A 115,343-nucleotide genomic window follows, 5' to 3' on the forward strand; every position below is an offset into this window, starting at 1 on the left:
AAGAACAACACGCAGAGAACAGACGAAGTGAGTTCTTGATTGTGAAGAAGTAAGATATCAAAACTAAATAATTGTAAACCGGACTTTCTAAGGAGAGTCCGGTTTTTTTTATTGGTTAGCCTTTTTTTAATTATAATGATTAAAAAAGAATACTTATAATGCGAAAAAACAGCAATTAATTCCTTTAAGTAACTTAATCTACTTTGATATCTTTACGTTGCAATAAAAGCGATGTTGTTGAACTATGGGTATACTCAAAAACAGAAATATAATCGTGATAAATTTGAGCTTTAATTCTTAAACATATTGCAGTCAAGTTGACTATGATATGTTTTGTAAGCATAAAAAAAGAGGCTGTTAAGCCTCTTTTGATAAAATATAAATTTATATTATTCTTCTTCTTTTATTAATTTAAGAAAAACTAATTCATCAGTATCTTTGTCAGTATAACTAATTTGAATTTCAGTATAAGTCAAAGATATTATCGTAAAGTAATCGGTAACGTTTTGATTTTCTTCCTCTTCTTCCTCATCAATATAACTTAGCGATAAAATATTATTATTTAATTCATAACTGCCTAATTGCTGCGAATTTTCACAAACTGAACCGACTAGTTGAAAATCATTCTTTTCATAGGAACCATTGTTGTTGAGAATCAAGTTGTTTTTTTCACAACCTTCATCATTTACATAACTTTGATATACCAAAACATTTTGAGCGTTAATTGCTCCTATTTGATCCCAAACCCATTTACCAGATAAATAATCAGGAGTAACATAGGTAATACCATCATCTGATTCACAAGAGAGAAAGGTTGAGATGGTTAAAAGTACTATAAATATTTTTTTCATATTAATTATTGTCCTAAAAATTCTACATTATCAACTTGATAAGTTGTTGTTACTCCTGTACTTGAACCTTGGTAACGGAAAGAAATGTAAACATTGTTACTGGTAATTGAAGATAAATCAACCAACATACCATAGAAATTTGTTGCATATGAAGTATCTGTGATTGAAGCAATTGAAGTTGGTAATTCTGTCCAAGTAGCAGCATTTATTTCACCCGCAGTACCGCCTCCATTATAATCTGTAGAGTACCAAACGGTTAATCCAACACCATTATAAAAACCAGTTTTAACTCCGAATCTCATGAAAGAACTAGTAAATTGACTTAAATCTATTGCAGGTGTTATTAATCTAGCATCTACATTATTCTCGTTAGTACCGAAAGCTGACATTTGAGCATATTTGTTATTGCTGAACAGTCTTGCTTCCCATCTTTCTGTTCCATTCATGGATACATTGGACCATCCTGGTAAACTAACCCAAATATTATTACCGGTATTTGGTAAACTTTCAAAGTTTTCGGTGAAAAATGGTGGAGCTAATCTAGGCTGATCTAGTTTAATATCACTTTCATAACGAGCAACAAACTGATAATCATTATTGAACCTTGTTAGAATACCTCTGATTTTACCGCTTCCTGTTTGAACAGGTTTTCCCGCATAAGCAGCAAAACTACTTGTTCTAAAAATTACATTTTGACCTGAATTATCTACTAATAAATGGTTTGTAGCTCCACCAACAGTGTTTGAAGCTCCTTCAACATAATATGTTTTATCTAAAGCAGCCTCAACAAATTGAACAGCATTAAGTTCAACCAATTTATTGATATTACTGTCGTTTAAAAGTTCACTGATTGATAGCGTTTGAACTAACTCATCTTCATTAACAACTGTACATGATTTTATAATTGAACTTTGAACCTGAGTTCTTGATAATCTACCAACAGAGGGGATGTTAGATGTACTTACAAATAAACCACCAATTCTCATTCCTCCAAAAGACACATCAGTATATAAGTTTTGCATTTTAATAAATACTTTTCTACCTGGTTCATAGGAAGCAAATGAACTTTCTATATCTACCGGCACACTAAAAGCTTTACTTCCATCTAATGTTTGCATAGAGATAGATTTAAAAAAGTTACCGCCTCTATCACTAGAAACTACGTATGCTTCTATAACATCATTTTCAGTATATTGAGTAACAGTTGAAGTTGCAGGTATTTCAGCAACCTCTTTTGTTTTTACTAAAGATGTATCTACACATCCAAAAGTTGGGGTTTGATAATCGTCATCGTTAACACAGCTGGAAAATGTTCCTACTGTAATTGCTAGTAATAGCATTGATTTATAAAAAGTTGTCTTCATAGTATATGTTTTTTTTAAATTAGAAATTGAAATAGAAGTTTATAAAATAGGTTCTTCCAAAACCATAAAAATAACGTGGTGCAAAAGCAGGTGTTCCGCTAGAAACATCTTGATTGAGTTCTCTATAATTAGCGTTTCTTGCTTGTTCAAATCCACCGGTCTTATAAGTTACATCAAAAATGTTGTTTATAGAGGCAAAGAAACCGACTGTATTTCTGTTTTTGTTGCTCACTCTCCACGATTTCCCTCCGACTAAATTAACCAATGTAAAGCTATCAAATTTTTCTTGTTTAAGCAATTCTCTGGCTCTTTCCTCTGTTGCCTCAGGAAAGCTTGCTCCATTAACACTAGCAGGATCTCTAAAGAAGGTATTTGTTCTTAAAATTGGAGAAACATCTATATAGGTGTCTGCAAGGTAGTTTACATTTGCTCCAATCCACCAAAATTTTGGATCCCTGTATTCTAAACCAAACGAATAGGCTTGTTGAGGCATTCCTGGCTGTCTATAATCCTTCATTTTGGCAGTACCTATATTAATAAGTGTTGGTCTGTTTAATGCAGCATTATTATCATTGTTCAACGTTACTGTAGGATTGTTTGAGTAAGTATATTGTCCATAAGCGGCAGCGGCAGTTGCTTTGATAGTTGATGTGATTTGGTATTCAATACCTAATTCTGCACCAATATTCAATTTATCTAAATCAGTAACAATTTCTGCCACAAAAGCATCACCTCCATCATCATCAACATCTTCAAAAGTTCCTTCTGCAAAAAAGAAGGATGTTTCCGTTGCATTTTGAATTTTTGAATAATATGCTGTTAATCTTGCTTTTAGTCTTGGTGCTCTTATGATATAGCTTGCATCAAAAGAAGATATTGTTTCACTATCAAGATTATCTATTGTTCTATTATTTAGACGAGCATTTGGAAATGCATTTCTCAATGAAGGAGCTTTGCTCATGTATAAACCATTGAAATTTAATAAATGCCTTCCGGTTATTTTATAGGTTAAACCACCTTTAAAACCAAAGTTGTCAAATATTTGTTTATCCCCTTTTCCAAATGAATTATTTGGATAGATTCCATTTCTGTAAAGCCCTTCTCTTTGATAACTTGCTCTGGAATATGATTGTGCTACATAAAAATCTACTTTACTGTAAGTAAACTTAAATTGAGTAAAAGCGTCTATATTATTTGCAAACAAGTTGTAGTTGTATCCAAATCGGTCGCCAACACCAACAATTCTATCAGGATTGTTTAAGTCTGTTTGTTGAGCCGATCCTGTTTGAAAATTATCTATATCGTTGTAAAATGCACCACCCAATAAATCTGTTAAATATTGAAAATTTTCAGATTTTAACCTTCTGAAGGTAAAGCCTGCATTCATAACAATATTATCAGCTAGTTGTGTATTTAAAATAGAATTAGCAGTTAATAACTTATCATCTATTCTGTCCTCATATAAAACATATTTACTTTGTATTGGATTTCTAATCTCATTTCCATTTTCATCTTCACCAACTAATTCAGTATTTGAATTATACATTAAATTCCAATCAATTTGTTGGTTTGATAAGAAAGGTGCGTTTAATGCTCCAATTAATTCAGGTGTTGGAACCCCTCCTAAACCTCCGGGTTGAAATGCAGATTGAGGAACGTTGCCAATGTCTGTACTATAAAGAGACGTAAAATAACTCGGTAAATTTCTGTAGTATGTTGGGTCAGGATTTCTAGCATTTTGAAAATCAATTCTTGAATTTCCTATTTTACCAAATTGATAGGATACATTCGTATTCAAATTGGTTTTAGGACTAACTTTCCAATAATGACTTAGCATAAAAATAGGTTCTTCAACATCTCTATCTCTGGAATTTCTTTTCTTTCCATCTTGCCATCCCCAAAAAGAGTTATATTTTGTTCCAGCAATACTAGTGATTTCGTCTGTGTTAGAAGAATTTCGACCTCTGCTATTTTGAGCATAGATTGAGGTAAAATTTAAACTGTGCTTGCTGTTAATTCTTTTTTCAACACTGGCAAATACAGAATTTGCACTATAATCTGTTCCTTCAAAATAACCTTCTTCAGCCCATCTTCTTCCGGCAGATATAACAAAAGCCCAACCGTTTTTATCCATACCGGAAACATGAGTACCCATCATCCTCCAATTGTAATTGGTGTTTGTTCCGGAAAATGAAATCCTTGATCCTTTTCTATATAAAGATGCTCTTGTATTAATTTCTTGTGTTCCTAGAGCACCACCAAATGTATAATCTGATGGAGCAGAACCCATTGTAAACTCTTGATTTCTTGTTGCATCGTTCAAGCCACCCCAGTTACCCCATTGTGGTCTACCGTCAAGAATTTTGTTCATCACTATACCATTAATCATAGTAGTACCATACTCATTGTCTAAACCTCTAACTCTAAATCGAGCTTGTCCCCAATTAAAAGCAGCTGTTTGTTGAAATGGATCTCTTGAGGCTTGAAGTAAACCTGCAGTATTGTCTGAACCGGTTCCATCATCACCCAAATCGTTTTCTGTAATTGTAATCAAACTCAATTGTTGTTCAATTGTTACATCTTCTTCAACAACGATAACACCGAGGTCTAAGATTTCTCCGCTTACAACATCAATACTTAAAAGCTTTGGCGTAAATCCATCACTTTTTAATTGAAGAAATTGAGCCCCTTCTGGAATGCTTTCTAAAACAAATGCACCTTCAGAATTTGTCAATTTCATTAACGTTGTGTTTTGAATAGTTACAACAACACTCTGTAATGGCCTTTGAGTTTTAGAATCTACCACAACACCCTTGACTCCTCCTGAGTTCTGTGCAAATCCAAAAAACACTTGCATTACAAGTAAAATGCTAAAAACAAGTTTTTTCATAAATAAAAATAAAGTTAATTTAACTCGTGTTAAGTTAATTATTTCTTAACAGCCCGCAAATGTACATTATTTAATAATATTATTTACTTTTGGTGCGAAGTTTGTATCAAACTTGACAGTAATTTAATATACAATTTATGAAAATTAAACAATTTCTTGCCGCTTTTCTTGTGATTTCTTCAATGAATAGTGTCATTGCTCAGGACAAAAAATTTAAAGTGCATACCGTCGCTTTCTATAATCTTGAAAATTTATTCGATACCAAAGACGACGAAAATGTAAATGATTCAGAATATACACCGGCTCAAGGTTGGACAAACGAAAAATATCAACAAAAACTGCAAAACTTATCTAGAGTAATTTCTGAAATAGGAACCAGCGAACAACAAACCAATTCTCCTGTTGTTTTAGGAGTTTGCGAAATTGAAAACAGAGGCGTTTTAGAAGACCTTATTAAACAACCCAAATTAGCTTCCAAAGATTACGGAATAGTACACTACGATTCTCCAGACGGAAGAGGAATCGACACCGGTTTCCTTTATCAAAAGAAACATTTCACACCAACAAGTTCAGCGAATATTCCATTAATTATTAAAAATATTGACGGTAGCGGTAAACGTGTTTACACCAGAGACCAATTATTAGTGTCCGGTTATCTTGACGGCGAAGAAATGCATTTCATCGTAAACCACTGGCCATCCCGTTCCGGAGGCGAAAAAAGAAGCAGCCCTTACCGTGAAGCGGCCGGAGCTTTGAACAAAAAAATCATCGATTCACTTCAAAAAATCAACCCAGATGCCAAAGTAATCACGATGGGCGATTTAAACGACGGACCGTATAATAAAAGCGTAAAAAAATTCTTAGGAGCAAAAGCCAAAAAAGAAGAGGTAGAACCAGGTGGAACATACAACCCAATGGAAGAAATGTCTAACAAAGGAATCGGTTCACTTGCGTATCGCGATGCGTGGGATTTATTCGACCAAATAATTTTCACTGAACCTTTCATCAGAAAAGATTACTCTTCTTTCCGTTTTTGGAAAGCAGGCGTTTTCAACAAACCTTATTTAGTGCAGACTACAGGTCAATATAAAGGTTATCCGCTAAGAAATTCACCGGCAGAACCCGGTTTCAGCGATCACTTTGCCGTCTATGCTTATCTGATAAAAGAAGTAAAATAAATTCAAAAGCCGATTCATTTCGGCTTTTTTTATTTCGTAAATTTACAGTTCAAAAATAAAATTATGGCAATCCAAAAACCATTCAATCTTAACCAATGGATTGAAGAAAACCGTCACCTACTCAAACCACCCGTTGGAAACAAAAATATCTATGTCGATTCCGGTGATTACATCGTAATGGTTGTTGCAGGTCCAAACGCCCGAAAAGACTATCATTACAACGAAACCGAAGAACTTTTCTACCAACTTGAAGGTAACATTACCGTTTATGTTCAAGACAACGGAGAAAAAATCGCAATGCAACTTGGTCCCGGCGATATGTTTTTACTACCCGCCAAAACGCCACATTCACCCGTTCGTCAAGAAAATTCAATCGGTTTAGTCGTCGAAAGAAAACGTATCGGACAAGAAATTCCCGACGGATTACTCTGGTTCTGCGACAATTGTAACCATAAATTATACGAAGTCTATTTTGAACTCAAAGACATCGAAAAAGACTTTTTAGCCCATTTTCAACATTTCTATAACTCCAAAGAACTTAGAACCTGCCAAAATTGCGGCACAATTATGGAAACCGATCCCCGATTCGTCGCCAAGTAAACTTGAAACCTGACACGAGCCTAAAAGGCGACTGGCGAAGCAAACTTGAAACTAAAATTACGGCAGACAATTCCCACTGTCCGTTACAAGTTTTTCAAGAAAAATTAAGTTTTGCAAGCCACCCAAAGAGCTTCCGTTGGTCGCTTTTGTTTGGCAGCAAAACTAAAAATTTTTCTTGAAAAAGCTTTCCACTACCATCGGGGCTGCAATTCACTGCTCCACAACAAAATCAGTTTTCCAAAACAAAAAAAATCGGTATCTTCGCAAAAAAATATAACAAAAACCTTTAAAAAAGTTATAATGTCAACAATCGCACAACAATTCGGTATGACCGAAGCCCTGGAAATATTAGGTATAAAACCCATCAACGAAGGAACTTCCACCGGAAACAACCATTTTTCCAATGGCGAACTCATCGAAAGTTATTCTCCCGTAGATGGTCAATTAATCGCAAAAGTAAAAGCATCCACCGCAGCCGATTACGAAAAAGTAATGCAAGCTGCCACCGAAGCGTTCAAAACTTTTCGCCTAATGCCGGCTCCTCATCGTGGCGAAATCGTTCGTCAGTTTGGCGAAAAATTGAGAAAATACAAAGAACCACTCGGAAAATTAGTTTCCTACGAAATGGGGAAATCACTCCAAGAAGGTTACGGTGAAGTACAAGAAATGATTGACATCTGCGATTTTGCAGTTGGTTTATCACGTCAATTACACGGTTTAACGATGCATTCAGAACGTCCCGGACACAGAATGTACGAACAATATCATCCGCTTGGCGTAGTCGGAATTATTTCGGCTTTTAACTTTCCGGTTGCCGTTTGGTCTTGGAATACCGCTTTGGCTTGGATTTGCGGTGACGTTTGCGTTTGGAAACCATCCGAAAAAACTCCACTTTGTGGCGTTGCTTGTCAAAACATCATTGCCGAAGTCTTGAAAGAAAATAATTTACCGGAAGGAATCTCGTGTTTAATCAACGGTGATTACAAAGTAGGAGAATTAATGACGCACGATAAACGTGTTCCTTTAGTTTCTGCAACCGGTTCAACCCGAATGGGTAAAATTGTTGCTCAAGCTTGTGCTGCTCGTTTAGGAAATTCATTGCTTGAACTAGGCGGAAACAACGCCATCATCGTCACTCCGGATGCCGACATCAAAATGACTGTTATTGGAGCCGTTTTTGGAGCAGTTGGAACTGCCGGACAACGTTGTACTTCTACTAGACGATTAATCATTCACGAAAGTATTTATGATAAAGTAAAAGATGCCATTGTTTCAGCTTACAATCAATTACGCATCGGAAATCCGTTAGATCAAAACAACCACGTTGGCCCGCTAATTGATGTTGATGCTGTAGAACCATACAAAAAAGCCTTAGAAAAAGTAGTTTCCGAAGGCGGAAAACTAATCGTTCCGGGCGGTGTTTTATCCGGAGAAGGTTATGAAAGTGGTTGTTATGTAAAACCCGCAATCGCCGAAGCAAACAATTCATTTGAAATTGTTCAACACGAAACTTTTGCACCGGTTTTATATTTACTAAAATATTCCGGCGATGTGCACAATGCGATCGAAATTCAAAATGGTGTTGCACAAGGATTATCATCAGCAATTATGACTAATAATTTGCGTGAAGCAGAAGCTTTTCTATCCGTTGCCGGTTCCGATTGTGGAATTGCCAACGTAAACATAGGAACTTCCGGTGCCGAAATCGGTGGAGCTTTTGGTGGCGAAAAAGACACAGGCGGAGGTCGCGAATCAGGTTCTGATGCTTGGAAAATTTATATGCGAAGACAAACCAATACAATCAATTATACTACTAGTTTGCCTTTGGCACAAGGAATTAAATTTGATTTGTAGTTTACAAGAATAGAAAAAGAAGAAAGAGAAAAGAAAACCTTGCAAATTTTATTATTTGCAGGGTTTTTTTACGCAACTTTTTCATTGTTTTAGCATCTATTCAATAATCAAAAAATAAACACATGAAAAAGATTTTTTTACTATTGGCTTGTACGCCATTTTTACTTGCAATGACTTGCGAGGATGATGATGAAATTTATTGTACACAAGAAGCAAAAGCCGGTTTAAACATCACCGTAAAAGATGCTGTAACAGATGAGCTTCTATCAACCGGCGTTACTGTAATTGCTCAAGACGGTTCCTATTCGGAAACTTTAGAACAATTTCCAAACGAAGAAGTTCCTGTTTTTATCGGAGCATGGGAACGAGTGGGGACGTATGTGGTAACTGTTTCTAAAGAAGGTTATCAAACATTTACCTCTGAACCAATTGTTGTAACTGCTGATGTTTGCCATGTTATTCCAGAACTACTAACGGTGGAACTTCAACCTAATTAAGACATGTTTTGTTTTGTTTTATACACAAAAACCCTGCTAAGTTTAAAGTTTAGCAGGGTTTTAACTTCGTAATCTTGTCATTCCAACTTAATGAGATTGCTTCGCCAGTTCGCTATCGCTCGTGTCCTCCTTCGTCGGAATGATAAAAATGCGTGAAAATCGTATCAATTATTTCGTTTTCTTCACATACTGCGTCAAAATAAAAATAGTTTGATTTTCAACTCTTCCTTCAATAAGATTTGCATCATCCCAAACTAATTTAATATTGTGAACAGCGGCACCTCTTTTAGCAGTAAAATTAGCACCTTTTACATCCAAATCTTTAATCAAAACCACAGAATCTCCATCTTTCAGAATATTTCCATTAGAATCTTTGTGAATGATTTTACCTTCGTCGTCATCACCTTCTCCGGTAGCTTTTGCCCATTCTAAGGCATCTTCTTCCAAATACATCATCTCCAGTAAATCGTGGTTTTTTAATCGAGCTAACATCCGCCAAGACACAATTTGCACAGGTAAATGTTCGCTCCACATGCTTTCATTCAAGCCTCGCCAATCCTCCGGATTTGTTGTTTCCGGATTTTCGATTTGATTTTTTAAGTTTTGAGTAATTAAAAGACTGTTTTCTAAACTTTCTTCTGTTTTCGGAGGAACAGTATACACCACTAAATTTTCCTCTAAACCGCTGATTTCACATTTAGAATCACTGCGATCTCTTATTTTTTTTTCGGTTGGACTCACTTTCGATTATAAATTAAAACAAGCTCCGATATTAAATTGAAATTGGTTATTCAATTTCTGATAACCAATAGGGTCATTGTCGTACGATGCAATTGGAAAACCAATTTCTGAAAATAATCCAAATCCTTCCGAAAAGAAATAGCGAGCACCTACGTGACCACCAAAGTTTCTTAATCCTAAGTTTAAACCAGGATACACATCAAAATTTGAAGGTAAGCCAATTACACTTCCAATGTTTGCGTTGAAACGAGCTTTTAAATCAAAGCGATCTTCAAATTTAGCTCCTTCAAATCCTGAAGGCTCATCAACACCCAAAAGGTATCCGGTTTGCACACCAACTGACATGTTTTCGCCAATTCCGTAATCATAAAATAAAACAATTCCGGTTCCGTGGTCTTGAATATTGGCCCCGACCTGAAATTTTTGATCTCCTTTTCCGCTGTAAGCTTGTGCATTAGCTAAGAAACCACTCAAAATCAATCCAAATGTAAATAGTTTTTTCATCGTTATAAAATTTTTACAAATGTAAACAATTCTGTTTTAACATTAAACTACTAATTTCTTCCTTTTTCGTTTGGATACAATTGTGACAAAGGCTCGCTTTGCCAGTATTGCTTAGTATTAACATCTAAAATGGTAAGCGGACCATGAAAAGCAGCACCAGTATCAATATTCCAAACACATGCTTTGTTAATAGGAATGGTTTCATTGATTCGAGTGGTTGGTGTATGACCAATGTATATTTCATTGTATAAAGTGAATCGTTTTGGGTAGAATAAATTGTCTTTTGATAAAGTTGGATTTAAAGAAAGAGCAGTTTCCCACAATGTTCTATCCCAATAAAATAAACGAGGAAAATATTCATAAGCAATTCCGTTTACATTGGTAAAGCCGGCATGAATAAACAAGCGATTTTGTTCGTCTAAATAGTAATCTTTTAATTGGTTTTCTAAAAAATCAATATGCTCTAAACGAGTGGCATCCGAAACTTTTTCATAGGCATCAATAGTGGATTGACCGCCGTGTTTAAACCATTCTTGGTTGTAATCGTTTGTTTTTAAATAATTGAGTAACAATTCATCATGATTTCCTCTGATAAAAACACAAGGTTGTTTTTTGCTTAATTCAATTATATAACTGATTACTTGCGGTGATTCACTCCATCCATCCACATAATCACCTAAGAAAATTAATGTATCGTTTTTTGTGGCTTCACTTCTTTCGAGAACTTGATGCAAGGCACGAAGTCCTCCGTGAATGTCACCGATTACAAATGTTTTAGTCATTGTTTTTATCATATTTTACCTTTCTCAAAATCCGCATAGTTTCTTTGAAATTTACATAAACCATTTGGTTTTCTACTGTTTTTAGTAGCGGTTTGGCATCAATTAATTTTTGTTTGGCTTCTTCAAATCCGTTTAAATAACAAATCATTAATGTAGAAGGCAAATTTAGTAAATCCCGCTTTTCATTTTCGGATAAAGCGGTTCCTTTTTGTAATTTTTGCAACAAAGATAAGTTGGAATTATAAATATGAAACATCATTTTCCGATTGTATTGCGGTGGTTCAAACAGAAATTCGTTTTCAATTTTATAATAACCATTGTCAAAAAAAGTCAACGTTTGTTTTTCTAACGGATAATAACTCGTTTTGTCATTCAAACCCAAAGGAACATATTCTGTAATCGAAAAAGTTTTGTCGTCATATTCAATTGAAACTTCATCAAAAGCGGAATAAAACAGCTTGACTTGTTCGTTAATCAATTCAATATCAACTCTTGAATAAAACGTTTTGTCGCGTACCTTTTTCTTATTTCCTGCCCAACAAACCACAAATAATTCTTTAAAAACATGATATTTTGTGGCCATATCTTTGTGCCGATTATTCATAAAATCCAAAACACCTTCTAATGTATAAGAAATGCTGTTTCGCGAATTATTTTCAATCCCAATCACCGTTTCTGTATTCATTTTAGAAAACGGAATTTTGTCTTCGGTTGGAATGGAATTGCTTCCTCTTCGCACAAAAACTGTTCGGGCCGGAATGGTGTAAATTCCTTTTTTAAAGGATGAAATTTTACTATTCGGTTTTATCGTTACCAAACCCACTACTTTATCTTTTGGCAAATTTGGAAACGGTACATTTTCATATTGAATTTTAGGCGGATTTTCTAAAAATGCGTTCACTAAATTTTGAATCCTACTGTCGTCAAAAAAATCATTGCCGGTAATTTCATTATCTTGATCTTCAACCCCAACCACGATATAGGAATTATTAGTTGGGTTGGAATTCGACAAAGCACAAATGTGTTTCAAAAACTTCGCTTTTCCTTCTTTGGTATGTAAATTCAACTGTCGCTTTTTATCATAAAAACTACTCTCATCGTTGTGAGCTAGAAGATTTTTGATAAGAAGGCGTTTGTTGATCATTTTTTAAGTTGCGGGTTTTAAAGTTACGAGTTGCGGGTTACGAGTTGCGGGTTAACTCGCAACCTGTAACCCGCAACTATTTTTTGTCAAACTTACTTCCGTTATTGTCAGATTTTACTAAGTAAGCCATAAACGAACCTATTTTTTTGCTTTCAGTAATTGTTTTCTCTTTTAAAAATTCAAATTCTTCTTCGGTTATATGCTTTCTGTCAAATGCTCTGTATAATTGTGATCTTAACTCGCCACAAGAACCTTTAGAATAGCTCAAAAAATTTATAAATTCTCGTCGTCCATTCCTTTCAAAACCCTCAGCAATATTATCCATTATTGAACCGGATGATCGATTCATCTGATTTTTTAATTCAAAGTCTTTTCCTAATGAAGTGTTTTCAAAAGCATTCCAAACATCTTTACAAATTTCTCTACTTAATTGCCAAATTTCTAATTCTTCAAACGTGTTAATTGTTGCCATTTTTAAACTTTTTTTTATGGATTATATGATGAACAATCTTAATCATAAAAAATATAAAATCCAATCTTCCAACTCGTAACCCGTAACCCGCAATTTTCCAACCCGCAACCTACGGAACCTCATTCCCCATACTTTCCGTCCAAATTTCAAACCAATCTTCTTTGTCTAAAATTAAATCGGATGCTTTTTGCAATTGTTGAATTCGGGCAACATTTACTGTCCCGGCAACGGGAATAATTTTTGATGGATGCTGCATAATCCAAGCCAATAAAATAATATCGGACCCAAAGTGATATTTTTCGACCAATCGAGCTAATAATTTTTTTAATCTTCTAGTTTGTTCAGTATCTTCTCTAAAAATCGTTCCGAGCGGATTCCAAGCCATCGGACGAATGTTGTGAATTTGCATATGGCCTAAACTTCCATCTACCATAGGTTCAAAATGCGTTGCGGAAAACTGAATTTGGTTATATGAAACTTTTGTTTTTTGCTGAATCAAATCGGTTTGAGAAGCAGTGAAATTCGACAATCCAAAATCCAAAATTTTACCGTCTTTTTTCAATTTTTCAATCGCTTCGGCAATTTCATCAGCTTGCATTAACGGACTTGGTCGATGCAAAAGATACACATCCAAATAATCGGTTTTTAAATTTTTCAGCGAATTTTCTGCCGACCAAATTATGTATTCTTTAGAATAATCATAATGTTTGATTCTGTTTTGACGATTATCGGTAACTAATTGAATGCCACATTTAGAAATTAATTGAATTTTTGAACGATCAATTTTACTTTGTTTAAAACCTTCTCCAAAAGTGGCTTCGGTTGTATAACCGCCATAAATATCGGCGTGATCAAACGTCGTTATTTTATTTTCTAAACAAACAAGAATGAGATTGGCCATTTCGGCGACACTTAGATTTTTGTCCCAAACACCCCAATTCATAGTTCCTGCCATAACAGGAGATAATGTAGTTTTCATTTTTTTAAAATTTATGGTAATAGGTAAAGGGTAATAGTTAATAGGTGGTTTTAACTTGAAACCTTAAACCTTAAACTTTCAAACCCGCACTTTTTTCTTATCGGTCTTAAAATTATAAAAACTAAATCACAAATCACTCTTAAAACCTATGATTTTATTGAAGTTTTAACGCTATGTTAACATCTTAAAACGAATAAAATTTTCAATTTGCACTGTTAATTTAAACACACTAAATTCGAGCTCTTAAAATAGGAATTATGGAAGAAAATACAACTACGCTAGACATCCGAGCGATTAATGAAAAAATTGAAAGAGAAAGTGCTTTTATCGACCTTCTTACCTATGAAATGAACAAAGTTATCGTTGGTCAAAAACACATGATCGAGCGATTGTTGATTGGTCTTTTAGGTCAAGGTCACATTTTACTGGAAGGTGTTCCCGGTTTGGCAAAAACGTTGGCGATTAATACGTTGTCACAAGCTGTTCAGGGTTCATTTAGCCGAATTCAGTTTACACCGGATTTATTACCAGCCGACGTGGTTGGAACGATGATTTACAACATTAAACAAAATGAATTTTCGATAAAAAAAGGTCCTATTTTCGCCAATTTCGTTTTAGCAGATGAGATCAACCGTGCTCCTGCCAAAGTGCAATCGGCTTTGTTAGAAGCGATGCAGGAAAAACAAGTAACGATTGGTGACACGACTTTTAAATTAGACAAACCTTTCTTAGTTTTAGCTACTCAAAACCCGATTGAACAAGAAGGAACGTATCCGTTACCGGAAGCTCAAGTCGATCGTTTTATGCTAAAAACCGTGATTGATTATCCAAAAATGGAAGACGAACGATTGGTGATTCGTCAAAATTTAAAAGGAAGTTACGAAAAAGTGAATGCTGTGATTTCCATCGATCAAATTTTACGTGCTCAACAAGCTGTTCGTGAAGTGTATATGGACGAAAAAATTGAAAAATACATTTTAGATATCATTTTCGCTACACGTTTCCCTGAAAAATATAAATTAGAAAGTTTAAAACCGTTAATCAGTTTTGGATCTTCTCCTCGTGGAAGCATCAATTTAGCCACAGCCGCAAAATGTTACGCATTTATCAAACGTCGTGGTTATGTGATTCCCGAAGATGTGCGTGCCGTTGTTCACGATGTGTTGCGTCACCGTATTGGAATTACCTATGAAGCAGAAGCAGAAAACATCACTTCGGTTGAAATCATTAATAAAATTGTGAACGAGATTGAGGTACCTTAATAAGTTGCGAGTTGAAAAGTTGCGAGTTGAAAGTTTTAACCCGTAACCCGTAACCCGTAACCCGTAACTAAATTATGGAAACAAAAGACTTACTCAAAAAAGTACGAAAAATAGAAATCAAAACCCGAAGATTGAGCGATCATATATTTTCGGGAGAATATCATACGTCGTTCAAAGGTCGTGGGATGACTTTTTCAGAAGTTCGTCAATACCAATTTGGCGATGATGTTCGTGCGATCGATTGGAATGTGACTGCACGTTACAACGAACCTTACATCAAAGTTTTCGAAGAAGAAAGAGAGTTAACGATGATGTTGATGGTGGACATTTCAGGTTCTGAAAGTTTTGGCACAAAAAATCAATTGAAAAGTGAAATTGTGACTGAAATCGCTGCAACAATGGCATTTTCAGCAACTCAAAACAACGATAAAATTGGTTTGATTTTGTTTTCCGATGAAATTGAGCTTTACATTCCACCCAAAAAAGGAAAATCACATGTGTTGAGAATCATCCGTGAGTTGATAGAATTTAAACCAAAAAGCAATAAAACCAATATTACAAATGCGTTGAAATTTTTATCGAGTGTGATGAAAAAGAAAGCCATCGTATTTTTCATATCTGATTTTATTACGGATGATAATTACGAACACACCTTAAAAATCGCCGGAAAAAAACACGACATCACCGGAATTCGTGTGTTTGACATTCGAGAAGAAAAAATGCCAAACATCGGAATGGTCAATATGTTAGATGCGGAAACTGGCGAAACAATGTTGGTGAACACTAATTCAAAATCTATCAGAATGGAATATGAAAAATACTACCGCGAAAAAGTAACTTTTTTCAAAGAAACTTTTTCAAAATGTGGTTCAGGAACAGTAAATACAAGAGTTGACGAAAGTTATGTGACCAAATTACTAACTTATTTTAAATCAAGATAATCATAAGCAAATTTCAAAAAATTTTGTAAATCGCTGTGAAACAGACAATGAAAATTAAAATATATATCTTTTTTCTACTTATTTCAACCTTCGTTTTTGCTCAACAAAAAAGAGTAACAACTTCGGTTGACAGTACCAAGGTTAAGATTGGTGCACAAATCAATTTAACCTTCAAAACAACTGTGGATACACTTTCAAAAGTGGCTTTTCCGGAAGGAAAATTATTTGGAAGTTTAGAGGTTTTAGAAAGTTATCCCACCGATACCATCAAAGAAAACGACAAGTATCAGCTTATCAAAAAATATGGTTTAACGCAATTTGACAGTGGAAAATACACGATACCATCGTTGCAAGTCATCATCAATTCAAAACCATTTGCGACCGATAGTGTTTTAGTAGAAATTCTTCCGGTTGTGGTCGATACATTGAAGCAACACATGTATGATATCAAGGATATTTCAACCGTTCCAAATGATTATTCCAATTGGTGGATTTTCGTTTTGATTTTGATTGGAATTGTTGGAATTGCTAATTTGATTATTTATTGGAGAAAAAGAAATAAAAAACTAGTTGAAGAAGAAATTGTTTATGCTACCCCGATTGAAAAAGCAACAGCTCATTTAAAAACATTAGAGAAAAAGAGCTTGGTTGAACGTGGTGAAGTGAAAGAATATTATTCTGAATTGACTGATATTGCCCGAACATATATTGAAGAAGCCATTGAAATTCCTGCAATGGAAAGTACGACTGACGAATTAATTTCTGCTTTCAAAATTGCGATTGTTAAAAAGAAACTTTCGCTAACGGAAGAAACTATTAAAAACTTGGAAAAGGTTTTAAAACAAGCCGATTTAGTAAAGTTTGCCAAATCAAAACCATTAGAATTTGAAATTGCCGACGATAAAATTAAAATCGAAAAAACTATTTTCAAAATTCATCAATCCATTCCGGAAGAAATCGAAGAAGAAGAATTAGAGGACAACGAAGCCAATCAAGCGAAAATTTTAAAACGAAAAAAAGCGAAGAAAAGAACATTAATAATTGTTTCAGTTGTTGTTGTTTTGTTTGTTTCTTTAGGTATTTTGGTTGCCGTGAAAGGTTTCGACTTTTTAAAAGACAATATTCTTGGTCATCCAACTAAAGAATTATTAGAAGGCGAGTGGGTTTCGAGTCAATACGGAAATCCGGCCATTAAAATAGAAACACCTAAAGTACTTCAACGAATGGATGTTTCTAAAATGTTGGGCGGACAGCAGTCGGAAATGACAGATATGCAGCTATTTGGCTACGGAGCAATGATGGATCATTTTTATATAGCCATCATGACCACCAAATTAAAACAAGATATAAAAATTGAATTAGCCCAAGCATTGGAGGGTTCATTAAAAATGATGGAAGCCAACGGTGCTCAGAATATCTTAGTGAAACAAGAAAGTTTCAGTACTAAAGAAGGTATTGAAGGATTACGAGGCTACGGAACCATGAATATTTTAGATCCAATTACCAAAAAAAGCAGAAAAGCGTATTACGAAGTAATGTTTTTTGGTCAAGAAGGCGGATTGCAACAAGTTATTGTGCTACACGAAGAAGGCGATGAAATTGCCAATGAAATAACAGAGCGAATTATGAATTCGGTTGAAATTGCCATAATAAAATAACTATGGAAAACATCACTTTTTTACATCCACAGTTTTTCTGGTTGTTCACCCTTCTGCCGGTGGCAATCGCTTGGTATATTTGGAAAAGAAATAAACAAACGCCTACTTTAAAAGTAAGTTCGTTAAAAGGGTTTAAAGTAAAAAGTTCTATTTTGCCCAAACTGAAACCATTGCTGTTTGCGATGCGAATTTTGGCATTGAGCTTTATTATTGTAGCATTAGCTCGACCTAGAACGGTGGATATCAGTAATAAAACCAAAACCACACGAGGAATCGATATTGTGATTGCCACCGACGTTTCCGGAAGTATGCTCGCCAAAGATTTAAAACCAAATCGTTTAGAATCATTAAAAAAAGTGGCGGCAAACTTTGTAAAGGACAGACCGAATGACCGTTTCGGAATTGTGGTATATGCCGCAGAAAGTTATACTAAAACTCCTGTAACCAGTGATAAAGCCATCGTAGTTGAAGCCATCAAAAGCATTAATTACGACAATGTTCTCAAAGACGGAACCGGAATCGGAATGGGATTGGCCACAGCCGTTAACCGTTTAAAAGATAGTAAAGCCAAAAGCAGAATCGTTATTTTGTTAACCGATGGTGTAAATAATGCAGGATTTATTGAACCTGAAACTGCTGCCGATATCGCAAGAGAATACGGAATTAAAGTCTACACGATTGGTCTTGGTACAAATGGAATGGCAGAATTCCCTTATGCGTATGCACCAAATGGCGGATTTTTATTTCGAATGATGCCGGTTGAAATTGATGAAGCATTGATGAAAAGCATCGCCAAAAAAACCGATGGAAAATATTTTAGAGCCACAAGCAACAGTAAATTAGAAGAAATTTACAACGAAATCAATAAGTTAGAAACGACTGAAATTGAAGAACAACGTTTTTATAATTACGATGAAAAATTCCGACCATTAATTTGGATTGCAGGCTTATTATTGTTGATTGAAATTTTATTAAAACAAACCATTTTTAGAGGTTTTATATAATATGTATTCACAAATAGACGAAAAAATATATTTATACTTTTTAGCTGTTATCCCAATAATAGTAGTACTTTTTTTGATCAATTTATATTGGAAAAGAAAAAAGCAACGCGAATTTGGCGATGTTGAATTAGTTAAAAAACTCAGCCCTGAAAAGTCGGTTTTTAAGCCGGTTTTAAAAATTACGGTTCTACTTTTAGCTTTGGCGAGTTTAATCATCGGTTTAGCCAATCCAAAAATTGGCAGTAAAATGGAAACCGTGAAACGGGAGGGAATTGATGTGGTTTTTGCTATCGACGTTTCCAAAAGTATGCTAGCAGAAGACATGGCTCCCAACCGATTAGACAAAACAAAACAAATCGTTTCACAAATCATTAATCAATTGGGTAGCGACCGAATCGGAATGGTGGCTTATGCCGGAAGTGCGTTTCCTGTACTGCCCATTACAACTGATTACGGTGTGGCAAAAATGTATCTGCAAGGTATGAATACCGACATGGTTTCTTCGCAAGGAACTTCGTTGGAAGAGGCAATTAAGTTATCGGCTAATTATTTTGATAAAGGAAATGCTACGAATAAATTAATTATTCTGATTTCGGATGGTGAAGATCATTCCGACGGAGTAGAGGGTGCCATTGAAGAAGCTCTTAAAATAAAAGCAAAAGTAATCACCATTGGTGTGGGAACCGAAAAAGGCGGACCAATTCCAATCAAAAGAAATGGCGTTGTCGAAAATTTCAAACGCGACCAAAACGATGAGGTTGTGGTAACCAAAATGAATCAAGAAATCCTGAAACAAATAGGAAAAGGAACAAAAGGCGGTTATGTTTACGGCGGAAATACCAAAGAAGTACTGGATTATGTAAAGAATGCTTTAGATAACATCGAAAAAACCGAATTTGAAACCACTCAAGTAGCCGATTTCCAATCGCAGTTTCAATGGTTTTTAGGCATAGCTTTTGCACTGTTGTTTATCGATATTTTTCTGTTAGAAAGAAAAACAGGCTGGATAAGTAAGTTGAATTTATTTAATGAAAAGGAATCATGAAGCAAATAGTTTTTTTAATTAGTTTATTACTTTCTTTTTTTACGTTTGCTCAAGAGGAAGTGAAAAAAGAGAAAGATAAAATTTTGCCCAAAGCAAATGAAGCTTTCGCTGAAAAGAAATATACCGAAGCAGAAGCTCAATACCGTATTTCCAATTCCAAAGGATTATCTGGAGCAGCTCCTTCGTATAATTTAGGAAATTCAATTTACAGACAAAAGCAATTCAGTGAATCAAAATTTGCGTATTCACAAGCTTTTGAAAAAGCTACAACCAAAGAAGAAAAGCACAAAGCATTGCACAATTTGGGGAATGTTTACATGAAAGAAAAACAATATGGTAAAGCTGTTGAAACATATAAAAATGCGTTGCGAAATAATCCTTCCGATGAGCAAACCCGCTACAATTATGCCTTAGCCAAAGAATATCTAAAAAATAATCCCGAAGATCAAAACCAAGATAAAAAAGACGATAAAAAAGAGGATAAGAAGGACGATAAAAAAGACGACCAAAAACAAGACAAAGGCGACGGCGACAAAGACAAAAAAGACGATAAAAAAGAAGGCGACAAAGACAAAGGAAAAGGCGATAACAATGAAGACAAAAACGAAGGCGATCAAAAGAAAGACCAAAATCAAGGTGGTCAGCCAAAACCACAGCCTTCCGGAATTTCTAAAGAAAGCGTCCAAAATCTCTTAGATGCCGTTAATAATGAAGAAAAGAAAGTGCAGGAAAAAGTAAATCTTCAAAAAGTAAAATCAAAACCTGTTCAAACGGAAAAAGACTGGTAATTAAAAATGAAAAAATTAGTATTCATACTATTAGTAACTTGTCAGACAATTTTTGCTCAAGTTCAGTTTGAGGCCAAAGCGAGTAAAACTTCTTTGGGGCTCAACGAACGCTTGCGTATCGATTTTACTATGAATGTAGATGGCGATAATTTTGTTCCTCCAGCTTTTGAAGGTTTCAGAGTCATTGCCGGTCCAAGTCAGCAAGTAAGTCAATCGTGGGTAAACGGAAAAAGTTCGTTTAACAAAACGTATTCCTACTTTTTATTGCCTACTCAAAAAGGAACTATTTCCATCAAACAAGCTTCGATTGAATACAACGGACAAGTTTATAAAACTACGCCAATAAGTATTAAAGTTACCGATGCGGTGCAGCAACCACGTGATCCAAACGACAATTCCGTTTCGATTAATGATGCGTTGCATTTGGTGGCAGAAGTCAGCAAAACAAGTCCTTATTTGAACGAACCTATCACGGTAGTTTATAAATTATATTTTAGTCATAACATCGGTATTTCTAATTGGCGTGAATTAGACAAGCCAAAATACAATGATTTTTGGAGTCAAAATATCGACATTAAACAATTGGTTGCAGAAGAAGGAACGTATAACGGCGAACGTTTTCGTTTTGTAGTACTACGCAAAACCGTTTTATATCCACAAAAATCAGGGAAGTTAGAAATTGAACCACTTTCGTTAGATATTGATGTAGAATTGCCGACCAATCGTAGAAATATTTTTGGTCAAGTAATGCTCACCAAAGACCACAAACGGGTGTCTGCCGGAAGCAAAATCATCACTGTGAAACCACTTCCCGAAAACGGAAAACCAATTGATTTTTCAGGAGCAGTTGGCAAATTTGATTTCAAAGTAACACCTTCCAAAACCACTTTAAAAAATGGTGAAAGTATGGATTTGGAAGTAAGTGTTTCCGGTTCAGGAAATTTAAAATTATTTAGTTTGCCAAAACCTGTTGTTCCCACAGCTTTGGAAATGTATGATCCGGTTCACTCCGAAAACGTGAATACGCCTTTGAGTGGAATGAACGGTAAAATTTCAGATAAATACACCATTATTCCGCAATTTAAAGGAAATTATACCATCAAACCGATGCTGTTTTCGTATTTTGATTTAGGAACGAACAGTTATAAAACCATCACTTCCGATGAAATTACGATTAATGTGGCAGACGGACCATCTTCACCTAACGCAGGAATTGCTAATCAGGACAATGCTTCTGCGGAGAAAAAGACAGTTTCAGCACAAGATCAATTCAAATTTATTCATTTAAAAACTAAGTTATCCCAAATCAATAAAAAGGATTTTTTTGGTTCAACGACGTATTATGTTTTGTTGGGAATACCTTTTCTATTAATTCCTTTTATCATTTTATTTAAAAAGAAAAAAGAAGCAATTGATGGTGATGAGGTTGGAAATAAATTGAAAATGAACAACAGATTGTCTAAGAAATATTTATCTGAAGCCAAAAAGCAATTAGGAAATAAAGAGCCGTTTTATGTGGCATTAGAAAAATCGTTACACAACTTTTTGAAAGCTAAATTAAAAATTGAAACTTCAGAAATGAGCAAAGATTTAATCAAAGAATTATTAGCCGATAAAAAAGCTCAACCGGAAACGATTGAAAAATTTATTCAAATCACCGAAAATTGCGAGTTAGCTCGTTATGCACAATTTTCAAATGTAGCTATGCAACAGGATTTTGACAAGGCGGCGGAAGTAATTTCAGAATTGGAAAAACAAATTAGTTAACCACAAGGAACACGAAGAAGGCACAAAGAACGCGAAATGTATCAAATGAGTGAAGATGAAATAGCAAAAGTGGTTTTTGAATCCGGATTAAAAGTTCACAAAGCTTTGGGTCCGGGATTGTTGGAAAGTGCTTATGAAGAGTGTTTGTTTTATGAACTAAAAAAATTTCCATTTAAAGTTGAAAAACAGAAGGCTCTACCATTAATTTATGAAGAAGTAAAAATGGAAGTCGGTTATAGAATCGACATTATTATTGAAGACAAATTTATTGTTGAAGTGAAATCGGTTGAAGCATTAAACGAAGTACATTTAGCACAGATTTTGACTTATTTGAAGTTGACAGAATGTAAATTAGGAATGCTAATTAATTTTAATGTTAAACAATTAAAAAATGGAGTTCGAAGAGTAATCAATGGCGTTCTATAGTGACCTTTGTGCCTTCTTTGTGAACTTCGTGGTAAAGAAAATGAAAAATATCATCTATATTTTACTCTTGCTAACCCAAACATTTTGGGCTCAGAGTGTTTTTGATAAAGGAAACGAAAACTATCGCAAAGGCAATTATCAAGAAGCGATAACAGCCTACGAAAGCATTTTAAAAGATAAAAAAGAATCATGCGATTTATATTTTAATTTGGCCAACAGTTATTATAAGCTCAATAAAATTGCACCGGCTATTTATTATTATGAGAAAGCATTGTTGATTAGTCCGAATGATAAAGACATTCAAAACAACTTAAAATTCGCCAAGAACAGCACGATTGATGATATTAAAACTATCGAAAAAGTTGGTTTTGAACGCATCATGCGAAATTTCACAGGATTGGTTCATTATAACACGTGGGGTTATATTTCTGTTGGTTTAGCAATTCTGTTTTTGTTGTTTTTTATTGGCTATTACTTTTCGCAAACAACAGTAGCAAAACGAATTTTCTTTGTAGGAATGTTCATTATCCCGTTTTTTATTTTAGCAGCCTTTGGAGCAGCCGTTTTTGAAAAAAACCTTTATCAAACCGAACGTCCGGCTATTGTTTTTGAACAAATAATTTCTGTGAAAAACGAACCAAGAGAAAATGCAACTGAAGCATTTATTCTTCATGAAGGAACAAAAGTTTTTGTCTTAGAAACGGTTGATAATTGGAAAAAAATTCAACTTACAGACGAAAACGAAGGTTGGATTTTGAGCGAAGCAATCAAGGAGTTGAAGTAGTTTCTTCATATACTTTTTTCACATCGTCAATCCATTTTGTAACCATTGGCATCATAAAAGCGGTGGTATCTAAAATTGGTCGGTAAAAAATAGACTTGTCTTGTTTTTCTTTAGAAATCAATTGATTATCTACATTTATTTTTTGAACTAAATTCAGCACAATTCCAATCAATAAAGCGGTTTTTAAAACACTAAATAATCCGCCTGCTAATTTGTTTGCCCAACCTAAAAAAGCAAAATCAGCAATTTTTGTAAAGATTCTTGCTAAAAAATGAACGCCAATCACCACCAAAATTAAAGTCAAAACAAAAGCTGTAATTTGAATCGTTTGCGGATTCCAACTCACAAATCCTTCTAAAAAACCTTTCACCAAATACGAAAATTTAATCGCAATAAAAACGCCTAAAATAAACGAAATGATAGAAGCAATTTCAACAAACAAACCGTTTTTGATGCCTTGATATAATCCAATAATTAATAAAATTCCAATAACAATGTCCATTTTTTCTTTTTAAACAAAAATAACTTTTTTTCTGAACCATTAAGGTATTAAGTTTCATTAAGCCTTAATGCTCCTTAATACCTTAATGGTTTTAAACTAAAAACTTATCTTTGCCAAAAATAGTGGATGATTGATGAAATAACTCTTCCATCTTCCCGCTTCCATCTTCCATCATGTCAAGAGATATTCAATTAAAAGAACGTTGGGAAAACGTTGTCAACATACTATCCAATCAATTTGCCGAGGGCGATGTACTCGACCTAGATGCCATTATCTATTTAATCGGCGTTCAGGAATTAGGTAAAGTGAAAAGAACCTTCAAAAAAGACGAAAAAATCGAACTCATGCACATTGCCATTTGCCGTTTACTGGAACCTTATGGCTATTATGAATTTGAGTTTTTTGATAACGACGGTTGGCCGCATTACAAAGTAAAAGAAGAACTTCCGCCACTCAAAGCAGGTGAGCAAGCCGTTTTAATGAAAGAAGCGATTGTGAATTATTTTTTGGAGAGAGAGTTGATTGAGTAGTTTTCAGTTTTTGATAAAAACTCCTATCTTCCAACTCCCAACTCCTAACTTTTTCCTAAATTTGCACCTTTACAGCACGAACGATGATAGATAAGATAAAAGAATACATTGGCGAAGCAGAAGCTTTTCAAACCGATAACAAAGAAACACTTGAACAGTTTCGAATTAAATTTTTAGGAAGCAAAGGTCTGTTGAAAGACTTGTTTGCCGAATTTAAAAATGTTCCCAACGAACAAAAAAAAGAATTTGGTCAGGTAATCAATACATTAAAAAACACCGCCGAAGAAAAAGTAAAATCCATTCAGGAAATGCTGGAAAGCAAAGAAGAATCGGTTGGACTTTTTGGCGATTTAACGCGTCCTGGCGAACCTTTCCCAATTGGTTCTCGTCACCCGATTTCGTTGGTAAAAAATCAAATTATCGATATTTTTTCCAATATCGGATTCAATGTTTCCGAAGGTCCGGAAATTGAAGATGATTGGCACAATTTCACCGCATTAAACCTTCCGGAATACCATCCGGCAAGAGATATGCAGGATACGTTTTTTATTCAAACCAATCCCGATGTGCTATTGCGAACGCATACGTCATCCGTGCAGGTGCGATACATGGAAAACAACAAACCGCCCATCAGAACGATTTCTCCGGGACGTGTTTTCCGTAATGAAGCCGTTTCTTCGCGTTCACACTGTATTTTCCATCAAGTGGAAGGACTATATATTGACAAAGATGTTTCGTTTGCCGATTTAAAACAAACACTTTTATATTTTACCAAAGAAATGTTCGGAAAGTCAAAAATTCGCCTCCGACCATCTTATTTCCCTTTCACCGAACCAAGTGCTGAGGTGGACATTTACTGGGGTTTAAAAACTGAAACCGATTACCGCATCACCAAAGGAACCGGCTGGTTGGAAATTATGGGTTGCGGAATGGTAGATCCAAATGTGTTGAAAAACTGCGGCATCAATCCGGATGAATACAATGGTTTTGCTTTTGGTATGGGAATCGAACGTATTGCGATGTTGCTTTATCAAATTGGTGATATTCGTATGTTTTATGAGAATGATGTTCGCTTTTTAGAGCAATTTAAAACAAGTATTTAAAATTAACCACCAAGACACCATGAGTTCACAAAGAACACAAAGATTAAATAGTGAACTTTGTGCCTTCTTAGTGTCTTCGTGGTAAAAAAATAAAAAATGAAATCCGACATTATCATCCCCAAAGTAGAAAACGTCTTTCTAGCCGCCATCCAAGAATGGAACGACGACTTTATGGATAATGTTTGGAATGTGTATTTGATTAACGACAGCGACTTCAAATTAGACAGCGTAATGGTCGTTTCCAAAGCTTTTGGCACTGTTGATGGTGAAATGAAAAAAACGTCTTTATTACGTCACGCTTTCATTGAAATTGAGTCGGTTTCTGCCGTTAAAATTGAAATGATTGAATCAAAAGTGCTGGCGTTGAACAACGAATTTATGGTTACTTTTTTTATTGGAAACACTTTATACGATAAAAAATTTACCTTTAGAACTAACACCATCAATGAACGAGCAACTGAAGAAGTGCCTGTTTTGTTTAAGAATGGGGTGGTAGTGAAGTAACTGCTTATTCTTTTTTCTGAAGTTTCACTTTTTCTTTCCAACTGAAATATCCTATAAAAAAAGTTCCAATTAGAATATATCCCAAATACCTTAAGTAATAAATATAACTTGAAATTTGATCATAAAATGAATTTTCTCTCAAATCAAATAACGTCATAATCACACACATGACAGAACCCCATATAATTCCGGTTTTTATTTGATATTTCCAACGTGAATTCATCTAATCCAACTTATCCGTTAATTTTTTAAATACGCTTTTCGGGTTTTTTCCTTCATACAAAATTTCATAAACCGCATCAATGATTGGCGTTTTGGCTTTGTAATCTTGGTTGAGTTTGTAGGCACTTTTTACGGCATAATAGCCTTCGGCAACCATGCTCATTTCCATCATGGCACTTTTCACGGTGTAGCCTTTTCCAATCATATTTCCGAACATTCTGTTTCGAGAAAAAACGGAGTAGCCTGTTACCAGTAAATCGCCCAGATAGGCAGAATCATTGATATTTCGTTTCATTTTGTGCACTTTTCTGATGAATTTCTTCATTTCGCGAATGGCATTACTCATCAACAACGCTTGAAAATTATCACCATAACCTAAACCGTGAGCCATTCCGGCAGCAATTGCATAAATGTTTTTCAACATCGCAGCATATTCGGTACCAATAATGTCATCGGATATTTTGGTTTTAATGTAATTGCTGTTTAAATTTTTGGCCACAATTTTTGCTTTTGAAGCATCAGCACAGGCAATTGTTAAGTAGGAAAGACGTTCTAACGCTACTTCTTCTGCGTGACACGGACCTGTGATTACGCCAATGTTTTCATACGGAATGTCGTATTTTTTGTGAAAATGTTCACCTACAATCAAAAATGTTTCAGGAACAATTCCTTTGATGGCAGAAAAAATCACTTTATCGTTTAAGGATTCTGTTAATTTTTCCAATTCGGTATTTAAAAATGCAGATGGAATGGCAAAAATTAAAATATCGGCATAACTAACCGCTTCATTAATATCGGTTGTTAGTTTGAGTTTTTTGGTATCAAATTCAACTGAACTAAGGTAGTTTGGGTTGTGTTTTTCGGTTTTAATATGGTCTATTGCGTTTTGATTTCGCATATACCAACAAATTTCAGCTTGGTTAACGCACAACATTTTTGCTATTGCAGTTGCCCAGCTTCCGCCACCGATCACTGCAAATTTTGGAGGATTGTTCATTTTATGAGTTTAGTTTGCAAAGGTAAATTTAACCTAATTTTTTAAATTCATAGTTCAAAACGGTAATCAATTTGTTGGATGAAACCGTTTTTCCGACAGAAGCTTGATTTTCATTAAATTGAGGAGGGAGTAAATTTAGTTCCAATGCTTTTTCTGTATAATATCTTTTTCGGGTGGGATGAAACGGAGCGACTGCATTAAAAACAGTATTCCAAACCTCTTTTTCAATGATTTTTTGAATGATTTTGATGCAATCAAGTTGATGAATTAAGTTGATGGGAGCTTCCGGATTTTCGATATTATTTCTTCCGGATAAAAATTTTATAGGATGCCGATCTTCGCCAATTAATCCGCCAAAACGTAGAATTGTAGTTTGAAAGTTTGAATTATTTAAAAATAAATTTTCAGTAATGAGCAATTGTTTTCCGCTTTCCGTTTCCGGATTTGGCATTCTTTCTTCGGTAACAATTTGATTTTTATCTGCATAAACCGAAGTAGAACTCACAAAAATCACTTTTTTAACTGATGATTTTTCGATAAACGGAATGAAATTTTCCATCTTAGCCACAAAATTTTCTTCAGAATTTCCTCTTAATCCGGGTGGAATATTGATTATCAAAATTTCTGAATTTTCTAAAAAATCGGCATTTTCACGCGGAATATCATTCGCTTTAAGCGAAATTAAAAATGGTTTAATTCCTTCACTTTGAAGTAATTCTAATTTTGTTTCAGTTGTAGTTGAACCTTTTATCGAATATCCTTTTTGAATTAATTGTTTCGCCAAAGGAAACCCCAGCCAGCCGCAACCTAAAATGCTAATTTGTTTCAAGACTGTCTTTTTGAGTGGTTAATGAATCGATGGCAGTTTCAACTTTTTCTATAATTTCAACCTTTTTTGGAGCTGATTTTCGAAGTTTTTTCTTCACAATAATTGCATCCGTTAACACAAATGGCATCGGAATAAACGAATCCGGTCGTTTTGGAATACTGAATTGTGGATTTTCCAATAAATCAAACGAAGAAATCATCACATCCATATCCAATTTATCGTCTTTGTGAATTTGAAAATTCAACGTTAACGGTTTGTTGTTAATCGGATAATAATTCAGCAAATTGGATTTTTTTCGCTTATAAAAACTTCCTTCTTGGTTGATGTTTTTAATTCCGTTTGCTTTTAAATGATGGATTTTTAATTTTTCAGAAGCAAAAACATCAATTCTATTTGCGTTTTTATTGGCTTCAATTTTAACTGTAATTGCTCGTTGATTGCCCACAATTGTATCTCTCAAAAAGGTAAAAGTAGGTTTTGAAATGTTTTTAATAGGAGCTTCTGCTGAATAACTGTAGCCGGAATTGTATTTGCTACTTAATCCGTGTTTATTCAAATTTTTGTCTAAACTTGGATTTTCACCTAAATAATTCTTAGTCCAATTGTCTAACACTTTGTCATAGGTTGCCCAATTTGCTTTGTCATTATCAGCATCATAAACATAGACCAGGCTATTGGGTTTGCCTTTTCCTTTTTCAAAATCGCTTTCAAAATGAGCTTTGATAAAAAATCCGATGGAAATGATAAACAAGAACGTTCCCCAATTGGCTTTTTTAGAATAATCGCCAAAAACAGGTAACAAAAGTGCAAATGTAAGTGCGACCAAAACGGAACTTCCGGCTAACATTTTTAATCCCAAACCAATTGGAAATAATTGAATAAACGGAACTAAAATCATCAAAGCCGGAATGCTCAAAGCCAAACTTACAAACGGATTTGATTTTTCTTTAAACACCAAAAAAGCGAGAATGAAAACTGCAAAATAAGCTGGAATTATAAAAAACGCAGCACCTTTTAAGTAAATACAAATTAAAAAATTGATGATAAACCACAAAAATAATGGAGCTACAAAATGACTTGGCATTAATTTACTTTTGGTGAACTTGGCGTAAATCCAAAAACAAATAGCCATAGACAAAAACACAAAGGCAGCAATGTAACTATGACCGTTATAGGTGAATTTATGAAGCATGTCCTGGTATTGAGGATAGAGAGACTGAATCATTTCCCAGCCAAAAAAAGTAACCAATCCGCCAAGTATAATTGACAAAAATAATGGTGCAAATCCGCGTATAACTTCTTTAAAATCTAATAAATGTTTGCCCAATCCAATAGTTACAACACCAAGAAAAAGCACAAAAGCAATAATTAAAAGCGGAAAATTCCATGAAAATGGATAATGAAAAAATCCAATTGCAGAACTAAAATAGACATGATCTTCGTCTGTTTTTAAATTGCTTAAATCGGCATTTGAATAATGAGTAAGCAACGGCATCAAATAAGTAGCTTGATGTTCCAAACACTCAGGTGTGAAATTTTCATAATTATCTTGAACCGTATGGTAATCAAAATGATCATCAATAAAAGCGAAATTGTATCCAGGAATATCAGCTTTTTCACGAAAAGCGGTTAAATCGGTGTCGTTGGGAAGCATTTTATAAATACTGTACATCAACGAATTGGAAACCGGAAATTTCGGATTCACTGCTGCAAAACCGCTGATTAAATTAGCATTTCCGTAGTTTGTTTCGGCTAACATCATCGAAGGACCGGCAGTTCCTCGGGCTTCAAAATTGATAACTAAACCGACTTCTTTTGCCCATGGATGTTCGGATGCAAAGGCATATGCTCCGTTTAAACCTAATTCTTCCGCATCAGAAAAAACAATAATGATGTCGTTTTTGTGGATTGATTTGTTGTGAAGAAAAGTTCGAATTCCTTCTAAAATTACGGCTAAACCATTCGCATCATCACTGGCTCCGAGTGATTTGGTGTGTGGAGCACTATCAAAATGCGTAAGAAGCAACAACGCTTTTGATGAATTTGAACCTTTAATTCGGGCAATAATGTTTTTTGTTTCAACTAAATTATTCCATTTACTTAAAATCGTGCTTTGCTGAATTTGAGTTTCTAAACCTAATTTTTGTAGTTCTTTTTCCAAATAATTCATCACTTTGGGATGATTCGGTGAGCCAACATAATGCGGTTCTTTGGAAATTTCTTTAATGTGTTTTAACGCTCGTTCGGTTGAAAATTCACCTGCCGGAACGTCTCTTTTTGAGTAATCGGAAGGCATCATCCGATGGAAAATAAACCAAATAATTCCCATCAACAAAACGGAAATGAGTAACGAAGCGTAATTTTTTTTCATGATGGGTAATTTGTTGTGGTTAATTGTCTCTTTTGACTAACATGAAATAGTCGTTTTCCAAAGCCAAATAACCTTGATCATATAAAAAATGATAGGTGTTTCCGGTTTTGGTATGCAAAATGGAAGTGAAAAAATCAAAATCAAAACCCTTGCTAAGAAGTTTTGATTTAGTGGTTTTGCTTTTTCCTTCGGTATTTAATTCGCTTAAAATTCGATAGTTTTTTCGCAACTTATTATTGATGTTTCGCATCAAATTGTTGCTGTCTTTGTTCATTTTGTTGTTGTAGGCATTTCTACAACCGTCGCTGCAAAACTTTTTGTCTTCGCGACCGATGATTTTTTCGTTACATTCTAAACAGTTTTTCATAACTATTTACTTTAATTTCTTAATGTTGTATAAATCATGTCTTCTATCCTTCAAAATTCGAACAGTTCCAAATTCATGCAATTGTTTTAGTAAATCTAAATCAACATCAACAATTAATGTCATTTCGGTGTTTGGCGTGGCTTCGGCTTTGATTCCATTACTTGGAAAAGCAAAATCAGAAGGTGTAAAAACCGCCGATTGAGCATACTGAATATCCATATTATTCACTTTTGGTAAGTTTCCAACACAACCTGCAATGGCAACATAACATTCATTTTCAATGGCTCTGGACTGAGCACAATGTTTCACGCGTGTGTAACCATTTTGAGTATCGGTTAAAAACGGAACGAAAAGAATATTCATTCCTTCATCGGCCATTAAACGGGATAATTCCGGAAATTCAACATCATAACAAATCATGATTCCAATTTTTCCGCAATCGGTGTCGAAGGTTTTAATTTGCGATCCGCCTTTCATTCCCCAATGCAACGATTCGTTGGGTGTGATGTGAATTTTGGTGTACATTTCACTAGTTCCATCTCGTTTACACAAAAAACCTACATTGTATAGAACACCGTTTTCCAGGTACGGCATACTTCCGGTAATAATGTTAATGTTATAAGAAATGGCATATTCTTGAAATCTTTTTCGAATGGGTTCGGAATGTTTTGCTAGTTCACGAATAGCATCGGCTTCGGAAAGATGGTTATAATCGGCCATTAACGGAGCAGTGAAAAGTTCGGGAAATAACGCAAAATCACTTCCGTAACCGGAAACAACATCGATAAAAAATTCGGCTTGCTCAAAAAGTTGTTCTAAGTTGTTCAGCGGACGCATTTGCCATTGAATCAATCCTAAACGAATGACACTTTTTTTTGTGTTGATTAAATTCGGATTTTCATCATAATAAATATTGTTCCATTCCATCAAAACCGCATATTCGTTTGAACTTTTATCGCCAACCAAATAATTTTTCATAATTTTCTTTACGTGAAAATCATTGCTGATTTGAAAAGATAAAACCGGATCATACAATTCTTTTAATTTTACTTTTTCGATATATTGTTTAGGAGAAAGTTCTTCCATATAATCAATATAATTCGGAATTCTTCCTGCGAAAATGATGGATTTTAAGTTCAGTTGTTCGCATAATTCCTTTCGAGCATCATACAAACGCCTTCCTAAACGCAAACCTCTGTATTTTGGATGTATAAAAACATCAATTCCATATAAAACTTCACCAAGCGGATTATGTGTGTCAAAACTATAATTTCCTGTAATTTGAGCATAAGTGTGATTAGCAATCACTTTTCGATAATCGATAATCAATGAAAGTGCAGAACCAACGACTTTTCCGTCCACCAAAACAACCAACTGTCCTTCAGGGAAAATGGAGAGTAATTTTTCGATATGATGTTCTTTCCAATACGAGTTTTCGAGTTCGCTGTAGGCTTCCATCATCGAATTTTTCAATTCTTTGTAATCTTCAATTTGTAAATTTCGTAACTCAATTTTCTTAATTGCTTCGTGCATATAATTTTGTTTTTCTGCAAGATACAAAAAATATTTTCCGTTTACAAACGCTTACAAATATTTACAACCGAAAGTAATTGTTTTTATACCGAATAAAATTTGCAGACTGTCACAACTTTGCAATGTCGAAACGAAAGAACGACAACAATTTTTATAAACCATTTAAAATTTTAAAAGCCATGAATGCAATGAAAAACAAAGTACAATTAATCGGACATGTTGGAAACGAACCAATCATTAGAGATTTAGACGGAGGAAAAAAAGTAGCAAACTTATCGCTAGCCACAAAAGATGTTTTCGTAAACAAAAGTGGAGATCAAAAAGAACAAACGCAATGGCACAATGTTGTTGCTTGGGGAAAAACAGCCGAAATCATCGAGAAATTTGTTGATAAAGGAAAACAAATTGGTATCATCGGAAAACTGACTTCCAGAAGTTATGACGACAAAGAAGGTAACAAACGTTATGTAACCGAAGTGGTTGTGAATGAACTGCTTTTGATGAATTAAAACTTTCATATATTAATTTCAATAAAAAAAATCAAATACAAAAAAACATTTAAATTTTATACGCCATGAACACAATGAAAAACAGAGTACAGTTAATCGGTCACGTTGGAAATGACCCTGAAGTAAAAACCTTTGAAGGTGGAAAAGTAGCCAATTTTACTATCGCAACGAATGATTCTTACACCAATAAAAAAGGTGAAAAAGTTGAACAAACCGAGTGGCATCGTTTGGTTGCTTGGGATAAAAATGCCGAAATCATCGAAAAATTTGTCACAAAAGGAAAAGAAATTGCCATTGAAGGCAAACTTGCCAGTAGAAGCTATGATGATAAAGATGGAAACAAACGCTACATCACAGAAGTGATTGTGAATGATATAATGTTGTTAGGTAAATAAATCCATTAAACTAGAAATTATGAAAGTAAAACATTTCAGAGTTCGTGTAAGTGGGGAACATTTACAGAACGATCAAGACGCCATCAATCAGTTTTTAACCGATGTAAACGTTGAAAAAACGGCAACCAATTTTATAACAGGAATGATAGATTATTGGTCGGTTTTAGTTTTTTATTCGCCAAAAACTGAAAAAATAAAAGAAACTACTGAAACTGAAAAAGTGGCCGTTTTGAATTATGATGAGTTAACGCAAGAAGAAAAAAATACGTTAAATTCACTCAAACATTGGCGAAGCGAGAAATCTTCCAAATTAGGATTACCACAATATATGATTTGCCATAATTCTGAATTGATGACGATAGCAAAACTAAAACCGGATTCTGTTGATGAACTGAAAAAGATTAAAGGTTTTGGAGAAAATAAAATTTCACGATATGGTAACGATATTATTTCATTATTAAACGCCAGTTAAATTTATTTAAGATTAGTAAAAAGCGACAACCTAAAAAATTGTCGCTTTTTTTGTGAAAATAAGAATTTGAACACGGATAAATTATAAAGTTTTTAACACGAAAACGTTTTCGTAAAGGTGATGTATGGGTAAGGTGTTAAATTATTGAACAGTTTGTTTAACTTTATTGTAAATTAATATAAATCGTATGAGCCAGTTAAAAATTATTTTCGTTTTAGTATTGATGTGTTTGTTTTCAATTAGTTCGTTTGGACAAGTTGGAATTAACACAACTATGCCTTTAAGTACTTTAGATATTAATGGGAATTTGTCTTTAAAAAGCGTTGTTTTAGTAGGAAGTGCTGCACCCACTTTAATTGATGACGGAGTATATATTTCATTGCAACCATTGATAACCGATCAAGAATTTAGATTGCCTAATGCTGTAGATTTTCCGGGAAGAGTTTATGTTTTAAGAAATATTCAAAACACTATTACAGCACGTCTAACAACAGCTGGAGGATTGTTATTCCCAAAAACATCAACTACAGGAAGTACAGATGTGTATATGTACGAAGGAAATAATAGAAGTTTAATCGTTATAAGCGACGGAATTAACTGGACATATTTTAACTAAAAAAATCTTTTGCCGCTCGAAAAGTATTAGCATGAGCTTCAACAATCGTTTTAATTTCCGGTGAATAACCGCCACCCATACTCACTTGAACAGGAATTTGATGTTTTAAACATTGTTCAAAAACCATTTCATCTCTTTTTTTGCAACCTTCTATCGTACAAGATAATTTACCTAGTTTGTCAGTTGCTAAAATATCAACGCCAGCAAGATAAAAGATAAAATCCGGTTTTTCTTTTTGTATTAATTGTGGTAAAGTTTCGGATAAAATTTTTAAGTACGTTTCATTATTGGTGCCATCAGGCAAAGCAATATCTAAATCTGAAACTTCTTTTTTAAAAGGATAATTCGATTTTCCGTGCATGGAAAAAGTAAAAACGGAAGGATTGTCATGAAAAATTTCTGCCGTTCCGTTTCCTTGGTGCACATCCAAATCGACTATTAAAATTTTTTTTGCCAGGTTTTGATTCAAAAGAAATTGAGCCGCAATAGCTTGATCATTCAACAAACAAAAGGCTTCGCCTCTGTCTGAATACGCATGATGCGTTCCGCCAGCAATGTTGAACGCAATTCCGGTATCAAAAGCTTTTTGAGTTCCAATGATGGTTCCCTTTGCAATTCGAAGTTCACGTTCTACTAATTCAGCCGATAACGGGAACCCAATTTTTCGGGCAGCTCTTGGAGCTAAAGTTAATTCCAACAACTCATTCACATAAGAACGTTTGTGAACACTTAAAACGGTTTCTAAATTAGCCACATCCGGTTCAAAAAAATCATCTTGTTCTGCTGTTCCTTCGTAAAGTAATTGTTGAGGTAGCAATTCGTATTTAATCATTGGAAACCGATGACCTTCCGGCAACGGATGTTTATAAATGGGATGAAAAGCAATCGGGAGTTTCATATTACAAAAGCGTGAGAACTTCTTGTAGTGAAGAAAAAGCTTTAAAATTAGGATGATTGATTTCAAAATCAATTTTCTCATATTCCCAAGTGGTGTGATATGGAATATGAACCGCGTGACCGCCAATATTCAAAACAGGCAACACATCTGATTTTAGAGAATTGCCAATCATTAATAAATCTTCAGCTTTGCAATCCAAACGGCCTAACATTTTTTGATAATCGATTTCTTGTTTGTCACTCATAACTTCAATATGGTGAAAATAATGGCCGATTCCCGAGTCATGTAATTTTCGGTGTTGGTCTTTTAAATCGCCTTTGGTAGCCATAATTAGTTTGTACTTACCATGTAATTGCTGCAAAACACCTTCTACTTCGGGCAATAATTCGACCGGTTTTTGAAGTAAATCTCTTCCTATCTGTATGACTTTTGCAATATTTTGACCAGAAATAGAATGGTTAGTCAATTCCAAGGCAGAATCAATCATGGACAACGTAAAGGCTTTTATTCCAAAACCATACAACGGTAAATTCTTCACCTGATGGTTTAAAATTAAACCCAATATTTCTTGTTTGGAAGCAAAATCCTGAAACAATTCGCAAAAACGTTCTTGAGCCTCATCAAAATAGGGTTCGTTGTGCCATAAAGTGTCGTCGGCATCGAAGGCGATGATGGTGGGTTGTTTTTTCATCATTATGATATTAACGCCCCACTATCAACCCCATCTGCATCCGGATTTACAAAAACTAATTTTCCTTCCGCATTATTGGTCATTAAAATCATCCCTTGGCTTTCAACACCTCGCAATGCTCTTGGTGCTAAATTCACTAAAACCGTTACTCGTTTCCCAATGACTTCTTCCGGCGAAAAATGTTCTGCAATTCCTGACACTATCGTTCGCACATCAATTCCCGTATCTACTTTTAACACCAATAATTTATTGGCTTTTGGCATTTTTTCAGCTTCCAAAATAGTTCCGACACGTAAATCTAATTTTGAAAAATCTTCAAAAGTTGCCGTTTCTTTTTGTGGTTCAACAGTTCTGTTTTCCATTTTGTTTGCGGTTTTGGTGGCTTCCAATTTGTCTATTTGTTTTTGAATTTCAACATCGTCAATTTGTGCAAACAATATTTCACCCTGACCGATTTTATGACCTGGTTTTAATAATTCGGATGTTTTGGAAACGGTTTCCCATCCTTTATGAGATTGCTTTGCCAGTTCGCTATCGCTCGAGTCCTCCTTCGTCGGAATGACAAGAATGCGTGAAAGTTTCTCAGCCGTAAATGGCAAAAACGGTTCCGACAAAACCCCCAAAGCAGTCGCAATTTGCAAAGCAACATACATCTGTGTTTTCACACGTTCCGGATCGGTTTTTATCATTTTCCACGGTTCTTCATCAGCTAAATATTTGTTTCCTAATCGAGCCACATTCATCAATTCGCCTTGAGCTTCTCTAAATCGGTATCTTTCAATTGAACTTGCAATCACCGCCGGATAGGCTTTTAATTCTGCTAAAGTCTGCTCATCAACCTCCGAAAATTCATTCGGCTGAGGAACAATCCCATCATAATATTTATTCGTCAAAACCACCACACGATTAATGAAATTCCCATAAACCGCAGCCAATTCATTATTATTTCTCGCTTGAAAATCCTTCCAGGTAAAATCATTATCTTTTGTTTCCGGGGCATTCGCTGTCAAAGCATAACGCAAAACATCTTGTTTATCCGGAAAATCAACCAAATATTCGTGTAACCAAACCGCCCAATTTTTGGAAGTTGATAATTTATTTCCTTCCAAATTCAAAAATTCATTCGCCGGAACATTATCAGGCAAAATAAAACTTCCTTCGGCTTTCAACATCGCCGGAAAAATAATGCAATGAAAGACGATATTATCTTTTCCAATAAAATGAACCAATTTCGTGTCAGCATCTTTCCAATAAGGCTCCCAATCTTTTCCTTCTTTGGCAGCCCATTCTTTAGTAGAAGAAATGTAACCAATCGGAGCATCAAACCAAACATACAATTTCTTGCCTTCGGCACCTTCCACCGGAACATCAATTCCCCAATCCAAATCTCTCGTTACGGCTCTCGGTTTTAAACCATCATCTAACCACGATTTCACCTGACCCAAAACGTTGGTTTTCCAATCATTTTTATGACCAACTAAAATCCATTCCTTCAAAAAATCATCATATCTGTCCAAAGGTAAAAACCAATGTTTCGTCGATTTTAAAATAGGAGTTTCGCCCGTAATTGTCGATTTCGGATTAATCAAATCGGTAGCATTTAAGGTCGATCCACATTTTTCACATTGATCTCCATACGCTTCTTCGTTTCCACATTTCGGACAAGTTCCTACTACAAAACGATCGGCCAAAAACTGATCTGCTTTCGCATCATACAATTGCTCATTCGTCTCTTCAATAAAATCGCCATTCTCATACAATTTTCTAAAAAAAGCAGAAGCCGTTTCGTGGTGAATTTTAGATGAAGTCCGCGAATAATTATCAAACGAAATTCCAAAATCCACAAACGATTTTCGGATAATTCCATCATATTTATCAATCACTTCCTGAGGAGTAATTCCTTCTTTTTTCGCTTTCATCGAAATCGCCACACCGTGTTCATCACTTCCGCAAATAAACGCCACGTCTTTCCCCTGCAAACGCAAGTAACGAGCATAAATATCAGACGGAACATAAACTCCCGCCAAATGACCAATATGAATCGGGCCGTTCGTGTAAGGCAATGCCGCCGTAATCGTATATCTTTTCGGATTTTCTATCATAAAATTTTGTTTCTCGCCAAGTCGCCAAGCCGCAAAAAGGCAAACGTTAAAGTTTTCTGATGCAAAAATAAGTTTTTTATCGCAGAGACAACAGGCAATGACTTCAGAGATTGTAATTTATTTTTTTCAAGAAGCTATTCCGGCTATCCGTTCCAAGCTTTTTTGTCTTGTTGTTTTTTTCTAAGGCAAAAAAAGAGCTCCCAAGGTCGCTTTTTTCCGCCAAGAAAAAATACAACAATCCTTCAAAAGGCTTTCCACTTCTATCCGGGCTAGAAATTCGTTCAACAAATCATTTCAAAACAAATCAACTTGCTAAACCAAAGTATAATTTGTTTATTTGTTAAAAGAAAACCAGTGAACCATGAAAAAATCCATAACCATTTTATTCCTTTCACTCTTTTTCAACACAAATGCACAATTAAATAAAAAAATGATAACACCACCGTATTTACAGAAAGGCGACACGGTTGCCATCGTAGCCACAGCCAGAAAACACTTGAATGACGATTTAAAATTAGCCAAAGAATTTCTTGAAAATTGGGGTTTAAAAACTGTAATTGGTTCGTCCATCGGGTTAGATAACCATCAACTGGCCGGAACGGATGAAGACCGTGCAAAAGATTTTCAAACCCAAATGGATAATCCTAATATCAAAGCAATTTGGTGCGTTCGTGGCGGTTATGGAACTGTCCGGATGGTCGATTTACTCGATTTTTCTAAGTTTAAACAAAATCCAAAATGGGTCATTGGGTTTAGTGATGTTACCGTTTTGCATAGTCATTTGAATACATTGGGTTTTCAATCTATTCACGGCATGATGCCGGTTAATATTCCTAGAGCTACACCCGAAGCCAAAGAAAGCTTACGAAAAGCCTTGTTTGGCGAAAAACTTTCTTATACAATTTCGCATGATTCAATGAATAAAGTAGGCAAAGCAAAAGGCGAATTGGTTGGCGGAAATCTTTCTATTTTATACAGTTTATTTGGGTCAAATTCTGCGATAGATTGCTCAGATAAAATTCTTTTTCTGGAGGATTTAGACGAATATTTATATCACATCGACCGAATGATGATGAACCTAAAACGCAACGGTTGCCTTGAAAGTTTAAAAGGAATCGTTATCGGAAGCATGACAAAAATGAACGACAACGAAATTCCGTGGGGAAAAAATGCGTTAGAAATTATTCAAGATGTGACTAAAAAATACAACATTCCGATCGTTTATAATTTTCCAGCCGGACATATCCCAGATAATCGTGCATTGGTTTTTGGAAAACAAGTTACGCTGGAAGTTAGTGAAAAAGGAACGATTTTGAAGTTTGAATAAAGCTTTCAATTAAATATATTTAGTGCTAAATTCACTTCCAATTGTGTCATTTCGACCAACGGGAGAAATCACATAAACTTAGGCCGCTGTTATTTTATCTAATTTATGCGATTTCTACTATCGTCGAAATGACACAGAAAATAAAGCATCATCATGGCACAACACAACGAACTCGGAAAAAAAGGAGAAGAAATAGCTGCTGATTTTCTACAAAAGGCAGGTTATGAAATCTTGGAACGCAACTGGGTTTTTCAAAAAGCCGAGTTGGATATTATTGCTCAGAAAGATACTATTTTAGCCATTGTTGAAGTAAAAACCAGAACTTCAGCCGATTTTGGTTTACCGCAAGATTTTGTAAAAGGAAAAAAAATTCAAAATCTTGCAAAAGCGGTCGATCAATATATGAACGAAAATGATCTTGATTTAGAAGTGCGTTTCGATATTATTGGTATTGTTCTTAACAACCAAGAAATAACTGTTGAACACTTAGAAGATGCTTTTTATTATTTTTAGTAAACCTTTTATTTTTTCGTGTAAATAGCTTACTTTTAGCAGATTAATCTATTTTGTTGCTTAAATGAAAAAAGTATTTTTGTTATGGTTTTTGGGTGGTATGACTGTTTTGGCTCAACCTTTTCAAATTGGTAGAACTACTTTAAACCTTTTTGACAGTACTCGCAATCGAACAATTGCCACAGAAGTTTTTTATCCCGCCGATAGTAATGCTAGCAATGTTCCGGTTACTTCTTCCACGACTGATGCCTTTCCTTTGTTGTCCTTTGGTCATGGTTTTGTCATGACTTTTGAAGCTTATGAGAATTTTTGGGAGGAATTAGTACCACAAGGGTATATCATTGCTTTTCCCAAAACAGAAGGTTCTTTTTCACCATCGCATACCAATTTTGCCAAAGATTTAGCGTTCGTGATTGAAGCCATGAATGGATTAAATACCGATTTAAGTTCACTGTTTTTTTCTCGAATTTCTCCAAAAAATGCGGTGATGGGACACAGTATGGGAGGTGGCTGTGCTTTGTTGTCCGTACAATATTCTTCCCAAATCAATCACGTGGTTACTTTTGCAGCGGCAGAAACCAATCCTTCTGCTATAGGTACATCTTCTTCTATTGTTTTACCTACGTTTACAATTGCTGGCATAAATGATTGTGTTACACCACCGGCAACCAATCAATTGCTCATTTATAACGCTCTACAAAGTAGTTGTAAAAATTATTTAGGCATCACAGGAGCCAGCCATTGTCAAATGGCGGATTTCAACTTTTTCTGTTCTGTTGGAGATGGAACTTGCTCTCCTTCACCAACTATTACAAGAGATGAACAGCATCAAATCATTTTTTCTTATCTCAATTTATGGTTGGATTATTATTTGAAAGAAAGTTGTGTTTCTGGTGAACTTTTCGAAGCATTAAAAGGGAATGATGAGACGAATGTTACAAATAGCAATTGTCAATTATGTGAAAATTTGTCGCTTTTGAATACAAATACTTCCTTTTTTGAAGTATCACCCAATCCATTTAACGATTTTATAAATGTAAAGTCCAAGAACGATACTTTTTTTACCTATTCACTTTTTGATGTAAAAGCAAATAAAATCTTTGATGGCAAAGCAAAAGATGATTTACAATTAGAAACTTCATTTCTTTCTGGAGGTATTTATTTTCTGACTGTAACCCAAAATCAACAGAAGAAAACAATCAAATTGATAAAACACTAAATGTTATAATTGTAACAAATTGTTTTTATTTATATCTTTGCAATGTTTTTAAACGTATAGATATGAAAACTATTTCTTCTGTTGTAGAGCATTACATCAAAACCAAACCTTTTTTATTGAGTGCTTTGTCGCAAGGCATCATCAATCTCACTTCATTATCCCGAAATATGATGCCCGAATTGGAGCAAGAATTGGGTAAAGATGTTAAGCAAGGAGCGGTAGTCATGGCCTTAAAACGGCTATCTGAAGAATTGGATTTCAGAGTTAATCATAAAATTTTAAAAGTCTTAAAAAACATTGGCGAAATCACCGTTCGCTCTTCGTTAATCGATTATACGTTTGCCGTTTCAGAAACTATTTTAGACAAACAAGCGGCTTTGATTTCAGAAATCAACAAAGAAACCGGAATTTTTTATACTTCTTCAAGAGGTGTAAACGAAACAAACATTGTTGTGAGCCAAAGTGTTGGTCATTTGGTGGACAAGCATTTTTCAACTGAAAAGTTAATTCAAAAACAAGAAAATTTAGCTTCAATAACCGTAAAACTTCCTAAAGAAAACGTTAGTATTCCCGGAATTTACTATTTCATTTTCCAACGTTTGGCTTGGGAAGGGATTATTATTAACGAAGTTATTTCAACTTCCAATGAATTTACGATTTTAGTAAGCGAAGAAGAAGTTGATGTGGCTTTTAAAGTGATTAAGGATTTGAAGAGTCTGTAAGACAATTTAAAAAAAGTTTGTAAGATTGTTAATTTTTATTAGATTAGCCTACAAACTTTTTGACATGAATTCATCAGTAATTTTATTGCCTTCGCCTGAGGTTTTACCCAAAAACTTCAATAAATTATCATCAGCTTACCAATTTAAAGTAGTAATAGCAATACTATCTATTGTGCTCTTTTTTGCATTGTACTTTTCAATGATAATCGGATTAGGGTATTTGGTTTATTATAGTTTTATTTATCCGTTAGGTTATATTAATAAATTTACTATTCTTGGGAAATTAGGTGCGATTGCGGGGTCTGTTATGTTGTTTGCCTTTACACTGAAATTTATTTTTAACCTTAAAAACAGTAAGCCGGAGAACAGAATTCTTTTGGAGAAGAGCAAATATCCTTCACTTTATTCTTTTGTAGATCAAATCTGTAAAGAGACAAAAGCACCAAAACCTAAAAATATTTATGCAGATCCAGACGTAAATGCGTATGTAGCCTATTCAAATATTTGGTTGAGTTTAATTTTCCCTACAAAAAAAGATCTAACCATTGGTTTGGGTTTGGTTGGAAGCTTAAATGTAAGTGAATTTAAAGCAGTCACAGCTCATGAATTTGGTCATTTTGCACAAAAGAGCATGAAAATTGGTAGTTATATTCATAGTGCTAACACGATTATTCACGACATGATTTTTACAAGAGATAAATTTGATAATCTTTTAGACCAATGGAGAAGTTCAGATATAAGATTGTCTTTTGCAGCGTGGATTATTACTCCAATTATATGGTTAATTAGACAGATTCTTCAATTGTTTTATATGTTTTTAAACATTATGTATTCATCTTTGTCAAGAGAAATGGAGTTTAATGCCGATAAAGTAGCTGTGAAATCTACCGGAAGCATGGCAATTGTTTCAGCTCTTTGGAAATTGGATGACGGATTTGTTCGTTGGAACACGATTCTTAGTCATGGATATCATGCAGTTAAAAAGAATTTATTTTCTAAAAATTTATATGAACATTTAACTGTTTCAGTTAATAAGAACAGTTCTGTTTTTAATCAAAAAATGGAAGCTCTACCAATTGATCATTTAGGAGGGAAACACTTTTTTTCAGATGAAGAGCATTCAAAAGTTGGTATGTATGCCTCGCATCCGCCAAATAGTTTGAGAGAAAAAAATGCCAAGATTCCTTTTGTTGATTGTCCGATCGATGAACGTTCTGCCTGGATTGTTTTTGATAATCCGGAAACGTTGCAAGAACAAATGACCGCATTGATCTATGAAAAGTATATTGGTAAAAAACCTGAAGGTTACGTTGAACCCTCTGTGTTAGAAAAATTTATTGAAGACGAATCTGTTGATGACTCATTGGTTTTGGAATACTTTAATTCATTTGACAACCGTTTTTTAAATGTCCCCAGAATTATCGATATTCAGGAAGTTTCAAATGAATTAAGAGCGTTAAGTCATGTTGAGTTTGTTTCAAAATTAGACGATTTAAAACTGGAGCTTCAAGAATTAATGAAACCGGTTGTAGAGATAGAAGCCGTGATGGTTACTGCACAAAAAATTGCCAATGGCGTTGCTACAGAAAAGAGGGTGGTTTATAAAGACATTGAGTATTCTAAGAAGAAATTACAACAGTGTTTTGATGTACTTTTGGCAGACAGAGAGTTTTTATTTAACAATCACCTGAATGGTTGGGACAAAAAATTTTTACAGTTTCATTACCAATGGGCAAAATTGCAAAATAAAGAAGAAGAATTGTTGAATAGGTACACACAGCACAAAAGCATCACATCCATTTATCAGGATTTAGTTGCAACTAAGAATATAATTCTCCATGAAATACAAGAAATACAAAAATTAGGAGAAGTTACTTATGATGTTTTGTCTATTATAAGCACTAAGATTAAAGAGCAAGCATCTGAAATAAACAATTCAATGAAAAAGTTAAATGACAATCCATTTGTTCCTTTGAAAAATATTGAAAGTATTGAAGAAATGAAAGAAGCTATTTTAGAAAAGAAAGGAGTTACCATAACTTCAAGTTCTCTTTTTGATAATGGAAGATTGGATGAATTGTTTAACGCAGTTGAAGTGGGTTTGCTAAATTGCAGTAGAATAGAAAAAAAGAGTTTAATTGAAATTTTACTTTTTCATAAAATGCTAAAAGACATTTAAAGATTATTCTAATCTAAAAATTACCTTCCCATCAACTCCATAAATTCCAACGCCTTCCTAATCGATTTTACATTCTCAAAAGTCAACAACAAACGCAGCCCGCTTTTGGTTTCTTTCTCTTTCATTTTGCAAAGGTTTCCGTGCAATTGAACAAACTGCAACACCTTTCTGAATCGCGAAGATTGATAATAATCACTCTGTTGATCGCCTACAAAATAGCCAATCATTTTGCCTTGTTTCATGATGAGTTTTTCGATACCTAATCGTGTAGCTATCCATTTGATGCGGATACTGTTCAGCAACGCTTGAGCTTCTTTAGGTAACGGACCAAAACGGTCAATTAGTTTTTGTTCGTAGGTTAATAAACCATCTTCATCTTTTACACTTCCAAGTTCGTTGTATAAATTTAATCGCTCGTTGACACTGTTGATGTAATCATCCGGAAACAATAATTCGAAATCCGTATCAATTTGAAGATCTTTTACAAATTCTTTGGTTTCAATATCATTTTCTTCGTGATACAATTCTTTGAATTCGTTTTCTTTTAATTCTTCAATGGCTTCGTTCATGATTTTTTGATAGGTGTCAAAACCTATTTCGTTGATAAAACCACTTTGTTCGCCACCCAATAAATCACCGGCTCCACGAATTTCTAAATCTTTCATCGCAATGTTGAAACCACTTCCCAACTCGCTAAATTGCGTTAACGCATTGATTCTTTTTCGTGCATCTTCCGTCATGACAGATTGTGGAGGTGTGATGAAATAACAAAACGCTTTTTTATTGCTTCGACCCACACGACCTCGCATTTGATGCAAATCGGATAAACCAAAATTATTGGCATTGTTGATAAAAATCGTGTTGGCATTCGGCACATCCAAACCGCTTTCGATAATAGTTGTGGCAACCAATACATCAAATTCACCGTTCATAAAAGCCAACATCAATTCTTCTAACTTTTTGCCGTCTAATTGTCCGTGACCAATACCAACGCGAGCATCAGGTACAAGTCGTTGAATCATTCCGGCCACTTCTTTAATATTTTCGATACGATTATTGATAAAAAATACTTGACCGTTTCGTTGAATTTCATACGAAATCGCATCTCGAATCAATTCTTCACTAAACCCAACCACATGACTTTCGATTGGATATCGATTCGGTGGTGGAGTTGTAATTACGGATAAATCTCTCGCTGCCATTAACGAAAATTGCAACGTTCTCGGAATTGGAGTTGCGGTCAACGTCAATGTATCAACTGTTGCAGAAATCGTTTTGAGCTTATCTTTTACATTCACTCCAAATTTCTGTTCTTCGTCAATAATTAATAAGCCTAATTCTTTAAATTTCACATCTTTACTCACCAATTGATGCGTTCCTATGATGATATCCACTTTGCCTTCTGCCAAACCTTTTAATGTTTCGCTTTTTTGTTTGGCAGTTCTAAATCGGTTTAAATAATTCACCGTAACCGGCATATCTTTCAAACGTTCGGTAAATGTTCGATAATGTTGATACGCCAAAATCGTTGTTGGAACCAAAATGGCGACTTGTTTTCCGTTGTCAACAGCTTTAAATGCAGCACGAATGGCGACTTCTGTTTTTCCAAAACCAACATCGCCACAAACCAATCGATCCATCGGACGATCGCGTTCCATATCGTTTTTTACATCTTGCGTAGCCGTAATTTGGTCGGGCGTATCTTCATAAATAAACGAACTTTCCAATTCTTTTTGCAAATAACTGTCCGGTGCACAAGCAAAACCTTTTTCCAAACGTCTTTTGGCATACAATTGAATCAAATTGAACGCAATGTGTTTAACACGAGCTTTCGTTTTTTGTTTTAAAACTTTCCACGCATTCGAACCTAATTTGTAAATTTTTGGAGGCGTTCCGTCTTTTCCGTTGTATTTTGAAATTTTGTGTAGCGAGTGAATGCTCACATACACAATGTCATTATCTGCATACACTAATTTGATGGCTTCCTGCATTTTGCCTTCCACCTGAATTTTTTGCAAACCACCAAATTTTCCTATTCCGTGATCAATGTGTGTGACATAATCGCCTACAGAAAGTTGGGTTAATTCCTTAAGCGTAATGGTTTGTTTTTTAGAATAACCGTTTTTGATGTTGAATTTATGATAACGTTCAAAAATCTGATGATCGGTGTAGCAAGCTAATTGATTTTCTTCATCAATAAATCCTTGAAAAAGTGAAAAAACAACTGTTTTATATTGTTTTCGGATGTTTTCGTGATTTTCTTCATCAATACTTTCAAAAATATCGTGAAAGCGATTGGCTTGATTTTCATTGGAACAAAACAGATAATTTTTTACTCCGTTATAGTGATTTTCATTCAAATCATTCAACAATAAATCAAATTGTTTGTTGAAAGACGGTTGCGGTTTGGTAAGAAATTCAATCGTTTTTTCGGATTTAAAAATCGACTTCAATCCAATTTCAACAATCGAAAAATCAAGTGCTTTTTTTACAAAAGAAGATTGATTGATAAAAAGTTCATCCGGCGAAGCATGTTTGATATCTCCGGAAAGTTTGCCGAAAGCTTCTGTAGCTTTATTGAATAATTTATCAAATTGACTCAAAACCATTTCCGTTTCCTGAACAAAAAGAACGGTTTTTGGATTGATATAATTGAGGAAACTTTCTCTATTTTCCTGTAAAAATTTATTTTCTACGTTAGGAATGATGGATATTTTCTTCTGTTTTTCAAGGGAAAGTTGCGTTTCTACATCAAATGTTCGGATGCTATCGACTTCATTTCCAAAAAATTCAATTCGATACGGATTATCATTTGAAAACGAAAACACATCGATAATTCCGCCACGAACTGAAAATTCGCCTGGTTCTGATACAAAATCGACTCGTTTAAAATTGTATTCAAATAAGACTTCGTTGATAAAATCAATTGAAATTTGATCGGCAACCGCCACTTTCAAGGTGTTTTTATCTAATTCTTTTCGGGTAACCACTTTTTCAAAAAGAGCTTCCGGATAAGTAACAATAATCGATGGTTTTTTGCGGGAATTGATGCGGTTTAACACTTCAGCCCGAAGCAAAATATTGGCATTGTCGGTCTCTTCAATTTGATAAGGTCTTCGGTACGAACTCGGATAAAAAAGCACATCTTGATCGTTGATGAGGTTTTCTAAATCGTTCAAATAGTAAGCTGCTTCTTCTTTATCATTAAAAAGTAATAAAAAAGGTAATTCTGTTTTTTGAAATAAGGATTGAATAACAAATGACAACGATGACCCAATTAATCCTTTAATTCGAATTTTATTTTCGGGAATAGTAATGTTTTCAGCTAATTGAATAATTTTTGCTGAAGAATTATAAGCAGAAGAAATAGTTGAAACGTTCAATTAGTCTAAATTTTTTGGTGTTTCACGAACAGCTCTGGAAGTATCTAACATTCTAATCATATCAGCTTCACCTTGTTCTGTTGGGATTTGTCTTTTTCTGATTAATTCATTCATTTGCAGTTCAATAGAGGCTAATTGCAGATTGATATCTGAAATCAAATCAATTACTTTTTTTTCAGGAATAGCATCTAAATGAATGTATAATTCTAAGGAACGAAAATTATTTAGCAAAACAGTAAACCTACTTTTAAATTCGGGACTGGATAAAGACTGCGGAATTGTATTCAAAAGAGCATCTGCTTTTTGCGTTAAGTTTTTCGATTTTTTTTGAAAAGCTCCAATTGAACTTGTTGGTTTTTGTTGCAATTCGGTTACAAACAAACGCCATTCTGCCCAATCTTTCACTAAATTTTGAGAGGATAATTCCAAATTCATGGTTCTAAAACTCCACGCTTTGTCTATTTTTTTAAAAATTTCTTCCTTTTTGGCGACTTCTTTTTGTTGCTCGATTAAACGTTTCTCATTATCCTCTTCGCATGAAAAAAGAAATAAGGCAGTAATACAGATAAAAAGGAAACGGATTTTCATCAAATTTAATTTAGATTTTCAAAAATACAAAGGTAAATCGAATCTTGGTTATTCTCGTTAAAGCTTTCTAAAATAAAAGCCGATTCTTAACAGTTTTTTGCTTTCCGAAAACGTTATATTTGCATCATAAATACACAACTAATGAGCACAAAAATTCTAATCATAGGAGCGTGCGGTCAAATAGGAACCGAATTAACACAACAATTACGAAAACTTTACGGAACAGAAAATGTGATTGCTTCTGACATCAGAAAATTAAATAATGATGTGGTAAATGATGGAATTTTTGAGGTTTTAAATGCATTGGATTTTAATCAGATTGAGCATATTATTGAAAAATATCATGTAGAAGAAGTCTATTTGATGGCTGCTTTGTTATCAGCTACAGCCGAAAAAAATCCAGCTTTTGCCTGGGATTTGAATATGAATTCACTTTTTCACGTATTAAATTTAGCGAAAGCCGGAAAAATTAAAAAGATATTTTGGCCCTCTAGTATCGCTGTTTTTGGACCCACAACACCAAGAGAAAATACGCCGCAGTTTACAATTATGGAACCAACGACTGTTTACGGAATTTCGAAACAATCGGGAGAAAGGTGGTGTGAATATTACCACAACATTTTTGGCGTAGATGTTCGAAGCGTTCGTTATCCGGGATTAATTAGCTGGTCAACACCACCGGGCGGAGGAACGACTGATTATGCTGTAGATATTTATCATAAAGCATTAAGCGATGGAAAATTTGAATGCTTTTTATCGGAAGAAACGCGTTTACCGATGATGTATATGGATGATGCAATACGTGCAACGATAGAAATTATGCAAGCTCCGTCAGAAAAAATTAAAATCCGTTCATCATATAATTTGTCTGGAGTGAGTTTTACACCAAAAGAAATTGCGGATGAAATAAGAAAGCACATTACTGATTTTACAATTTCATATCAACCCGATTTCCGTCAGAAAATTGCAGACAGTTGGCCTGGTTCAATTGATGATTCTGCTGCCCGAACTGATTGGGGTTGGAAACACAATTTTGATATGGATTTGATGACTGTTGAGATGCTGGAAAATCTTAAAAAATAAAAAATCACCATTTTTTTGAGAATGGTGATTGATTGTAAAATCTAAAAAAGAAGTCTATAGATCCTGAACAATTGGAGTTCTTAATGATTCAAGAACGGCACCAATTTCACCTAACAGTTCTGCGTCATCAACGGGGTCTAACCCGTTTAACAAGGCTGCTTCTACCACATATCCCACAAACTGATCGTAATCGCCATTGTCTGCTTTTGCTCCCATTCTAGGGTTTTGAGTAGGATCGTGAGCAGCCACCATTCCTAATCCGGTGTAGGTGTTTGTTGCACCACCGCCTGTGTTTGCTGAGAAAAAGTCGGTTAAACTTTTGCTTAAAACAGCTACATTTGTCGTGTTTCCATTTGTAACTTCGCCAACAATTGGAGCAAAATACTCACCTAAATTTCCTTCGGCTCCAGCACCGATGTCGGTTACAATTAAAACAATTGTACTATCAACTACAGAACGGTACGATAGTCTTCCTTGTTCAATCATTTGACCGGGATTGTTTGGGTCGGATACCATAGTTGTTCCGCCTAGTTTTTGATAAATAGTTAATTCTGCCGGTGGCGGTGTAGCATCGTCGTCGTCACTACAGGAAACGAAAGCGATTCCTGAAGAAAGTAACAGGGCAAAAAGGGCTAATTTTGGATAATGTTTCATAACAATAATATTAAAGATTAATTAAAAATTCGTTGGATTCCTCTTGAAAACTTATAGCTAAAACTATCGGTATTCATCGCTGGGCAAACTCTTTTGGCAGCTGTTTCATCGGAAACAACAAGACGTTCTGCTTGGTAATTTCCTTTAGCTGAAAGTTGTGTGAATACTTGTTCAGAATTTACAATTCGATTGTCGTGGAAATATACAACGATGCCTTTTTCGGGTACAATTTTGATGTTTTTTACACCATCAATTGACTTTAGGTTTCTGTGAATTTCTTTTGATTTTAGTGAGTCAATCGGTTCTTTGAAGTCAATTCGACTAATTTGCATCGTTGCATTATCAACTTCAACAGGTTTTGCGGTTGCGATGTGAACCACCAAAACAACAACTAGCAAGAGTAGTATTGAGAATATACTTCCTATAACTAATTTAACTGTTCTATTTATTTTCATAACCAAGAATTTTGAGTTTGTTCTTCTTAGTTACGAGAAAAGTTTCGGTATGGTTTTACGAATGTGTTATTTTTTTGATTTTAATTTTTGAATGTAGTTGCTTTCGATAGAATCTTTAACAGCAATAACTTCATCAGAAGTTTCATTTGGAATGGTCATTGAGAGAACGTAATGTTTTATTTTCCATTTTCCGTTTACTTTTTCTAAAACGCCTGAACCTCTGCAGATTTTGAAAGAGGTGTCGAGTAATTCATCAAACCATGCAATTTTATTGTTTTTATCAACATAAATATTTCTTTCTAATGTGTGAAAAGTCCATGCTTTGCCTTTGTCAAAATGTGGTTTTGAATAGGCTTCAAAATCTTTTCTGTTCCAATTTTCGGATGCATCGGTTCCGATGAAAATAGCGTCATCTGTCATTAAACCAAAATAATTGTCAAAATTTGCTTCGGCTGCAGCCTTATGCCATTGGTTAATAACCGAATCAATTTCTTTTTTTTCTTCTGTATTTGGAATAGAAAAAAAACTAAAAACAGTAAGCAAAGTGATTAAAAATGTTTTCATTTGAGTTTATTTTGAAAGTTAAAGATACAAAAAAAGAGCACCAAAACCGGCAGTGCTCTTTTCTCTTTGTTATTACTGATGGCAATAAAAGTAATAACGGACTTAACTAAAAACTAAAGCATTATAAGCCAAACCAATAAAGCTTATATATTAAAAACGATAGCTTACACCTGAATATAAGCCAATAAAATAGGGCTTAAATCCACCGTCGTTGCTACTAAATGTATTGAGTTGATATTTAAAAGTAGGTTCAAAATTTGCTTGAAACGACTTCCAAAATCGGTATCTGAAACCAAGTCCAACATTGGTGCTAAAATGAACGGAGCTCAGATTATTAGCTTTTCCTAATTCGGCAGAGAAACCATCGGAAACTACCATTAAACTATTGTTGTTGAGTAATAAAGTACTAAATCCTCCAATTACATCTATTCCAAATTTTTTATTAATAACTTTATAGGATAACTCCAGCGGAATTTCATAATATTCCATACTTTGCTCTATGGCTCCTTGCTGCGTCCAAGCCATTGATGTTTCTCCTGCTGTAAAGTTGATGTTTTGCACAACGATTGTTGCAACGTTTGATGTGCTCGTTGAACTTAACGATGCCATTTCTCTACCTTCCAAAGAGGCATAAAATTCAACGCCGTTAGTTAAATATTCAAAATTAACTTTGTTAATACCGGTTCTTAAAGTTAGTTTTTTACTCACATCATAATTTACTCCAAGACCGTAACTCATTGTGCTTTGATATTCTTTGTTGTTACTTGCAAATTGACTGTCGATTGGAGAACCGTTGGAAGATGAACCTAAATAAACAGGGGCAACATTTGAGGTAATTTGCCATTTGTTTTCTTTAGGTTCAACTTTAGGTTTTTGATCTTTTTCTTTTTCTTTTAGCAATTCTCCCAACGTATTCAACTCTTCGTTTGTTGCAATTAGCGTTGCAACAGATGTAGAATCGATTTTATTTTTATCAATTTTAGAAGAATGATCTTCTAATACAAATTGTTTATCGTTTTTGATGATGTTATTTTCGGTTAAAATTCCGGTTTTATTTTTTTCTGATTCTATGACTTTATTTTTTTGATCGGTTGTTTTTTGATTGTTTAAACCCGAGTTTACAATCGCCGCTTCAGATTCAGAAATTGTTTTTAATTTTTGATTATTTGTATTAGAATTATCAACTAATTCGGAATTATTTGTTTTGTTTAAATTCTTTTTATTTTCCTCTTTTAAAAGACTTTTTTTGTCTTTATCGGAAGAACTTGAAACTAATTCTGTTTTTACTTTCTTGTTCAGGTTGTTTGTATTGTTATTATGTAGATTTTCTTTTTGGGATGATTTTTCAGGATTAGAATTCTCATTAGCAACCTCTTCATCTGATAAAAATGAAGGTTTTCCGTTCATCGAATCATCATTTTTCAAATCAATATCAGAAGAATTCAATTCATCTTCACTTTTTTTATTATCTGAATCAACAATACTATTTTCATTAGTCAATGAATTTGTTTTCTCTTCTATAACAATTGGATTAGTTGTATCAATTTTTGATTGATTTAAAAGTGCACGTGTTCCTAAAAACCCAAAAATCAGCAAAGCAGCAAGTCCGGATAGTTTATACCAAATCGGGATGATTCTTCTTTTTTTCTTTTTGGTTAATTCTGCTTCGATGTTTTTCCAAACAATTTCCGGTGGAATTTCTTCAAAATCCTTGAATTGTTCTTGAAATAATCGGTCTAAATTCTTTTTATCTTTCATTTGGCTTCATTCATTTCATTCGACGCCTTGTTTTCTATTTTTTCTTTTAAAATCGCTCTTGCTCTGGAGAGATTTGATTTAGATGTACCTTCGGAAATGTTCAGCATAGTTGAAATTTCTTTATGCGAATAATTGTCTAAAACATACAAATTAAAAACTAAGCGATATTTATCTGGTAACTCCTGAATTATTTTTGTCAAAAATTCCATCGATACCGTTTCTTCATCTACTTCTACATCAACTACATCGGGATAATTCTCCGATACAATTTCAAAAACACCTTGTGTTCTGTATTTTTGAAGAATGTTGTTAATCATCACTCTTTTTGACCAACCTTCAAAAGAGCCTTTAAAATCAAATTGATGTATTTTGTCAAAAATTATTAAAAAGCCATCTTGCAAATTATCTTGGGCTTCAGCATAATTCTTCGAATACTTAATGCAAACACTAAACAATTTAGGAGATAATAATCTAAATAATTGCTCTTGTGCTTTAGTATTGTTGCTTTTGCATTCATGTATGAGTAATTCTAGATTCACTCGCAATGGTTTTCTAATATGATTTAATCACTGTTTACCGGAACTTCTACTTCTTCAAAAATATTATTCCCTTCTTCATCTTTTCCTTTATAAAATTTAAATAAATAAGTATCTGTGTTTATTACTTTAAAGTCCAAACTCACTTCTCTAAGATTATCTTCATTTTCATCAAATGGCAGACAACTATTTTCATTAATAACTAGGCTTTGAATGGCAAAGGTGCGTTCATTTAAATATCGATCAAAATATATACCACCATAAGAGTGGCAAATTGTTGGAAGTTTGTAATACAATTTAATTTGATGTGTTGCACTAAAATCAAATGTATCAGGAACAATAAAACTATCGACAGGAAGTATTTCATAATGATAACTGGGAACATTATCTTCATTCAATGAACAAGAAATCAAGCTAATGATAAATAAAATTAATAAAACAAACTTTTTCATAAAATTAAAAATTATAATTTATAGATGGTATAAAACTAAAAAGGTTGCGTTATAGTCACAAAAAAACCCGAAAATTTTCGGGTTTTTATTTTTATTCAGCTTCTTTTATTTTGTCTTTAATTTTTACTTCTAATTCATCTGCTAATTCAGGATTGTCTTTGATAAGTGCTTTCACAGCATCTCGACCTTGACCTAATTTTGTTTCGCCATAACTAAACCAAGAACCTGCTTTTTTGATAATTTCAAATTCAACAGCTAAATCTAAAATTTCTCCTGTTTTTGAAACACCTTCGCCATACATAATGTCAAATTCGGCAGTTCTGAAAGGTGGAGCAACTTTGTTTTTAACGACTTTTACTTTAGTTCTGTTTCCTATTACATTTTCACCGTCTTTGATTTGCGATGATCTTCTAATATCTAATCGAATAGAAGCATAAAATTTCAAAGCGTTTCCACCGGTTGTTGTTTCAGGATTTCCGAACATTACACCAATTTTTTCACGTAATTGATTGATAAAGAATACAGTACAATGTGTTTTGCTGATGGTTGCTGTCAATTTTCTTAACGCTTGAGACATTAAACGAGCGTGTAATCCCATTTTGGAATCACCCATTTCGCCTTCAATTTCACTTTTTGGAGTTAAAGCAGCAACTGAGTCAATTACAACAATATCAATAGCTCCAGAACGAATTAAATTTTCGGCAATTTCTAATGCTTGCTCACCATTATCTGGTTGCGAAATGATTAAATTTTCAATATCAACACCTAATTTTTCTGCATAATTTCTATCAAAAGCATGTTCAGCATCAATAAATGCTGCTATTCCGCCTGCTTTTTGAGCTTCGGCAATAGCATGAAGCGTCAAAGTCGTTTTTCCTGAGGATTCCGGACCATATATTTCTATAATTCTTCCTTTAGGATATCCGTTTACTCCAAGTGCTAAATCAAGACCAAGCGATCCGGATGAAATACTTTCTACTTCTTCAACCGCTTTGTCACCCATTTTCATCACCGTGCCTTTTCCGTAGGTTTTGTCTAGTTTGTCTAACGTTAATTGAAGGGCTTTTAATTTGGCTTCTTTTTCTGAACTCATAATATTTGGCTTTATTTTATACAATTGTTTTGGTAAAAGTACTTTTTTTTTTGATTTGTAAATAATTTATTTTTCCACAAAAGCAATCGGCTAAGTTATTTTGATTTATTACTTTTGCAATGATTCCAAAACACAATGCACAAAATTATCTCATATCCGATTTCGGTTATTTATTACCTCACTTTTGGGTTATTTTTGTGTATATTCCATCCAATTCAATGGATTTGTTTTAATTGGTTTGGTTACGAAGCTCACAAAAAAAGTGTCAGCATTTTGAATTTTTTCTTAGTACGGACAACACATTTATTAGGAACTACCTATGAATTTCAAAATCGTGAAAAGCTACCACAAGGCGTTCCGTTGATTATTGTTGCCAATCATCAAAGTTTATATGATATTCCTGCAATTATTTGGTTTATGCGAGATTGGCATCCCAAATTTGTCAGTAAAAAAGAACTAGGCAAAGGAATTCCAAGTGTTTCATACAATTTAAGGCATGGAGGTTCCGTTTTAATAGATAGAAAGGATCCCAAACAAGCATTGTCTGCTATTCGTGTGATGGCCGAGTACATCGAAAAATACAATCGTTCCACTGTTATTTTTCCTGAAGGAACTCGAAGTAAAACGGGTGTTCCCAAGAAATTTTCAGAAAATGGTTTGAAAATTTTGTATAAATACTCTCCTTCGGCTTATATTGTACCTATTTCAATCAATAATTCTTGGAAAATGAATCGATTTGGACAATTTCCAATGGGATTAGGAAATAAAATTACATTTACAATACAAGAACCTTTTCCTGTAAAAGGAATGACGTTCGAAGAAATGATGCAAAGAACAGAAAATGCCGTAGTTAGCGGAATAAAAAATTAAAATTATGTCTATAAAAAACATTCGTTTAGAAGTAATGCAGTTGCTAGAAAAAAAGGTTGATACTTTTATGAACGATTACTTAATTCCGGTAGAACAAATTTGGCAACCATCCGATTTGTTGCCGGATTCTGAAAAGGAAACTTTTTTTGAAGAAGTAAAAGAATTGCGTGAAATTGCAAAAGATTTACCCTATGATTTTTGGGTGACTTTAGTTGGTGATACCATTACCGAAGAAGCTTTGCCAACCTATGAATCGTGGTTGATGGAAGTAGAAGGCGTTGATAATGAAGAAAGAAACGGTTGGTCAAGATGGGTGAGAAGCTGGACCGGCGAGGAAAATCGTCACGGTGATCTGCTTAACAAATACCTTTATCTTTCCGGTAGAGTGAACATGCGAGAAATCGAAATGACTACGCAACACCTTATTAATGACGGTTTTGATATTGGAACCGGAAAAGATCCCTACAAAAACTTTGTTTACACTAGTTTTCAGGAATTAGCTACGTATGTTTCGCACAATCGTGTGGCTCAAATGGCAAAGAAATACGGCGACAACAAATTATCTAAAATGTGCAAATTAATTGCCGGCGACGAAATGCGTCATCATCATGCGTATAGTGAATTTGTGAATCAAATTTTTCAAGTTGATCCAAGCGAAATGATGTTGGCTTTTCAATATATGATGAAACAAAAAATTGTTATGCCGGCTCATTTTTTACGTGAATCAGGACAAAAAATAAGCTCAGCTTTTGAACAATTTTCGGATTCTGCTCAACGAATTGGGGTTTATACTGCTGCCGATTATGTTGACATTATGCAAAAACTCATCGATAAATGGAAAATTGATCAAATGAACGGTTTGACCGATGAAGCCGAAAAAGCCCGTGATTATTTGATGAAACTTCCGGCTAGAATGGCCAAAATTTCTGAACGATTAGTGATTCCGGAAACCGGACATGTGTTTAAATGGGTGCAACCTGCTTTGGTGAAATAATTCATGACTATCATAGACAAAACCATTCTTTTTGTAAAAGAAAAACTCCAGCATGCCGAAGGTGGTCACGATTGGTTTCACATCGAACGCGTTTTTAAAAATGCAGTTTTGATTGCACAAGAAGAAATATGTGATGTTACTGTTGTGAAATTAGGAGCTTTATTACACGATATTGCCGATTCAAAATTTCATGACGGCGATGAAGAAATAGGTCCCAAAACAGCAAGAGAATTTTTAGAAAGTGAACATGTTTCTGAAGAAATTATTGAGCACGTCATTCAAATCATCAAAAATATTTCGTTCAAAGGCGGAAATTTTGAAAAAACGTTTTCATCCAAAGAATTAGAAATCGTGCAAGATGCGGACCGATTGGATGCGTTGGGAGCCATCGGAATAGCTAGAGCTTTTAATTATGGTGGATTTAAAAACAGAGCATTATACAATCCGACTATTTCCCCAAAATTGAACATGACTAAAGAAGAATACAAAAAAAGTGATTCTCCCACTTTGAATCATTTTTATGAAAAATTACTTCTTCTAAAAGATAAAATGAATACCGAAACCGGAAAAAAATTAGCTCAAGAACGTCACCGTTTTATGGAAACATTTTTGAGCCAGTTTTATGCGGAATGGGAAGAGGAGAAGTAATTATTCTCCTTTAAATTCCGCTTTTCTCTTCTCTAAAAAAGCCGTTGTTCCTTCTTTAAAATCAGCTGTTCCAAATGATTTTCCGAAGTTGTTAATTTCTATTTCGTAGCCGTTTATTCCATCTTTATAATTGGCATTTACGGCATCAATGGCATTGGCGATGGCAACAGGAGAATTTTTAGTAATTTTTGCAGCAATTCCTTTTGTAAATTCAATCAATTCTGCTTGTGGAACTACGTGATTTACTAAACCGTAACTTTTGGCAGTTTCGGCATCAACCATCGTCGCAGTCATTATCATTTCCATTGCTCGGCCTTTGCCAACTAATTGCGGTAAACGTTGTGTTCCACCATAACCTGGAATTACGCCAAGAGTTACTTCCGGCAAACCCATTTTGGCATTGTCTGAGGCAATTCTGAAATGAGCAGACATTGCTAATTCTAATCCTCCACCTAAAGCAAAACCGTTTACGGCTGCAATCACGGGTGTGGATAAATTTTCGACAAAATCAAATAATAATTTTTGTCCTTGTGCCGCTAATTTCCCTCCCTCTTCAACAGAAAAATGGGCAAATTCCGAAATATCGGCTCCTGCAACAAATGCTTTTTCACCACTTCCCGTGATGATAATTACTCGGGTCGATTTGTCTTTATCTTCGGCATCAAAAGCATGATGAAGTTCTTCAATTGTAGCTTTGTTTAATGCATTTAGTTTGGTTGGGCGATTAATTATGATGGTAGAAATTCCGTTTTCTTTTTCGATTAAAATATTTTCGTAGTTCATAATGTTGTAGTTATTCGTTTGTATTTATTGGCAACAAAACAGTAAATGTTGTGCCTTTATTTTGTTCTGATTCAAAGGTAATTGTTCCATTATAATTTTCGATAATTTTTTTGATGATACCTAAACCAAGACCCATTCCGCTATTTTTGGTGGTGAATTTAGGTTCAAAAACATACATTTTATTTTCATCGGAAATGCCAATTCCGTTATCTTTTACTTCAATTTTGACGATAGAATTTTCTTCAGAAACTGAAATGACAACGCTCGGATTTGGATTTTCATCCGTGATGGCCTGCGTTGCATTTTTTACCAAATTGGTGATAATTCGGATTAACTGCGTTCGATCCATCAACATAAAAATTTCTTTTTTAGTTGATTCAAAATGAATGTAATTTTCATTAAAAATTTCTAATCCTAAACCAACAACTTCCACTACATTTATCAATTCATTTTGTTGTGCCGGCATCGATGCAAAATTTGAAAACGCATTGGCTACCGAACTCATTATGTCGATTTGTTGTAATAGCGTTTTGGTATAGTCATCTAATTTTTGTTTGATGTTTGGATCGTTTTCATCAAATTTTCTTTGAAAACTTTGCACCGTCAATCGCATTGGCGTTAGTGGATTTTTCACTTCGTGTGCAACTTGTTTTGCCATTTCCCGCCAAGCTTGTTCTCGTTCGCCTTGTGCTAATTTCACAGCACTTTCCTCCAATTCATCCACCATGTTGTTGTAGGCTTCAACGAGCAATCCTATTTCTCTGCTGCTGGTTTCTAATTCAATTTTTTCATTTTTTTTGTTCAATTGCGTCTCGGTTAACTTATCAGAAATTGTTTTAATAGATTTTGTAATAAAACTAGATAAAAAATAAGCCAAAACTCCCGAAAGCAGGAGCATAAAAGCATACACTTGTCCGAATCGGATCATAAATTTCCGCAATTCACGTTCATAATAACCATCGTCTTCAATGTACGGAAGGTTCAAAATGGCTAAAGGTTTAAATTGTAAATCTTTGATTTCACTGTAAGAAGATAAATTTTTGATGCCATTAATTTTGTTCACTTCCACATATCTTTTATCCATACTTGATTGCACAAGCCGAACAATATAATTTTCAATTGATTTTGGTTCGTCATCTATCGCAAAAGAAGATTTTGATGATTTTAAAAGTTTACCATTCAAATCATAAAAATTAATTTCTAAGGCATGAATATCAGAAAGTTCATGAATTTTATCTCTTTCGGAAAAAATAAGCGGAATATTTTCGGTTGTTAACGGATAAGTGGTGTTTTTTAGAATGTAATTGATGTTTTCTTTTATCGCCGTTTCTTTTCGTTCCAATCTTTCCTGATGGTAATCTTTGGCTTCATTTCTAAATTGAATAATAGAAACCGAAGCAATCAAAATAGAGGAAATAACAGTTAGAAAAATCATCGAAATGAAAATTCTAACCCGAAGTGAAAGCTTACTTATTTTTTTAGAAAAACTCACTGCTTTCGTTCTCTAATTCGTTTATACAATTTAAATCCAATCATAATCATAATCGAAAAAACAAAAATTCCGATTACGCCATAAATCCAATTAATAGCATTTTTTAAAATCACTAAAAACACAACTGCAAACAAAATTAATGTCGCTCCCTCATTCCATAAACGGAAAAAATTAGAACTGTTTTTAACTTCATTTTGTTGTAATTGTTTAAAAATGAGATGGCATTTGATATGATAAGCATATAATAAAACCACAAATCCTAATTTAACAATCATCCAATCTTGTTCTAACCAAGCGGGAATTAAATGTAATAACCAAAAAGCAAAAATGCTGGCTAAAACCGCACTTGGCCAAGTAATGATGTACCACAATCGATATTGCATTAATTGGTATTGTTTGATTAAAATGCTTTGTTCCGGTTCAGGTTTCTGTTTGGCTTCGGCGTGATACACGAACAATCGAACAATGTAAAACAGCCCGGCAAACCAAGTAATGACAAAGATGAGGTGTAAAGCTTTGATGTAGTTATAAAATTCCATCCGGTTTTTCAATCAGTTTAGTGGTCATTTCTCTCCGCAAAAAGTAGGCCGTGATTATCGTTGATAAAATATCTGCAATCGGAAAAGCGACCCATACTCCAAAAATACCAAAATAATTCGGCAAAATAAGCACAAGCGGAATCAGAAAAAATCCTTGTTTTGTCAACGTGAGTAATAATGCCGGAATTGCTTTTCCTGCAGCTTGAAAATAGGCAGCTCCAATCAGTTGCAAAGCAATAATCGGTGAAGCGGCAAAAACCCATCGCAACGCATCAGGAGTTTCGGCAATTACATCGGCATCGTTTGTAAAAACTGATACGATTGGTTTGGCAAAAACTAAAATTAAAATGAATATAAATGTCGCCAAAATAGCGGCATATTTTATTGAAATTGAAATTGTTTCTTTCACTCGATTGTAATTTTCCGCACCATAATTGTATCCGGCAATCGGTAAAAATCCGTGTGTAATTCCCAAAATTGGAAACAAAGCAAACATCAACATTCGACTGATAATTCCGTAAACAACGACAGAATGTTCGCCACCATATGTAAACAAAGTATGATTGATGATGATGGCTAGAATACTCACGACACCTTGACGTGAAAATGTCACCAATCCAAGTGAAGAAATTTCTTTTACAATCGATAAATCAAATTTGTAATGATGAAGCGATGGTTTTAATTCACTTTTTTTGATGAAAAACCATAGAATAAAAACAAAACACATAAAATAGGAAATCGTAGTGGCCAAAGCCGCTCCGAACATTCCCATATCTAAAAATTTGATGAAAATGATGTCTAAAATGATGTTTCCAAATGCCGGAATGATCATCGCCGTCATGGCAAATTTGGCTTTTCCTTCGGCACGAATCACATTGTTTCCCATCATACAAAGTGCCAAAAACGGAACGCCGATTAAAACAGGAATAAAAAATTCTTTGGCTGGTTTCATAATATCACCATTCGCTCCAAAAAGAAGCAGAATTTCATCGGAAAACAAAAATCCAATCAACACAAAAAACAACGCTAAAACTAAGGTCATCATGATTTGATTTCCAAAAGTTCGATAGGCTTTTTCTTTGTCTTTTCCTCCTAAAGCTCTTGAAATGATGGAACTTCCGCCAATTCCAATTGCCATTCCTAACGAAGAAATTAAAAAGGTAATCGGTAAAACTACAGTAACTGCAGCAATGGCCAAGGATCCAATCCATTGACCTACAAAAATGGTGTCGACTAAAATGTTAACCGACATAAATAAAATACCAATAGAGGCCGGAACAGCTTGTTTTATCAACAATTGTTTAATGTCATCTGTGCCTAAAGCTCCTGATGATTGTGCCATTATTTTGCGGATTCTGTTTGAGCAAAAGCCCATTGGTCAATCCATCGACTCAAGGTTTTACACCAATCGTCGTCGTCGTTTAAACAGGGGATTGCTAAAAATTCTTCGCCGCCATGCTCTTTAAATTCATGATTGGCTTCCATGGCAATTTCCTCTAACGTTTCTAAACAATCAGATACGAACGCAGGTGTAACAACGGCTAACTTTTTAATTCCTTTTTCAGGCATTTTGTTGATTTCCACATCGGTATATGGAGTTAACCATTTGTCTCCGGCTAAACGCGATTGAAAAGTTTGGCTGTATTTTCCTTCCGGAATTCCTAAAAACTCGACCACTTGTTTGGTGGTTTCATAACATTGATGACGGTAGCAGAATTCGTGTGCCGGTGAAGGTGTATTACAACACGAACCATCAATTTTGCAATGACTTTTGGTTACATCGGTTTTGCGAATATGACGTTCCGGAATTCCGTGATACGAAAACAATAAATGATCGTATTCAAAATCTTCCAAATGTTTTTTGATGGAATTAGATAAATCCCGGATGTAATCTTTTTGGTTGTAAAAAGCCGGAAGAATCGTGAAATTCATATTTGGGAATTTCTTTTTACGAATTTCCTCTGCCAAAACTAAAATGGTCACGGTTGAAGCCATTGCATGTTGCGGATACAATGGAAAAAGCATCACTTCGGTAACGCCTTGATCATGTAATTCTTGTAATCCGGATTCAATGCTTGGTTTGCCGTAACGCATCGCTAAACTTACGGGAATGCTTGTGTTGGCTTGCACTTTTTTATGCATCCGCTTGGATAACACAATGAGTGGCGAACCTTCATCCCACCAAATTTTGGCATATGCTTCGGCTGATTTTTTGGGTCTGGTTTGTAAAATTATTCCGCGAACAATCAATGCTCGCAATAAAAACGGAACGTCAATCACATATTTATCCATTAAAAATTCGTCTAAATACGGCTTGACATCTTTTGGGGTTGGACTTTCGGGCGAACCTAAGTTGACTAATAATACTCCTTTTTTCATTTTTTATGTTGCAATTTATTTTTTTTAACTCGACAATGACATTAAATATTTCTTCGGAGTCGTTCCGAATTTCTTTTTGAACGCGGCAATAAAATGCGATGCTGTGCTATAACCAATTTGCACACCTACTTCATTTACATTATATGTTCCGCTGTCTAACAATTTTCGGGCGTATTCCATCTTATAATCAAACAAAAAACTGTAGACACTATCGCCATAAATTTGTTTGAAACCCATTTTTAGTTTTTTCAAATTCAAACCTACTTGATCGGCTAATTCTTGTAAACCTGGTGGTTCGGCCATATTGGCAATGACAATTTCTTTGGCTTTTTTAATTTTCAATACATTTTCTTCATCAATCAAAAACGGACAATGGTCTGCATTTGGATCTTCGTTGCGGTTAAAGTACAAACTAAGTAGTTCATAACCTTTACCTTTATAATAAAGATTTTTTATAGAAGCATTGAGGTTGTAATGAAAAATCTGATTGAGCACGATGGCCATTGACGGACTGATATTTTCCTCGGCATAGTATTTTTTCTCTCGATTATCATCACTTAAAAACGGAATATATTCTGCTTCAGTAGAAAACAAAGTGTGAAATTTCTTAATCGAAACCAACACCGAAATCATCCAAGATTGAGGTGCAATTTCTAAATGAACCGGTAATTCTTTTTGAGGATTATAGAGCAAAAGAGATTTTTCTTCCTTCATTTCTAACGCATAATTGCCTTGATTGAAGATAAATTTTGCTTTTCCTTTTAATCCAAAATGAAACTGAATTAAACCCGTAGACACTTGTCTTTCAAAGCGAACCACTTCATCAGTGTCGTTTTGAAAACGGATTAAAATAAAGTCATCTTCAATTTTTATTTCTTCTTGAGAACCCATAGCGACATTTTTTCGTATATAACTCGGAAGGCTTGAATTTTGTTTATTTAGAATTATTCTAAACAAATGCATTCAAAAGCACTGAGAACACTACAAATATAAAAGAAATTACGATGAAAAGCACAATTTGGATTCGGATATCTTCAAGCGATACAAAAAGTACTTTGAGCGATACTTTTATAGAATAGATAATGATAATTTTGTTCAACTTTTATAGGAAAAGTGTATTTATGGAAAATTTAAACTTGTCGAAACATCAAACCTTTTATGCGGTTGGATTGAGTTACAAAAAAGCAGATGCTGAGACACGAGGAAAGTTCAGTTTAGACGCGAAAGCAAAAACGAATATTTTGCAACAGGCGAAATTGGAAGGAATAGATAGCATGATCGTTACATCAACGTGTAACCGAACTGAAATATATGGTTTTGCACAACATCCGTTTCAATTAATTAAATTGATGTGTGATAACAGCATTGGTACCGTTGAAGATTTTCAAAATGTAGCTTACGTTTATAAAAATCAAGAAGCTATTTCGCATATGTTTCGTGTGGGAACAGGTTTAGACAGTCAGATTTTAGGTGATTTTGAAATCATCAGTCAAATAAAAAATAGCTTTGTTGAAAGTAAATCATTCGGATTAGCCAATTCATTTTTAGAACGTTTGGTAAATGCCGTAATTCAAGCAAGCAAACGCATCAAAAACGAAACGGAAATTAGTTCAGGAGCGACTTCGGTTGCTTTTGCTTCGGTTCAATATATTATCAATAACGTAGAAGGAATTTCTCAAAAAAACATTCTTCTTTTTGGAACCGGAAAAATCGGTAGAAACACCTGTGAGAATTTAGTAAAACATACCAAAAACGACCATATTGTTCTAATCAACAGAACAAAAGATAAAGCAGAAAAAATTGCCGGGAAATTCAATTTGATTGTAAAAGATTATACCGAATTACAACTAGAAATTCAAAAAGCCGATGTGCTAATTGTTGCCACCGGAGCACAAAATCCTACCATCGATAAAGACATTTTAAATCTGAAAAAACCACTTTTAATTTTAGATTTATCCATCCCAAAAAACGTAAACGAAAATGTGAAAACATTGGATAACGTTTCATTGGTTCATATGGATTATTTATCGCAATTGACAGACGATACATTAGAAAAAAGAAAATTACATATTCCGGCTGCAGAAGCGATTATTGATGAAGTAAAATCCGAATTTATTTCGTGGATGAAAGCCAGAAAATTTGCTCCAACAATTCACGCGTTAAAAGAAAAATTGAATTCGATTAAAGAAGGCGAATTGGATTTTCAACGTAAAAAAATAACCAATTTTGATCAAGATCAGGCTGAAATTATCAGTAACCGAATCATACAAAAAATCACGACACATTTTGCCAATCATTTGAAAGATGACAATACAATGGTAGATGAAAGCATCGAATGGATTGAGAAAATTTTTCAAATTGAAACGTCGGTAAAATGAGTAAAACCATTAAAATTGGAACTCGCGACAGCGAACTCGCACTTTGGCAAGCTCATACGGTAGAAAAAAAATTGAATGATTTGGGTTATCAAACCGAAATTATTTCTGTAAAATCGACCGGCGACATTATTCTTGACAAACCACTTTACGAACTCGGAATTACTGGAATTTTCACGAAAACTCTTGATATTGCTATGCTGAAAGGCGAGGTAGATATTGCTGTTCATTCGATGAAAGATGTTCCAACGGCTTTGCCAAAAGGAATTGTGCAGGCTGCGGTTCTAGAAAGAGCTTCAACTTTAGATATTTTGGTTCACAAAGGAGATTTATCTTTTTTAGATAATTCGGGTACAATTGCTTCCGGAAGTTTACGACGAAAAGCACAATGGTTGAATAAATATCCGTCTCACCAAGTAGAAGATTTACGCGGAAACGTAAATACCAGAATGCAAAAATTGAAAGATAATAATTGGAATGGAGCTGTTTTTGCTGCTGCCGGTTTAGAACGAATCAATTTGAAACCTGAAACATTCATCAACCTCGATTGGATGATTCCTGCACCCGCACAAGGTGCAATGGTGGTGGTTGCGATGGAAAATGATACTTTTTCGCAAGAAGCTTTAGCTCATTTAAATCATAAAGAATCTGAAATCTGCACATTTGTAGAAAGACAATTTCTTAAAACTCTTGAAGGTGGTTGCACAGCACCAATTGGAGCATTAGCAGAAATTAATGATGATTTAATTACTTTAAAAGGCGTTCTCTTTTCATTAGACGGAAAAGTTAAACTGGAAATAGAAAAATCGATAAATACAACTTTATATCAAAATTTTGGCGAACTTTGTGCTACTGAAATTTTAGAAAACGGTGGTTCAGAACTAATGCGTTCGATAAAAAAAGCATTAGAAAAGAAACACTAATTGCTCAACTATGCACAAAGATTCAATACTCAAGATAATCTACCGCTTTTTTGATCTCATTGTATTGACCTACATCGTATTTGATTTTGGTTACAGCATTCATGAAGAATACCATACGCCAAAATTCATCGGTTTAGTATTAATCACTATTGCTTTGTTAGTGTTTAATATTTTCAAATATTTTTATTATAAAACGTCCGGACGGAAAAAAGTAGCGTTAGTTAATTCCTTGATAATAGGGGCTTTATTGGTAGTCGCACTCATTTTCTCCATAATCAATATCAATCTTCATTACTTAGAAGTTTTCAAGAAAATCAGACCCATTTTAGAAGCTGGTTTGATCTTTTATTTCATTATTCGATTAATGATTTTGGTGCGATATATCTATGAAGTGTATTATAATCCGGCCATTGTTTTTGTGGGAAGTTTTTTTGCCATCATCATCATTGGATCATTTTTGTTGATGCTTCCCAACGCCACAACAAATGGAATTTCGTTTACCGATGCACTTTTTACATCCACCAGTGCCGTTTGTGTTACCGGTTTAATCGTTTTAGATACAGCAACAGATTTTACCGCCGTTGGACAAACAATTATCATTAGTTTAATTCAAATTGGTGGATTGGGAATTTTGACGTTTACTTCCTTTTTTGCCTTTTTCTTTCGAGGGAGTTCTTCGTTTAAAGAAGGTTTAAACGTGAGAGATTTTATTGCTCAAGATACTTTAAAAGATGTTTTAAAAACAGCGTTGAATGTGGTGATTTTTACCATTAGCGTAGAATTAGTAGGTGCATTATTTATTTATTCTTCTATTATTGATAATCCTGCGATTGAAGACAAGGTTTTCTTTTCGATTTTTCACGCTATTTCTGCTTTTTGTAATGCCGGATTTTCAACATTATCAGCCGGATTGAGCGAAAGTTACCTTCAATTTAATTATTATATGCAGTGGGTCGTAATTGTTATGGTTGTTTTTGGAGGATTGGGTTACAACATCATTTTTAATTTTTATCAATACATTAAAATCTTTGTTTTAGAACTTTTTGACAGAAAAAGAATTCATAAACATTTGAGTGTGATGACATTAAACTCAAAAATCGTTCTTTATACAACCGGAGCTTTATTAGTTGGTGGATTTGTTTTCTTATGGATTTCGGAATACAATAACACGATGAATTATCATCAAACGTTATTCGGGAAAATCACATCGACTGCTTTTAATGCTGTGACACCGAGAACTGCCGGTTTTAATACTTTAGATTTAACAGAATTTACCGTTCCAACCTTATTATTTATTATCTTTTTAATGTGGATTGGAGCTTCTCCGGCATCAACCGGAGGTGGGATAAAAACGAGTACCTTTGCATTAGCTACATTGAACATTTTTGCGATTGCCAGAGGAAAAACAAGAATTCAGCTTTTAGGAAGAAGAATTTCAAGCGAATCAACGTCAAGAGCTTTTGCCATTTTATGTATTTCATTAATTGTAATTGGTTTTGCGATTTTATCGTTGTTGATTTTAGAACCAAAAGGAACGGACTTACTTTCAGTTGTTTTTGAATGTTTTTCAGCTTATAGCACGGTTGGATTATCGTTGAATTTTACACCAACGTTAACCGAACCAAGCAAATATGTTCTCATCGCAACAATGTTCATCGGAAGAATCGGGATGCTCAACTTAATGATTGGATTGCTCCGTCAAATCAACCATCAGTTTTATGAATATCCTAAAGAAAATATTTTAATTAACTAAAATCTAATAGAATGAAAATCATCATTTTTGGATTAGGAAATTTCGGAATGTCCTTAGCATTAAGCCTCACAGAAACAGGAAATGAAGTGATTGGGGTGGATAAGCAAATGGACAAAGTCAACTTGATCAAAGACAAAATTTCACACGCAATTTGTATGGATTCTACGAATGAATTAGCGTATGAAGCCTTGCCATTAAAGGATGCCGATAAAGTTGTGGTTGGTATTGGAGAGAATGAGGGTGCTGCCATTATTACGACGGCCATCATCAAAAAATTGTCGAATGTAAAAATCATCAGCCGAGCATTATCGCCAATTCACGATACGGTTTTGGAAGCGATGGGAATTTACAGTATCATCCATCCCGAACAAGAAAGTGCCGATCGTTTAACGAAGCAAATCAACTTCAAAACGACGTTAGAAAACTATCAATTGGATAATAATTATACCATTTCCGAAGTTAAATCGAAACCGGAATTTCACGGAAAAACATTGTACGAATTAAATACAATCGACAAATATCATTTGAATTTAGTAACAATTATCCGTAAAAAAGAAAAAACGAATTTAATCGGAAAAAAGTCAATTGTAAAAGAAACCATCGGAATTCCCACACCGGAAACCGTGATTTATGAAGATGACATTTTGGTGGTTTTTGGTGAAAATAAAAACATTTCAGTCTATTGTGAAGGACAAGATTAACGTTGGAAAAATCAATCAGAATACTATCAACTAAAAAACTTCAACCCAACCAAAAACAGTTTTTACTTAATGCTGATTTTCGTTTGATTGAAGCTGATTTTATTCAAATTGAATTTCAACCTTTTCAATTGAATTCATCTTTTGATTATTTAATTTTCACCAGTCAAAATGCCGTTTTAAGTGTTTTGAATAATGAAAATCATCTCTTTTTAAAAGATAAAATTTGTTTTTGTGTTGGAATAAAAACAAAACAACTTTTGGAAGAAAAAGGATTTAAAGTTGAAAATTCATTTGATTATGCCGATGATTTAGTTGATTATTTAGTAGAAAATCATTCCGATAAAAAATTCACGTTTTTCTCCGGAAATTTGAGAAGAGATACCATTCCAACCGCTTTTCAAAAAAACAATGTCGTTTTTGAAGAAATAGAAGTCTATAAAACCATTTTAACGCCACACAAAGTTGATAATCAAATGGATGGAATTTTGTTTTTTAGTCCGTCTGCTGTTCAGAGTTATTTAAAAGTAAATTCTATTACTAGTGAAATTTGTTTTTGCATCGGAACAACAACAGCCGCAGAAATTGAAAAAAGCACAAAAAATATAGTGATTGCAAACCGACCAACGGTTGAAAACGTAATCATACAAAGTATAAATTATTTCAAAGAATCCTAAATCTGACAAAATTCCGTCAGTTTAAAAAATATAATTATGATAAAAAACGATCTTTTTCTAAGAGCCTTAAATAATGAAACCGTTGAACGTCCGCCCGTTTGGATGATGCGTCAAGCCGGAAGATATTTGCCTGAATTCAGGGCTTTACGAGACAAATATGATTTTTTCACTCGTTGCGAAACCCCTGAATTAGCTGCGGAAATTACCGTTCAACCTATCCGAATTGTAAAACCAGATGCTGCTATTTTGTTTTCAGATATTTTGGTCGTTCCAAGAGCGATGGGAATTCACGTGGAATTAAAAGACAATTTAGGGCCAATTATTCCGAACCCAATTCGTTCGATGGATGATGTGAATAAAACTTTTGTTCCGGATGTTCACGAAACATTAGGTTATGTTTTTGATGCCATCAAATTAACCAAAGAAATGTTGAATGATGAGGTGCCATTGATTGGTTTTGCCGGCTCACCTTGGACAATTTTTTGTTATGCCGTGGAAGGGAAAGGTTCAAAAAGTTTTGATACTGCAAAGGGATTTTGTTTTTCAAATCCAATAGCTGCTCACACATTATTACAAAAAATCACCGATACAACTATTTTATATTTAAAGGAAAAAGTAAAAGCGGGTTGTAATGCGATTCAGATTTTTGACTCTTGGGGAGGAATGCTTTCTCCAGTGGATTATCAGGAATTTTCGTGGCAATACATCAACCAAATTGTTGAAGCGTTGGCTCCACACACCAAAGTAATTGTTTTTGGAAAAGGATGCTGGTTTGCTTTGAACGATATGGCTAAATCAAAAGCTTCGGCTTTGGGCGTAGATTGGACTTGTTCAGCTAGAAACGCTCGTTATTTATCCGGTGGAAAAATCACGTTGCAAGGAAATTTTGACCCGTCACGTTTGTTATCACCCATTCCAACCATCAAAAAAATGGTGCATCAAATGATTGATGAGTTTGGAAAAGATAGTTATATTGTAAATCTCGGTCATGGAATTCTGCCAAATATTCCGGTTGATCATGCAAAGGCATTTGTGGAAGCGGTGAAGGAGTATGGACAGTAAGGAGTGAGGAGTTTTTAGTTTGGAGATTACTTATGCCAAATTTTAGAAGTCATAGGAAATTATAAAATAGAAGAAATAATATGAAACTAAAGCTGCTTTTTTTCGGACTTGTAATTTTTCTTATTAGCTGTGAAGGAGAAAATGGAGGGGATGGGATTGTATTTGATAAAAATACAGGAATTGCGTTAGATAGTGTAAAGTATAAATGTATTGAGACAGAAAAAACAAAATATACTGATTCGTTGGGTAGTTGGGAAATGTACGGTCCGTTTGGCGGATGTATGCCGGATTGTCAAGATTTTCATGTTGAATTCTCTAAAGAAGGATATGAAACACAAATAATCAAAAACCCGGATAATGATATTTATTTAGAGTTGGAGGAATGAAAAATCAATTCATTTTCATTATTCTCAAGTTCTTTTCTCCACCATCATAGAATAGTTTGACATAATACATTCCGTTAGAAAATCTTTGTAAATCAATCCGAATTTCATTTTCAAACTGATTTTGATAAGCCGTTAATTTTCTTCCGTTAAGGTCAAAAAGTACAATTTTTTTTACGTTTTCTGTGTTTTTTATGTAACAGATAGACTTATTATTTTCCGGATAATAAACAATTATTTCTTGTTGTTTATTTTGTGATAATGACAGAATTGTTGGTTCGCAAACAGTGACTTCCGCTGTTAAATTGGAATAGAAAAGTTCAGCGTTTTTAAAAAGACAATTTAGCAAACCAACTTCATTAATTTCCGGATGTCCTCCGGGAGCATTAATCATAGATAAAGAACCAACACCTTCTACCCAAATTGCATTTTGCGTGCTTATTTGATTGGTTTCGTGCGGTGAAAAATAAAAGTGTTTTCGTGTTGTTCCTGACCAAATTTCTACATTTCGGATAGAATCTAGCACAAATAAACCACCTTCTTCCGGAAAGGGTGTGATTGGATTTTTCATTTCAAAAGTAGCACCCTCTTCTAATCCAAAATCATATAAAAGGTATTCATCAATTCTAGTTGGACTAATTTTTGTGAGTGAAACTTTTTTTTCTTCTATATCCTCATGCAACAAAAAGGTTCTTGATATATAATGATATCCGTCAAGAATTTTATGCATTTTGTTTTTAACTAAAGTGTCGCCGTTGGTATAATAGATATCGGTTATGCAGCCTTCATAACAACTCGTAAAGTGCCATTCGTTTTGGGTATCCAACAATGGAATATACGTTTGTCCAAAAAACGGCAAACAGCTTAGGATGAAATAGAAAAAGATAATTTTTTTGGTCATGTCAGTTTCAAATATAAGTATTTTTGACAATTAAACGAATCAGATTTTTGTTTAACTAATCTTCAACAATCGTTAAACCTTATACAATTTGATGATTGTTTCAAATTAAAATCTAATTTTGATTCAAAATAGAATTACAATGCTTGAATTTAAAGAATACGACAAGGGTTTTTTCAAAAACGAATCAAAGTTGGAAACTAAAAAAATGCCACTAACTACATGGGATTTGTATGGTGATTTTTTAAATCAACTAAACAAAATTATATCAGATCAAAATCAGTTAGAACTTTTAGCAACTTTTAATAGTTGGAAAACAGATTTTAATTTGAATAAATTGATAGATATTGATACTGTTGTTGTAGTTACTTGTCCTAATCTGAAAATTGTTTTCTCTACCAAAAACATGGTTCGAATGAATGGATATCATCCGGAAGAAGTTTTAGGAAAGTCTCCAAAAATGTTTCAGGGGCCAGCTACTTGTGTTCAAACTTCAAAAGAAATCGGAGATGCTGTTCGAAATAGACTCCCATTTGAAAAAGTAGTAACAAATTATTGCAAAGACGGATCTCTATACCAATGCCACATCAAAGCTTTTCCGGTTTTTAATATATCAGGCGAACTAACAAATTTTATTGCGTTTGAAAAAGCAGCATAAAAAAAGGAGCTAATTCTAAGCTCCTTTTATATTTATTTTCTTCGGTTTTTACGAAATATCTGAAACCCTCAACGTATTTACCATTCCTTTTTCAGCAATTGGCATAGCGGCTAAGTTGATAACCATATCACCTTTTTCTACAAAACCTTTTTCTTTGGCTAATTTGTTCACATCTTCCACGGTGTCATCTGTGCTGGCAAACTTATCATAATAAAAAGAACGAACTCCCCAAAGCAAATTCAATTGGGTTAAAATTCTTTTGTTTGACGTAAAAACCAAAATATGAGCACTTGGTCTCCAAGCAGAAATTTGAAATGCGGTATAACCACTGTTTGTTAACGTAGAAATAGCTTTTGCTTTAATTTCATTGGCCATAATTGCCGCATGATAACAAATTGATTTGGTAATAAATCGTTTTGTGCGAACGTGAGGAGGATTATGTGGAACTTGAATTAGCGGACTATCTTCAACTGATCGAATGATTTTAGACATCGTTTCAATCACTTCCACCGGATAGTTTCCTACCGAAGTTTCTCCGGAAAGCATTACGGCATCGGCACCATCCATAACAGAGTTGGCAACGTCGTTTACTTCTGCTCTAGTTGGGGTTAAACTAGTAATCATTGTTTCCATCATTTGAGTAGCAACAATAACTGGAATTCGAGCTGTTTTGGCTCTGTGAATCAGTTTTTTCTGAATCAACGGAACTTCTTCTGCAGGAACTTCCACACCTAAATCACCACGAGCAACCATTAAACCATCACAAAAAGCAACAATTTTATCAATGTTTTCCACCGCTTCCGGTTTTTCAATTTTAGCAATAATCGGAATTTTATACGAAGAATGTTTTGCAATCAAGTCCTGCAATTCTTCTAAATCTTTTGGTGTTCTCACGAAAGAAAGTGCAATCCAATCTACTTCATTTTCAATAGCAAAAAGAGCATCTTTAATGTCTTTTTTGGTTAAAGCCGGCAAAGAAACTTTTGTATTCGGAAGATTTACACCTTTTTTCGATTTTAATGGTCCTCCTTGAATAACTCTACAAACTACTTCGGTTGTTCCATTGGTCTCAAGAGCTTCGAACATTAATTTTCCATCGTCTAAAAGAATTTTTTCACCCGGATTTACATCTCTCGGAAATTCTTTGTAATTCATATAAACACGTTCGGCCGTACCGGGAATATCTTCTGCCGTTTGGAAGGTAATGATATCACCTTTGCTCACTACCACATCCTCTTTCATTACACCTACACGTAGTTTTGGACCTTGCAAGTCAGCTAAAATGGCTGTGGTGTAACCAAATTCGTCATTTAAACCGCGGATGATGTCTATACGTTCTTTTACGTCTTCATAATCAGCATGAGAAAAATTAATACGAAATACGTTAACTCCCGCATCAATCATGTTTTTAATGACTTCTTTGGAGCTGCATGCTGGCCCTAGGGTGGCAACAATTTTGGTTTTTTTGTTGATTGGCATATTGTTTTTTAAAAAATTAAATTGTTTTTAGATTTTATACGACTTTTATCTACGGCATAAATAGTAGCAATTTGGTCGATAGTATTTAGTTTAGTTGTTATTTTACTGATGTCTATTTGACTTTCATCACATTCAATTTTCAAAAAAAAATCTACATTTTTAAATTCAGGTAAAAAGTAAATAGCGTTACTAAATTCCTGTTCTTCTTTAAAAAGAGTAAAGGTTTTGTTTTTCTGAGGAAGAGAAATTTCTCTTTTGTTTTCAATTAAAGTCCAAAAAATTTCTTTCTTAGTATCTTCAAAATGAAAGTTTGGAAATCCTGCTTTTTGCCTTTCTGTTCCGGTCAGAATGTCTTTTTTATTTCGATGAAGTAAAACAGGTAGATTTTGGTTAATAAAGTACGCAACTCGATAGTTTTCCAAGGTGGTATGAATAGCGATTAACTGATAATCTGCTTCTTCGAAGTCGTCAATGAATAATTTATGAATAGCCATATTTTACATTCAAACAAGATGTAAATATAACGTTTTTAGCCTACAAAAAAGTGTGAATTTCTCAACTTAACGATAATTTATGAACGAAAACGATGTAGTTTTAAGATTTCTATAATTTTTTGTCCATTTTTTCTTGGAAAGCGAAAAAAGCACGTTTAGAAGCAATTTCTTCTGCTTTCTTTTTGGAAGTGGCTCTTGCTTTGGCAATTATCTTGTTATCAATACTCAACTTAACACCAAAATAACGTTGACCATCGTTTCCGTTATCATCATAAACATCATAATGGAATGGTTTTTTTTCTTTTTGACACCATTCGATTACTAAGCTTTTGTAGCTGATTACTTTCCCTTCTAATTTTGCAATATCAACATACGGAACGATGACTCTTTTGTAGATGAATTTTTCGCAATACGTATAGCCTTTATCTAAAAAGATTGCACCTACTAATGCTTCAAAAATATTACCGTGGATATTTTCGCCAAAATGTTGTGAGGGAACCTTGCTGTCTACTAATTGAATAAGATTTAAATCGCGGCCCAATTCGTTTAAATGTTCACGACTCACAATTTTAGAACGCATCTTGGTTAAATAGCCTTCATCTCCAGAAGGAACTTCATTAAATAAATGCCCAGCAATAACGGCACTTAACATCGCATCACCCAAAAATTCTAGACGTTCATAATTAATCGGATTTCCTTTTAAATCTAATTTGTTGGAAGACCGATGTGTGAAAGCTTTTTGATAAAATTCAATGTTATTGGGTTTAAATCCCAGTATTTTATGAATAGCTTCAAAAAAAATCCCGCCTTCGATAGGACGGGAATTTTTGGTAAATATTTTTTTAAAAACGTTCATTGAGAATTATTCCTCTAATTTTTTAAATAAAACACAGGCATTATGACCACCAAAACCAAAGGTGTTACTCATTGCCACTTTAATATCTCTTTTTTGAGCTTTGTTTAGCGTAAGATTTAACTCCGGATTAATGTTTTCATCCACCACAGAATGATTAATTGTTGGTGGAATAATTCCATGTTTAATGGCTAAGATAGAAGCAATCGCCTCAATTCCGCCAGCAGCACCAAGTAAATGACCTGTCATAGATTTTGTAGAATTGATGTTGATGTTTTTCGCATGGTCGCCAAACACAGCACTAATTGCTTTTAATTCGGCAACATCTCCTAATGGAGTTGAAGTTCCATGAGTATTGATGTGATCAATATCTTCCGGTTTCATTTTTGCATCACGTAAACAATTATTCATCACTGCAATAACGCCAAGTCCTTCCGGATGAGGTGCTGTTAAATGATAAGCATCTGATGACATACCGCCACCACCAATTTCACAATATATTTTTGCTCCACGAGCTTTCGCGTGTTCGTATTCTTCTAAAACTAATGCACCGGCACCTTCGCCCAATACAAATCCGTCACGAGTTGCATCAAAAGGTCTTGAAGCGGTTTCCGGACTTTCGTTTCTAGTTGATAAGGCGTGCATTGAATTGAATCCGCCCATTCCTGCAATGGTAACTGCCGCTTCTGATCCACCTGAAATAATGACATCACACAATCCTAATCGAATATAGTTAAACGCATCAATCATTGCATTTGCCGAAGAAGCACAAGCAGAAACAGTAGTATAGTTTGGCCCCATAAACCCATTTTTCATAGAAATATGAGCGGGAGCAATATCAGCAATCATTTTTGGGATAAAAAACGGATTAAATTTTGGTGTTCCGTCGCCTTTTGCATAGTATAAAACTTCTTCTTGAAAAGTTTCTAATCCACCAATTCCTGCTCCCCAAATGACACCAACTCTATGTTTGTCAACGTTGTCTGCAGTAATTCCGGCATCTAAGATGGCTTCGTCACTGGCTACAATGGCATATTGAGCAAATTTATCCATTCTGCGAGCTTCTTTGCGATCAATAAAATCTTCTACATTGAAATTCTTTACTTCGCAAGCAAACTTTGTTTTGTGTTTTTCAGTATCATAATAAGTAATAGGTGCAGCACCACTAACACCGTTAATCAGTGCATTCCAATATTCTTCAATGTTATTTCCTATGGGTGTTAAGGCTCCTAAACCGGTAACCACGACTCTTTTTAACTCCATTTTAATGCTTATTTGTGAGTACGAATATAAACAAAAAAACCCTGAAATTTATTGAAAATTAAAAATCAGGGGTGTTTTTTTCTGTATGTGTGTGATTGAATGACAATCAATAAATTAGTTTTAGTAAAAATAATAACACCCGTTCCGGATTAGCAGAACGGGATGTTTTTAGTTATTATTTTTTAGCTTCTTCGATGTAAGAAATAGCTTGACCTACAGTAGCAATGTTTTCAGCTTGGTCGTCTGGAATTTGAATATCAAATTCTTTCTCGAACTCCATAATTAGCTCAACAGTGTCTAATGAATCAGCCCCTAAATCGTTTGTGAAGCTTGCTTCTGTTACAACTTCGTTTTCGTCAACACCTAATTTGTCTACGATAATCGCTTTTACTCTTGATGCAATGTCTGACATAATCTTTTAAATTTTAGTTTAATTGTTGGCAAAAATAAAAAACTTTATTTTAATACAACATTTTAGTTAATAAATCTGACTACGAATTTAAAAAATATATTTGACAATAGAAGCTTAAACCCTATAAATTCTCGTTTCTTTTTTGTTTTTTTGCGTAATAAAAATTACAGGAAACATGAAGAACATCGTGATTTTTGCCTCAGGAACGGGTTCCAATGCGGAAAACATCATTCATTATTTCAAAAATAATACCTCAAAATCGGTAGTCGCTGTGTTTTCAAACAATTCTAATGCCAAAGTTGTAGAGAAAGCAAAAAAGTTGGGTGTTCAAACAGTTACATTCAATAAAGACGAGCTTTACGACGATTTCGTACTTTCTAAATTAATCGAATTAAAACCTGATTTAATTGTTTTAGCTGGTTTTTTATTGAAGTTTCCCGAACATATCATTAAAGAGTTCTCCAACAAAATTATAAATATTCATCCAGCTTTGTTACCAAAGTATGGCGGAAAAGGAATGTATGGCAACTATGTGCATCAAGCTGTTTTAGACAACCAAGAAACCGAAACCGGAATCACGATTCATTTTGTGAATGAGCACTATGATGAAGGAGGAATAATCTTTCAAAAATCAATTTCTATAGTCGATTGTTCTACTTTTGAAGAAGTTTCTCAAAAAGTTCATCAATTGGAACAAGAGCATTTTCCAACAATTATCGACCAACTTTTAACCCGTAACCCGTAACTCGCAACTTTTAAACCCGCATTTTTATGTCCCACCAAATCCACATCTTCACCGACGGAGCAGCCAAAGGAAATCCAGGTCCTGGTGGTTATGGGGTGGTCATCGAGTTAGTGGGTTCCACCTATAAAAAAGAATTTTACGAAGGTTTTCGATATACCACCAACAATCGTATGGAATTGTTAGCTGTTATTGTGGGTTTAGAGAAATTAAAAAATCCCAATTCAACCGTGTTAGTGACTTCCGACTCAAAATATGTAGTGGATGCCGTTGAAAAAAGATGGGTTTTTCAATGGGAAAAGAAAGGATTTACAGGAAAGAAAAATCCCGATTTATGGATGCGTTTTCTTAAAATCTACCGCAAGCACAAAGTTGATTTTAAATGGGTAAAAGGACACAATAGTCATCCGCAAAACGAACGTTGTGATGAATTGGCGGTGTATGCTTCGGGTTTGCCGAATCTGTCAGTTGACACGTTCTATGAAAAGGAAGAAGGCAAATTATTTTAAATTATTACTAGCACCAAAAATATAATAGCTTGATTTTTAGGTCAAACAATTGTGAAAATCTAGTTAAAGAAATATAGCACAATTTGATTTTTTGTTAATATTACTTAAAAAAAGCTATGAAAAGTAAAATTACACTAACAGTCATTTTGGCATTGATGAGTTTCTCCTCCATCGCTCAACAACCTTTTATCACTACTTGGCAATCTGTTTTTGGTTCTACGTCAATTACATTTGGAACGGTTACAACCGGTCCTGTTGAGTATTCTTGGGAATCCTTACCTCCTGCCGCACCAGCTTCTGGTTCGGGGACTTTTCAAGGGTCAAATGTTACAATATCAGATTTGCCAGGTAATCAAAGAATTCGATTAACAATTCAACCTGAAAATTTTAAAAGAATATTTGCAGATGGATTTTCATTTACTATTACTGAGATTAATCAATGGGGATCTGTTGAATGGATTAGTATGGAAAATGCCTTTAATGTTCAAGATTTGTTTTTTCCGAACGGTATTCAATTGGTTAACGCAACCGATATTCCAAACCTATCAAGTGTAGCAAACATGTCTAATATGTTTGCAGGGAATTCGCAATTAAATGGACCATTCAACATCAATTTTTGGAATATTTCAAATGTGACCAATCTATCCGGCATGTTTAAAGGTTGCCTTAATTTTAATCAAGCGTTGAGTTTGTGGAATACTTCTAATGTAACAGATATGTCGAGTATGTTTGAAGGTGCTCATAGTTTTAATCAAAATATAGGAAATTGGAATACAAGTAATGTTCTCAATATGAGCAAAATGTTCAAAGATGCTTTTGATTTTAATAGAAACATCGGCAATTGGAACACCTCAAATGTTACGGATATGTCCGAAATGTTCAATTGTAGTATTTTCAATACTTTACCATCGGCATTTAATCAAAATATTGGAAATTGGAATACTGCTAATGTTACCAATATGTCAGGAATGTTTAGTGGTGCTATCGTATTTAATCAAAACATTGGGAATTGGAATACTTCAAACGTAACCAATATGTCTAATATGTTTAATCAAGCATTTTCATTTAACCAAAATATTGGGAATTGGAATACCTCAAGCGTTACAAACATGTCTGGAATGTTTAGAAGTGACTTAGTTGGTTTTACGCCAACTTTCGCAACAACATCATTATTTAATAATGGCGGAAGTAATTCTATTCAAAATTGGAATACTACGAATGTTACCGATATGTCTGGAATGTTTTTCAGAGCAGAAAATTTCAATAAAAATTTAGGGAATTGGAACATTAGTGCAGTTCAAAATTTAACAGAAATGTTAGACCGTTCGGGACTAGATTGTAGAAATTATTCGCAAACGTTAATTGGATGGAATGAAAATCCAAACACGCCAAACAACCTAATACTAGGAGCCACTTTTCTTGAATATGGACCAGAGGCAATTCCAGCTATAAATAACTTTGTATTCAATAAAGGTTGGGGTTTTTCGGGTCACGATTTTATAAGTACCATACCTGCTTTTGAATTTGAAACTAGCTATTGTCAAGGCTCTACCATTCCGCCATTACCTATTACTTCTATTGAAGGAATAAGTGGCTCATGGACACCAGAAATTAACAATACCACCACCACAACCTACAGTTTTATTCCCAATCAAGGTGAATGTGCCACAACTGCCGTAGTTACTATTTTTATTACGCCGAATAGCGAGCCTACATTCACCCCTGTTCCACCAATTTGTGCTGGGCAAGTATTAGCAGCATTGCCAACAACATCTTCAAATGGCTTTGTTGGTTCGTGGTCACCGGCTTTAAACAATACTCAGACCACAACATATACGTTTACCCCAAATTCAGGGCAGTGTGCATCAATGACTACGTTAACAATCACGGTTAATCCTTCTGTTACACCTACATTTTCATCCGTATCACCTATTTGTATAGGAGAATCGTTATCGCCTTTGCCAACAACATCTTCAAATGGCTTTGTTGGTTCGTGGTCACCGGCCTTAAATAATACTCAGACCACAACATATACGTTTACACCAAATTCAGGGCAATGTGCCTCTACTAGTACGTTAACAATCACGGTTAATCAAATAGATACACCAAGCGGAGATTCAAATCAAACCTTTTCATCAACAAGTACAATTAGCGACATAATTGTCAGTCCATCTACTGTGATTTGGTATGCCACTCTTGCGGATGCTCTTGCTAATGTTAATCCATTACCTACAAATTTAATTTTGGAAAATAACACTACCTATTATGCTGTGAATGATAATGGAGTTTGCCGAAGCGAACCATTTCCGGTTACTGTTTCTATAAGCTTAAATGTGCTGACTAATGATTTTCTGAATTTTGTTTTTTATCCTAATCCGGTAAGGTCAATGTTGAATATCTCATCAAATGAGGTAATTAAGAAAGTTGAGGTTTATACACTTTTAGGACAACTCATAAAATCTGAGATTTTTAATAGTGAAACAATTTCTATTGAAATGAATGATTTGGCAAATTCTATTTATTTGGTAAAGGTAAAATCAGTAAATTCATCAAAAGAATTTAAGATAAGTAAACAATAGCGAGTTGATAATAATATATTTTGTTAATTGTATAGTTGAAAAGAAATCATTGAGTTACCGAATCCTTTCGTGTGGTTTTGATAATTTTCAGCTCCATCAAGATTCAAAACAAATAGCCCATGAATGCTCCGCACTTCCTATAACAATCTGGATCTGACATTATGGATTATTTTATAAAATTATACTTAAATTTCCACTTTCAAACCTAAAAGTAAAACCCTATCTTTGCACCTCATTTCAAATCATATCCAATGAATAAATTACTCATCGTAGGAACGGTTGCTTTTGATGCCATCGAAACCCCTTTCGGGAAGACAGATAAAATTTTAGGTGGAGCCGCTACGTTTATTGGCTTGTCAGCCTCTTTTTTTAATGTAAAATCGGCGATTGTTTCTGTTGTTGGAGAAGATTTTCCGCAAGAATATTTAAATTTATTAACTGATAGAGACATCGATATTTCCGGAATTGAAATCGTAAAAGGCGGCAAAACGTTCTTCTGGAGCGGTCGTTACCACAATGATTTGAATTCTAGAGATACATTGGTTACAGAACTAAATGTGTTGGCCGATTTTCAACCGAAAGTACCTGCCGAATTTAAAGATTCAGATGTTGTAATGTTAGGCAATCTTCATCCGATGGTTCAAATCAGTGTGTTAGACCAAATGACTTCTAAACCCAAATTAGTTGTTTTAGACACGATGAATTTTTGGATGGATTGTGCGTTAGCCGAATTACATCAAGTGATGAAACGTGTGGATGTAATTACCATTAACGATGAAGAAGCCCGACAATTATCCGGTGAATATTCGTTGGTGAAAGCCGCAGCGAAGATTCATACCATGGGACCAAAATATGTAGTAATCAAAAAAGGAGAACACGGAGCCTTATTATTCCAAGGAAAAGAAATTTTCTTTGCACCGGCTTTACCATTAGAAGAAGTATTTGATCCAACCGGAGCTGGCGATACATTTGCCGGAGGATTTTCAGGATTTATTGCTCAAAGCGAAAACATCTCGTTTGGCAATATGAAAAACGCCATTATCTACGGTTCAAACTTAGCTTCGTTCTGCGTAGAGAAATTTGGAACCGAGCGAATGCTTGACCTTGAAAAAGAAGAAGTGTACGATCGCTTGAAACAATTCAGAGCCTTAACTCAATTTGACATCGAATTAGAATAAAATACTGTGCCTCGAAATTTCGGGGCATTTTTTATAGAAATAGTTTTAATTAAAAGATTAACCTACTTAAAAGAGACTGAAATAAGTTCAGTTTAAACAACACAACACAATGAGTGACAATTTAAAACATGAATGCGGAATTGCCCTTTTACGATTAAAAAAACCGCTTCAATATTACAAAGACAAATATGGAACTGCTTTCTATGGGATACAAAAAATGTATCTTTTGATGGAAAAGCAGCATAACCGCGGACAAGACGGAGCCGGATTTGCCAGTATTAAATTTGATGTAGAAGCCGGGCAGCGTTACATCAGTCGAGTTCGTTCCAATAAAGCACAGCCGATTCAGGATATTTTTGCTCAAATTAATGAGCGAATTAATGAAGATTTGGCAAACAATCCCGAATTTCAAAATGATGTGGATTGGCAAAAAGAAAACATTCCATATATAGGCGAATTATTTTTAGGTCACGTTCGCTACGGGACATTCGGGAAGAACAGTATCGAAAGTGTTCATCCATTTTTACGTCAGAACAATTGGATGCATCGAAATTTGATTGTGGCCGGAAATTTCAACATGACCAACGTAAAAGAGCTGTTTGATAATTTAGTCGAATTGGGTCAGCACCCAAAAGAATTAGCCGACACCGTTACTGTAATGGAGAAAATCGGTCATTTCTTAGATGATGAAGTAACTGATTTGTATCAGGAATGTAAAAACAATGGTTTATCAAAAAGAGAAGCTTCTCCGGTAATTGCCGAAAAATTAGATATTGCTAAGATTTTAAGAAAAGCATCCAAAAATTGGGATGGCGGTTTTGCTATGGCCGGTTTATTAGGTCATGGTGATGCGTTTGTGTTTCGTGATCCTGCCGGAATTCGTCCTGCTTATTTTTATGAAGATGATGAAATCGTGGTAGTTGCATCGGAAAGACCGGTAATTCAAACAGTTTTCAATGTGCCTTTCGAAAAAGTCCAAGAATTAGATCCCGGAAAAGCTTTGATTATCAAGAAGAACGGAAGCTTTTCGTTAGAGGAAATTTTAGAGCCGTTAGAAAAGAAAGCGTGTTCCTTTGAACGCATTTATTTCTCCAGAGGAAGCGATGCTGAAATTTACAGAGAAAGAAAAATGTTAGGAAAATTGATACTTCCTGCTGTTTTAGACGCGATTGATAATGACACAGACAATACAGTTTTCTCCTATATTCCAAACACAGCTGAGACTTCTTTTTATGGGATGGTGGAAGCCGCTCAAGATTTTCTGAATCAACGAAAAAATAAATATATTCTTACCAACCGAAAAACATTAACTAAGGAGAAATTAGAAGAAATTCTTTCGGTTAAAATCAGAACAGAAAAAGTAGCCATCAAAGATGCGAAGTTGCGAACTTTTATTACAGAAGACAGCAGTCGCGATGACTTGGTTGCTCATGTATATGATGTAACGTATGGCGTAATTAAACCGGAAGATAATTTAGTGATTATTGATGATAGTATCGTTCGCGGAACGACGTTAAAGAAAAGCATAATTCGAATGATGGATCGATTAAATCCGAAGCGAATTGTTATTGTTTCATCGGCTCCGCAAATTCGTTATCCGGATTGTTATGGAATCGATATGGCAAAATTAGAAGGATTGGTTGCGTTTAGAGCGGTTTTAGAATTATTAAAAGAAAACAATCAATACTCGATTATTGATGAGGTGTATAAAAAATGTAAACTTCAGGAGAAATTCAAAGACGGTGAAATTGTAAATTATGTCAAAGAAATCTATGCACCATTCACCGACCAGCAAGTTTCAGATAAAATAGCCGAAATGCTAAGTTCATCTGACACCAAAGCTGAGGTAAAAATCATTTTCCAAACGGTAGATAATTTACACGTTGCTTGTCCAAATCATTTAGGTGATTGGTACTTCACAGGAGACTACCCAACACCAGGCGGAAACCGGGTTGTAAACCGTGCTTTCATGAATTTCTATGAAGGAAAAGATGCTAGGGCATACTAAAACCTAGTGTTTTTTGCTTTTTAACGATTTTTGATGCATTTCATCTAATTTATTTGTTAACAAATTAGTGTTAATATACATTTGTTTCACCATAGCATTAGTAGGTTAAGTTTATGGTAGATTTGGGGCAAAAAGGGTACGCTATGCGTACCTTTTTTATTTTATAGAAGTTTGGAATACACTTAAAAACAATCAAAAAACCCATATAATTATACAATACACCCTTTAATCCCTAAATGTTAAAATTTATTTTACCATACAATAGTTTCTTACTAAAAACCGTTGTACATTTGTAATTACCATAGTACGCACGGTTAAGTTTATGGTAGATTTGGGGCAAAAGGGTGGAAGAAATTCCACCTTTTTATTTTACACAAAAAAAGCGACACTCGTTAGAATGTCGCTTTTTTTGATATAAAATGGATATGGGATTATTTTTCTATCGCAAATCTTCTTGAAACTTCTGCCCAGTTAATCACGTTAAAGAAAGCTTCAATGTAATCAGGTCTTCTGTTTTGATAATTTAAATAATAGGCATGTTCCCATACATCCATAGCAAGAATTGGTGTTCCGCCACAGCCAACACCCGGCATTAACGGATTGTCTTGATTAGGTGTTCCGCACACTTCTAATTTACCGTCTTTCACACATAAAAAAGCCCAACCTGATCCAAATTGGGTAGCTCCTGCTTTAGAAAATTTAGCTTTAAACTCTGCAAAGGTTCCAAAGTCTCTTTCGATCGCTTCAGCCAATTCTCCTGTTGGTTCTCCGCCTCCGTTTGGAGACATTACTGTCCAAAACAAATTGTGATTATAAAAACCACCACCGTTGTTGCGAACCGCTGCATTGGTTTTATCTAAATTAATTAAAATGTTTTCAATTGTTTTGCCGTCCATATCTGTTCCTTCAATAGCCGCATTTAGGTTATTAGTATAGGCAGCATGGTGCTTAGAATGATGAATTTCCATCGTTCTTGCGTCAATATGTGGCTCTAATGCATCGTATGCATAAGGTAATTTTGGTAGTTCAAATGACATAATTATATTTTTTTGTGTTTAACAATAATGAGCTTCAAATTTAATCAATTAACTTTGGAAAAGGAAATTCTATTTCGTTATTGTTGTATTAATTTAAATTATAGCCTTGAATAAACCCGCTTTTTCAATCTACGATGCGTCTGCCGGTTCCGGTAAAACGTTTACTTTGGTTAAAGAATATTTAAAAATTATTCTCTTATCCAAAAAAGAAGATGCCTATAAAAATATTTTGGCTATTACATTTACCAACAAAGCCGTTGGCGAAATGAAATCGCGAGTAGTTGAAACATTATCGCAATTTGCCACAGACGAACCAAATGCAAAAGGAATGGCGGTCATGAATGCAATTGTTTCAGAAACAGGATTATCCGTTCAGGAAATCAAACAAAAATCGAAATCAATTATTCGAAATATCATCCACAATTATGCCGCTTTTGATATTTCTACGATTGATAAGTTTACACACAAAGTAATCCGAACGTTTGCTCATGATTTGAATTTGCCTTCCACTTTTGAAGTTTCGTTGGAAACAGATAATCTCTTACAAGAAGCCATTGATGCCATTATTGCTCAAGCCGGAAATGATGAAATGTTAACGCGTTTGTTGGTCGATTTTACGTTAGAAAAAACAGACGACGACAAATCATGGGATGTTACGCGAGACATCAAAGAAATTTCGAAATTGTTGACTAATGAAAACAACCGAAACGAAATTGTTCACTTTAAAGACAAGCAAATTCAGGAATTTATTGATTTGAAGAAAAATGTGCTCGAAAAAATCAAATCAATAGAAAAAGAATGTTTGGAAGCCGGGCAAAAAGCAATGCAACTAATACATTCAAATCAGTTGGATGCCAAATCATTTAGTCGTGGAGTTGTTTTTAATTATTTTACAAAAATTGCTCAAGGCGAAATCATCAACAATGCCAAAATTGAAGAGTATTTAGCAGATGGAAATCGCTATTCCAAATCCATTCCTCAATCGCAAAAAGATGCGGTTGATTTAATTTCAGCGGAATTATTTCAATTTTTCAGATTAATACATTCTTCCGTCAAAGAATACATGTTGTATTTGGCTTTTTTGAAAAACATCACACCCTTATCACTTTTAAATCGAGTGAGTCAGGAATTGGATAAAATTCAGGAAGAGCAAAATATTTTATCGATTTCAGAATTCAATGCCATCATTCACAACGAAATTCAAAACCAACCGGCTCCTTTTATTTATGAACGAATGGGCGAACGGTATAAACATTTTTTTATTGACGAATTTCAGGATACATCTCAAATGCAATGGGAAAATTTAATTCCGTTGATTGATAATGCCTTGTCCAGCGAAGATTTGAACCAAGAAAGAGGTTCGTTGATGATTGTGGGCGACCCAAAACAATCTATTTACCGCTGGCGTGGCGGAAAAGCTGAGCAATTTATCGAATTAAGTAAGACTGAAAATCCATTTATAAATCCCGAAAAAAAACTTTTTCATTTAGACACCAACTGGCGAAGTTATAGCCAAATTATCGATTTTAATAATCAGTTTTTTGCCTTTTTGGCCAATAGTTTTGAGCATCCGGATTATAAAGATTTGTATGAAAATCACAGCCGTCAGAAGGAAAACAATAAAAAAGGCGGTTATGTGAAACTGTCTTTCATCCCATCCAAATCAGTATGGGAAGAAGAGATTGAAAAAGATGATTTGTATTTAGAAGCCGTTCTTCAAACTATCGAAGAATTAAAAGCAAAAGGATTTTCATATCGGGATATCGTTATTCTGACCCGAAAAAAAGATCCCGGAGTTAAAATTGCTGCTTTTTTAACCGAAAAAAGTATTCCGATTGTTTCGTCTGAATCGCTATTGTTGCAAAATTCTTCGGATGTAAATCTGATAATTTCTCTGTTGCGATTTTTGAAAAACGGAGCCGATAAAGAATCAAAAGCACATTTTTTATATTATGTTGCAAAAAATCTTCAGCAACAAATGCCAACTCATGATTTTGTGGCAAAAGGAATGGAATTTGACTTGGAAATTGATTTAGAAAACTGGTTAACTTCGTTAGATTTATCTTTTTCGTTTCAACAAATTAGAAAAAAATCGTTATATGAAGCGGTTGAAACTATTATTCGAACATTCATCAAACCCAAAGAATCAAACGCTTACATTCAAGATTTTCTGGATAGAGTTTTAGATAGAGATATTAAAAACCAAAGCGGAATTTCAGATTTTTTAGAATACTGGGATAATAATAGTGCCAAATTTAGCATTCCATCGCCCGAAGGAAACAATGCTATTCGAATTATGACTATTCACAAATCAAAAGGATTGGAATTTCCAGTGGTTATTTTTCCGTTTGCCGAAGAAAGTTATACCAATTCACCCAAAGATAAATTGTGGATTGAACCCGAATCCGATTTAATCGAATTGCCCAAAGTTTTAATTGATAATAATAAAAATGTGCAAGAATTTGGCGATTTGGCAGCTTCGGTTTATCAACAAAAAAAGGAAGAAGAATTGTTAGACAATATCAATATTCTTTACGTAGCACTAACGCGGGCAGAAGAGCAACTTCATATTATTTCGAGTATGAATTTGACTTCTAAAGGAGAAATTGTTTCCAATAATATGTCTACTTTCTTTCTCACTTTCTTGCAAGACAATAATTTATTTGATTCGCAAAGAAAAGTGTATGAATGGGGAAATGCTGAAAAAGTTTCAACAGAAAGTAAAAAAGTTCAAGAGTTAATTCCGATTTCTTTGGTAGAGAAAAATCTCAATCCAAATTCGATTAAAATTGCTCAACGGGAGAGCTTGATGTGGGGAACTCATCAACAAAAAGCAATTGAATATGGCAATGTGATTCACGAAATATTATCTTATATAAAAACCAAAAACGACATTGATTTGGCGGTTACAAAAGCATTGGAAAATGGAATTATTGCTTTGAGCCAAAAGGAAACTGTTACGTCTATTATTACTCAAATTTGTTTGCATCCGGAATTATCCATCTTTTTTGATGAGTCGAATAAAATATTGAATGAGCAGATTATTTTACGAAAGGAAGATAACATCGTAAAACCTGATCGGATTGTCATAAATCAGCAAAATCAAGCAATGATTCTCGATTATAAAACGGGAGATCCGCTCGCTAAACATCATAAACAAGTAGAAGTATACGAAGTTGCTTTGCAAAATATGGGTTTTAAGGTCGTTAAAAAAGCTTTGGTTTATATTGGAGAAACATTGGAAATAGTAACTTTGTAAAAAATAAAACAACATGTACGGTAAAATACAACAACATTTACAGAAAGAATTAGATACAATTCAACAAAACGGATTGTTTAAAAAAGAACGAATTATTACTTCGCCACAAGGAGCAGAAATCACCATTTCTACGGGAGAAAAAGTATTGAATTTCTGTGCGAATAATTATTTAGGACTTTCTTCGCATCCGGAAGTGGTTCAAGCAGCCAAAGATGCATTGGATTCACATGGTTTCGGAATGTCGTCTGTGCGATTTATTTGCGGAACTCAAGATATTCATAAACAATTAGAACAAAAAATAGCAGAATTCTACGGAACAGAAGATACCATTTTATATGCAGCCGCTTTTGATGCCAATGGTGGCGTTTTTGAACCTTTGTTAGGGGAAGAAGATGCAATTATTTCAGATAGTTTGAATCACGCTTCCATTATTGACGGTGTTCGATTGTGTAAAGCTGCCCGTTATCGTTATGAAAACAGTAACATGGCCGATTTAGAGCAACAGCTCATTAAAGCTAATGAAGAAGGAAGACGTTTCAAATTAATTGTAACCGATGGTGTTTTTTCGATGGATGGATTAGTTGCACCATTAGATAAAATTTGTGATTTAGCTGATAAATATGATGCGATGGTAATGGTGGATGAATGTCACGCTGCCGGATTCATTGGTGCAACAGGTAAAGGAACTTTGGAAGCAAAAGGAGTAATGGGCCGTGTAGATATTATTACCGGAACATTAGGAAAAGCTTTAGGCGGAGCTATGGGTGGATATACTACCGCCAAAAAAGAAATTATTGAAATATTGAGACAACGTTCAAGACCGTATTTGTTTTCAAATTCTTTGGCACCATCAATCGTTGGAGCTTCCTTAAAAGTTTTTGAATTGTTGGAAAAAGACACAACCCTTCGTGATAAATTAGAATGGAACACTGATTATTTCAAAAAAGGAATGAAAGAAGCAGGCTTCGATATTATTGATGGAGACTCTGCTATAGTACCGGTAATGCTATATGATGCAAAATTATCACAGCAAATGGCTGATGAATTGTTAAAAAAAGGAGTTTATGTAATTGGTTTCTTTTTTCCGGTTGTACCTAAAGATAAAGCAAGAATTCGAGTGCAACTTTCTGCAGCTCATACACAACAACATCTTGACAAAGCAATCGATGCATTCATTCAAGTGGGTCGGTTATTGAAAGTTATATAGTTTTCTTATTAATATTTTTAACATTAAGTTTTGTAGTTAGCAGAAAACAACTTATTTTTGCATCAATTAACAATGTATTGTAATCAAAACAAATCAAGTATGAAACATCTTAACAAATTAGTTGTCGCTATCTTTATGTTTGCTGGACTAAGTTCGCAGGCTCAGGATAGTAATAACCCATGGGCAATCTCCTTTGGAGCGAATGCCGTAGACGGAGGTAGAGTTAGTGCTGCCGAGAGTGTTAAAAATCAGTTTTCTGAATATTTTAATGCAAAAGATTTCTGGAACATTGTTCCTTCTGTATCTTACTTAACGGTAACAAGACACGTAGGCGACAATTTCTCTTTTGGAGTAACTGGATCTTTTAACAAAATTGACAAGTTTGTAACTGAAAAATCACCAATGAACAATAATGATTATGTAGTTACAGATATCGATGAAATGTATTATGCAGTTGATGGTAGCATCAATTACAGCGTTGGTACTTTCTTCAAATTTATTGAGCCTGTTTTACACATTGGGGGTGGTTACACTTTCTTGGGTGATAACAGTGCTGGTACTGTAAACGGAGGTTTAGGTTTTAACTTTTGGTTCTCTGAAGTAGTTGGTCTTTCTGTAAAATCTACTTACAAACATTCTTTCGAGGATGACAGAACAGTTATGCCTGCTCATTTACAGCATTTTGCAGGTCTTACTTTCAAATTTGGTGGTAAAGATACAGACGGTGATGGAATCTATGACAAAGATGATGCTTGTCCAGATGTATTCGGTTTAAAACAATTCAACGGATGTCCTGATAGAGATGGTGACGGAATCATTGATGGTGATGATGCATGTCCTGATGATTTTGGTTTAGCTGAGTTTCAAGGTTGTCCTGATACTGATGGAGATGGAGTACCTAATAAAGATGATGAGTGTCCAGAAGTAGCTGGTTTAAAATCATTAAAAGGCTGTCCTGATACAGACGGTGACGGAATCGCTGATAAAGACGATGAGTGTCCAAACGAAAAAGGACCAAAAGAAAACAAAGGATGTCCATGGCCAGATAGAGATGGTGACGGAGTTCTTGATAAAGATGACAGATGTCCGGATGTGAAAGGTACTGTTGCAAACAATGGTTGTCCTGAAGTATCAGAAGAAGTTGTTAAACAATTAAACGATTTCGCTAAATCAATCTTATTTGATACTGGTAAATCTACAATCAAACAAGTTTCTTTCGGAACTTTAGCTTCTATCAAAAATGTAATGAATGAATATCCACATTCAAGATTCAGAATTGAAGGACATACAGATAGCACTGGTACAGCTGCAACTAACGAAAGACTTTCTAAAGAAAGAGCTGCTGCTGTTAAAGATTACTTAATCGCTAACGGTGTTGATGCTTCAAGATTAGAGTCAGAAGGATATGGTCCATCTAGACCAGTTGCTGATAACAAAACAGCTGCAGGTAGGGCTCAAAACAGAAGAACAGAAGTTGTTGTTATAAAATAATTTCTTTTTAAATAATTGAAGAAACGCTCCGATTTATCGGGGCGTTTTTTTATTTTTATAACATGAAGCCAATTTCTTTTTTATCGTTACTCGCAAAGCATATCGTTGTCAATTATTCATCTACAATTGAAGAAATAGTTGTTGTACTTCCCAATAAAAGAGCAAAAGTCTTTTTATTAGAAGAATTAAAAAATGAAATTCAACAAAACAGTTTTGCTCCTAAAATAATTAGTATTGAAGATTTTATTCAAGATATTGCCGGAATCCGTTCGGTAGATTCAGTTGAATTGTTATTCGAATTCTATAATGTTTACATCAGTTTAACCGAAAAAGAGCAACAACCTTTTGAACAGTTTTCAAATTGGGGAAAAACATTGTTGCAAGATTTTAATGAAATAGATCGCTACTTACTCGAACCTAATCACGTCTTTTCATATTTAAAAGATATAGAAGCTATTAAACGATGGAATCTTGAACCACAAGACAAAACGAAATTAATTGATAATTATCTTTTGTTTTGGGAAAATATGCCGTTGTATTATGATGCATTCTATAAACACCTACTTTCCAAAGGAATTGGTTATCAAGGTTTAATTTATAGAGAAGCTGTTGAAAATTTAAACCATTTCTCAAATTCCATAAATCATAAAATCATTTTTGCGGGATTCAATGCATTGAATCAAGCCGAAGAAAAAATATTCCAACATTTATTATCTGTTGAAAAAGCTGATGTATTGTGGGATGTAGAAGAAACTTTTCTCAATGATCCCTACCACGATGCCGGTTTGTTTGCCAGAAAAATCAAAAAATCTTGGTCGCATTACAAATCAAATCCGTATGAATGGCTATTCAATGAATTCAAGCAACCCAAGCATATTCAAATCATGGGAACGCCCAAAACCATTGGTCAGGCTAAATTGGTTGGTGAAATTATTGAAACCATTTCATCCGAACAAAAACTTGAAAATATAGCAGTAGTTTTAGGAGAAGAGAACATGTTGATTCCGCTATTGCATTCCTTACCGGAATCAGTTTCGCATCTCAACATCACCATGGGTTATTCGGGGAAAAACAATCCCTCTCAATTGTTGGTTTCCAAGCTTTTTAAAATGCATCAAAATGCATTTAACCGAAGCCAAACAAGCTATGTTTTCTATTATAAGGATGTGTTGGAAGTGCTTCAAAATCCACTCGTAGAACCTTTCGCGAAAGCAAAATCAGTCGTAAAGAAAATAAATGAAAACAATTATACTTTTATAACTCATTCAAAATTACTCGAGTTTTGCGAAACAGAAAATGAATTTTTTACACTTTTATTTCAAAGATGGGAAGCCAATCCTGTTTCAGTTTTAGAAAGAATTTCATCAATTCTACTGCTAATTAGGAGCTATTTGTTAAGTGAAGCAACCAGTGATAAGTTAACCAATAGCTTTGTGTACGCGGTTTTTAAAGTGATTAATAAGCTATCAACTTACTGCGAACAACACAATCATATTAGTTCCATTGAAGGTTTATTTTCGCTTTACAAACAAATTATCGATTTAGCCGAAGTTTCTTTTGAAGGTGAACCATTACAAGGATTACAAATTATGGGTGTTTTAGAAAGCCGTGTGCTCGATTTTGAAACAGTCATCATCACTTCGATGAACGAAGGTGTTTTTCCTGCCGGAAAGTCTCAAAATTCGTTTATTCCGTTGGATGTGAAACGAGAATTGGGGTTGCCCACTTTCAAAGAAAAAGATGCGATTTATACCTATCATTTCTATCATTTGCTGCAAAGAGCTAAAAACGTTTATCTGCTTTATAACACTGAATCGGAAGGAATTGATGCCGGCGAAAAAAGCCGTTTTATCACGCAATTAGAAGTGGAAAAACAACCCAATCATGCTCTTTCACACCAAATTTATAATGCCTTTTTACCGGAAAAAGCTAGAGAACTCATTCAAGTGGAAAAATCTGATTTGGTGATGGAACGACTGAAAGAAATGGCTGAAAACGGATTTTCACCATCAACCTTAACAACGTATATCCGCAACCCCATTCAGTTTTATTTTCAACGAATTTTACGAATCTCCGAAGTGGATGAGGTGGAAGAAAATATTGCCGTCAACACACTCGGAACTATTATTCACGGTGCTTTGGAAGAATTGTATAAACCTTATTTGAATTCATATTTAAGTGTTTCTACCATTGAAAGTATGCTTCAATTGGCCAATGAAGAAGTTTTAAAACAGTTCAAATACGTTTACAAAGAAGGCGAAATTACCAAAGGTAAAAATCTACTCGCTTTTGAAGTAGCCAAGCGAAATGTCTTTAATTTTCTTCAACTTGAAAAGCGTCTGCTCGAACAAGGAGATGCAGTTAAAGTACTGTTTTTAGAGCAAAATTTCGAACAAATGTTGACTGATGAGCGTTTACCTTTTCCTATCAAAATAAAAGGAAATGTGGACAGAATTGAACTCAGAAACGGAAAAATTCGCATCATCGACTACAAAACCGGCAAAGTAGAACAAAACGGATTGGCCATTCAACAATGGCAAGGTTTAACCGAAGACATAAAATACGACAAAATCATTCAATTGTTGTGTTATGCGTTTATGGTTCAATCAGAATTTCCAAATACAGAATTGGAAGTCGGTATCATTTCCTTCAAAAATTTAAAAGCAGGTTTTATGCCTTTTCAAATTAAAGAAGGTCGAGAATTGGTGAGTGATTTGGTAGATGATTCTGTTTTGAATGATTTTAAAACCGAATTAATTGTGTTGTTAAATGAAATTTTGAATGTTGAATTTCCTTTTGAGGAGAAAATTTTGTAGCATGAAATTATATTTTTTTCAAAAAGTTAACCAAAACCGTTTTCAATTCCGCTTCATTTTCAATGTGACTCATGTGTCCATCCGGAAAGGAAACTAATTCTACTTTGGTATTTTCAATTTGTTCCAAATTGTCTTCGTAGTTCAAAACACCATCTTTTTTACCTAAAATTAATAGAATAGGATAAGGCGAAAAATGCAATAAAACCTCTCTGTCATTCCGAATTTTCATACCTTCTAAAGCGGCGACAATGCCTTGAAGTGGTGTTTTTAAAGCTTCGTTGCGAACTTCTTCTATTTTATCGGCTAAACGTTCACGATTGTCTTCGCTAAACAAATTGGCAATACTCATCCGAACAAAAGCGGTATAATTTTGTTTCACAGCCAAAATGGCTCGATCACGATTTATTTTACGTTCTTCACTATCGGCACGAGAGGTCGAATTAAGTAAAGCCAATCCTTTTACATTATCCGGATACAATTCGGCGAAAGCCAACGCGACATAACCACCCATTGAATGCCCAATAAATACTGCTTTTCTAATTTTGAGTTCGTGCAAAATGTGATGAACCATATCCGCCTGATCTTCCATCGTGTGAATGTAACCTAAACATTCAGTGCCTCCGTGACCTAATAAATCAATGGCAATCACGCGATTTTTCTTTGAAAATTCATCCACATAAGCATTCCACATCGAAAGGTTTTCTAAAAAGCCGTGTAATAACACAACAGACGTTCCTTTTCCAATGTCGGTATAGTTGATTCTGGTGTTTTTGTAGAGGATGGATTTGGTTTCAGGTTTCAAGTTTAATGTTAAAAAGTTACGCGTACAAAGTAAATTATTACCAAACTAAAATCCTATTTTTGAGAAAAGGAATTTAGTAATGAGTAAAATATTAATTACAGGAAACGGTTTTGATTTATTTCATGGATTACCCACCAAATATGGTCATTTTATGGCTATAATGGAAACTATTGAACAGTATGGTTTTAAAGAAAAAATTTCTTTTGAAGATTTGTTTGAAAGACATTTCAAAGAAAAATTCCCTAACGATTATGAATCAATAAAAGAAAAATATAAAACTGAAAACATTCATTTTGAGAAAGAAAAAATCAATGAATTAGCTAAAATTTTATCTTCAAATTCTTGGTATAAGCATTTTAAAAATGTAAATGATATTGAGACGTGGATAGATTTTGAGATTGAGATTGAAAATGTTCTTAAACAATTAAATTTATTATTTGATTTATATAAAAACAATGATAAAAGGCTAAGTAATTATAATATTTATAATCCCATTAAAACTGGTATTTATTTAGATATTAAAATTTTAGGGATATCTAAAAAGAACTCAGATACTAATTACATAAGTTTAGATGAAAAGTTTTTGAATAAAAGAACAGACAAAATAGACCAATCCAAATTAATTAAGGATTTATTGTTGTCATTTAACGAATTTAAGTTTCTATTTAATAAGTATATTTTAAGTATTGTTGATGTTTTTATGAATAATTTTAAGAATAAATTTGGTTTACAAATGAATTCAATTGATGAATTTTATTCTTTTAATTACACATCTACTTTGGAAAATGAATATAAAGTTGAAAATTCTAAGGTTATTTATTTACACGGAAAATCAGAAGATAGTAATGATTTACAAAATATTGTTTTAGGCATAAGTGAAGTGCCTGCAGGTATTGTAAACTCTGAAGTTTTTGGTTTTACAAAATATTATCAAAAGTTTAGAAAGAATAACAATAAGAAGTTTATCAAAATACCTGAAGAAAATAATAATTTTGAAGAAACTATTTTTTATGTAATTGGACATTCTTTGGATGAATCGGATAAAGAATATATTTACAAATTATTTGAATATTTGAAAACAGATAGTAATAAACATTCTAAAATTTGTGTTTTCTATTTTAATGATGATGATTATGATAAAAAATTAAATAATCTATTTAAAATAATAGAGAAAGAAATCATAATGGAGATGAATGCAAATTCAAGACTTTATTTTGTGAAATTAAATCAAGAAAATATTAACCTTGAATTTAATAGAAAATTAAAGAGGATGAGAAAGATAATAGATACGAGGTAGAGGTCTTTTATAAGCTATATTCTTATCATGGTCTTAAATAAATTTGATAATAATATTTTAAAACTTCTCCATTAGTTGAATAACAATTTTTCATAAAAAAACGACCCACATTCCTGCAAGTCGTCTATTTTCTATACTCTATTTTCTATATTCTTTTAACTATTCATCAAAGATTCAATTTCTTCAATCTCAATCGGAATATTCCGCATCAAATTAAACGGCTCACCGCTTTTTTGAATCACCACATCATCTTCCAAACGAATACCAAAACCTTCTTTTGGGATATAAATGCCGGGTTCAACTGTAAAAACCATATTGGCTTGCATTGGTTCGTGCAACAATCCGTAATCGTGCGTGTCTAATCCCAAATGGTGTGATGTTCCGTGCATAAAATATTTTTTATAAGCCGGCCATTCCGGGTTTTCATTTTGCACATCGGCTTTGTCTAAAAGACCTAAGCCTAACAATTCTGATGTCATGATTTTACCCACTTCAATATGATATTCTTTCCATAAAGTTCCGGGAACTAATAATTTCGTAGCTTCATTTTTCACATTCAAAACCGCATTATAAACTGCTTTTTGACGATCACTGAATTTCCCTGAAACCGGAATCGTTCGCGTCATATCACTTGAATAATTGGCATACTCAGCACCTACATCCAACAAAATCAAATCACCGGCTTTACATTGCTGATTGTTTTCAATATAATGTAAAACATTCGCATTATTGCCAGAGGCAATAATTGGCGTGTAGGCAAATCCTTTCGAACGATTTCGGATGAATTCGTGAGCAAATTCAGCTTCAATTTCATATTCCATTACATTCGGCTTTACGAAAGATAGTACTCTGCGGAAACCTTTTTCAGTCAAATCACACGCTTTTTGCAATAAATCAATTTCTTCACTTTCTTTCACCGAACGCAAACGCTGCAAAATCGGATTGCTTTTTTCTACTTTATGAGCCGGATAATTTTCTTTCCACCATTTTGTAAAACGAGCTTCACGGGTTTCCGTTTCAATCGAAGCACGATAATGTTCGTTGGTGTTGATGTACATCGTATCGGCATACGCCATCACCTCTTTCAAAATCTTATGAAAATCACTCAACCAATACACCGTTTTGATGCCTGAAACTTCAAAAGCACGGTCTTTAGTAAGCTTTTCGCCTTCCCAAACCGCAATATGTTCGTTGGTTTCTCGCAGAAATAAAATTTCTTTCAAATTAGAATACGGAGCATGGGGAAATAAAAGCAAAATACTTTCTTCCTGATCAACGCCCGACAAATAGAGAATGTCACGGTGTTGTGCAAACGGCAAAGTCGTATCGGCACTCACCGGATAAATATCATTAGAATTAAAAACCGCCACACTGTTTGGCTTCATTTGAGCAACAAATTTTGCTCGGTTTTTTATGTATAAATTGCGATCAATCGGATGGTATTTCATAATGGGAAAATGTAAATTGTGTAAAAATCAAAATTAGTAAGAATACAACGATTTGCTGTTAATTCAACGATAAAATTTTGTCAACAGCGGAGTTATGCCTAATTTTCCGTACTAAATTTATTCAAATGAAGAAAGAACGTGTCGGTTTGGTTTGGCTTCTCTTTTTTGTTTCCTTTTCTTGGGCACAAAATATCTCAGTTTCAAATGAAAATTCTCTCGTAAAAAACATTGCTTTTCAAAGTGTTGGACCAACCATCATGAGTGGAAGGGTGGTGGATATAGATGTAAATCCCGATAACCCAATCGAATTTTATGTGGCATACGCTTCGGGTGGACTCTGGTATTCCAACAACAACGGAATGAGTTTTACCCCAGTCATGGATTCGTCACCAACTCAAAACATTGGCGAAATTGCCGTAGATTGGAAAGCCGGAACAATTTGGGTGGGAACTGGCGAACACAATGCTTCCCGTTCTTCGTATGCCGGAATCGGAATTTTAAAATCTTCTGATAAAGGAAAAACTTGGCAAAATATGGGTTTAACCGACAGTCATCACATTGGAAAAATCGAAATTAATCCGAATAATTCCAATGAAATAGTAGTTGGGGCGACCGGACATTTGTATTCAAAAAACACTGAAAGAGGAATTTACAAATCAACTGATGGCGGAAATTCATGGAAACAAACATTGTATATTGATGATGAAACCGGAATTATTGATATTTCAGTTTCGCCAAAAAATTTCAATATTCAATATGCTGCAGCTTGGAAAAAAGACCGAAAAGCATGGAATTTTTTAGGAAACGGCTTTACTTCCGGAATTTATAAAAGTGAAGATGGTGGAAATTCTTGGAAACTGATTTCAACGTTAGAAAGTGGTTTCCCTACCGGAGATGGTGTGGGCAGAATTGGTTTGGCTACGTTTGATGATGCAACGATTTATGCTTTGTTAGACAATCAAAATCATAGACCGAAGGAAGCTTCAAAAAACACTACTTTGCCAACCATGTTTAGCGTTCCGGGCGATGTTTTTATGCAAATTCCTGATAAAGAAGTTAATTCGTATTTAAAAAAACGTGGTCATACCGAAAAATACCGAGCTCAAAATTTAAAAAATTTAGTTAAGGATGGTTCGATGAAACCTGAAGAAGTCAAATCACTCATTTTAGATGCCAATGCCACTCTTTTTGAAACCGAAGTGATTGGAGCAGAAGTCTATAAATCAACCGATGGCGGAAAAAATTGGAAAAAAACACATACCGATTTTATTGATGATTTTTATTATTCGTATGGCTATTATTTTGGTAGAATTGCAGTAGATCCAAATAATTCTGATAAAATTTACCTTTCCGGAGTTCCGGTTTTAAAATCAGATGATGGCGGAAAATCCTTTGTTTCCATCAATCGTGAAAATGTGCACGTGGATCATCATATTGTATTGGTGAATCCCAAAAAACCAGGTCATTTAATCAACGGAAATGATGGAGGATTAAATATTTCGTATGATGATGGAGCCAATTGGATCAAATGTAATCCGCACGGAGTGAGTCAGTTTTATTCTGTGAATGTAGATTATCAAAAACCATATAATATTTATGGCGGGATGCAAGATAACGGCGTTTGGGTTGGTCCGAGTAATTATAAATATAATGTAGAATGGCATCAAGAAGGAAAATATCCGTTTGAAAGTTTAATGGGAGGCGATGGCATGCAAACACAAATCGACAGAAGAAATCCTGACATTGTTTTTACCGGTTTTCAGTTTGGGAATTATTATCGAATTGACCGAAGTAAAAAGGAAACCAAATACATTTCGCCTAAAGCAAAAAAAGACGAAAAACCACTGCGATTCAACTGGCAAACTCCAATTTTGTTGTCTTCGCATAACCAAGATATTTTGTATATGGGTTCGCAATATTTGCACCGTTCTTTCGATCAGGGCGAAACGTGGACACCAATTTCCTCCGATTTAACACAAGGAGGAAAGGAGGGAAATGTTGCCTATGGAACGCTCACCACCATTAGCGAAAGCAAACAACAATTCGGCGTAATTTATGTGGGAAGTGATGATGGTTTAATGCATATTACGAAAGACGGTGGTGTAAATTGGCGGAACATTTCAACTGCTTTTCCAAAAGATTTGTGGGTTTCGAGAGTCGTGGCTTCTACACATAAAAACGAAAGAGTTTATATCACTTTGAACGGTTATCGTTGGGACGATTTTAAATCTTATGTGTATGTATCGGATGATTACGGACAAACGTGGAATTCCATTGCTCCAAAATTTGAAACACTTTCTGTGAATGTTTTAGTTGAAGATAATGTAAATCCGAATATTTTGTATTTAGGTTCGGATAATGGGGTTTATATTTCGTTCGATCAAGGTAAAAACTGGCAAGTTTTCAATAATGGATTACCTCCGGTTGCTGTGCACGACATGGTAATTCAAACGGAAGCTCGTGATTTGGTGGTTGGAACGCATGGAAGATCGATTTATAAGGTGAATTTAAAATCAATTCAACAGTTGAATGAGGAAACTTTAGCAGCTGATTTAAAGTTATTTTCAGTGGATAATGTTGCTCATTCCAATTTTTGGGGAAGCACTTGGAGCAAATGGTTGCCTGCCAATGAACCAAAAATCGATGTAGATTATTACGTAAAAAATCAAGGCGAAGTAACCCTTCAAGTCATTCACGAAAACGGAATTGTTGTATTCGAAGAAAAACAAACCGCTTCAACCGGAATAAATCAATGGAACTACGACGTTGAAATTTCAAAAACCGGAATCGAAAAATGGAAGAAAAAAGATAAAAAAGTTACTTTAACCGAATCAAAAAACGGAAAAACGTATTTAATTCCCGGAAAATATCAAATCAAAATCACCCAAGGAAAAATTTCACAATCCACTCCTTTTGAAATCATAAAAAATGAAAGAAATAAAAAAGAATAAATTTTTAAACAAGTTTATGTTAGTGAGGTTTTTATTGCTATTAATATCAACATCTTCATTTACCCAAAACAAATCGCCCTACCAAGTTTTCGATAAAAATGGCAAAAAATCATCCTATGAAAAAATTCTAAAAGCAGCCGAAAAATCAGAACTTGTTTTGTTTGGTGAACACCATGATAATTCAATCGTACATTGGTTGCAATTGGAATTGACAAAAGATTTATCCGAAAAAAAATCATTGATTTTAGGTGCAGAAATGATTGAAGCCGATAATCAAAAGCAATTAAATCAATATTTGAATGACGAAATCGATCAAAAAAAGTTTGATACTACGGCTCGTTTGTGGAATAATTACAAAACCGATTATAAACCTCTGGTTGATTTTGCAAAAGCGAAAAAATTCCCTTTTATCGCTACAAATATTCCCCGTCGATATGCCAGTATCGTTTTTAAAAAGGATTTTGACGGTTTAAATGATTTATCTGATGAGGAAAGAAGTTGGATTGCTCCGTTACCAATTCCATTTGATATTAATTTGCCCGGTTATCAAAAAATGTTGGAAATGATGGGAGGACATGCCGGAGAAAAAATGCCAAAGGCACAAGCTATTAAAGATGCAACCATGGCTCATTTTATTGTTCAAAACCTAAAAAACGGCACTGTTTTTGTGCATTATAATGGAACATATCACAGTGATTTTTTTGAAGGAATCAATTGGTATGTAGATCAATACCGTAAAAACACCAAGATTGTTACGATTGCTACAGTTGAACAAAAAGAGTTAACTAAATTAGAACAAGAACATTACAATAAAGCAGACTTTATTCTCGTTATAGATGAAGATGTGACCAAAACCTACTAATATGACCAAACTGATTAAATTGACTTCTGTAATTTTTCTCTTAGCGATAAGTTACGGATTTTTCTCTTGTAGTTCTGAAGACGGAGCTGCCGAACCAGCTAATTTAATCATCAAAATTAAGTTTGATCCAACCCAAATCAGACTGAATAATTTAGGACAACCTTCTGTAATACCCAATGGAAATGCCGCTCAAACACCTGATATGAAAAACATTAGTGCTCATTATTTAGAATTAGCACCGTCCGCAACCACTTTACTGGGTCAAGGAAAAGTACTTTATCATGCTCCTGAAACTGATTTAGGCGGAGCGATGGCGATTGATTTCAGTCAGGCAAAAATTGTAGGTCAAAATGAAGTTTTTCTCACTATTCCTATCACAGCACAAATGGCCGGATCATACGAGTGGGTTAGACTTTCATTGTCTTACCAAAGTGGAAAAATACAGGTTTTTAGTCAAGGAACAACTTATACAGGTACTTTAGATAGTTTTTTAGGCTACAATACATACATTGGTTCACATAGTATTGGCAATAATGTTTTTCCTGTAAACGCAAATAGATTGCAAGGTTATTGGGCTTTTGCATTAGATTCATTCCCTTATATGACTTCCGGACAAGCTCCTCCTGGGGCAACGACTGTGCCAAACCCATTGTTTCAAACATCACCTGTTCCACAGGGTTCTTGTGTAGTAACCGGAAAATTTGAAAATAATTTGACGTTGGTTGGAAATGAAACTTCAGATGTGGTTGTAACATTATCCCTTTCTATAAACAATAGTTTTGAATGGACAGAAGTAAACAATGATGGAAAATATGAGCCTTCAGCTGGCGAAAATGTTGTGGACATGGGTTTAAGAGGTATGATTCCAAGTTTTGTTAGGTAAAATTGTTTAATGTTTTAAGGGAACAGTATCCTTTAACTGGGTGTCATTTCTAAACACTTGTTAATCCTTCTTTAAAATCACTTTAAATTATAACGAAAAGGTTGTAGTTATTGTCAAATAGCTGTAAATTTGTGTGAAATTTTTAAAAATTTATTTACACAACATTATGGCAAAATCTGCACTTTTAAAGTCATCCATCGGAAAAAAATACTGGATGGCTCTTACGGGTTTATTTTTATGCTTGTTTTTAGTAGGTCATTTAGCGGGTAATTTACAATTACTTATGCCAAATAGTCAATTGCAATTTAACCAATATGCATTGTTTATGACTTCTAATCCGGCCGTAAAAATTCTTTCTTATCTCACTTACATTTCAATTTTATTCCATGCTGTTGATGGAATTCTTTTGGCGATTCAAAACAAAAAAGCACGACCGATTGGTTATGCAAAATCAAATCCATCTGCAAATAGTAGTTTCGCTTCAAGAAACATGGCGGTTTTGGGGACATTGGTATTAGTATTTATTGCCACACACATGATTAATTTTTGGGCAAAGATGCATTTTGATAAAAATATGCCTTTAATGACTCAAACAATTGAGCCTTCACCAGGAATGAAGAGTGAGTATTATGTGGGAAGAGCAGTTGGTCAATATTATCAAGTTGATCAAGTTAAATTGCCAGGTGAAAAAGAACCGGAAGCCGGTTTACCTCCAAAACAATTAGAAGTTAAAAACGGAACAGACTTATACAACGTACAAGCGAACGTGAAAGTTGGGGAATTATACAAAGATTTACATAAAATTACCTTCGATTTTTTCAAAAGTAAAAACAAATTGTTTGGAGTCATTCCGAATGAAGGTTTGTTTTTTACCATTTTTTATGTCTTATCGATGTTAGTGTTAGCTTTTCACTTATGGCACGGTTTCCAAAGTGCATTTCAATCGTTAGGATTAAATAGTCCAAAATGGACACCAATCATCAAATTCGCAGGAAGGGCTTTTGCGGTAATTGTACCGTTATTATTTGCCATTATCCCGCTGTTTATTCATTTTAGTAAATAATCAACATCAGAAATATATTATGAAGTTAGATTCAAAAATACCGGAAGGTCCAGTTGCTCAAAAGTGGACAAACCACAAAAATCATCTAAAATTAGTTGCACCAAATAACCGTCCAAAAATTGATATTATTGTCGTTGGAACAGGTTTAGCAGGAGCTTCTGCTGCTGCTTCTTTTGGAGAAATGGGTTACAATGTAAGTGCTTTTTGTTTTCAAGATTCACCAAGAAGAGCTCACTCGATTGCAGCTCAAGGAGGAATTAACGCTGCTAAAAATTATCAAAATGATGGTGATAGTGTTTACCGACTTTTTTATGATACGATAAAAGGTGGTGATTACCGTGCTCGTGAAGCAAACGTGCATCGTTTAGCCGAAGTTTCAGGAAGCATCATCGACCAATGTGTTGCTCAAGGTGTTCCTTTTGCTCGTGAATATGGCGGAATGTTAGACAACCGTTCCTTCGGGGGAACACAAGTGCAACGTACGTTTTATGCTGCAGGTCAAACAGGACAACAATTATTATTAGGAGCTTATTCGGCATTATCAAGACAAATCGGATTAGGTCGTGTAAAAATGTACAACCGTCATGAAATGTTAGAATTGGTAAAAGTTGACGGAAAAGCTCGCGGAATTATTGCCCGAAACCTAATCACCGGAGAATTAGAAAGACATTCAGCTCACGCTGTAATTATAGCATCAGGAGGTTACGGAAATGTTTATTTCCTTTCAACCAATGCCATGGGAAGTAACGTAACTGCCGGTTGGAAAATCCACAAACAAGGAGCGTTATTCGCCAATCCATGTTTTGTGCAAATTCACCCAACTTGTATTCCGGTTCATGGAACAAATCAATCCAAATTAACGTTGATGTCAGAATCATTGCGTAATTCAGGTCGAATTTGGGTTCCAAAAAAGAAAGAAGATGCCGAAGCAATTCGTTCAGGAAATTTAAAACCAACGCAAATTGCCGAAGAAAATAGAGATTATTTCCTTGAAAGAAGATATCCTGCTTTTGGAAACTTAGTTCCTCGTGACGTAGCTTCCAGAGCCGCCAAAGAACGTTGCGATGCCGGTTTCGGAATTGAAGCCAATGATACTAACGAAGGAGTTTACTTGGATTTCTCTACAGAAATTAAAAACAAAGGAAAACAAGCCGCTTATGCTCAAGGAAATCATAATCCATCCGAAGAAGAAATCATCAAATTAGGTAAAAAATGGTTGGAAGAAAAGTACGGAAACTTATTCACGATGTACCAAAAAATTACCGACGAAAATCCGTATGAAACACCAATGAAAATCTATCCAGCTGTTCATTACACAATGGGTGGTGTTTGGGTTGATTATAATTTGATGTCAACCATTCCGGGTTGTTTTGTGGCGGGAGAAGCGAATTTCTCTGATCACGGAGCAAACAGATTAGGTGCTTCCGCTTTAATGCAAGGTTTGGCCGATGGTTATTTCGTTTTACCTTATACAGTTTCAAATTATTTAGCTGATGAAATCAGAACCGGAAAAATTTCGACTGATTTACCTGAATTTGCCGAAGCTGAAAACAATGTTAAAAAATTAATCGATAAATTTTTAAATAACAATGGTTCCAAAACAGTTGACCATTTCCACAAACGTTTAGGTTTAATTATGTGGAATAAAGTGGGTATGGGAAGAAACGAACAAGGGTTAAAACAAGCCATTTCTGAAATTGCTCAACTTAAAGAAGAATTCTACAGCGATGTTTTTGTTCCGGGAACTTCAGACGAATTAAATCCAGAACTAGAAAAAGCTCTACGTGTAGCCGATTTTATCGAACTCGGACAATTAATGGCGATGGATGCATTGCAACGAAACGAATCTTGCGGAGGTCACTTCCGAGAAGAATATCAAGATGCCGAAGGTGAAACATTGCGTGACGATGAAAACTTCAAATTTGTGGGTGCTTGGGAATACAAAGGTTCCGATATTTCAAAATCAGAACTACACAAAGAAGAATTGAAATACGAAGAAATCAAAATTGCAGCTAGAAATTATAAATAAGATACTATGAGTGCAGCAAAAAATATAAATATTACCCTTAAAATTTGGCGTCAAAAAAATGCTAAAACTAAAGGTGGAATCGAAACATATAAACTAGATAATGTTTCCACAGCGAGTTCGTTTTTAGAAATGTTAGACCAATTAAACGAGCAATTAGTTAACGACAGAAAAGAACCTGTTGCGTTCGACCACGATTGTCGCGAAGGAATCTGCGGAAGCTGTTCGTTATACATCAACGGGCGTGCTCACGGACCAGATACCGGTATCACAACTTGTCAGTTACATATGCGAATGTTCAACGACGGCGACACTATATTTGTTGAACCATGGAGAAGCAAAGCTTTCCCGGTAATCAAAGATTTAGTGGTTGACAGAACAGCTTTCGACCGAATTCAACAAGCCGGTGGTTTCGTATCGGTAAATACTTCCGGAAGAACTATCGATGCCAATTCGCTTCCTGTTCCTAAAGACGACGCAGACAAAGCCTTCATGGCAGCAGCTTGCATTGGTTGCGGAGCGTGTGTTGCGTCTTGCAAAAACGGTTCGGCGATGTTGTTCGTTGGAGCAAAAGTGTCGCAATACGCCCTTTTACCACAAGGAAAAGTAGAAGCAACAGAACGCGTTCTAAACATGGTGCGTCAAATGGACGAAGAAGGTTTCGGAAACTGTACCAACACCGGTGCCTGCGAAATCGAATGTCCAAAAGGCATTTCCTTAGAAAATATCGCTCGTATGAACCGCGAATATTTAAAAGCGAGTTTATAATTTTAGTAAAAAATAGCAATTGTATTGAAAACGCATCTCATTCGAGGTGCGTTTTCTTTTCATCACTAACCAAGCTTTCTAAGTAGGATGAAAAATTTTCTTCGTGTTGAACATTTAATTTCTTTCGCACACGATACCGAGCATTTTCTACTCCACGGATAGAAATACTGAGCAAAGGAGCGATTTCTTTATTGCTCAAATCCATTTTAACAAAAGCACATAAACGCAATTCTCTTTTTGTTAACGAAGGGTTTAGTTCTTTTAGTTTTTCAAAGAAATTGTGGTTAACTTTTTCAAAATTTACATCAAAAATTTCCATGAATTCTTCGCCAATTTTGTTTTGATGAAGTTTTTGAAATATTTGACTAATGCGTTTTCTAAAGTCATCATTTTTATTAATTTCACGCAAGCTCTTTAAATCTAATTGAAGATCATTAAAAAGCTCTTTCTTCTGGCTTAATAATAGTGTATAATTGGCAAGTTGCTTGCTTTTTTCGATAACATCTTCTTCAAGATGAATTTTTGCAGCGTTAATTTTTTCTTTTTCTCGTAAAAGTTTTAGTTGTTCTAATTCTAATTCCAAGAGTTTTTTTGTTTTTTCAGCTTCAACTCGTGCCTTTGTTCTTTCTCGATCAATTTTTTTCTTAACTAAAATCCAAACGATGTAAATAAACAAAATAAATGAAGTAATGTATAAGAAAAAAGCAAAATTTGTTTGATACCATTTTGGTACAATCGTAAATTTATAACTGGTTTCTTTTCCTAGAATTCCTGATAAATTTCTACTCTTAATTTTAAAGATATAATCGCCAGGATTTAGATGTGTGAATTCTTTATAGGATGAATTTTGCCAACTAGACCAATCTTTATCAATTGGTTCAAGTTTATAACTAAATTGAATTTGTGTGCCTTTTGTCATTTCTGGAGCCGCAAATTCAAAACGCAATAAGGCAGTTTTGTTTGGAAATTCAATCGATGAACGACTTTTTATTTCTGCTAAAAACTGTTTTTGATTTGCAGTATACTTCACTGCACTCAGTTGAGTTGGAACAACAGCATTTGTAGTGTTATTTTTTAAGTTATAAAAAAACAAACCTAGATTAGAGCCAAATAATACTTGGTTTTCAGACAATGGAATTATGCATTCCATCCCTCGATTAAAATAGCCTTTAAGGTTTAAAAACAAATCTTTATAAAGCAATTTGTCATTGTTTTTTGTATAGAAATAGCCCGCCTCGTCATTCAAAACAAACCATGTTTTCGACCCCCTTGTAATTAGTTTTCGAGTGTTTTTAGTTGGGTCTAGAATTTTATTTAGTTTTTCATGTGGAACAAACCTATTTTGTTCATGGTTATATTGAAAAATTCCATTATTGGTAGTAAATACAATTTCATTTTCCCATTTAACTACATTGACGTTGTAAAACGATTTTAATCCATTTCTGTCAGTAAAATGTTCTACAGCTGTTGCTTTAGTATAATCACTGTTCAAGTGTACCTTAAACACACCTTGATAGCCATGACAAATCCAATAGGTGTTTTTATCATCAGATAATATAATATCTCTTGCAGATTCTTCAAATCCGGTAATTTTGTGCAAAAGTTTCCATTCATTGTCGCTTTTTTGCAAAAGATATAAACCGGTATAACATGATGCTAAATATTTGTTTGGATTTCCTTCAATTTGTGTGACTTTCCAGAAACCACTTTCTGTTCCAATTCTTTTTGGAACTAAATCTTCTAATACAAATAAACCATCATTGTGTGAAATAATTATGTCGTCATTAATTAATTGAATAGACCAGGTTTGACCCTGCAGTTCCTTTATTTTTGAAAATGAATAATAGGTGTCTGAATTTGATTCAAAAGAAGTATCGGCATAAAAAACACCGGAGTTTGTGGCTAAATATATTTTGGAATTATGAATTAAAACATCATACACAGACGCTTTATCGAACAAATTGATGAATGGAGGATTAAAATCCATAAATGACAATCCGTTGTTTGTAATAACCCAATAATTATTTTTTGATTTAAAAAGATTATGGATAGCAACATTTTTTAAGCTTCTATATGACGGATTTTTTTTATCAATAATTCCGGTTGTACTATTAAATTCAATAATTTTTGACGTTAATGTTCCCACCATTATGGTTTTGCCGTCTTTCCGTATTGCTTTTGAAATTTGATCGGGACTGTTAATATCAAACAAACTAAACCACATTTGTACAGTGTGGGTTTTTAAATTGCCTTTGTAAATGTTACCTGATTTTGAACACAAAATAATTTCATCTTCTCCATCAGATTCAAGCATTGATGCTATTTCTTCATCATTAAATTTGTTTGTTTCAAACAAAAGATTTAATTCTTTATTTGAAAGATTATATTTATAGATGCCGAATTTTGCATCTTGAACATAAAAATTATTATTTATAACAGCAGAGTTTATAAATGATGTATTTGCAGGAATAAATAAAGCCGTTTTTCCTTTAATAAGAATTAATCCATTAAAGGTTCTACAAATAATATATTCACCCAATTCGTGAATTTGCCAAATGTTTTCAATGTGTTTGTTCGTAAGATGCAATTCATTCATTAATGAATGATAATTGTATTTTCCTTTTTCATCTTTTAGTAAAGTACCAAATTCGTTGTAACCACCTGCGAAAATTTTTCCTGATTTAGATTTGAATAAACTCCTGACAGAGGAATTGTTAGGAAGATTGATTTTACTCCAGCGATTTCCATCAAAAAAAACAGCACCATCGTTATTGCCAAAAATCATTACTCCATCATTATCTTCACAAGCAGCCCAAAATTGAGGATCGGCATTAAAATTTGAACGATTGTAGTTTGTGATTTTAGCAATAGGATTAATTTTTAACTCATTGAAATTTACGTTTTGCGAAAAAACGATACAATTAATCATTAATAAAACAACGGTTAGTAATTGAAAATAGGTTCTCAATGGTGTTAATTATTAAAAAATGAAAGAAAAATGCTTAAAATCCCATCAAAAATAGTAAAAAAATTAGATTTAGGTGTAATATTTTATTTATTTAAATACTTGAAATTGAAATTATTATAGAATTAAGTGAATTAAAAGTGTAAGTAATTTTAAATTTGATGAGATACAAGTGTATAGAGCATTGTTAATGTTGTGTTAATATGAAATAATTTTAAGCTGCTATTAGAACGAAATCGTTAGAGTAGATTTTAAAATTATATTACTCGTAATAATAAGGTATATTTTTTTAGGATTCTTTACTTTTTTTAGAAATGGCAAAAAACAAAAACTAACAAATTATTTAAACAACCAAAATTTATGAAATTCAGCAAGTATTTAAGCATGCTTTTTCTCTTTGCTTTTTCAATGATTACCGCCCAAAACATTGAAATTAAAGGGAATGTAACGGATGGTTCGGGTAATCTCCCGCTACCTGGCGTTAATGTTGTAGTAAAGAACACAACAAGGGGAACTACAACCGATTTTGATGGTAATTATATGATCAAAGTCAATCCAAATGAAATTTTAGTGTTTTCTTTTGTCGGCTATGAGTCTCAAGAGATAGCCGTTTCTGAAAACACAACTATCAACGTAATTTTGAATGAAGAAAATAAATCTTTAGATGAAGTTGTTGTTGTTGGTTATGGTACACAAAAGAAAAGTGTTGTAACAGGTGCAATATCCAGCTTAAAAGCAAAGGATATTGAAAACATTCCAAACAGCGGCCGTGTTGAGCAAGCTTTGCAAGGAAGAACTTCGGGTGTGATTATCGCAAGCAATTCTGGTCAACCTGGAACTGCTGCTACTGTTCGTGTTCGTGGTATAACAACGTTTGATACTTATGGTGGAAATAATCCGCTTTGGGTTGTTGATGGTGTTATCGTAGAATCATCTGGTATTGGCTTTATTAATCAAAATGACATTGAATCAATTGAAGTTTTAAAAGATGCCGCTTCTTTGGCTATTTATGGTTCTAGAGCTGCTTCCGGTGTAATTTTGATTACAACCAAAAAAGGAAAATCAGGTAAAATTAGTGTGAACTATACTGGTTTTGCAGGTGTTTCTTCCGCAGCCAAAAAATTAGAAATGCTAAATGCTACAGAATATGCTGCATTAATGAATGAACGTTCAGTGGCTAGTGGAGGTAACATTATTTTCTCTGATTTGTCTTCTTTAGGCAGAGGAACCGATTGGCAATCGTATATTTTTGATGATTCAGCTAAACGATCTTCACACGAATTGAGCGTAAGTGGAGGTAATGATAAATCTACTTTTTATTTATCTTTTGGATTAATTGATCAAGAAGGTATCGTGTTACCTGAAATTTCAAAATTCAACAAGAAAAATATTCGTATTAACTCTACACACAAAATATCAGAATATTTCACTGTAGGTCAAACATTAGGTTATTCACATCAAAAATCTGTTGGTATTGGAAATACAAACAGCGAGTTTGGTGGGCCATTAAGTTCTGCGATAAATTTAGATCCAATTACACCCGTAATTGAGACTGATCCAGTTTTAATTAATCAAACACCTTATTTTTCTAATCCTGTTATTAGAGATTCATTTGGAAACCCGTATGGAATTTCAAATTTTGTAGGTCAAGAAATGTCAAATCCATTAGCCTATGCTCAAACGAGATTAGGTCATTTTGGATGGTCTGATGATTTTGTTGGAAATGCTTTTCTTGAAATTAAAACTCCAATTGAAGGACTTAAAATAAGAAGTTCAATAGGTGGAAAAATGGCCTTTTGGGGCGGTGAAGGTTTTACTCCAGAATTTTATTTAAACGCTTCGCTTTTAACTTTACAGAATAATTACGGTAGAAGCATAAACAAAACGTTTGGATGGAATATTGAAAATACAATTTCTTATTCAAAATCTTTTGATAAACACAATTTGGAAGCTATGATAGGTCAAGGTGCGTATGTTGATAACATAACCAGCGGAAGCAGTACCACTTATTTTGATTTACCAATCAACAATTATCAAGATGCGTCTTTTAATTTTGATTTACCAGCCGATAATAAAGTAGGATCTACCTATGATGGTATAGAGCATCATCTTTCTTCTCTTTTTGCAAGATTAAATTATAATTATGACGAAAAATACCTTTTTTCAGGAATTATAAGAAGAGATGGCTCCACCCGATTTGGTAAAAACAATAAGTATGGAACTTTCCCATCTTTTTCTGTGGGTTGGAATATTTCTAATGAGGGGTTTTGGAAAGAAAATAAAATTGTTAACACATTCAAATTAAGAGTAGGATATGGCATAACAGGAAACGATGGGATTCCAAATTTCGGTTATGCAGCATTAATTAACGGAGGTAGAAATTATACATTTGGTGCAGATGGCACCGTTATTGAAACGGGATACAGCCCTAGTGCACCGGATAATCCGGATTTAAAATGGGAAGAAACCGCTCAGTTTAATGTTGGTTTTGATGCAAAATTAGCTAACGATTTTACTTTAACAATTGAATACTATCGTAAAAAAACAACTGGAATTCTTCAGTATGTTACTATTCCTGGGTATGTTGGAGCAACAGGTGATCCGCTTGGAAACGTTGCAGATATGGAAAACAGTGGTTTTGAATTTGAATTAGGCTACAGAAAAAAAGTAGGTGAATTAAATGTTTCTGCAAACGCTAATTTTTCATCACTTAAAAACGAAGTAACTTACTTAGGTTTTGGTAAAGAATTTATAACCACTGGTCAAGCAGGATTCCAATCAATGGGTCCAATTACAAGAACTCAAGTAGGAGAAGCTTATAATTCGTTCTACGGTTATCAAACAGCTGGAATTTTTCAAAACATGGATGAAGTGAATGCCTACACCAATTCAAATGGAGGATTAATTCAACCAGATGCAAGACCAGGAGATTTTAGATGGGTAGATTCAAATGGAGATGGAACAATATCTGATGAAGATAAGGTGTTTTTAGGTAGTCCTCTTCCAAAATATACTTATGGTTTAACCCTTAATTTTGATTACAAAGGGTTTGATTTAATGACCTTTTTTCAAGGTGCAGGAGGAAATAAAATTTTTAAAGCCTTAAGAAGACTTGACATTCAGAATTCTAATTATCAGACAGATGCGTTGTCAAGATGGCATGGAGAAGGAACTTCAGATAGCTATCCTAGATTATCTATAGACGATCCTAATAGAAACTTTACTAACCCTTCCGATTTCTACTTGGAAGATGGAGATTATTTAAGACTAAAAGTTGTACAATTAGGCTATACTATCCCTAAAGATTTGTCTGGCAAAATAGGAGCAGAAAGACTTCGATTATTTTTGACGGCAGAAAACTTATTAACCTTAACAAAATATACTGGTTACGACCCAGAAATTGGAGGAAATATTATGGGTATAGATAGAGGATATTATCCACAAGCAAGATCATTTATGTTTGGTGTTAATCTTCAATTTTAAAAAAAATGATTATGAAAAGATTTAATTTAAAAAATGGTGTACTCGGAATTTTATTCTTAAGTACAATAATTGGTTGCTCTGACGACTTTGTTGAAATAGAGCCAAAAGGTGTATTTTCATCTGAAAATTATTATTCCAATCAAACAGAAGCTTTTAGCGGTTTAGTATCTGTTTATGATATTTTGAGAAAACAATCCGGTGGTTTCGAAAACATGATTGCTATGATGAATGCTGGTTCAGATGATCATTTTGCGGGAGGAGGAAGTTCTACTGATGGAGTTGGAATCCAGTCTTTTTCCAATTTTACAATCAATACAAACACAATTCCACTTAGTTTTTGGAGTGATTATTATCAAGGTATTTTTAGAGCAAATGTGTTGTTATTAAGAATACCATCAGCCGATATGGATGATAACTTAAGAAATCGTTACATTGCAGAAGCTAGAGCTCTACGCGGAATTTATTATTTCGAATTGGTAAGAATGTTTAAAAACGTTCCTTTAATTACAGTTCCATTAGATCCAAGTGAATTTTTAACAGTTCCGCAAGCAGATCCAGCAGCTGTTTATGCTCAAATTGAAGAAGATTTATTATTCTCAATTGACTATTTGCCTTCTACAATTGCAAATATGGGAATAGATGCCGGAAGATTAACCAAAGGTGCTGCTCAAGCGATGTTAGGTAAAGTGTTTTTGTTTCAAGGTAAAAATGCTTTAGCAGCAGAGCAATTGGCTCAAGTGAACGGAACACCGGGGCAAACAAACCAATACGGAAACAAATTGTTAGACAATTTTGGCGATTTATGGTTGGTTGCCAATAAATTTAACCAAGAATCTATTTTAGAAGTAGCTCATACCAATGTCGGTCTTTCCGGCTGGGGCAACTGGGGAAGCGGCACCGACGAAGGAAATTCATTAAACGTAATGGTTGGTCCAAGAGGATATGTCAAAATTGGTACAACTGCACCTGACTTACCTTCGGGATGGAGTTTTAATGTATTCACACAAGATTTTTATGACTTTATGGTAGGTGATCCTCGCTTTGAAGACACAGTTCTTGATTTAAAAACATTAAAGGAAAACGGAGAAGCAGATTATATTGCCGGATTTCAAGACACAGGTTATTTCCTAAACAAATTTGTTCCTAGACAAGCTGATGTGCACACCGGAGCTGGAGATGCCGTATTAAATTATAGACAAAACACGTATATGATTCGTCTTGCAGATACTTATTTGCTCGAAGCAGAAGCATTGGGAGCAACCGGAGCAAGAGCTCAAGCTTTATTAGATGCCGTAAGAGCACGCGTTGGATTGCCTTCTGTACCTGTTTCTTTAAACGCAATTAAAGACGAACGAAGAAAAGAACTTGCCGGAGAAGGACATCGTTTCTTTGACTTAGTACGATGGGGAGATGCTGCTACAAAATTATCCGCAAGAGGATTTGTAGCGGGTAAAAATGAAATTTTCCCAATTCCTTATCAAGAATTGGAAAACACCGCAATCGTTCAAAATCCACAATATAACTAACAAATACAGACCATGAAAAATATAAAAAGCATATTATTGTTGTTAGTTGCTATCTTTTCAACAAGTTGTTCAGAAGACAGTATTAGTGATGATTTATCATCGGTAAATTCATCTCAACCAAATAATATTAACTCTACTGTTCAAGTCAGTAATGATAATTCAGGTGAAGTTAAAATTACTCCAACCGGAAGCGATGCGACTTTCTTTACTGTCGATTTTGGCGATGGGACTTCAGAACCGGTAACACTTTCTGCAGGTGAAAATGTAACTCATGTTTATCAGGAAGGAAGTTATACTGTAAAGATCAATGCAACAAGCATTACAGGTCTTGAAACAGAAAGTTTAATTCCTTTTCAAATTACCTACAGAGCTCCTGAAAATCTTGAAATTACAAAATCAATTGACGGCTACAACCTTACCGTATCTGCTGTTGCCGATTTTGCAAATGGATTTTTGGTTTACTATGGAGCTGTTGCTAATGAAACCGGAACACCAATGGCTGTTGGGCAAACACTTCCTCCACACACTTATCCGAGTGCAGGAAGTTATCAGCTTAAAGTAGTAGCCTTAAGTGGAGGTGTAGCAACTTCTGAATTAATAGAAGAAGTTATTATTTTTGATCCATTTGAATTACCAATAACTTTTGAAAGTGAATTTGTAAATTATTTTTTCGGAACTTTTGGTGATGTAACTTTTGCAAAAGTTGATAATCCAAATCCTTCCGGATTAAACACAAGTGCAAAAGTAGGTCAATATACAAAACCTATGAATGTTCCCAATTGGAGCGGAACATACAGCCCGCTCAACAACCCTATTGATTTTTCTAATGGAAATAAAATTAAAGTTTTAGTTCACGCTTCAGAAGTGGGTAAAATGTTGAATGTTGAATTAGAATGGGCTGTTGGCGGAAATCCTGCCAACGGAGTAGCTGTTGTAAAAGTAGCCAACACAGTGGCAAACCAATGGCAAGAATTAACATTCGATTTCAGCACAATCGCCGGAATTCCTGCCGATGCTCAATTTACTCAACTTGTTTTGCGTTACAACGATGCAGATAATGGTGCAGGAGAAGTTATTTATATAGATAATATCAGATTAACAAATTAATGAAAGCTATGAAAACAAAAATTTTATATTTGATTTCTTTCCTCATGGTAGGAATAGGATTCACAAATTGTACCGATGAAGAGTATTCTCTTGGAGATTTAAATGCACCAACAAATCTCGTTATTAACACCGAAATTATTGGTCAAAATACTGAAAATCCGGATGGTGACGGTTCTGGTGATGTGATTATAAGTGTAACAGCCGATGGAGCCATTGGTTATAAAATTGATTATGGAACAGCTGCTCAATCAGAACTCGTAAGCCTAAGCTCTACAACAGTAACCAAACGATATTCTTCTACCGGAACCTATTTAATCACTGTAGTAGCCTACGGAAGCGGTGGTTCATCTACAACAGCTACAAAAGAAATTACAGTTAGAAGCGATTTTAATGTTGAGCCAGAAATTGTAACTTATTTAACCAACAATTCATCAAAAACATGGGTTGTAGATAAAGATGTTCCAGGCCATTTAGGCGTTGGTCCTTGGGAAGGTTCTTCAACCCCAGAATGGTGGTCTTCGGCTATTGATGAAAAAGTTGCGTGTTGCAATTGTTTTTATACATCAACGTTTACATTTAGCTTTTTGGCTGGCTCCAATTCTTACCAAATTAATGTAGCAACTCCAGATGGAGCTTTCACAAAAACCGGAGCTCTTTCTTCTATACCTGGTATTCCAGCATCGGGAGATGAAGGATGTTACAGCTATGGTGGTGCAGTAACTCCTTTCACATTTACAGGTGCCACTTCCGGAATTGCTGATTCTACTCAAACAGCAATACTTTTAGGAGGAACAACTAGCTTTATTGGTTACGGAGCTCTTCAAAAAAGCTATGAAATCATTGAATTAACAGAAAACTATATGTACCTAAGAGTGCAAGGAACAGAAACAGGAAATGCCTGGTATCTTAAATTGAAACCAGCTCTTTAATAAACTTAAAAATGCCCAATCAATATTGGGTTGGGCATTTTTTAATAAAATTTACTATGAAACAATTTTTTTCCTT

Annotated in this window: 102 protein-coding genes (1 of these 102 running past the window's edge); 58 read left to right on the plus strand and 44 right to left on the minus strand. The window is 34.4% G+C overall.

Annotation, left to right across the window (positions count from 1 at the left end; genetic code table 11):
• Window positions 1–389: 389 nt before the first annotated feature.
• From B4N66_RS13165 to B4N66_RS13175, 3 genes are read right to left on the minus strand one after another with little or no spacing between them, the layout of a single operon-like run.
• Window positions 390–851: a hypothetical protein gene (locus B4N66_RS13165; RefSeq protein ID WP_291095308.1), complete on the minus strand. Its 462-nt coding sequence runs from the start codon at window positions 849–851 to the stop codon at window positions 390–392.
• A gap of 5 nt (window positions 852–856) precedes the next feature.
• The gene (locus tag B4N66_RS13170) at window positions 857–2,191 is read right to left on the minus strand and encodes a DUF5689 domain-containing protein (protein ID WP_291095309.1); all 1,335 of its coding nucleotides are present in this window, start codon (window positions 2,189–2,191) and stop codon (window positions 857–859) included.
• 43 nt (window positions 2,192–2,234) lie between these two features.
• Window positions 2,235–5,105, minus strand: coding sequence for a carboxypeptidase-like regulatory domain-containing protein (locus tag B4N66_RS13175; protein WP_291095310.1), 2,871 nt, complete (start codon window positions 5,103–5,105; stop codon window positions 2,235–2,237).
• Window positions 5,106–5,242: 137 nt separating this feature from the next.
• On the opposite strand from B4N66_RS13175, the gene B4N66_RS13180 reads away from it, so the two are divergent.
• The 4 genes from B4N66_RS13180 to B4N66_RS13195 all read left to right on the plus strand — a co-directional run bounded on the left by B4N66_RS13180 (window position 5,243) and on the right by B4N66_RS13195 (window position 9,234).
• A complete protein-coding gene (locus B4N66_RS13180; RefSeq protein WP_291095311.1) occupies window positions 5,243–6,283 on the plus strand; it encodes an endonuclease/exonuclease/phosphatase family protein in 1,041 nt (346 codons plus the stop codon).
• A 63-nt stretch (window positions 6,284–6,346) separates the two neighbouring features.
• Window positions 6,347–6,883: a 3-hydroxyanthranilate 3,4-dioxygenase gene (locus B4N66_RS13185; RefSeq protein WP_291095312.1), complete on the plus strand. Its 537-nt coding sequence runs from the start codon at window positions 6,347–6,349 to the stop codon at window positions 6,881–6,883.
• A 300-nt stretch (window positions 6,884–7,183) separates the two neighbouring features.
• Window positions 7,184–8,737, plus strand: a complete 1,554-nt coding sequence (locus B4N66_RS13190; protein ID WP_291095313.1) for an aldehyde dehydrogenase family protein — start codon at window positions 7,184–7,186, stop codon at window positions 8,735–8,737.
• 122 nt (window positions 8,738–8,859) lie between these two features.
• Window positions 8,860–9,234, plus strand: coding sequence for a carboxypeptidase-like regulatory domain-containing protein (locus B4N66_RS13195; protein ID WP_291095314.1), 375 nt, complete (start codon window positions 8,860–8,862; stop codon window positions 9,232–9,234).
• Between the two features lie 168 nt (window positions 9,235–9,402).
• On the opposite strand, the gene B4N66_RS13200 is transcribed toward B4N66_RS13195, so the two are convergent.
• From B4N66_RS13200 to B4N66_RS13225, 6 genes are all read right to left on the minus strand, one after another.
• A complete protein-coding gene (locus B4N66_RS13200) occupies window positions 9,403–9,975 on the minus strand; it encodes a PhnA domain-containing protein (RefSeq protein ID WP_291095315.1) in 573 nt (190 codons plus the stop codon).
• 6 nt (window positions 9,976–9,981) lie between these two features.
• The gene (locus B4N66_RS13205) at window positions 9,982–10,479 is read right to left on the minus strand and encodes a DUF6646 family protein (protein ID WP_291095316.1); all 498 of its coding nucleotides are present in this window, start codon (window positions 10,477–10,479) and stop codon (window positions 9,982–9,984) included.
• 50 nt (window positions 10,480–10,529) lie between these two features.
• Window positions 10,530–11,261 (minus strand): metallophosphoesterase family protein, encoded by a 732-nt coding sequence (locus B4N66_RS13210; RefSeq protein WP_291095317.1) that lies wholly within the window; start codon window positions 11,259–11,261, stop codon window positions 10,530–10,532.
• On the minus strand, window positions 11,254–12,405 hold the full coding sequence (locus tag B4N66_RS13215; RefSeq protein ID WP_291095318.1) for an ATP-binding protein: 1,152 nt from the start codon (window positions 12,403–12,405) through the stop codon (window positions 11,254–11,256). The genes B4N66_RS13210 and B4N66_RS13215 overlap by 8 nt, the downstream gene beginning before the upstream one ends.
• Window positions 12,406–12,481: 76 nt before the next feature.
• Entirely contained in the window at window positions 12,482–12,877 is a 396-nt protein-coding gene (locus tag B4N66_RS13220; RefSeq protein ID WP_291095319.1) for a four helix bundle protein, read from the minus strand.
• Window positions 12,878–12,986: 109 nt separating this feature from the next.
• Window positions 12,987–13,856, minus strand: a complete 870-nt coding sequence (locus tag B4N66_RS13225; protein WP_291095320.1) for an aldo/keto reductase — start codon at window positions 13,854–13,856, stop codon at window positions 12,987–12,989.
• A gap of 257 nt (window positions 13,857–14,113) precedes the next feature.
• Between B4N66_RS13225 and B4N66_RS13230 the strand changes: the two genes are divergently transcribed.
• The 9 genes from B4N66_RS13230 (at window position 14,114) to B4N66_RS13270 (ending at window position 23,531) form a co-directional block, all read left to right on the plus strand.
• A complete protein-coding gene (locus B4N66_RS13230) occupies window positions 14,114–15,118 on the plus strand; it encodes an AAA family ATPase (protein WP_112087072.1) in 1,005 nt (334 codons plus the stop codon).
• A 74-nt stretch (window positions 15,119–15,192) separates the two neighbouring features.
• Entirely contained in the window at window positions 15,193–16,059 is an 867-nt protein-coding gene (locus B4N66_RS13235; protein ID WP_248436241.1) for a DUF58 domain-containing protein, read from the plus strand.
• A 47-nt stretch (window positions 16,060–16,106) separates the two neighbouring features.
• The gene (locus B4N66_RS13240; protein WP_291095321.1) at window positions 16,107–17,717 is read left to right on the plus strand and encodes a hypothetical protein; all 1,611 of its coding nucleotides are present in this window, start codon (window positions 16,107–16,109) and stop codon (window positions 17,715–17,717) included.
• Window positions 17,718–17,719: 2 nt separating this feature from the next.
• Window positions 17,720–18,721 carry a vWA domain-containing protein gene (locus B4N66_RS13245; RefSeq protein ID WP_291095322.1) on the plus strand — a complete coding sequence of 334 codons (1,002 nt, stop codon included), beginning with the start codon at window positions 17,720–17,722 and terminating at the stop codon, window positions 18,719–18,721.
• 1 nt (window position 18,722) lies between these two features.
• Window positions 18,723–19,766 carry a VWA domain-containing protein gene (locus B4N66_RS13250; RefSeq protein ID WP_291095323.1) on the plus strand — a complete coding sequence of 348 codons (1,044 nt, stop codon included), beginning with the start codon at window positions 18,723–18,725 and terminating at the stop codon, window positions 19,764–19,766.
• Window positions 19,763–20,554 carry a tetratricopeptide repeat protein gene (locus B4N66_RS13255; RefSeq protein ID WP_291095324.1) on the plus strand — a complete coding sequence of 264 codons (792 nt, stop codon included), beginning with the start codon at window positions 19,763–19,765 and terminating at the stop codon, window positions 20,552–20,554. The genes B4N66_RS13250 and B4N66_RS13255 overlap by 4 nt, the downstream gene beginning before the upstream one ends.
• A gap of 6 nt (window positions 20,555–20,560) precedes the next feature.
• Window positions 20,561–22,321, plus strand: a complete 1,761-nt coding sequence (locus B4N66_RS13260; RefSeq protein ID WP_291095325.1) for a BatD family protein — start codon at window positions 20,561–20,563, stop codon at window positions 22,319–22,321.
• 36 nt (window positions 22,322–22,357) lie between these two features.
• Window positions 22,358–22,747, plus strand: coding sequence for a GxxExxY protein (locus B4N66_RS13265; protein ID WP_349676913.1), 390 nt, complete (start codon window positions 22,358–22,360; stop codon window positions 22,745–22,747).
• Window positions 22,748–22,787: 40 nt separating this feature from the next.
• Window positions 22,788–23,531: a tetratricopeptide repeat protein gene (locus B4N66_RS13270; protein WP_291095326.1), complete on the plus strand. Its 744-nt coding sequence runs from the start codon at window positions 22,788–22,790 to the stop codon at window positions 23,529–23,531.
• Here B4N66_RS13270 and B4N66_RS13275 read toward each other — a convergent pair.
• A complete protein-coding gene (locus B4N66_RS13275) occupies window positions 23,515–24,033 on the minus strand; it encodes a CvpA family protein (RefSeq protein WP_291095327.1) in 519 nt (172 codons plus the stop codon). The two genes, B4N66_RS13270 and B4N66_RS13275, sit on opposite strands and share 17 nt — an antisense overlap.
• A gap of 173 nt (window positions 24,034–24,206) precedes the next feature.
• On the opposite strand from B4N66_RS13275, the gene B4N66_RS13280 reads away from it, so the two are divergent.
• The 3 genes from B4N66_RS13280 (at window position 24,207) to B4N66_RS13290 (ending at window position 26,170) form a co-directional block, all read left to right on the plus strand.
• Window positions 24,207–24,563, plus strand: coding sequence for a hypothetical protein (locus B4N66_RS13280; RefSeq protein WP_291095328.1), 357 nt, complete (start codon window positions 24,207–24,209; stop codon window positions 24,561–24,563).
• Window positions 24,564–24,646: 83 nt separating this feature from the next.
• Window positions 24,647–25,666 carry a phenylalanine--tRNA ligase subunit alpha gene (pheS, locus tag B4N66_RS13285; RefSeq protein ID WP_291095329.1) on the plus strand — a complete coding sequence of 340 codons (1,020 nt, stop codon included), beginning with the start codon at window positions 24,647–24,649 and terminating at the stop codon, window positions 25,664–25,666.
• 96 nt (window positions 25,667–25,762) lie between these two features.
• On the plus strand, window positions 25,763–26,170 hold the full coding sequence (locus B4N66_RS13290) for a hypothetical protein (RefSeq protein WP_291095330.1): 408 nt from the start codon (window positions 25,763–25,765) through the stop codon (window positions 26,168–26,170).
• Window positions 26,171–26,174: 4 nt separating this feature from the next.
• Here the strand turns inward: B4N66_RS13290 and B4N66_RS13295 are convergent, their stop codons facing one another.
• From B4N66_RS13295 to B4N66_RS13320, 6 genes are read right to left on the minus strand one after another with little or no spacing between them, the layout of a single operon-like run.
• Complete coding sequence (locus tag B4N66_RS13295; protein WP_291095331.1) at window positions 26,175–26,393, minus strand: hypothetical protein; 219 nt, start codon at window positions 26,391–26,393, stop codon at window positions 26,175–26,177.
• Window positions 26,394–27,389: an NAD(P)H-dependent glycerol-3-phosphate dehydrogenase gene (locus B4N66_RS13300; RefSeq protein ID WP_291095332.1), complete on the minus strand. Its 996-nt coding sequence runs from the start codon at window positions 27,387–27,389 to the stop codon at window positions 26,394–26,396.
• A 28-nt stretch (window positions 27,390–27,417) separates the two neighbouring features.
• Window positions 27,418–28,218, minus strand: coding sequence for an NAD(P)H-binding protein (locus B4N66_RS13305; RefSeq protein ID WP_291095333.1), 801 nt, complete (start codon window positions 28,216–28,218; stop codon window positions 27,418–27,420).
• Window positions 28,205–30,589, minus strand: a complete 2,385-nt coding sequence (locus tag B4N66_RS13310; protein WP_291095334.1) for a M28 family peptidase — start codon at window positions 30,587–30,589, stop codon at window positions 28,205–28,207. The genes B4N66_RS13305 and B4N66_RS13310 overlap by 14 nt, the downstream gene beginning before the upstream one ends.
• Before the next feature lie 19 nt (window positions 30,590–30,608).
• Window positions 30,609–30,956: a hypothetical protein gene (locus B4N66_RS13315; RefSeq protein WP_291095335.1), complete on the minus strand. Its 348-nt coding sequence runs from the start codon at window positions 30,954–30,956 to the stop codon at window positions 30,609–30,611.
• 6 nt (window positions 30,957–30,962) lie between these two features.
• Window positions 30,963–32,489: a bifunctional GNAT family N-acetyltransferase/carbon-nitrogen hydrolase family protein gene (locus B4N66_RS13320; protein WP_291095336.1), complete on the minus strand. Its 1,527-nt coding sequence runs from the start codon at window positions 32,487–32,489 to the stop codon at window positions 30,963–30,965.
• A 179-nt stretch (window positions 32,490–32,668) separates the two neighbouring features.
• On the opposite strand from B4N66_RS13320, the gene B4N66_RS13325 reads away from it, so the two are divergent.
• The 4 genes from B4N66_RS13325 to B4N66_RS13340 all read left to right on the plus strand — a co-directional run bounded on the left by B4N66_RS13325 (window position 32,669) and on the right by B4N66_RS13340 (window position 34,481).
• Complete coding sequence (locus B4N66_RS13325; protein WP_248436733.1) at window positions 32,669–32,998, plus strand: single-stranded DNA-binding protein; 330 nt, start codon at window positions 32,669–32,671, stop codon at window positions 32,996–32,998.
• 65 nt (window positions 32,999–33,063) lie between these two features.
• Window positions 33,064–33,393 (plus strand): single-stranded DNA-binding protein, encoded by a 330-nt coding sequence (locus B4N66_RS13330; protein WP_291095337.1) that lies wholly within the window; start codon window positions 33,064–33,066, stop codon window positions 33,391–33,393.
• A 19-nt stretch (window positions 33,394–33,412) separates the two neighbouring features.
• The gene (locus B4N66_RS13335; RefSeq protein WP_291095338.1) at window positions 33,413–33,865 is read left to right on the plus strand and encodes an HRDC domain-containing protein; all 453 of its coding nucleotides are present in this window, start codon (window positions 33,413–33,415) and stop codon (window positions 33,863–33,865) included.
• A 187-nt stretch (window positions 33,866–34,052) separates the two neighbouring features.
• A complete protein-coding gene (locus B4N66_RS13340; protein ID WP_291095339.1) occupies window positions 34,053–34,481 on the plus strand; it encodes a hypothetical protein in 429 nt (142 codons plus the stop codon).
• On the opposite strand, the gene B4N66_RS13345 is transcribed toward B4N66_RS13340, so the two are convergent.
• From B4N66_RS13345 to metG, 3 genes are read right to left on the minus strand one after another with little or no spacing between them, the layout of a single operon-like run.
• Window positions 34,474–35,379: a histone deacetylase family protein gene (locus B4N66_RS13345; RefSeq protein ID WP_291095340.1), complete on the minus strand. Its 906-nt coding sequence runs from the start codon at window positions 35,377–35,379 to the stop codon at window positions 34,474–34,476. The genes B4N66_RS13340 and B4N66_RS13345 overlap by 8 nt on opposite strands.
• Before the next feature lies 1 nt (window position 35,380).
• Window positions 35,381–36,070, minus strand: a complete 690-nt coding sequence (locus B4N66_RS13350) for an HAD family hydrolase (protein ID WP_291095341.1) — start codon at window positions 36,068–36,070, stop codon at window positions 35,381–35,383.
• Between the two features lie 2 nt (window positions 36,071–36,072).
• Window positions 36,073–38,172, minus strand: coding sequence for a methionine--tRNA ligase (gene metG, locus B4N66_RS13355; RefSeq protein WP_291095342.1), 2,100 nt, complete (start codon window positions 38,170–38,172; stop codon window positions 36,073–36,075).
• Window positions 38,173–38,602: 430 nt separating this feature from the next.
• Between metG and B4N66_RS13360 the strand changes: the two genes are divergently transcribed.
• The 5 genes from B4N66_RS13360 (at window position 38,603) to B4N66_RS13380 (ending at window position 44,132) form a co-directional block, all read left to right on the plus strand.
• The gene (locus B4N66_RS13360; RefSeq protein ID WP_291095925.1) at window positions 38,603–39,499 is read left to right on the plus strand and encodes a S66 peptidase family protein; all 897 of its coding nucleotides are present in this window, start codon (window positions 38,603–38,605) and stop codon (window positions 39,497–39,499) included.
• 153 nt (window positions 39,500–39,652) lie between these two features.
• Entirely contained in the window at window positions 39,653–40,012 is a 360-nt protein-coding gene (locus B4N66_RS13365; protein ID WP_291095343.1) for a YraN family protein, read from the plus strand.
• A gap of 64 nt (window positions 40,013–40,076) precedes the next feature.
• Entirely contained in the window at window positions 40,077–41,231 is a 1,155-nt protein-coding gene (locus tag B4N66_RS13370) for a T9SS type A sorting domain-containing protein (RefSeq protein WP_291095344.1), read from the plus strand.
• Between the two features lie 62 nt (window positions 41,232–41,293).
• On the plus strand, window positions 41,294–41,953 hold the full coding sequence (locus B4N66_RS13375; protein ID WP_291095345.1) for an aspartate kinase: 660 nt from the start codon (window positions 41,294–41,296) through the stop codon (window positions 41,951–41,953).
• A gap of 64 nt (window positions 41,954–42,017) precedes the next feature.
• Complete coding sequence (locus B4N66_RS13380; RefSeq protein ID WP_291095346.1) at window positions 42,018–44,132, plus strand: M48 family metallopeptidase; 2,115 nt, start codon at window positions 42,018–42,020, stop codon at window positions 44,130–44,132.
• A gap of 20 nt (window positions 44,133–44,152) precedes the next feature.
• Here the strand turns inward: B4N66_RS13380 and mfd are convergent, their stop codons facing one another.
• Window positions 44,153–47,470 carry a transcription-repair coupling factor gene (mfd, locus tag B4N66_RS13385; protein ID WP_414654159.1) on the minus strand — a complete coding sequence of 1,106 codons (3,318 nt, stop codon included), beginning with the start codon at window positions 47,468–47,470 and terminating at the stop codon, window positions 44,153–44,155.
• 45 nt (window positions 47,471–47,515) lie between these two features.
• Window positions 47,516–48,103, minus strand: coding sequence for a hypothetical protein (locus B4N66_RS13390; RefSeq protein WP_291095348.1), 588 nt, complete (start codon window positions 48,101–48,103; stop codon window positions 47,516–47,518).
• 141 nt (window positions 48,104–48,244) lie between these two features.
• Here B4N66_RS13390 and B4N66_RS13395 point away from each other — a divergent pair, with 141 nt between their 5' ends.
• Complete coding sequence (locus B4N66_RS13395) at window positions 48,245–49,186, plus strand: L-threonine 3-dehydrogenase (protein WP_291095349.1); 942 nt, start codon at window positions 48,245–48,247, stop codon at window positions 49,184–49,186.
• Window positions 49,187–49,240: 54 nt separating this feature from the next.
• Here B4N66_RS13395 and B4N66_RS13400 read toward each other — a convergent pair whose 3' ends face one another.
• The 7 genes from B4N66_RS13400 to recA form a co-directional block, all read right to left on the minus strand.
• Window positions 49,241–49,840 (minus strand): hypothetical protein, encoded by a 600-nt coding sequence (locus tag B4N66_RS13400; protein WP_291095350.1) that lies wholly within the window; start codon window positions 49,838–49,840, stop codon window positions 49,241–49,243.
• 17 nt (window positions 49,841–49,857) lie between these two features.
• Window positions 49,858–50,295: a hypothetical protein gene (locus B4N66_RS13405; RefSeq protein ID WP_291095351.1), complete on the minus strand. Its 438-nt coding sequence runs from the start codon at window positions 50,293–50,295 to the stop codon at window positions 49,858–49,860.
• Window positions 50,296–50,361: 66 nt separating this feature from the next.
• On the minus strand, window positions 50,362–50,859 hold the full coding sequence (locus tag B4N66_RS13410; RefSeq protein ID WP_291095352.1) for a nuclear transport factor 2 family protein: 498 nt from the start codon (window positions 50,857–50,859) through the stop codon (window positions 50,362–50,364).
• A gap of 150 nt (window positions 50,860–51,009) precedes the next feature.
• Window positions 51,010–52,617: a hypothetical protein gene (locus B4N66_RS13415; protein WP_291095353.1), complete on the minus strand. Its 1,608-nt coding sequence runs from the start codon at window positions 52,615–52,617 to the stop codon at window positions 51,010–51,012.
• Window positions 52,614–53,156 carry an RNA polymerase sigma factor gene (locus B4N66_RS13420; RefSeq protein WP_291095354.1) on the minus strand — a complete coding sequence of 181 codons (543 nt, stop codon included), beginning with the start codon at window positions 53,154–53,156 and terminating at the stop codon, window positions 52,614–52,616. Before B4N66_RS13420 ends, B4N66_RS13415 begins: the two co-directional genes overlap by 4 nt.
• A 23-nt stretch (window positions 53,157–53,179) precedes the next feature.
• Window positions 53,180–53,605, minus strand: coding sequence for a hypothetical protein (locus tag B4N66_RS13425; RefSeq protein WP_291095355.1), 426 nt, complete (start codon window positions 53,603–53,605; stop codon window positions 53,180–53,182).
• Between the two features lie 91 nt (window positions 53,606–53,696).
• Window positions 53,697–54,698: a recombinase RecA gene (recA, locus tag B4N66_RS13430; RefSeq protein WP_291095356.1), complete on the minus strand. Its 1,002-nt coding sequence runs from the start codon at window positions 54,696–54,698 to the stop codon at window positions 53,697–53,699.
• Window positions 54,699–54,833: 135 nt separating this feature from the next.
• Here recA and B4N66_RS13435 point away from each other — a divergent pair, with 135 nt between their 5' ends.
• From B4N66_RS13435 to B4N66_RS13445, 3 genes are read left to right on the plus strand one after another with little or no spacing between them, the layout of a single operon-like run.
• Window positions 54,834–55,568 carry a lysophospholipid acyltransferase family protein gene (locus B4N66_RS13435; RefSeq protein ID WP_291095357.1) on the plus strand — a complete coding sequence of 245 codons (735 nt, stop codon included), beginning with the start codon at window positions 54,834–54,836 and terminating at the stop codon, window positions 55,566–55,568.
• Window positions 55,569–55,572: 4 nt separating this feature from the next.
• Window positions 55,573–56,562: an acyl-ACP desaturase gene (locus B4N66_RS13440; RefSeq protein ID WP_248436326.1), complete on the plus strand. Its 990-nt coding sequence runs from the start codon at window positions 55,573–55,575 to the stop codon at window positions 56,560–56,562.
• A gap of 3 nt (window positions 56,563–56,565) precedes the next feature.
• Complete coding sequence (locus tag B4N66_RS13445; protein WP_291095358.1) at window positions 56,566–57,210, plus strand: HD domain-containing protein; 645 nt, start codon at window positions 56,566–56,568, stop codon at window positions 57,208–57,210.
• Here the strand turns inward: B4N66_RS13445 and B4N66_RS13450 are convergent, their stop codons facing one another.
• The 6 genes from B4N66_RS13450 to B4N66_RS13475 are packed head-to-tail and all read right to left on the minus strand — an operon-like array spanning window position 57,211 to window position 63,294.
• A complete protein-coding gene (locus tag B4N66_RS13450) occupies window positions 57,211–57,993 on the minus strand; it encodes an enoyl-CoA hydratase/isomerase family protein (protein ID WP_291095359.1) in 783 nt (260 codons plus the stop codon).
• A 10-nt stretch (window positions 57,994–58,003) separates the two neighbouring features.
• Complete coding sequence (locus B4N66_RS13455) at window positions 58,004–59,428, minus strand: sensor histidine kinase (protein ID WP_291095360.1); 1,425 nt, start codon at window positions 59,426–59,428, stop codon at window positions 58,004–58,006.
• Between the two features lie 53 nt (window positions 59,429–59,481).
• Window positions 59,482–60,024, minus strand: a complete 543-nt coding sequence (locus tag B4N66_RS13460; protein ID WP_291095361.1) for a CopD family protein — start codon at window positions 60,022–60,024, stop codon at window positions 59,482–59,484.
• The gene (locus B4N66_RS13465) at window positions 60,011–61,366 is read right to left on the minus strand and encodes an MATE family efflux transporter (RefSeq protein ID WP_291095362.1); all 1,356 of its coding nucleotides are present in this window, start codon (window positions 61,364–61,366) and stop codon (window positions 60,011–60,013) included. The genes B4N66_RS13460 and B4N66_RS13465 overlap by 14 nt, the downstream gene beginning before the upstream one ends.
• Window positions 61,366–62,403, minus strand: coding sequence for a ferrochelatase (gene hemH, locus B4N66_RS13470; RefSeq protein WP_291095363.1), 1,038 nt, complete (start codon window positions 62,401–62,403; stop codon window positions 61,366–61,368). The genes B4N66_RS13465 and hemH overlap by 1 nt, the downstream gene beginning before the upstream one ends.
• Window positions 62,404–62,427: 24 nt before the next feature.
• Complete coding sequence (locus tag B4N66_RS13475) at window positions 62,428–63,294, minus strand: AraC family transcriptional regulator (protein ID WP_248436207.1); 867 nt, start codon at window positions 63,292–63,294, stop codon at window positions 62,428–62,430.
• A 230-nt stretch (window positions 63,295–63,524) separates the two neighbouring features.
• Between B4N66_RS13475 and hemA the strand changes: the two genes are divergently transcribed.
• The 7 genes from hemA (at window position 63,525) to B4N66_RS13510 (ending at window position 70,277) form a co-directional block, all read left to right on the plus strand.
• Window positions 63,525–64,781: a glutamyl-tRNA reductase gene (gene hemA, locus B4N66_RS13480; RefSeq protein WP_291095364.1), complete on the plus strand. Its 1,257-nt coding sequence runs from the start codon at window positions 63,525–63,527 to the stop codon at window positions 64,779–64,781.
• Window positions 64,778–65,701, plus strand: a complete 924-nt coding sequence (hemC, locus tag B4N66_RS13485; RefSeq protein ID WP_291095365.1) for a hydroxymethylbilane synthase — start codon at window positions 64,778–64,780, stop codon at window positions 65,699–65,701. Before hemA ends, hemC begins: the two co-directional genes overlap by 4 nt.
• Window positions 65,702–65,711: 10 nt before the next feature.
• Window positions 65,712–67,454: a TrkH family potassium uptake protein gene (locus B4N66_RS13490; RefSeq protein ID WP_291095366.1), complete on the plus strand. Its 1,743-nt coding sequence runs from the start codon at window positions 65,712–65,714 to the stop codon at window positions 67,452–67,454.
• Between the two features lie 11 nt (window positions 67,455–67,465).
• On the plus strand, window positions 67,466–68,155 hold the full coding sequence (locus B4N66_RS13495) for a potassium channel family protein (protein WP_291095367.1): 690 nt from the start codon (window positions 67,466–67,468) through the stop codon (window positions 68,153–68,155).
• Window positions 68,156–68,157: 2 nt separating this feature from the next.
• Complete coding sequence (locus B4N66_RS13500) at window positions 68,158–68,829, plus strand: uroporphyrinogen-III synthase (protein ID WP_291095368.1); 672 nt, start codon at window positions 68,158–68,160, stop codon at window positions 68,827–68,829.
• A 36-nt stretch (window positions 68,830–68,865) separates the two neighbouring features.
• Window positions 68,866–69,891 carry a uroporphyrinogen decarboxylase gene (hemE, locus tag B4N66_RS13505; protein WP_291095369.1) on the plus strand — a complete coding sequence of 342 codons (1,026 nt, stop codon included), beginning with the start codon at window positions 68,866–68,868 and terminating at the stop codon, window positions 69,889–69,891.
• 80 nt (window positions 69,892–69,971) lie between these two features.
• Entirely contained in the window at window positions 69,972–70,277 is a 306-nt protein-coding gene (locus B4N66_RS13510) for a hypothetical protein (RefSeq protein WP_291095370.1), read from the plus strand.
• A 4-nt stretch (window positions 70,278–70,281) separates the two neighbouring features.
• Here B4N66_RS13510 and B4N66_RS13515 read toward each other — a convergent pair whose 3' ends face one another.
• Window positions 70,282–71,205 carry a T9SS type A sorting domain-containing protein gene (locus B4N66_RS13515; RefSeq protein WP_291095371.1) on the minus strand — a complete coding sequence of 308 codons (924 nt, stop codon included), beginning with the start codon at window positions 71,203–71,205 and terminating at the stop codon, window positions 70,282–70,284.
• Window positions 71,206–71,314: 109 nt separating this feature from the next.
• Between B4N66_RS13515 and B4N66_RS13520 the strand changes: the two genes are divergently transcribed.
• Window positions 71,315–71,830 (plus strand): PAS domain-containing protein, encoded by a 516-nt coding sequence (locus B4N66_RS13520; RefSeq protein WP_291095372.1) that lies wholly within the window; start codon window positions 71,315–71,317, stop codon window positions 71,828–71,830.
• 48 nt (window positions 71,831–71,878) lie between these two features.
• Here the strand turns inward: B4N66_RS13520 and pyk are convergent, their stop codons facing one another.
• The 5 genes from pyk to B4N66_RS13545 all read right to left on the minus strand — a co-directional run bounded on the left by pyk (window position 71,879) and on the right by B4N66_RS13545 (window position 76,331).
• Complete coding sequence (gene pyk, locus B4N66_RS13525; protein WP_291095373.1) at window positions 71,879–73,309, minus strand: pyruvate kinase; 1,431 nt, start codon at window positions 73,307–73,309, stop codon at window positions 71,879–71,881.
• An 8-nt stretch (window positions 73,310–73,317) separates the two neighbouring features.
• Complete coding sequence (locus B4N66_RS13530) at window positions 73,318–73,803, minus strand: IPExxxVDY family protein (RefSeq protein WP_291095374.1); 486 nt, start codon at window positions 73,801–73,803, stop codon at window positions 73,318–73,320.
• Window positions 73,804–73,912: 109 nt separating this feature from the next.
• A complete protein-coding gene (rnc, locus tag B4N66_RS13535; RefSeq protein ID WP_291095375.1) occupies window positions 73,913–74,659 on the minus strand; it encodes a ribonuclease III in 747 nt (248 codons plus the stop codon).
• A gap of 6 nt (window positions 74,660–74,665) precedes the next feature.
• Window positions 74,666–75,919 (minus strand): beta-ketoacyl-ACP synthase II, encoded by a 1,254-nt coding sequence (gene fabF, locus B4N66_RS13540; RefSeq protein WP_291095376.1) that lies wholly within the window; start codon window positions 75,917–75,919, stop codon window positions 74,666–74,668.
• A 175-nt stretch (window positions 75,920–76,094) separates the two neighbouring features.
• The gene (locus tag B4N66_RS13545) at window positions 76,095–76,331 is read right to left on the minus strand and encodes an acyl carrier protein (protein ID WP_007137004.1); all 237 of its coding nucleotides are present in this window, start codon (window positions 76,329–76,331) and stop codon (window positions 76,095–76,097) included.
• A 175-nt stretch (window positions 76,332–76,506) separates the two neighbouring features.
• On the opposite strand from B4N66_RS13545, the gene B4N66_RS13550 reads away from it, so the two are divergent.
• The 5 genes from B4N66_RS13550 to B4N66_RS13570 all read left to right on the plus strand — a co-directional run bounded on the left by B4N66_RS13550 (window position 76,507) and on the right by B4N66_RS13570 (window position 83,347).
• Window positions 76,507–77,076 carry a phosphoribosylglycinamide formyltransferase gene (locus B4N66_RS13550; RefSeq protein WP_291095377.1) on the plus strand — a complete coding sequence of 190 codons (570 nt, stop codon included), beginning with the start codon at window positions 76,507–76,509 and terminating at the stop codon, window positions 77,074–77,076.
• A gap of 26 nt (window positions 77,077–77,102) precedes the next feature.
• Window positions 77,103–77,582, plus strand: a complete 480-nt coding sequence (gene rnhA / locus B4N66_RS13555) for a ribonuclease HI (RefSeq protein WP_291095378.1) — start codon at window positions 77,103–77,105, stop codon at window positions 77,580–77,582.
• Between the two features lie 116 nt (window positions 77,583–77,698).
• Complete coding sequence (locus B4N66_RS13560; protein ID WP_291095379.1) at window positions 77,699–80,161, plus strand: BspA family leucine-rich repeat surface protein; 2,463 nt, start codon at window positions 77,699–77,701, stop codon at window positions 80,159–80,161.
• Window positions 80,162–80,412: 251 nt separating this feature from the next.
• A complete protein-coding gene (locus B4N66_RS13565) occupies window positions 80,413–81,339 on the plus strand; it encodes a PfkB family carbohydrate kinase (RefSeq protein WP_291095380.1) in 927 nt (308 codons plus the stop codon).
• A 109-nt stretch (window positions 81,340–81,448) separates the two neighbouring features.
• The gene (locus tag B4N66_RS13570; RefSeq protein WP_291095381.1) at window positions 81,449–83,347 is read left to right on the plus strand and encodes an amidophosphoribosyltransferase; all 1,899 of its coding nucleotides are present in this window, start codon (window positions 81,449–81,451) and stop codon (window positions 83,345–83,347) included.
• A gap of 431 nt (window positions 83,348–83,778) precedes the next feature.
• Here B4N66_RS13570 and B4N66_RS13575 read toward each other — a convergent pair whose 3' ends face one another.
• Window positions 83,779–84,384 carry a superoxide dismutase gene (locus tag B4N66_RS13575; protein WP_291095382.1) on the minus strand — a complete coding sequence of 202 codons (606 nt, stop codon included), beginning with the start codon at window positions 84,382–84,384 and terminating at the stop codon, window positions 83,779–83,781.
• A 106-nt stretch (window positions 84,385–84,490) separates the two neighbouring features.
• Between B4N66_RS13575 and B4N66_RS13580 the strand changes: the two genes are divergently transcribed.
• The 4 genes from B4N66_RS13580 to B4N66_RS13595 all read left to right on the plus strand — a co-directional run bounded on the left by B4N66_RS13580 (window position 84,491) and on the right by B4N66_RS13595 (window position 93,157).
• Complete coding sequence (locus B4N66_RS13580; RefSeq protein ID WP_291095384.1) at window positions 84,491–87,643, plus strand: UvrD-helicase domain-containing protein; 3,153 nt, start codon at window positions 84,491–84,493, stop codon at window positions 87,641–87,643.
• A 13-nt stretch (window positions 87,644–87,656) separates the two neighbouring features.
• Window positions 87,657–88,850, plus strand: a complete 1,194-nt coding sequence (kbl, locus tag B4N66_RS13585) for a glycine C-acetyltransferase (RefSeq protein WP_291095385.1) — start codon at window positions 87,657–87,659, stop codon at window positions 88,848–88,850.
• 99 nt (window positions 88,851–88,949) lie between these two features.
• Window positions 88,950–90,341, plus strand: a complete 1,392-nt coding sequence (locus tag B4N66_RS13590; protein WP_291095386.1) for an OmpA family protein — start codon at window positions 88,950–88,952, stop codon at window positions 90,339–90,341.
• 62 nt (window positions 90,342–90,403) lie between these two features.
• Window positions 90,404–93,157 carry a PD-(D/E)XK nuclease family protein gene (locus tag B4N66_RS13595; protein WP_291095388.1) on the plus strand — a complete coding sequence of 918 codons (2,754 nt, stop codon included), beginning with the start codon at window positions 90,404–90,406 and terminating at the stop codon, window positions 93,155–93,157.
• Window positions 93,158–93,164: 7 nt separating this feature from the next.
• On the opposite strand, the gene B4N66_RS13600 is transcribed toward B4N66_RS13595, so the two are convergent.
• Window positions 93,165–93,959: an alpha/beta fold hydrolase gene (locus B4N66_RS13600; RefSeq protein ID WP_291095389.1), complete on the minus strand. Its 795-nt coding sequence runs from the start codon at window positions 93,957–93,959 to the stop codon at window positions 93,165–93,167.
• A gap of 79 nt (window positions 93,960–94,038) precedes the next feature.
• On the opposite strand from B4N66_RS13600, the gene B4N66_RS13605 reads away from it, so the two are divergent.
• Window positions 94,039–95,256, plus strand: coding sequence for an AbiH family protein (locus tag B4N66_RS13605; protein ID WP_291095390.1), 1,218 nt, complete (start codon window positions 94,039–94,041; stop codon window positions 95,254–95,256).
• A gap of 155 nt (window positions 95,257–95,411) precedes the next feature.
• Here the strand turns inward: B4N66_RS13605 and B4N66_RS13610 are convergent, their stop codons facing one another.
• On the minus strand, window positions 95,412–96,704 hold the full coding sequence (locus tag B4N66_RS13610; protein WP_291095392.1) for an aminopeptidase P family protein: 1,293 nt from the start codon (window positions 96,702–96,704) through the stop codon (window positions 95,412–95,414).
• 125 nt (window positions 96,705–96,829) lie between these two features.
• Between B4N66_RS13610 and B4N66_RS13615 the strand changes: the two genes are divergently transcribed.
• The 6 genes from B4N66_RS13615 to B4N66_RS13640 all read left to right on the plus strand — a co-directional run bounded on the left by B4N66_RS13615 (window position 96,830) and on the right by B4N66_RS13640 (window position 105,257).
• Window positions 96,830–99,655, plus strand: coding sequence for a WD40/YVTN/BNR-like repeat-containing protein (locus tag B4N66_RS13615; RefSeq protein ID WP_291095394.1), 2,826 nt, complete (start codon window positions 96,830–96,832; stop codon window positions 99,653–99,655).
• Window positions 99,633–100,517 carry a ChaN family lipoprotein gene (locus tag B4N66_RS13620; protein WP_291095396.1) on the plus strand — a complete coding sequence of 295 codons (885 nt, stop codon included), beginning with the start codon at window positions 99,633–99,635 and terminating at the stop codon, window positions 100,515–100,517. The genes B4N66_RS13615 and B4N66_RS13620 overlap by 23 nt, the downstream gene beginning before the upstream one ends.
• Before the next feature lies 1 nt (window position 100,518).
• A complete protein-coding gene (locus tag B4N66_RS13625) occupies window positions 100,519–101,400 on the plus strand; it encodes a hypothetical protein (RefSeq protein ID WP_291095398.1) in 882 nt (293 codons plus the stop codon).
• Window positions 101,401–101,566: 166 nt separating this feature from the next.
• A complete protein-coding gene (locus tag B4N66_RS13630) occupies window positions 101,567–102,463 on the plus strand; it encodes a succinate dehydrogenase cytochrome b subunit (RefSeq protein WP_291095400.1) in 897 nt (298 codons plus the stop codon).
• 19 nt (window positions 102,464–102,482) lie between these two features.
• Complete coding sequence (locus B4N66_RS13635; RefSeq protein WP_291095402.1) at window positions 102,483–104,492, plus strand: fumarate reductase/succinate dehydrogenase flavoprotein subunit; 2,010 nt, start codon at window positions 102,483–102,485, stop codon at window positions 104,490–104,492.
• A gap of 6 nt (window positions 104,493–104,498) precedes the next feature.
• A complete protein-coding gene (locus B4N66_RS13640; protein ID WP_291095405.1) occupies window positions 104,499–105,257 on the plus strand; it encodes a succinate dehydrogenase/fumarate reductase iron-sulfur subunit in 759 nt (252 codons plus the stop codon).
• A 37-nt stretch (window positions 105,258–105,294) separates the two neighbouring features.
• Here the strand turns inward: B4N66_RS13640 and B4N66_RS13645 are convergent, their stop codons facing one another.
• Window positions 105,295–108,186, minus strand: coding sequence for a helix-turn-helix and ligand-binding sensor domain-containing protein (locus tag B4N66_RS13645; protein WP_291095407.1), 2,892 nt, complete (start codon window positions 108,184–108,186; stop codon window positions 105,295–105,297).
• 396 nt (window positions 108,187–108,582) lie between these two features.
• Between B4N66_RS13645 and B4N66_RS13650 the strand changes: the two genes are divergently transcribed.
• The 5 genes in view from B4N66_RS13650 to B4N66_RS13670 are tightly spaced (at most 56 nt apart) and all read left to right on the plus strand, a layout consistent with a single transcriptional unit that may run on beyond the window.
• A complete protein-coding gene (locus tag B4N66_RS13650) occupies window positions 108,583–111,705 on the plus strand; it encodes a SusC/RagA family TonB-linked outer membrane protein (protein ID WP_291095409.1) in 3,123 nt (1,040 codons plus the stop codon).
• Window positions 111,706–111,716: 11 nt separating this feature from the next.
• Window positions 111,717–113,231, plus strand: a complete 1,515-nt coding sequence (locus tag B4N66_RS13655; protein ID WP_291095411.1) for a RagB/SusD family nutrient uptake outer membrane protein — start codon at window positions 111,717–111,719, stop codon at window positions 113,229–113,231.
• A 12-nt stretch (window positions 113,232–113,243) separates the two neighbouring features.
• The gene (locus tag B4N66_RS13660) at window positions 113,244–114,338 is read left to right on the plus strand and encodes a PKD domain-containing protein (protein ID WP_291095413.1); all 1,095 of its coding nucleotides are present in this window, start codon (window positions 113,244–113,246) and stop codon (window positions 114,336–114,338) included.
• A gap of 8 nt (window positions 114,339–114,346) precedes the next feature.
• Window positions 114,347–115,267 carry a PKD domain-containing protein gene (locus B4N66_RS13665; RefSeq protein ID WP_291095415.1) on the plus strand — a complete coding sequence of 307 codons (921 nt, stop codon included), beginning with the start codon at window positions 114,347–114,349 and terminating at the stop codon, window positions 115,265–115,267.
• Window positions 115,268–115,323: 56 nt separating this feature from the next.
• Window positions 115,324–115,343: the 5' portion of a glycoside hydrolase family 16 protein gene (locus B4N66_RS13670; protein ID WP_291095417.1), read on the plus strand. Its footprint extends 1,036 nt past the window's final position; the window shows 20 of its 1,056 coding nt (coding positions 1–20); its start codon is at window positions 115,324–115,326; its stop codon lies off the right edge, out of view.

The organism is Flavobacterium sp. UBA2787 (genome assembly GCA_002352205.1).
Taxonomy (GTDB): domain Bacteria; phylum Bacteroidota; class Bacteroidia; order Flavobacteriales; family Flavobacteriaceae; genus Flavobacterium.

Bases quoted from the DNA above. Each gene is read 5' to 3' on its own strand.
- B4N66_RS13350 (WP_291095341.1), bottom strand. From the start codon at position 36,070: ATGAAAAAACAACCCACCATCATCGCCTTCGATGCCGACGACACTTTA.
- B4N66_RS13545 (WP_007137004.1), bottom strand. From the start codon at position 76,331: ATGTCAGACATTGCATCAAGAGTAAAAGCGATTATCGTAGACAAATTA.
- B4N66_RS13245 (WP_291095322.1), top strand. From the start codon at position 17,720: ATGGAAAACATCACTTTTTTACATCCACAGTTTTTCTGGTTGTTCACC.
- B4N66_RS13320 (WP_291095336.1), bottom strand. From the start codon at position 32,489: ATGCACGAAGCAATTAAGAAAATTGAGTTACGAAATTTACAAATTGAA.
- B4N66_RS13425 (WP_291095355.1), bottom strand. From the start codon at position 53,605: ATGAAAAAGTTTGTTTTATTAATTTTATTTATCATTAGCTTGATTTCT.
- hemA (WP_291095364.1), top strand. From the start codon at position 63,525: ATGGAAAATTTAAACTTGTCGAAACATCAAACCTTTTATGCGGTTGGA.
- B4N66_RS13230 (WP_112087072.1), top strand. From the start codon at position 14,114: ATGGAAGAAAATACAACTACGCTAGACATCCGAGCGATTAATGAAAAA.
- B4N66_RS13550 (WP_291095377.1), top strand. From the start codon at position 76,507: ATGAAGAACATCGTGATTTTTGCCTCAGGAACGGGTTCCAATGCGGAA.
- B4N66_RS13370 (WP_291095344.1), top strand. From the start codon at position 40,077: ATGAAAAAAGTATTTTTGTTATGGTTTTTGGGTGGTATGACTGTTTTG.
- B4N66_RS13220 (WP_291095319.1), bottom strand. From the start codon at position 12,877: ATGGCAACAATTAACACGTTTGAAGAATTAGAAATTTGGCAATTAAGT.
- hemC (WP_291095365.1), top strand. From the start codon at position 64,778: ATGAGTAAAACCATTAAAATTGGAACTCGCGACAGCGAACTCGCACTT.
- B4N66_RS13180 (WP_291095311.1), top strand. From the start codon at position 5,243: ATGAAAATTAAACAATTTCTTGCCGCTTTTCTTGTGATTTCTTCAATG.
- fabF (WP_291095376.1), bottom strand. From the start codon at position 75,919: ATGGAGTTAAAAAGAGTCGTGGTTACCGGTTTAGGAGCCTTAACACCC.
- B4N66_RS13635 (WP_291095402.1), top strand. From the start codon at position 102,483: ATGAAGTTAGATTCAAAAATACCGGAAGGTCCAGTTGCTCAAAAGTGG.
- B4N66_RS13570 (WP_291095381.1), top strand. From the start codon at position 81,449: ATGAGTGACAATTTAAAACATGAATGCGGAATTGCCCTTTTACGATTA.
- B4N66_RS13280 (WP_291095328.1), top strand. From the start codon at position 24,207: ATGTCAAGAGATATTCAATTAAAAGAACGTTGGGAAAACGTTGTCAAC.
- B4N66_RS13440 (WP_248436326.1), top strand. From the start codon at position 55,573: ATGTCTATAAAAAACATTCGTTTAGAAGTAATGCAGTTGCTAGAAAAA.
- B4N66_RS13235 (WP_248436241.1), top strand. From the start codon at position 15,193: ATGGAAACAAAAGACTTACTCAAAAAAGTACGAAAAATAGAAATCAAA.
- B4N66_RS13395 (WP_291095349.1), top strand. From the start codon at position 48,245: ATGAGCACAAAAATTCTAATCATAGGAGCGTGCGGTCAAATAGGAACC.
- B4N66_RS13610 (WP_291095392.1), bottom strand. From the start codon at position 96,704: ATGAAATACCATCCGATTGATCGCAATTTATACATAAAAAACCGAGCA.
- B4N66_RS13490 (WP_291095366.1), top strand. From the start codon at position 65,712: ATGCACAAAGATTCAATACTCAAGATAATCTACCGCTTTTTTGATCTC.
- B4N66_RS13360 (WP_291095925.1), top strand. From the start codon at position 38,603: ATGATAACACCACCGTATTTACAGAAAGGCGACACGGTTGCCATCGTA.
- B4N66_RS13410 (WP_291095352.1), bottom strand. From the start codon at position 50,859: ATGAAAACATTTTTAATCACTTTGCTTACTGTTTTTAGTTTTTTTTCT.
- B4N66_RS13265 (WP_349676913.1), top strand. From the start codon at position 22,358: ATGTATCAAATGAGTGAAGATGAAATAGCAAAAGTGGTTTTTGAATCC.
- B4N66_RS13660 (WP_291095413.1), top strand. From the start codon at position 113,244: ATGAAAAATATAAAAAGCATATTATTGTTGTTAGTTGCTATCTTTTCA.
- B4N66_RS13270 (WP_291095326.1), top strand. From the start codon at position 22,788: ATGAAAAATATCATCTATATTTTACTCTTGCTAACCCAAACATTTTGG.
- B4N66_RS13185 (WP_291095312.1), top strand. From the start codon at position 6,347: ATGGCAATCCAAAAACCATTCAATCTTAACCAATGGATTGAAGAAAAC.
- hemE (WP_291095369.1), top strand. From the start codon at position 68,866: ATGATAAAAAACGATCTTTTTCTAAGAGCCTTAAATAATGAAACCGTT.
- B4N66_RS13475 (WP_248436207.1), bottom strand. From the start codon at position 63,294: ATGGGTTCTCAAGAAGAAATAAAAATTGAAGATGACTTTATTTTAATC.
- pyk (WP_291095373.1), bottom strand. From the start codon at position 73,309: ATGCCAATCAACAAAAAAACCAAAATTGTTGCCACCCTAGGGCCAGCA.
- B4N66_RS13520 (WP_291095372.1), top strand. From the start codon at position 71,315: ATGCTTGAATTTAAAGAATACGACAAGGGTTTTTTCAAAAACGAATCA.
- B4N66_RS13530 (WP_291095374.1), bottom strand. From the start codon at position 73,803: ATGGCTATTCATAAATTATTCATTGACGACTTCGAAGAAGCAGATTAT.
- B4N66_RS13340 (WP_291095339.1), top strand. From the start codon at position 34,053: ATGAGCCAGTTAAAAATTATTTTCGTTTTAGTATTGATGTGTTTGTTT.
- B4N66_RS13640 (WP_291095405.1), top strand. From the start codon at position 104,499: ATGAGTGCAGCAAAAAATATAAATATTACCCTTAAAATTTGGCGTCAA.
- B4N66_RS13460 (WP_291095361.1), bottom strand. From the start codon at position 60,024: ATGGAATTTTATAACTACATCAAAGCTTTACACCTCATCTTTGTCATT.
- B4N66_RS13335 (WP_291095338.1), top strand. From the start codon at position 33,413: ATGAAAGTAAAACATTTCAGAGTTCGTGTAAGTGGGGAACATTTACAG.
- B4N66_RS13595 (WP_291095388.1), top strand. From the start codon at position 90,404: ATGAAGCCAATTTCTTTTTTATCGTTACTCGCAAAGCATATCGTTGTC.
- B4N66_RS13625 (WP_291095398.1), top strand. From the start codon at position 100,519: ATGACCAAACTGATTAAATTGACTTCTGTAATTTTTCTCTTAGCGATA.
- B4N66_RS13175 (WP_291095310.1), bottom strand. From the start codon at position 5,105: ATGAAAAAACTTGTTTTTAGCATTTTACTTGTAATGCAAGTGTTTTTT.
- B4N66_RS13615 (WP_291095394.1), top strand. From the start codon at position 96,830: ATGAAGAAAGAACGTGTCGGTTTGGTTTGGCTTCTCTTTTTTGTTTCC.
- B4N66_RS13375 (WP_291095345.1), top strand. From the start codon at position 41,294: ATGAAAACTATTTCTTCTGTTGTAGAGCATTACATCAAAACCAAACCT.
- B4N66_RS13165 (WP_291095308.1), bottom strand. From the start codon at position 851: ATGAAAAAAATATTTATAGTACTTTTAACCATCTCAACCTTTCTCTCT.
- B4N66_RS13445 (WP_291095358.1), top strand. From the start codon at position 56,566: ATGACTATCATAGACAAAACCATTCTTTTTGTAAAAGAAAAACTCCAG.
- B4N66_RS13240 (WP_291095321.1), top strand. From the start codon at position 16,107: ATGAAAATTAAAATATATATCTTTTTTCTACTTATTTCAACCTTCGTT.
- B4N66_RS13565 (WP_291095380.1), top strand. From the start codon at position 80,413: ATGAATAAATTACTCATCGTAGGAACGGTTGCTTTTGATGCCATCGAA.
- B4N66_RS13170 (WP_291095309.1), bottom strand. From the start codon at position 2,191: ATGCTATTACTAGCAATTACAGTAGGAACATTTTCCAGCTGTGTTAAC.
- rnhA (WP_291095378.1), top strand. From the start codon at position 77,103: ATGTCCCACCAAATCCACATCTTCACCGACGGAGCAGCCAAAGGAAAT.
- pheS (WP_291095329.1), top strand. From the start codon at position 24,647: ATGATAGATAAGATAAAAGAATACATTGGCGAAGCAGAAGCTTTTCAA.
- B4N66_RS13315 (WP_291095335.1), bottom strand. From the start codon at position 30,956: ATGAAAAACTGTTTAGAATGTAACGAAAAAATCATCGGTCGCGAAGAC.
- B4N66_RS13605 (WP_291095390.1), top strand. From the start codon at position 94,039: ATGAGTAAAATATTAATTACAGGAAACGGTTTTGATTTATTTCATGGA.
- B4N66_RS13575 (WP_291095382.1), bottom strand. From the start codon at position 84,384: ATGTCATTTGAACTACCAAAATTACCTTATGCATACGATGCATTAGAG.
- B4N66_RS13210 (WP_291095317.1), bottom strand. From the start codon at position 11,261: ATGACTAAAACATTTGTAATCGGTGACATTCACGGAGGACTTCGTGCC.
- B4N66_RS13655 (WP_291095411.1), top strand. From the start codon at position 111,717: ATGAAAAGATTTAATTTAAAAAATGGTGTACTCGGAATTTTATTCTTA.
- B4N66_RS13190 (WP_291095313.1), top strand. From the start codon at position 7,184: ATGTCAACAATCGCACAACAATTCGGTATGACCGAAGCCCTGGAAATA.
- B4N66_RS13205 (WP_291095316.1), bottom strand. From the start codon at position 10,479: ATGAAAAAACTATTTACATTTGGATTGATTTTGAGTGGTTTCTTAGCT.
- B4N66_RS13215 (WP_291095318.1), bottom strand. From the start codon at position 12,405: ATGATCAACAAACGCCTTCTTATCAAAAATCTTCTAGCTCACAACGAT.
- B4N66_RS13495 (WP_291095367.1), top strand. From the start codon at position 67,466: ATGAAAATCATCATTTTTGGATTAGGAAATTTCGGAATGTCCTTAGCA.
- B4N66_RS13560 (WP_291095379.1), top strand. From the start codon at position 77,699: ATGAAAAGTAAAATTACACTAACAGTCATTTTGGCATTGATGAGTTTC.
- B4N66_RS13450 (WP_291095359.1), bottom strand. From the start codon at position 57,993: ATGAACTACGAAAATATTTTAATCGAAAAAGAAAACGGAATTTCTACC.
- B4N66_RS13300 (WP_291095332.1), bottom strand. From the start codon at position 27,389: ATGAACAATCCTCCAAAATTTGCAGTGATCGGTGGCGGAAGCTGGGCA.
- B4N66_RS13275 (WP_291095327.1), bottom strand. From the start codon at position 24,033: ATGGACATTGTTATTGGAATTTTATTAATTATTGGATTATATCAAGGC.
- B4N66_RS13195 (WP_291095314.1), top strand. From the start codon at position 8,860: ATGAAAAAGATTTTTTTACTATTGGCTTGTACGCCATTTTTACTTGCA.
- B4N66_RS13415 (WP_291095353.1), bottom strand. From the start codon at position 52,617: ATGAAAGATAAAAAGAATTTAGACCGATTATTTCAAGAACAATTCAAG.
- B4N66_RS13310 (WP_291095334.1), bottom strand. From the start codon at position 30,589: ATGAAAAAAAATTACGCTTCGTTACTCATTTCCGTTTTGTTGATGGGA.
- B4N66_RS13380 (WP_291095346.1), top strand. From the start codon at position 42,018: ATGAATTCATCAGTAATTTTATTGCCTTCGCCTGAGGTTTTACCCAAA.
- B4N66_RS13290 (WP_291095330.1), top strand. From the start codon at position 25,763: ATGAAATCCGACATTATCATCCCCAAAGTAGAAAACGTCTTTCTAGCC.
- B4N66_RS13510 (WP_291095370.1), top strand. From the start codon at position 69,972: ATGAAACTAAAGCTGCTTTTTTTCGGACTTGTAATTTTTCTTATTAGC.
- B4N66_RS13365 (WP_291095343.1), top strand. From the start codon at position 39,653: ATGGCACAACACAACGAACTCGGAAAAAAAGGAGAAGAAATAGCTGCT.
- B4N66_RS13400 (WP_291095350.1), bottom strand. From the start codon at position 49,840: ATGAAACATTATCCAAAATTAGCCCTTTTTGCCCTGTTACTTTCTTCA.
- B4N66_RS13390 (WP_291095348.1), bottom strand. From the start codon at position 48,103: ATGAAAATCCGTTTCCTTTTTATCTGTATTACTGCCTTATTTCTTTTT.
- B4N66_RS13590 (WP_291095386.1), top strand. From the start codon at position 88,950: ATGAAACATCTTAACAAATTAGTTGTCGCTATCTTTATGTTTGCTGGA.
- B4N66_RS13260 (WP_291095325.1), top strand. From the start codon at position 20,561: ATGAAAAAATTAGTATTCATACTATTAGTAACTTGTCAGACAATTTTT.
- B4N66_RS13630 (WP_291095400.1), top strand. From the start codon at position 101,567: ATGGCAAAATCTGCACTTTTAAAGTCATCCATCGGAAAAAAATACTGG.
- B4N66_RS13645 (WP_291095407.1), bottom strand. From the start codon at position 108,186: ATGATTAATTGTATCGTTTTTTCGCAAAACGTAAATTTCAATGAGTTA.
- kbl (WP_291095385.1), top strand. From the start codon at position 87,657: ATGTACGGTAAAATACAACAACATTTACAGAAAGAATTAGATACAATT.
- B4N66_RS13665 (WP_291095415.1), top strand. From the start codon at position 114,347: ATGAAAACAAAAATTTTATATTTGATTTCTTTCCTCATGGTAGGAATA.
- rnc (WP_291095375.1), bottom strand. From the start codon at position 74,659: ATGAACGTTTTTAAAAAAATATTTACCAAAAATTCCCGTCCTATCGAA.
- B4N66_RS13255 (WP_291095324.1), top strand. From the start codon at position 19,763: ATGAAGCAAATAGTTTTTTTAATTAGTTTATTACTTTCTTTTTTTACG.
- B4N66_RS13620 (WP_291095396.1), top strand. From the start codon at position 99,633: ATGAAAGAAATAAAAAAGAATAAATTTTTAAACAAGTTTATGTTAGTG.
- B4N66_RS13465 (WP_291095362.1), bottom strand. From the start codon at position 61,366: ATGGCACAATCATCAGGAGCTTTAGGCACAGATGACATTAAACAATTG.
- B4N66_RS13330 (WP_291095337.1), top strand. From the start codon at position 33,064: ATGAACACAATGAAAAACAGAGTACAGTTAATCGGTCACGTTGGAAAT.
- B4N66_RS13325 (WP_248436733.1), top strand. From the start codon at position 32,669: ATGAATGCAATGAAAAACAAAGTACAATTAATCGGACATGTTGGAAAC.
- B4N66_RS13250 (WP_291095323.1), top strand. From the start codon at position 18,723: ATGTATTCACAAATAGACGAAAAAATATATTTATACTTTTTAGCTGTT.
- B4N66_RS13650 (WP_291095409.1), top strand. From the start codon at position 108,583: ATGAAATTCAGCAAGTATTTAAGCATGCTTTTTCTCTTTGCTTTTTCA.
- recA (WP_291095356.1), bottom strand. From the start codon at position 54,698: ATGAGTTCAGAAAAAGAAGCCAAATTAAAAGCCCTTCAATTAACGTTA.
- B4N66_RS13295 (WP_291095331.1), bottom strand. From the start codon at position 26,393: ATGAATTCACGTTGGAAATATCAAATAAAAACCGGAATTATATGGGGT.
- metG (WP_291095342.1), bottom strand. From the start codon at position 38,172: ATGATAGAAAATCCGAAAAGATATACGATTACGGCGGCATTGCCTTAC.
- B4N66_RS13455 (WP_291095360.1), bottom strand. From the start codon at position 59,428: ATGATTTTTCTAACTGTTATTTCCTCTATTTTGATTGCTTCGGTTTCT.
- B4N66_RS13225 (WP_291095320.1), bottom strand. From the start codon at position 13,856: ATGAAAACTACATTATCTCCTGTTATGGCAGGAACTATGAATTGGGGT.
- B4N66_RS13345 (WP_291095340.1), bottom strand. From the start codon at position 35,379: ATGAAACTCCCGATTGCTTTTCATCCCATTTATAAACATCCGTTGCCG.
- hemH (WP_291095363.1), bottom strand. From the start codon at position 62,403: ATGAAAAAAGGAGTATTATTAGTCAACTTAGGTTCGCCCGAAAGTCCA.
- B4N66_RS13405 (WP_291095351.1), bottom strand. From the start codon at position 50,295: ATGAAAATAAATAGAACAGTTAAATTAGTTATAGGAAGTATATTCTCA.
- B4N66_RS13435 (WP_291095357.1), top strand. From the start codon at position 54,834: ATGCACAAAATTATCTCATATCCGATTTCGGTTATTTATTACCTCACT.